Source organism: Brucepastera parasyntrophica, assembly GCF_022376835.1.
Taxonomy (GTDB): Bacteria; Spirochaetota; Spirochaetia; order Treponematales; family Treponemataceae; genus Brucepastera; species Brucepastera parasyntrophica.
The window spans coordinates 2,923,186-3,037,358 of sequence record NZ_CP084606.1 but is presented as its reverse complement, the minus strand read 5'-3'; the positions used below and the strand labels follow the sequence as shown (position 1 = coordinate 3,037,358).

118 protein-coding genes and 9 pseudogenes (2 of these 127 only partly in view) are annotated in these 114,173 nt (G+C 46.0%); 47 read left to right on the top strand and 80 right to left on the bottom strand.

Annotated features, from left to right (window positions below; genetic code table 11):
* On the bottom strand, window positions 1–1,179 hold the 5' portion of the coding sequence (locus K7I13_RS14645) for an NAD(P)-dependent malic enzyme (RefSeq protein WP_255946833.1). It extends 327 nt beyond the left edge of the window; the window shows 1,179 of its 1,506 coding nt (coding positions 1–1,179); it begins with the start codon at window positions 1,177–1,179; its stop codon lies beyond the left edge, outside the window.
* 383 nt (window positions 1,180–1,562) lie between these two features.
* Here K7I13_RS14645 and aroF point away from each other — a divergent pair.
* A pseudogene (aroF, locus tag K7I13_RS14640) lies at window positions 1,563–2,587 on the top strand (3-deoxy-7-phosphoheptulonate synthase).
* Window positions 2,588–2,598: 11 nt separating this feature from the next.
* Window positions 2,599–3,477 (top strand): prephenate dehydrogenase, encoded by an 879-nt coding sequence (locus K7I13_RS14635; RefSeq protein ID WP_255946832.1) that lies wholly within the window; start codon window positions 2,599–2,601, stop codon window positions 3,475–3,477.
* Window positions 3,478–3,586: 109 nt separating this feature from the next.
* Here the strand turns inward: K7I13_RS14635 and K7I13_RS14630 are convergent, their stop codons facing one another.
* From K7I13_RS14630 to K7I13_RS14615, 4 genes are all read right to left on the bottom strand, one after another.
* On the bottom strand, window positions 3,587–4,312 hold the full coding sequence (locus K7I13_RS14630; protein ID WP_255946830.1) for a polysaccharide deacetylase family protein: 726 nt from the start codon (window positions 4,310–4,312) through the stop codon (window positions 3,587–3,589).
* Window positions 4,313–4,324: 12 nt separating this feature from the next.
* Window positions 4,325–4,801, bottom strand: a complete 477-nt coding sequence (locus K7I13_RS14625; protein ID WP_255946828.1) for a hypothetical protein — start codon at window positions 4,799–4,801, stop codon at window positions 4,325–4,327.
* Window positions 4,802–5,002: 201 nt separating this feature from the next.
* On the bottom strand, window positions 5,003–5,503 hold the full coding sequence (locus tag K7I13_RS14620; RefSeq protein ID WP_255946827.1) for a hypothetical protein: 501 nt from the start codon (window positions 5,501–5,503) through the stop codon (window positions 5,003–5,005).
* 113 nt (window positions 5,504–5,616) lie between these two features.
* Complete coding sequence (locus K7I13_RS14615) at window positions 5,617–6,987, bottom strand: methyl-accepting chemotaxis protein (protein WP_255946826.1); 1,371 nt, start codon at window positions 6,985–6,987, stop codon at window positions 5,617–5,619.
* Window positions 6,988–7,034: 47 nt separating this feature from the next.
* Between K7I13_RS14615 and K7I13_RS14610 the strand changes: the two genes are divergently transcribed.
* The 4 genes and pseudogenes from K7I13_RS14610 to K7I13_RS14595 all read left to right on the top strand — a co-directional run bounded on the left by K7I13_RS14610 (window position 7,035) and on the right by K7I13_RS14595 (window position 12,866).
* Entirely contained in the window at window positions 7,035–8,243 is a 1,209-nt protein-coding gene (locus K7I13_RS14610) for an exonuclease SbcCD subunit D (RefSeq protein ID WP_255946825.1), read from the top strand.
* Window positions 8,233–10,155, top strand: coding sequence for an AAA family ATPase (locus K7I13_RS14605; RefSeq protein ID WP_255946824.1), 1,923 nt, complete (start codon window positions 8,233–8,235; stop codon window positions 10,153–10,155). Before K7I13_RS14610 ends, K7I13_RS14605 begins: the two co-directional genes overlap by 11 nt.
* 566 nt (window positions 10,156–10,721) lie before the next feature.
* Window positions 10,722–11,327: pseudogene (locus K7I13_RS14600) on the top strand (SbcC/MukB-like Walker B domain-containing protein); the annotation flags it as partial.
* A 114-nt stretch (window positions 11,328–11,441) separates the two neighbouring features.
* Window positions 11,442–12,866: a nicotinate phosphoribosyltransferase gene (locus K7I13_RS14595; protein ID WP_255949361.1), complete on the top strand. Its 1,425-nt coding sequence runs from the start codon at window positions 11,442–11,444 to the stop codon at window positions 12,864–12,866.
* A gap of 20 nt (window positions 12,867–12,886) precedes the next feature.
* On the opposite strand, the gene K7I13_RS14590 is transcribed toward K7I13_RS14595, so the two are convergent.
* From K7I13_RS14590 to K7I13_RS14575, 4 genes are all read right to left on the bottom strand, one after another.
* Window positions 12,887–13,597 carry a tRNA 2-thiocytidine biosynthesis TtcA family protein gene (locus K7I13_RS14590; protein WP_255946823.1) on the bottom strand — a complete coding sequence of 237 codons (711 nt, stop codon included), beginning with the start codon at window positions 13,595–13,597 and terminating at the stop codon, window positions 12,887–12,889.
* A 46-nt stretch (window positions 13,598–13,643) separates the two neighbouring features.
* The gene (locus K7I13_RS14585) at window positions 13,644–14,753 is read right to left on the bottom strand and encodes a glycoside hydrolase family 53 protein (protein WP_255946822.1); all 1,110 of its coding nucleotides are present in this window, start codon (window positions 14,751–14,753) and stop codon (window positions 13,644–13,646) included.
* Between the two features lie 210 nt (window positions 14,754–14,963).
* A complete protein-coding gene (gpmA, locus tag K7I13_RS14580; protein WP_255946821.1) occupies window positions 14,964–15,707 on the bottom strand; it encodes a 2,3-diphosphoglycerate-dependent phosphoglycerate mutase in 744 nt (247 codons plus the stop codon).
* Window positions 15,708–15,967: 260 nt separating this feature from the next.
* Window positions 15,968–16,477, bottom strand: a complete 510-nt coding sequence (locus tag K7I13_RS14575; RefSeq protein WP_255946819.1) for an HdeD family acid-resistance protein — start codon at window positions 16,475–16,477, stop codon at window positions 15,968–15,970.
* A 260-nt stretch (window positions 16,478–16,737) separates the two neighbouring features.
* Between K7I13_RS14575 and K7I13_RS14570 the strand changes: the two genes are divergently transcribed.
* Complete coding sequence (locus K7I13_RS14570) at window positions 16,738–17,787, top strand: amino acid--tRNA ligase-related protein (protein ID WP_255946817.1); 1,050 nt, start codon at window positions 16,738–16,740, stop codon at window positions 17,785–17,787.
* A 128-nt stretch (window positions 17,788–17,915) separates the two neighbouring features.
* A pseudogene (gene efp, locus K7I13_RS14565) lies at window positions 17,916–18,478 on the top strand (elongation factor P).
* Window positions 18,479–18,872: 394 nt separating this feature from the next.
* Here the strand turns inward: efp and K7I13_RS14560 are convergent.
* The 5 genes from K7I13_RS14560 to K7I13_RS14540 all read right to left on the bottom strand — a co-directional run bounded on the left by K7I13_RS14560 (window position 18,873) and on the right by K7I13_RS14540 (window position 25,939).
* Window positions 18,873–20,534: a leucine-rich repeat protein gene (locus K7I13_RS14560; RefSeq protein WP_255946815.1), complete on the bottom strand. Its 1,662-nt coding sequence runs from the start codon at window positions 20,532–20,534 to the stop codon at window positions 18,873–18,875.
* A 212-nt stretch (window positions 20,535–20,746) separates the two neighbouring features.
* Window positions 20,747–21,829, bottom strand: coding sequence for an OmpA family protein (locus K7I13_RS14555; RefSeq protein ID WP_255946813.1), 1,083 nt, complete (start codon window positions 21,827–21,829; stop codon window positions 20,747–20,749).
* A 56-nt stretch (window positions 21,830–21,885) separates the two neighbouring features.
* Entirely contained in the window at window positions 21,886–24,579 is a 2,694-nt protein-coding gene (locus K7I13_RS14550; protein WP_255946811.1) for a bacterial Ig-like domain-containing protein, read from the bottom strand.
* A gap of 47 nt (window positions 24,580–24,626) precedes the next feature.
* Window positions 24,627–25,346, bottom strand: a complete 720-nt coding sequence (locus K7I13_RS14545) for a hypothetical protein (protein ID WP_255946809.1) — start codon at window positions 25,344–25,346, stop codon at window positions 24,627–24,629.
* A 161-nt stretch (window positions 25,347–25,507) separates the two neighbouring features.
* The gene (locus K7I13_RS14540) at window positions 25,508–25,939 is read right to left on the bottom strand and encodes a bacteriohemerythrin (protein ID WP_255946807.1); all 432 of its coding nucleotides are present in this window, start codon (window positions 25,937–25,939) and stop codon (window positions 25,508–25,510) included.
* A 450-nt stretch (window positions 25,940–26,389) separates the two neighbouring features.
* Here K7I13_RS14540 and K7I13_RS14530 point away from each other — a divergent pair.
* Window positions 26,390–28,155, top strand: a pseudogene (locus tag K7I13_RS14530) (oleate hydratase).
* A gap of 147 nt (window positions 28,156–28,302) precedes the next feature.
* Here K7I13_RS14530 and K7I13_RS14525 read toward each other — a convergent pair.
* The 7 genes from K7I13_RS14525 to K7I13_RS14495 all read right to left on the bottom strand — a co-directional run bounded on the left by K7I13_RS14525 (window position 28,303) and on the right by K7I13_RS14495 (window position 35,551).
* Window positions 28,303–28,644 (bottom strand): hypothetical protein, encoded by a 342-nt coding sequence (locus K7I13_RS14525; RefSeq protein WP_255946803.1) that lies wholly within the window; start codon window positions 28,642–28,644, stop codon window positions 28,303–28,305.
* 65 nt (window positions 28,645–28,709) lie between these two features.
* Entirely contained in the window at window positions 28,710–29,195 is a 486-nt protein-coding gene (locus K7I13_RS14520) for a hypothetical protein (protein ID WP_255946802.1), read from the bottom strand.
* A gap of 114 nt (window positions 29,196–29,309) precedes the next feature.
* Window positions 29,310–30,095: a hypothetical protein gene (locus K7I13_RS14515; RefSeq protein WP_255946801.1), complete on the bottom strand. Its 786-nt coding sequence runs from the start codon at window positions 30,093–30,095 to the stop codon at window positions 29,310–29,312.
* Window positions 30,096–30,514: 419 nt separating this feature from the next.
* Window positions 30,515–32,779, bottom strand: coding sequence for an ATP-binding protein (locus K7I13_RS14510; RefSeq protein ID WP_255946800.1), 2,265 nt, complete (start codon window positions 32,777–32,779; stop codon window positions 30,515–30,517).
* 118 nt (window positions 32,780–32,897) lie between these two features.
* Window positions 32,898–33,233, bottom strand: a complete 336-nt coding sequence (locus tag K7I13_RS14505; protein WP_255946799.1) for a DUF4491 family protein — start codon at window positions 33,231–33,233, stop codon at window positions 32,898–32,900.
* Window positions 33,234–33,427: 194 nt separating this feature from the next.
* On the bottom strand, window positions 33,428–34,708 hold the full coding sequence (locus K7I13_RS14500; protein ID WP_255946797.1) for an O-acetylhomoserine aminocarboxypropyltransferase/cysteine synthase family protein: 1,281 nt from the start codon (window positions 34,706–34,708) through the stop codon (window positions 33,428–33,430).
* A gap of 174 nt (window positions 34,709–34,882) precedes the next feature.
* On the bottom strand, window positions 34,883–35,551 hold the full coding sequence (locus K7I13_RS14495) for a hypothetical protein (RefSeq protein WP_255946795.1): 669 nt from the start codon (window positions 35,549–35,551) through the stop codon (window positions 34,883–34,885).
* Between the two features lie 146 nt (window positions 35,552–35,697).
* On the opposite strand from K7I13_RS14495, the gene K7I13_RS14490 reads away from it, so the two are divergent.
* On the top strand, window positions 35,698–36,963 hold the full coding sequence (locus K7I13_RS14490; protein ID WP_255946793.1) for a lysophospholipid acyltransferase family protein: 1,266 nt from the start codon (window positions 35,698–35,700) through the stop codon (window positions 36,961–36,963).
* 68 nt (window positions 36,964–37,031) lie between these two features.
* On the opposite strand, the gene K7I13_RS14485 is transcribed toward K7I13_RS14490, so the two are convergent.
* From K7I13_RS14485 to argC, 3 genes and pseudogenes are all read right to left on the bottom strand, one after another.
* Window positions 37,032–37,184: a hypothetical protein gene (locus K7I13_RS14485; RefSeq protein ID WP_255946791.1), complete on the bottom strand. Its 153-nt coding sequence runs from the start codon at window positions 37,182–37,184 to the stop codon at window positions 37,032–37,034.
* A gap of 6 nt (window positions 37,185–37,190) precedes the next feature.
* Window positions 37,191–37,250: pseudogene (locus K7I13_RS15960) on the bottom strand (hypothetical protein); the annotation flags it as partial.
* Window positions 37,229–38,083, bottom strand: coding sequence for an N-acetyl-gamma-glutamyl-phosphate reductase (argC, locus tag K7I13_RS14480; RefSeq protein ID WP_255946787.1), 855 nt, complete (start codon window positions 38,081–38,083; stop codon window positions 37,229–37,231). The pseudogene K7I13_RS15960 and the gene argC, both read right to left, overlap by 22 nt.
* A 171-nt stretch (window positions 38,084–38,254) precedes the next feature.
* Here argC and K7I13_RS14475 point away from each other — a divergent pair, with 171 nt between their 5' ends.
* The 3 genes from K7I13_RS14475 (at window position 38,255) to K7I13_RS14465 (ending at window position 39,515) form a co-directional block, all read left to right on the top strand.
* Window positions 38,255–38,668: a hypothetical protein gene (locus K7I13_RS14475; protein WP_255946785.1), complete on the top strand. Its 414-nt coding sequence runs from the start codon at window positions 38,255–38,257 to the stop codon at window positions 38,666–38,668.
* 35 nt (window positions 38,669–38,703) lie between these two features.
* The gene (locus K7I13_RS14470) at window positions 38,704–39,192 is read left to right on the top strand and encodes a hypothetical protein (protein WP_255946783.1); all 489 of its coding nucleotides are present in this window, start codon (window positions 38,704–38,706) and stop codon (window positions 39,190–39,192) included.
* Between the two features lie 74 nt (window positions 39,193–39,266).
* Complete coding sequence (locus tag K7I13_RS14465) at window positions 39,267–39,515, top strand: hypothetical protein (protein WP_255946781.1); 249 nt, start codon at window positions 39,267–39,269, stop codon at window positions 39,513–39,515.
* 69 nt (window positions 39,516–39,584) lie between these two features.
* On the opposite strand, the gene K7I13_RS14460 is transcribed toward K7I13_RS14465, so the two are convergent.
* Complete coding sequence (locus tag K7I13_RS14460; protein ID WP_255946779.1) at window positions 39,585–41,018, bottom strand: methyl-accepting chemotaxis protein; 1,434 nt, start codon at window positions 41,016–41,018, stop codon at window positions 39,585–39,587.
* Window positions 41,019–41,297: 279 nt separating this feature from the next.
* On the opposite strand from K7I13_RS14460, the gene trpS reads away from it, so the two are divergent.
* A complete protein-coding gene (gene trpS, locus K7I13_RS14455) occupies window positions 41,298–42,383 on the top strand; it encodes a tryptophan--tRNA ligase (RefSeq protein WP_255946777.1) in 1,086 nt (361 codons plus the stop codon).
* A gap of 34 nt (window positions 42,384–42,417) precedes the next feature.
* Here trpS and ffh read toward each other — a convergent pair whose 3' ends face one another.
* From ffh to K7I13_RS14350, 21 genes are all read right to left on the bottom strand, one after another.
* A complete protein-coding gene (gene ffh / locus K7I13_RS14450) occupies window positions 42,418–43,758 on the bottom strand; it encodes a signal recognition particle protein (RefSeq protein WP_255946775.1) in 1,341 nt (446 codons plus the stop codon).
* 2 nt (window positions 43,759–43,760) lie between these two features.
* On the bottom strand, window positions 43,761–44,816 hold the full coding sequence (locus K7I13_RS14445; protein ID WP_255946773.1) for an NAD(P)H-dependent glycerol-3-phosphate dehydrogenase: 1,056 nt from the start codon (window positions 44,814–44,816) through the stop codon (window positions 43,761–43,763).
* A 41-nt stretch (window positions 44,817–44,857) separates the two neighbouring features.
* A complete protein-coding gene (gene ndk / locus K7I13_RS14440; protein WP_255946771.1) occupies window positions 44,858–45,307 on the bottom strand; it encodes a nucleoside-diphosphate kinase in 450 nt (149 codons plus the stop codon).
* Window positions 45,308–45,776: 469 nt separating this feature from the next.
* The gene (locus K7I13_RS14435) at window positions 45,777–45,899 is read right to left on the bottom strand and encodes a hypothetical protein (protein WP_255946769.1); all 123 of its coding nucleotides are present in this window, start codon (window positions 45,897–45,899) and stop codon (window positions 45,777–45,779) included.
* A gap of 77 nt (window positions 45,900–45,976) precedes the next feature.
* Complete coding sequence (locus K7I13_RS14430; RefSeq protein WP_255946767.1) at window positions 45,977–46,276, bottom strand: hypothetical protein; 300 nt, start codon at window positions 46,274–46,276, stop codon at window positions 45,977–45,979.
* Window positions 46,257–46,418, bottom strand: coding sequence for a hypothetical protein (locus K7I13_RS14425; RefSeq protein WP_255946765.1), 162 nt, complete (start codon window positions 46,416–46,418; stop codon window positions 46,257–46,259). Before K7I13_RS14425 ends, K7I13_RS14430 begins: the two co-directional genes overlap by 20 nt.
* The gene (locus K7I13_RS14420) at window positions 46,418–46,789 is read right to left on the bottom strand and encodes a YraN family protein (protein WP_255946763.1); all 372 of its coding nucleotides are present in this window, start codon (window positions 46,787–46,789) and stop codon (window positions 46,418–46,420) included. The genes K7I13_RS14425 and K7I13_RS14420 overlap by 1 nt, the downstream gene beginning before the upstream one ends.
* Window positions 46,790–46,800: 11 nt before the next feature.
* Window positions 46,801–47,466, bottom strand: a complete 666-nt coding sequence (locus tag K7I13_RS14415; RefSeq protein ID WP_439647451.1) for an HD-GYP domain-containing protein — start codon at window positions 47,464–47,466, stop codon at window positions 46,801–46,803.
* A gap of 110 nt (window positions 47,467–47,576) precedes the next feature.
* Window positions 47,577–47,999 (bottom strand): hypothetical protein, encoded by a 423-nt coding sequence (locus tag K7I13_RS14410; RefSeq protein ID WP_255946761.1) that lies wholly within the window; start codon window positions 47,997–47,999, stop codon window positions 47,577–47,579.
* Between the two features lie 149 nt (window positions 48,000–48,148).
* Entirely contained in the window at window positions 48,149–48,412 is a 264-nt protein-coding gene (locus K7I13_RS14405; RefSeq protein ID WP_255946759.1) for an EscU/YscU/HrcU family type III secretion system export apparatus switch protein, read from the bottom strand.
* Window positions 48,409–48,651, bottom strand: coding sequence for a hypothetical protein (locus K7I13_RS14400; protein ID WP_255946757.1), 243 nt, complete (start codon window positions 48,649–48,651; stop codon window positions 48,409–48,411). The genes K7I13_RS14405 and K7I13_RS14400 overlap by 4 nt, the downstream gene beginning before the upstream one ends.
* Window positions 48,652–48,665: 14 nt before the next feature.
* Window positions 48,666–49,346: a TP0910 N-terminal domain-containing protein gene (locus tag K7I13_RS14395; RefSeq protein ID WP_255946755.1), complete on the bottom strand. Its 681-nt coding sequence runs from the start codon at window positions 49,344–49,346 to the stop codon at window positions 48,666–48,668.
* A gap of 43 nt (window positions 49,347–49,389) precedes the next feature.
* Complete coding sequence (gene rplS / locus K7I13_RS14390) at window positions 49,390–49,758, bottom strand: 50S ribosomal protein L19 (RefSeq protein ID WP_255946750.1); 369 nt, start codon at window positions 49,756–49,758, stop codon at window positions 49,390–49,392.
* Window positions 49,730–50,518 (bottom strand): tRNA (guanosine(37)-N1)-methyltransferase TrmD, encoded by a 789-nt coding sequence (gene trmD, locus K7I13_RS14385; protein ID WP_255946749.1) that lies wholly within the window; start codon window positions 50,516–50,518, stop codon window positions 49,730–49,732. Before trmD ends, rplS begins: the two co-directional genes overlap by 29 nt.
* Window positions 50,519–50,526: 8 nt before the next feature.
* A complete protein-coding gene (locus tag K7I13_RS14380; RefSeq protein ID WP_255946747.1) occupies window positions 50,527–50,745 on the bottom strand; it encodes a ribosome maturation factor RimM in 219 nt (72 codons plus the stop codon).
* Window positions 50,746–50,789: 44 nt separating this feature from the next.
* Window positions 50,790–51,086 carry a ribosome maturation factor RimM gene (locus K7I13_RS14375; RefSeq protein ID WP_255946745.1) on the bottom strand — a complete coding sequence of 99 codons (297 nt, stop codon included), beginning with the start codon at window positions 51,084–51,086 and terminating at the stop codon, window positions 50,790–50,792.
* Window positions 51,086–51,319, bottom strand: coding sequence for a KH domain-containing protein (locus K7I13_RS14370; RefSeq protein ID WP_255946743.1), 234 nt, complete (start codon window positions 51,317–51,319; stop codon window positions 51,086–51,088). Before K7I13_RS14370 ends, K7I13_RS14375 begins: the two co-directional genes overlap by 1 nt.
* Window positions 51,320–51,340: 21 nt before the next feature.
* Window positions 51,341–51,586, bottom strand: coding sequence for a 30S ribosomal protein S16 (rpsP, locus tag K7I13_RS14365; protein ID WP_255946742.1), 246 nt, complete (start codon window positions 51,584–51,586; stop codon window positions 51,341–51,343).
* 875 nt (window positions 51,587–52,461) lie between these two features.
* On the bottom strand, window positions 52,462–53,208 hold the full coding sequence (locus K7I13_RS14360; RefSeq protein ID WP_305118710.1) for an amino acid ABC transporter ATP-binding protein: 747 nt from the start codon (window positions 53,206–53,208) through the stop codon (window positions 52,462–52,464).
* 27 nt (window positions 53,209–53,235) lie between these two features.
* Complete coding sequence (locus K7I13_RS14355; RefSeq protein WP_439647450.1) at window positions 53,236–53,901, bottom strand: amino acid ABC transporter permease; 666 nt, start codon at window positions 53,899–53,901, stop codon at window positions 53,236–53,238.
* A gap of 305 nt (window positions 53,902–54,206) precedes the next feature.
* Window positions 54,207–54,863 (bottom strand): amino acid ABC transporter substrate-binding protein, encoded by a 657-nt coding sequence (locus K7I13_RS14350; RefSeq protein WP_369413683.1) that lies wholly within the window; start codon window positions 54,861–54,863, stop codon window positions 54,207–54,209.
* Window positions 54,864–55,213: 350 nt separating this feature from the next.
* Between K7I13_RS14350 and spxB the strand changes: the two genes are divergently transcribed.
* Window positions 55,214–56,947, top strand: a complete 1,734-nt coding sequence (spxB, locus tag K7I13_RS14345) for a pyruvate oxidase (RefSeq protein WP_255946741.1) — start codon at window positions 55,214–55,216, stop codon at window positions 56,945–56,947.
* Between the two features lie 197 nt (window positions 56,948–57,144).
* Here the strand turns inward: spxB and K7I13_RS14340 are convergent, their stop codons facing one another.
* From K7I13_RS14340 to K7I13_RS14330, 3 genes are all read right to left on the bottom strand, one after another.
* Window positions 57,145–57,609 carry a DUF6062 family protein gene (locus K7I13_RS14340; RefSeq protein WP_255946740.1) on the bottom strand — a complete coding sequence of 155 codons (465 nt, stop codon included), beginning with the start codon at window positions 57,607–57,609 and terminating at the stop codon, window positions 57,145–57,147.
* Window positions 57,610–57,666: 57 nt separating this feature from the next.
* A complete protein-coding gene (locus K7I13_RS14335; RefSeq protein WP_255946739.1) occupies window positions 57,667–57,969 on the bottom strand; it encodes a Dabb family protein in 303 nt (100 codons plus the stop codon).
* Between the two features lie 170 nt (window positions 57,970–58,139).
* A complete protein-coding gene (locus K7I13_RS14330) occupies window positions 58,140–58,523 on the bottom strand; it encodes an NUDIX domain-containing protein (protein ID WP_255946738.1) in 384 nt (127 codons plus the stop codon).
* Between the two features lie 271 nt (window positions 58,524–58,794).
* Here K7I13_RS14330 and K7I13_RS14325 point away from each other — a divergent pair, with 271 nt between their 5' ends.
* Window positions 58,795–59,532, top strand: a complete 738-nt coding sequence (locus K7I13_RS14325; RefSeq protein ID WP_255946737.1) for a CAP domain-containing protein — start codon at window positions 58,795–58,797, stop codon at window positions 59,530–59,532.
* A gap of 68 nt (window positions 59,533–59,600) precedes the next feature.
* Entirely contained in the window at window positions 59,601–60,371 is a 771-nt protein-coding gene (locus tag K7I13_RS14320) for a metallophosphoesterase (RefSeq protein ID WP_255946736.1), read from the top strand.
* On the opposite strand, the gene K7I13_RS14315 is transcribed toward K7I13_RS14320, so the two are convergent.
* A complete protein-coding gene (locus K7I13_RS14315) occupies window positions 60,310–60,930 on the bottom strand; it encodes a YigZ family protein (protein WP_255946735.1) in 621 nt (206 codons plus the stop codon). The genes K7I13_RS14320 and K7I13_RS14315 overlap by 62 nt on opposite strands.
* On the opposite strand from K7I13_RS14315, the pseudogene K7I13_RS15800 reads away from it, so the two are divergent.
* The 4 genes and pseudogenes from K7I13_RS15800 to K7I13_RS14295 form a co-directional block, all read left to right on the top strand.
* Window positions 60,920–61,521, top strand: a pseudogene (locus K7I13_RS15800) (ATP-binding cassette domain-containing protein); the annotation flags it as partial. The gene K7I13_RS14315 and the pseudogene K7I13_RS15800 sit on opposite strands and share 11 nt — an antisense overlap.
* Window positions 61,516–62,028 carry an AAA family ATPase gene (locus tag K7I13_RS14305; RefSeq protein ID WP_369413765.1) on the top strand — a complete coding sequence of 171 codons (513 nt, stop codon included), beginning with the start codon at window positions 61,516–61,518 and terminating at the stop codon, window positions 62,026–62,028. The pseudogene K7I13_RS15800 and the gene K7I13_RS14305, both read left to right, overlap by 6 nt.
* On the top strand, window positions 62,025–62,837 hold the full coding sequence (locus tag K7I13_RS14300; RefSeq protein WP_255946732.1) for an ABC transporter permease: 813 nt from the start codon (window positions 62,025–62,027) through the stop codon (window positions 62,835–62,837). The genes K7I13_RS14305 and K7I13_RS14300 overlap by 4 nt, the downstream gene beginning before the upstream one ends.
* 4 nt (window positions 62,838–62,841) lie before the next feature.
* Window positions 62,842–63,654 carry an ABC transporter permease gene (locus K7I13_RS14295; protein ID WP_255946731.1) on the top strand — a complete coding sequence of 271 codons (813 nt, stop codon included), beginning with the start codon at window positions 62,842–62,844 and terminating at the stop codon, window positions 63,652–63,654.
* A 39-nt stretch (window positions 63,655–63,693) separates the two neighbouring features.
* Here K7I13_RS14295 and K7I13_RS14290 read toward each other — a convergent pair whose 3' ends face one another.
* From K7I13_RS14290 to K7I13_RS14280, 3 genes are read right to left on the bottom strand one after another with little or no spacing between them, the layout of a single operon-like run.
* Window positions 63,694–64,248, bottom strand: a complete 555-nt coding sequence (locus K7I13_RS14290) for an adenylate/guanylate cyclase domain-containing protein (protein ID WP_439647449.1) — start codon at window positions 64,246–64,248, stop codon at window positions 63,694–63,696.
* Window positions 64,249–64,250: 2 nt separating this feature from the next.
* Window positions 64,251–64,553: an adenylate/guanylate cyclase domain-containing protein gene (locus K7I13_RS14285; protein ID WP_255946730.1), complete on the bottom strand. Its 303-nt coding sequence runs from the start codon at window positions 64,551–64,553 to the stop codon at window positions 64,251–64,253.
* Window positions 64,499–66,493, bottom strand: coding sequence for a CHASE2 domain-containing protein (locus tag K7I13_RS14280; RefSeq protein ID WP_255946729.1), 1,995 nt, complete (start codon window positions 66,491–66,493; stop codon window positions 64,499–64,501). Before K7I13_RS14280 ends, K7I13_RS14285 begins: the two co-directional genes overlap by 55 nt.
* Before the next feature lie 294 nt (window positions 66,494–66,787).
* Between K7I13_RS14280 and K7I13_RS14275 the strand changes: the two genes are divergently transcribed.
* From K7I13_RS14275 to K7I13_RS14245, 7 genes are all read left to right on the top strand, one after another.
* Entirely contained in the window at window positions 66,788–68,005 is a 1,218-nt protein-coding gene (locus K7I13_RS14275) for an Ig-like domain-containing protein (RefSeq protein WP_255946728.1), read from the top strand.
* Window positions 68,006–68,124: 119 nt separating this feature from the next.
* Window positions 68,125–68,886: a M30 family metallopeptidase gene (locus tag K7I13_RS14270; protein WP_255946727.1), complete on the top strand. Its 762-nt coding sequence runs from the start codon at window positions 68,125–68,127 to the stop codon at window positions 68,884–68,886.
* A gap of 7 nt (window positions 68,887–68,893) precedes the next feature.
* Window positions 68,894–69,238 (top strand): hypothetical protein, encoded by a 345-nt coding sequence (locus K7I13_RS14265; protein ID WP_255946726.1) that lies wholly within the window; start codon window positions 68,894–68,896, stop codon window positions 69,236–69,238.
* A gap of 168 nt (window positions 69,239–69,406) precedes the next feature.
* Window positions 69,407–70,507 carry a hypothetical protein gene (locus K7I13_RS14260; RefSeq protein WP_255946725.1) on the top strand — a complete coding sequence of 367 codons (1,101 nt, stop codon included), beginning with the start codon at window positions 69,407–69,409 and terminating at the stop codon, window positions 70,505–70,507.
* A complete protein-coding gene (locus K7I13_RS14255; protein ID WP_255946724.1) occupies window positions 70,504–71,022 on the top strand; it encodes a hypothetical protein in 519 nt (172 codons plus the stop codon). The genes K7I13_RS14260 and K7I13_RS14255 overlap by 4 nt, the downstream gene beginning before the upstream one ends.
* Window positions 71,023–72,210 carry a hypothetical protein gene (locus K7I13_RS14250; protein WP_255946723.1) on the top strand — a complete coding sequence of 396 codons (1,188 nt, stop codon included), beginning with the start codon at window positions 71,023–71,025 and terminating at the stop codon, window positions 72,208–72,210.
* Window positions 72,211–72,229: 19 nt separating this feature from the next.
* A complete protein-coding gene (locus tag K7I13_RS14245; RefSeq protein WP_255946722.1) occupies window positions 72,230–72,940 on the top strand; it encodes a FecR family protein in 711 nt (236 codons plus the stop codon).
* 145 nt (window positions 72,941–73,085) lie between these two features.
* Here K7I13_RS14245 and K7I13_RS14240 read toward each other — a convergent pair whose 3' ends face one another.
* From K7I13_RS14240 to K7I13_RS14210, 7 genes and pseudogenes are all read right to left on the bottom strand, one after another.
* Window positions 73,086–75,110 (bottom strand): DNA topoisomerase IV subunit A, encoded by a 2,025-nt coding sequence (locus K7I13_RS14240; RefSeq protein WP_255946720.1) that lies wholly within the window; start codon window positions 75,108–75,110, stop codon window positions 73,086–73,088.
* A gap of 1 nt (window position 75,111) precedes the next feature.
* On the bottom strand, window positions 75,112–76,929 hold the full coding sequence (locus tag K7I13_RS14235) for a DNA topoisomerase IV subunit B (protein WP_255946718.1): 1,818 nt from the start codon (window positions 76,927–76,929) through the stop codon (window positions 75,112–75,114).
* Between the two features lie 276 nt (window positions 76,930–77,205).
* Window positions 77,206–78,459 carry an argininosuccinate synthase gene (locus tag K7I13_RS14230; RefSeq protein ID WP_255946716.1) on the bottom strand — a complete coding sequence of 418 codons (1,254 nt, stop codon included), beginning with the start codon at window positions 78,457–78,459 and terminating at the stop codon, window positions 77,206–77,208.
* Window positions 78,460–78,468: 9 nt separating this feature from the next.
* Window positions 78,469–79,662, bottom strand: coding sequence for an aspartate aminotransferase family protein (locus tag K7I13_RS14225; RefSeq protein WP_255946714.1), 1,194 nt, complete (start codon window positions 79,660–79,662; stop codon window positions 78,469–78,471).
* A gap of 68 nt (window positions 79,663–79,730) precedes the next feature.
* Window positions 79,731–80,602, bottom strand: a pseudogene (gene argB, locus K7I13_RS14220) (acetylglutamate kinase).
* Complete coding sequence (argJ, locus tag K7I13_RS14215) at window positions 80,599–81,819, bottom strand: bifunctional glutamate N-acetyltransferase/amino-acid acetyltransferase ArgJ (RefSeq protein ID WP_255946713.1); 1,221 nt, start codon at window positions 81,817–81,819, stop codon at window positions 80,599–80,601. The pseudogene argB and the gene argJ overlap by 4 nt, the downstream one beginning before the upstream one ends.
* Before the next feature lie 225 nt (window positions 81,820–82,044).
* Complete coding sequence (locus tag K7I13_RS14210) at window positions 82,045–82,761, bottom strand: SIMPL domain-containing protein (protein ID WP_255946711.1); 717 nt, start codon at window positions 82,759–82,761, stop codon at window positions 82,045–82,047.
* Window positions 82,762–83,196: 435 nt separating this feature from the next.
* Between K7I13_RS14210 and rbp the strand changes: the two genes are divergently transcribed.
* Window positions 83,197–83,505 carry an RNA-binding regulator gene (rbp, locus tag K7I13_RS14205; protein ID WP_255946710.1) on the top strand — a complete coding sequence of 103 codons (309 nt, stop codon included), beginning with the start codon at window positions 83,197–83,199 and terminating at the stop codon, window positions 83,503–83,505.
* A gap of 176 nt (window positions 83,506–83,681) precedes the next feature.
* Window positions 83,682–84,431, top strand: a complete 750-nt coding sequence (locus tag K7I13_RS14200; RefSeq protein ID WP_255946709.1) for a M28 family peptidase — start codon at window positions 83,682–83,684, stop codon at window positions 84,429–84,431.
* 203 nt (window positions 84,432–84,634) lie between these two features.
* Here the strand turns inward: K7I13_RS14200 and K7I13_RS14195 are convergent, their stop codons facing one another.
* Genes K7I13_RS14195 through K7I13_RS14185 form a run of 3 tightly spaced genes read right to left on the bottom strand, consistent with a single transcriptional unit; the run spans window position 84,635 to window position 86,851 of the window.
* Window positions 84,635–86,206, bottom strand: a complete 1,572-nt coding sequence (locus K7I13_RS14195) for a glucose-6-phosphate isomerase (RefSeq protein WP_255946708.1) — start codon at window positions 86,204–86,206, stop codon at window positions 84,635–84,637.
* Window positions 86,203–86,385 (bottom strand): hypothetical protein, encoded by a 183-nt coding sequence (locus K7I13_RS14190; RefSeq protein ID WP_255946707.1) that lies wholly within the window; start codon window positions 86,383–86,385, stop codon window positions 86,203–86,205. Before K7I13_RS14190 ends, K7I13_RS14195 begins: the two co-directional genes overlap by 4 nt.
* Entirely contained in the window at window positions 86,378–86,851 is a 474-nt protein-coding gene (locus tag K7I13_RS14185) for an arginine repressor (protein ID WP_255946706.1), read from the bottom strand. The genes K7I13_RS14190 and K7I13_RS14185 overlap by 8 nt, the downstream gene beginning before the upstream one ends.
* Window positions 86,852–87,107: 256 nt before the next feature.
* Here K7I13_RS14185 and K7I13_RS15795 point away from each other — a divergent pair.
* Both K7I13_RS15795 and K7I13_RS14170 read left to right on the top strand, forming a co-directional pair.
* Window positions 87,108–88,432: pseudogene (locus tag K7I13_RS15795) on the top strand (flagellar assembly protein A).
* On the top strand, window positions 88,432–88,629 hold the full coding sequence (locus K7I13_RS14170) for a hypothetical protein (protein WP_255946703.1): 198 nt from the start codon (window positions 88,432–88,434) through the stop codon (window positions 88,627–88,629). Before K7I13_RS15795 ends, K7I13_RS14170 begins: the two are co-directional and overlap by 1 nt.
* An 11-nt stretch (window positions 88,630–88,640) precedes the next feature.
* On the opposite strand, the gene K7I13_RS14165 is transcribed toward K7I13_RS14170, so the two are convergent.
* The 4 genes from K7I13_RS14165 to K7I13_RS14150 form a co-directional block, all read right to left on the bottom strand.
* The gene (locus K7I13_RS14165; RefSeq protein WP_255946701.1) at window positions 88,641–91,067 is read right to left on the bottom strand and encodes an endonuclease MutS2; all 2,427 of its coding nucleotides are present in this window, start codon (window positions 91,065–91,067) and stop codon (window positions 88,641–88,643) included.
* A gap of 357 nt (window positions 91,068–91,424) precedes the next feature.
* The gene (rsgA, locus tag K7I13_RS14160; protein ID WP_439647448.1) at window positions 91,425–92,399 is read right to left on the bottom strand and encodes a ribosome small subunit-dependent GTPase A; all 975 of its coding nucleotides are present in this window, start codon (window positions 92,397–92,399) and stop codon (window positions 91,425–91,427) included.
* Window positions 92,357–93,160, bottom strand: a complete 804-nt coding sequence (gene murI, locus K7I13_RS14155) for a glutamate racemase (protein WP_255946697.1) — start codon at window positions 93,158–93,160, stop codon at window positions 92,357–92,359. Before murI ends, rsgA begins: the two co-directional genes overlap by 43 nt.
* A 20-nt stretch (window positions 93,161–93,180) precedes the next feature.
* Window positions 93,181–93,483, bottom strand: a complete 303-nt coding sequence (locus tag K7I13_RS14150; RefSeq protein ID WP_255946695.1) for a hypothetical protein — start codon at window positions 93,481–93,483, stop codon at window positions 93,181–93,183.
* Between the two features lie 195 nt (window positions 93,484–93,678).
* On the opposite strand from K7I13_RS14150, the gene K7I13_RS14145 reads away from it, so the two are divergent.
* Both K7I13_RS14145 and K7I13_RS14140 read left to right on the top strand, forming a co-directional pair.
* Window positions 93,679–94,206 (top strand): pentapeptide repeat-containing protein, encoded by a 528-nt coding sequence (locus K7I13_RS14145; protein ID WP_255946693.1) that lies wholly within the window; start codon window positions 93,679–93,681, stop codon window positions 94,204–94,206.
* Complete coding sequence (locus K7I13_RS14140) at window positions 94,203–94,829, top strand: MBL fold metallo-hydrolase (RefSeq protein ID WP_255946691.1); 627 nt, start codon at window positions 94,203–94,205, stop codon at window positions 94,827–94,829. The genes K7I13_RS14145 and K7I13_RS14140 overlap by 4 nt, the downstream gene beginning before the upstream one ends.
* 7 nt (window positions 94,830–94,836) lie before the next feature.
* On the opposite strand, the gene K7I13_RS14135 is transcribed toward K7I13_RS14140, so the two are convergent.
* The 3 genes from K7I13_RS14135 to K7I13_RS14125 form a co-directional block, all read right to left on the bottom strand.
* Window positions 94,837–95,376 carry a hypothetical protein gene (locus tag K7I13_RS14135; protein ID WP_255946689.1) on the bottom strand — a complete coding sequence of 180 codons (540 nt, stop codon included), beginning with the start codon at window positions 95,374–95,376 and terminating at the stop codon, window positions 94,837–94,839.
* 86 nt (window positions 95,377–95,462) lie between these two features.
* Complete coding sequence (locus K7I13_RS14130) at window positions 95,463–96,590, bottom strand: hypothetical protein (RefSeq protein ID WP_255946687.1); 1,128 nt, start codon at window positions 96,588–96,590, stop codon at window positions 95,463–95,465.
* Window positions 96,577–97,365: a DUF4037 domain-containing protein gene (locus K7I13_RS14125; protein WP_255946685.1), complete on the bottom strand. Its 789-nt coding sequence runs from the start codon at window positions 97,363–97,365 to the stop codon at window positions 96,577–96,579. Before K7I13_RS14125 ends, K7I13_RS14130 begins: the two co-directional genes overlap by 14 nt.
* A 43-nt stretch (window positions 97,366–97,408) precedes the next feature.
* Here K7I13_RS14125 and K7I13_RS14120 point away from each other — a divergent pair, with 43 nt between their 5' ends.
* The gene (locus K7I13_RS14120; protein ID WP_255946683.1) at window positions 97,409–97,918 is read left to right on the top strand and encodes a hypothetical protein; all 510 of its coding nucleotides are present in this window, start codon (window positions 97,409–97,411) and stop codon (window positions 97,916–97,918) included.
* Window positions 97,919–98,053: 135 nt separating this feature from the next.
* Window positions 98,054–98,485 (top strand): hypothetical protein, encoded by a 432-nt coding sequence (locus K7I13_RS14115; RefSeq protein WP_255946682.1) that lies wholly within the window; start codon window positions 98,054–98,056, stop codon window positions 98,483–98,485.
* 17 nt (window positions 98,486–98,502) lie between these two features.
* Here the strand turns inward: K7I13_RS14115 and K7I13_RS14110 are convergent, their stop codons facing one another.
* The gene (locus K7I13_RS14110) at window positions 98,503–99,168 is read right to left on the bottom strand and encodes an XRE family transcriptional regulator (protein ID WP_255946681.1); all 666 of its coding nucleotides are present in this window, start codon (window positions 99,166–99,168) and stop codon (window positions 98,503–98,505) included.
* Between the two features lie 321 nt (window positions 99,169–99,489).
* On the opposite strand from K7I13_RS14110, the gene K7I13_RS14105 reads away from it, so the two are divergent.
* The 11 genes from K7I13_RS14105 (at window position 99,490) to K7I13_RS15790 (ending at window position 106,531) form a co-directional block, all read left to right on the top strand.
* The gene (locus tag K7I13_RS14105) at window positions 99,490–99,639 is read left to right on the top strand and encodes a hypothetical protein (RefSeq protein WP_255946680.1); all 150 of its coding nucleotides are present in this window, start codon (window positions 99,490–99,492) and stop codon (window positions 99,637–99,639) included.
* Window positions 99,636–100,886: a Y-family DNA polymerase gene (locus K7I13_RS14100; RefSeq protein WP_255946679.1), complete on the top strand. Its 1,251-nt coding sequence runs from the start codon at window positions 99,636–99,638 to the stop codon at window positions 100,884–100,886. Before K7I13_RS14105 ends, K7I13_RS14100 begins: the two co-directional genes overlap by 4 nt.
* A gap of 149 nt (window positions 100,887–101,035) precedes the next feature.
* Entirely contained in the window at window positions 101,036–101,488 is a 453-nt protein-coding gene (locus K7I13_RS14095) for a GNAT family N-acetyltransferase (protein WP_255946678.1), read from the top strand.
* 31 nt (window positions 101,489–101,519) lie between these two features.
* Complete coding sequence (locus tag K7I13_RS14090; protein WP_255946677.1) at window positions 101,520–102,329, top strand: class I SAM-dependent methyltransferase; 810 nt, start codon at window positions 101,520–101,522, stop codon at window positions 102,327–102,329.
* A gap of 32 nt (window positions 102,330–102,361) precedes the next feature.
* The gene (locus tag K7I13_RS14085; protein ID WP_255946676.1) at window positions 102,362–102,790 is read left to right on the top strand and encodes a hypothetical protein; all 429 of its coding nucleotides are present in this window, start codon (window positions 102,362–102,364) and stop codon (window positions 102,788–102,790) included.
* 60 nt (window positions 102,791–102,850) lie between these two features.
* Window positions 102,851–103,408 carry a hypothetical protein gene (locus K7I13_RS14080; protein WP_255946675.1) on the top strand — a complete coding sequence of 186 codons (558 nt, stop codon included), beginning with the start codon at window positions 102,851–102,853 and terminating at the stop codon, window positions 103,406–103,408.
* A gap of 164 nt (window positions 103,409–103,572) precedes the next feature.
* The gene (locus K7I13_RS14075; protein WP_255946674.1) at window positions 103,573–103,962 is read left to right on the top strand and encodes a hypothetical protein; all 390 of its coding nucleotides are present in this window, start codon (window positions 103,573–103,575) and stop codon (window positions 103,960–103,962) included.
* A gap of 155 nt (window positions 103,963–104,117) precedes the next feature.
* The gene (locus K7I13_RS14070; RefSeq protein ID WP_255946673.1) at window positions 104,118–104,768 is read left to right on the top strand and encodes a pentapeptide repeat-containing protein; all 651 of its coding nucleotides are present in this window, start codon (window positions 104,118–104,120) and stop codon (window positions 104,766–104,768) included.
* A gap of 95 nt (window positions 104,769–104,863) precedes the next feature.
* Window positions 104,864–105,967, top strand: a complete 1,104-nt coding sequence (locus K7I13_RS14065) for a hypothetical protein (RefSeq protein WP_255946672.1) — start codon at window positions 104,864–104,866, stop codon at window positions 105,965–105,967.
* 100 nt (window positions 105,968–106,067) lie between these two features.
* Complete coding sequence (locus tag K7I13_RS14060; protein WP_255946670.1) at window positions 106,068–106,298, top strand: hypothetical protein; 231 nt, start codon at window positions 106,068–106,070, stop codon at window positions 106,296–106,298.
* A complete protein-coding gene (locus K7I13_RS15790) occupies window positions 106,286–106,531 on the top strand; it encodes a GNAT family N-acetyltransferase (RefSeq protein WP_369413764.1) in 246 nt (81 codons plus the stop codon). The genes K7I13_RS14060 and K7I13_RS15790 overlap by 13 nt, the downstream gene beginning before the upstream one ends.
* Window positions 106,532–106,731: 200 nt before the next feature.
* Here K7I13_RS15790 and K7I13_RS14055 read toward each other — a convergent pair whose 3' ends face one another.
* The 9 genes and pseudogenes from K7I13_RS14055 to K7I13_RS14015 form a co-directional block, all read right to left on the bottom strand.
* A complete protein-coding gene (locus K7I13_RS14055) occupies window positions 106,732–107,964 on the bottom strand; it encodes a hypothetical protein (RefSeq protein ID WP_255946669.1) in 1,233 nt (410 codons plus the stop codon).
* 469 nt (window positions 107,965–108,433) lie between these two features.
* Window positions 108,434–108,853, bottom strand: a complete 420-nt coding sequence (locus tag K7I13_RS14050) for a flavodoxin (protein ID WP_255946668.1) — start codon at window positions 108,851–108,853, stop codon at window positions 108,434–108,436.
* A 66-nt stretch (window positions 108,854–108,919) separates the two neighbouring features.
* The gene (locus K7I13_RS14045) at window positions 108,920–109,468 is read right to left on the bottom strand and encodes a DUF3793 family protein (protein ID WP_255946667.1); all 549 of its coding nucleotides are present in this window, start codon (window positions 109,466–109,468) and stop codon (window positions 108,920–108,922) included.
* A gap of 188 nt (window positions 109,469–109,656) precedes the next feature.
* The gene (locus K7I13_RS14040; RefSeq protein ID WP_255949394.1) at window positions 109,657–110,298 is read right to left on the bottom strand and encodes an acyltransferase family protein; all 642 of its coding nucleotides are present in this window, start codon (window positions 110,296–110,298) and stop codon (window positions 109,657–109,659) included.
* 113 nt (window positions 110,299–110,411) lie between these two features.
* Window positions 110,412–110,672, bottom strand: a pseudogene (locus K7I13_RS14035) (acyltransferase family protein); the annotation flags it as partial.
* A 302-nt stretch (window positions 110,673–110,974) separates the two neighbouring features.
* A complete protein-coding gene (locus tag K7I13_RS14030) occupies window positions 110,975–111,643 on the bottom strand; it encodes a TetR/AcrR family transcriptional regulator (RefSeq protein WP_255946666.1) in 669 nt (222 codons plus the stop codon).
* A gap of 301 nt (window positions 111,644–111,944) precedes the next feature.
* A complete protein-coding gene (locus K7I13_RS14025; protein WP_255946665.1) occupies window positions 111,945–112,943 on the bottom strand; it encodes a GGGtGRT protein in 999 nt (332 codons plus the stop codon).
* A gap of 11 nt (window positions 112,944–112,954) precedes the next feature.
* Window positions 112,955–113,656 carry an iron-sulfur cluster assembly scaffold protein gene (locus tag K7I13_RS14020; RefSeq protein WP_255946664.1) on the bottom strand — a complete coding sequence of 234 codons (702 nt, stop codon included), beginning with the start codon at window positions 113,654–113,656 and terminating at the stop codon, window positions 112,955–112,957.
* 207 nt (window positions 113,657–113,863) lie between these two features.
* Window positions 113,864–114,173, bottom strand: the 3' end of a protein-coding gene (locus K7I13_RS14015) for an SUMF1/EgtB/PvdO family nonheme iron enzyme (protein ID WP_255946662.1). Its footprint extends 1,529 nt past the window's final position; 310 of the gene's 1,839 nt are visible here — the last part of the coding sequence; its start codon lies off the right edge, out of view; it ends in the stop codon at window positions 113,864–113,866.

Genomic DNA, 114,173 nt, shown 5'->3' with positions numbered 1-114,173 from the left:
AATGGCCATGCCGTCAGTAATTTTCCGGCTCCTGACAAGAAGGGCGCCCTTGAGAATTCCCGGAAAACAGATGGAATTATTGACCTGATTGGGGAAGTCTCCCCTTCCCGTCGCAACAATAAAGGCTCCGGCTTCTTTTGCCTCGTGGGGCCAGATTTCCGGGACCGGGTTGGCACATACAAAAACTATGGACTTTTCCGACATTGAAGAAATCCATTCCTTTTTTACTGTGCCGGGGCCGGGAGTTGAAAGGGCGATTAACACATCAGCCCCATCCATAGCTTCTTCTATTGTGGATATTTTCCCTGGATTTGTCTGAAGGCAGAGTTCCCACTTCCGGTAGTAGCGCGCATCCTTTTCAATATCCTCGCGGCCGGAATGCAGGGGACCCCGGGAGTCGCAGATAATCATTTTTTCCGGATCTCCGCCGTCCGCAAGGATAAGCCTTGCGATAGTAGTGTTTGATGCGCCTGCCCCGAGAAGAACAATTTTCACATCAGAAATCTTTTTCCCGGCAAGTTTAAGCGCATTTAAAAGACCGGCGAGCGTAACGCATGCCGTTCCCTGGGCATCATCGTGCCAGACGGGAATATTGCAAACATCACGGAGAGTATCAAGAACAAGAAAACAGTCGGGCTGGCTTATATCTTCAAGGTTCACGGCCCCGACGCTCGGTTCAAGCATTCTGACAAATTCTATTATTTTCTGCGGATCATGTTTTCCCGCCTTGATTCCTGTTTTTTCCGCTTCATCTTCACGGACACGGGAATCAATACAGAGGGGAATCGAATCAACGCCGCCAAGATATTTCATCAGCATTGCTTTGCCTTCCATAACACCAAGGCCGCCGGGCGGAGTACAGTCCCCGTCACCGAGAACCCGGGTCGAGTTGCTGACAACAGCAACCAGATTTCCCCGGTTGGAAAGCGTAAAAGAAGTGTCATTGTCGTCACGGATAGAAGTTGATACCGCGGATACCCCAGGGGTATACCATACATTAAACCAGTTAAATCCGTAGATGCCGCACTTCGGCAGGGTCTGCATTTTTCCGCCGAACCATTTGTGCGCAACCATGGATAGTTTTTTTAAAAAAAGTGTTTTGCCTCGGGCCTTTTCATCTTCTGAAAAATCTGCGGGAAACAAATCCATAAAATTATTCAAACTTATATCGGGTTTCATATTAAACACAATAACATAAAGCCGGAAAACAGTAAATCGCGCATAAAGCGGGCCGGTAAAGTATTTCAGGAAAAATCTGGTTCCGTATTGACAATTCATTATCTTTTTTTGTAGAGTTATAAGCGGAAAAGGTTTTACATGAAAAGTTCCGTATTGAAGCGAACAGATATAATTTTCTCAAAGGCTGCCCTGCCTGTTTTTTCTTACTATTTTTATTATCTGTCCCCATCCAATACGGAGTCTGTGCCGGTCAGGAATCTGATTTGAAAAGGCGCAGTTTGTAACACCTTATAATTAAGGTTGATACAGGGAGACTCCGTAAAGGAGTCTCCCTTTTTTTATGCCCGGATGTATACCGGGATATAACAGACAGGAGGATTGCTATGATTATTGCCTTAAAAAACGGGGCGGGAAAAGAGGATGTAAGCGCTCTCATATCTTCGCTGGAAGGTCAGGGAGTGCAGGTGCTTCATTCATCAGGAGTCGGCCAGACGGTGCTGAATATTATTGGCGATACGCAAAAAATAAATGAGGCGACTTTAAAGGCTCACCGGTTTGTCGATAAGATTTTGCGTGTTCAGGAACCGTACAAACTGGCAAACCGTATTTTTCATCCCGAAGATACCCGCATAGATATTTCCGGATCTGACGGGAATCTCCGCAGCATAGGCGGCGGACATCTGGGAATTATCGCGGGTCCCTGTTCGGTTGAAAGCCGAGAACAGATTATATCGGTTGCAAAAAGCGTAAAAAAAGCCGGAGCCGGATTCCTTCGCGGAGGAGCCTTCAAGCCGAGAACTTCGCCATATGCTTTTCAGGGGCTTGGATGCAAGGGAGTCAATCTGCTCGTTGAAGCAAAAAAAGCAACAGGGCTTCCCATTGTTTCCGAATTGATGTCAATTCACCAGCTCGAAATATTTGACGAGGTGGATATTATTCAGATCGGTGCAAGAAATATGCAGAACTTCACGCTGCTCAGCGAGCTTGGACGCTGCAGCAAACCCATTTTGTTAAAACGGGGACTCGCCTCAACAATTACCGAATTGCTTATGTCTGCGGAATATATTATGGCCGGAGGAAATGACCGGATTATTCTGTGCGAACGAGGCATCCGTACCTTTGACACATCCACCCGCAATACACTCGACCTGAGCTCTGTTCCCCTGCTCAAAAGAAAAGTCATTTGCCTGTTATTGTCGATCCGAGTCATGCTACAGGCCTAAGCTGGATGGTGGAATCAATGTCAAAGGCGGCAATCGCGGCAGGGGCGGACGGTATACTGGTTGAAGTGCATAACAATCCCGAAAAAGCTCTGTGTGACGGAGAGCAGTCCATTACGCCTGAACAGTTCGGTGCATTAATGGGCCAGCTCAGAAAATATGCGGAAATAGAAAACCGTATACTGTAGGAGGATTTATCATGAAAGACCTGGGAGATTGCATCTTCGGTTTTGTGGGGCTTGGTTTGATGGGAGGCGCGCTTGCCCGGTCGCTACGGTCAGGGAAAATAATCGGAAAGAAGGGAAAAATTTTTGCCTTTGATATAAACAGTGAAACGCTGCGAACGGCCTGCGACAGCGGAACAATCGATGAGGGCTTTGCAGACCCCGGCATTATGTTAAAGCAATGCGATGTTGTATACGTCTGCCTCAACCCTTTATCGGGCTTCCGGTTTATGGAAACATATATGAACGCATTCCAGTCCGGATCACTGATTACCGATATAGCGGGAGTAAAGAAAAACATTGTTACCAGAATTGAAAATATTCTGAGGAGCGATATAGACTTTATTCCCGGGCATCCGATGGCCGGCAGCGAAAAGGAAGGATTTGCCCATGCCCATGAATGTTCCTTTTCCGGAAAAAATTATATTCTCGTGCCGCTGAAAAAAAACAGGCCGGAAAATCTCTCGTTTATGAAAAAGATTATCAGGCAAATGGGCTTTGCAAAAATTATTGAAACGGATGCGGAAACTCACGATATGAAAATTGCCTTTACATCACAGCTTTGCCACATACTAGCGGCATCGCTTATTGACTGTGAATCCGATATTTCCATAACCGATTTCGGCGGAGGCTCATTTGAAGACCTGACAAGGATTGCAATGATTAACGCGCCCATGTGGACCGAACTGTTTCTTGAAAATGCGGAGCCGCTTATATCCCGGATGGAAAAATTTGAAAAAAGTTTTGCTGGTTTTAAACAAATGATACAAGCTTCGCAGAAAGAAAAACTTTGTGATACACTGACCGGAGTGAGAAAAAAACGGATTGCAATGTCGGATTATCAGCGGGCATAGAATTTCTTTTCTGCTGTCATCGGCTCCAGCACCTGCAATATGAGCTTCACTGATATCATGGGTATTTCAGCGGATCACAGACACAAAATTATAAAGGTGGAATTATAGGCTACAAATCCTTGTACGTATAAAATCTCAGATTCAATTCCTTACAGCTGCGCAATAAATATTCCAGCCGTTCCGGAGTAATCCCCCAATCGCTGTCATCGATACGGTGAGACGTAATAGGAACAATATTATTTTCTTTCATTTTTGCAAGTTTTAGCATTCGTGAAATATTTCTTTCATATTCCCTATTATTTTTATATACAATATTGTCAATCGATATGGACGCGATATAGGTATTCTTCATCCTGTCTTTTTCATAGATGTAAAAATCTTTTTCAAAACCTCTGACAATATCATAATATTGCAGCAGTTCTTCATGCATCCACGGCTCCCACTCTCCGTATGGATATGCAAACGCCCCCAACCCAATTCCCTGATCTCTGAAATTGTTAACCGATAAAACGGTCTCTTCATAGAATGTTGTTCTTGATAATTCCGGTAAATGACAATGATGTATCGTGTGATATCCTATTTCGTGCCCCCGGCTCTCCGCATCAAAACAAAAACTGGTAGGGGAAGAAAGAGCGACAAAAAAAGTTACTTTCGCGTTATATTTTTCAAACAAATACTGGTACGCAACCCAGTTTGCCGGGGAATAATCGTCAAAGCTCAATAAAATTCCGGAACCGTTGTCTTCAGAAGGAACATCCTTCAAAAGAGTATTTGAACAGGAAATGCAAAACATACAAATAAAAATACTGATTGTTATTATCTGTTTTATTTTCATTAAAACCATCACCTATTTTTCCAGAATATTGAATCCCACGGCAAATCTGGCTTCAGGGCCATGAGTAGAATATTTTGCATTAACCGCAGTAAATCTATCCTCAACGTTATTCTCATACGCATTATTAATTTTTAAATTATATAAAAAAATAAATGATACATAAATCCTTTTCTTTATTGAATAATTAATCCCGGCTCCTATATTGATCCGGAATGAATTTAAATCCTTTTTGTTTATTTCCGGGGATGAAGTCATATATATATGATATTTTGCTCCAATTAATGGATATATGATTATTGATCGTAATTTAAATGGATATTTAAAAGACCCGCCAATACCGCATAATATTGCGTCATTATATACATAGTCAGCACTATTAAGAAACAGCAGATCAAAATCAAGATTAAAATAATAAGCATCAAAAAAAACAAAAATACCGCCGCTATAAATAGTATCGAACTGTTCTTTTATCTTTCCGCCATATTCCATATATAATGAAGGAAATGACGCCGCGAATTGTCCGCCTATACCGACATTCAATTCAAATGCATAAAAGCAGGATGAAAGCAAAAATAATCCTGTCAGCACCAGGTGATACTTTCTCAAAATATTCTCCATTTATAAACAAAACTCTGCTCCGGATAATAACAGAACACGGCACTGGCATACCAGTAAATACAGCTTTTTTTATCATTTGTTTATAATTATTACCGTAAATGTCTTGCATCCATCCTGTTCAAATACTCTTACCAATCTGTCGGGTATCCGTATTTCTTTTGAAAGAATTCTGAAAGTTGTATAAAGGCCCCTGTTTTCTCTCCCCGCAAAATCAATATACTGATTTATTTCAAAACCGTTTTCAATTTGTATTATGTAAAATCCGTTCACTGCATATGCTATACGCGCATTATCCTTTATTGCCAGTGTTACCGGACCGATTATGTTTTCATCTTTATTTTTCCGTATTGCGTCCTGTACAATATTTGTATTAAAAAAATATTTTGATTTTATTCGCAAATCACTGCCATCTCCGAAAAGATAATGCTGCAATATTTTTGCGGCTTCGGGATATACTATGCCGCCGAAAAATATAAACTCCGAATAAATCTTTTTCATGTAGAGTATATCAGCTTTTGAGGCTTCACCCTTATCGAATCTTTCCGTAATGTCATCAATTTTTTTCTGTTCCATATTCAATACCGTACATGAAAAGAATAATGGGACGAGTAACAAAAGTATCAATATAAACGTATTTTTTTTCATAGTTTAAACCGGCGGAAAAATATAAAATATATCAGGCAGCTTTATTTCTTTTGAGTCAACGATGATAATCTGTCGGACATCTCTATACCTGATGTCCGCATCGCAGCAGCCTGCTGCTTGAATTCCTGCATTACTTCTTTCAAACCATCAATCATAAGGGACATTGCCGTAATTCCGTCAAACACGCGGCTTGTAATCATATCCAGCTCACTCATGGATTTTGCAATTGTTTCGGCGCTGACAGCCATATTGCCCGAATCGTTTGCTACGGACGCCGAAGTTTCCTGGAGTGTATTCATTGTTTCATATACCTGTTTCCCGTCTTCATTTGAAGCAACAAGACCGGTAACAAAGTCGGAAATAATCCGGTGGACATTCTCGGTTTCGCCTGATATTTTTTCAAATGCGCCATCCAGCTCGCTGCCGAAGCTCGCCATTGACTCGATATTATCAACTATTTCTTCTATCGCCAGCGTAATTTCACGGGAACTCTCCGAGCTGGCGTCCGCGAGTTTTGCGATCTCTTCCGCGACCACGGCAAAGCCCTTCCCCGCATCGCCCGCATGGGCAGCTTCAATAGCGGCATTAAGCGCCAGCATATTTGTCTGCTCGGCAATTCCCTCAATAATGCCTGTTACCCCGTTGATATGTGAAATGTGATTACTTATTTTGGTTATTCTTTCATAGGTGGAGGTAAAAACACTCCGTCCGGTTTCCGATGACTTTATCAGTTCTTCAATACTTTTCTGGTTCCGGACCGCTGACTCCGTCATATCATTTACGGAACTGATTATGCCGTTAACCGAAGACATGGAACCTTCGACAACGCTTTTCTGACGGACAATTTCAGTATCAAGAAAGCCGAGGCCGCCGGTAATACGCTCCAGTTCCGTCTTGACAATATTTACCTGATTTTCGAGCGTAACAACCTCATTGCGGATATTGTCAAGAAATCCGTCAACCACTTCAAAGGTCGAGGATGTGTTCTCAAGCGAAACAGCCAGAACGGAACTTGAATCAACCGTTTTCGCAACCTCGTCATGCACAGTATCAATGACGTCCCTTATTTTTGCCGTCAGGGACGCGGCGCCCGCAATAACACTTTCTTTTCCCGGCTCCGGTATGGTTTCAGGAGGCTTTTCCGTATCTTCTCCGGGCTCGAAATTTTCCTGCGACAGGGACTCAAAAAGCGCGGTTAACTGTATGGATTTCTGTACATAGGGCCGGAAAAAACGGCAGCACAGGTGGACGGTAAAAAACCAGGCGGAAAGTACAACCAGGACCGAAACAATAAAGGCTGGGTGGTTCTGTTCAAGAAATACGGGATAAATAATAAACCGGAAAAATACCGCTAATCCGGAAAAAATTACCAGCAAAAATGAGGCAAACAGTACTACTTTCCAACGCTTCATTTAAAAAACCCTTTACAGAAAATCTAATACTCCATACAGTATATACTATGAAGCTGATTCATACCAGTGATTTGCATCTGGGCAAGACTATTTATGAAACTTCCCTTCTTGCAGACCAGCAGGCCATGCTGAACCAGCTGTGCGCTGAACTCGAAAAGGATGATTACGCGGCCCTGATTATTTCAGGCGATATATATGACAGAACCATTCCTCCGGCTGAAGCCGTTGAGTTATTCAGCGGATTTCTCGGAACAATCCGGCGAAAACTCCCTGAACTGGCAATCTGTATTATTCCGGGCAATCACGATTCCGCACAGCGCCTGTCTTTTGCAGATGAAATTCTCGGAGAACAGCACATACATATTGTAAGCAAACCGGAAAATTCATTTACACCTATTATTATAACAAAAAAAACGGAGAGTGCGGCACTTTTTCTTCTGCCATTTTTATCGGCAGGTTCACTGAAACCCCGCGAAAAGGAAACGGACGAAAATAACAAGGTACCTGATTTATTTACGGATTCAGCGGAAACGCTTTTTACCCAGACCGAGCTGGCTGCGGAGGCGTCCCGGCGGTTTTCGGAAATTCTGGTACAGCCCGAATTATCAGGAATTCCGACTGTACTTGCGGCCCATCTGTTTACTTCAGGCGGACAGGAATCGGATTCTGAACGGGTATTTGTCGGAGCGGCCGAACGGGTGAACCCCGCCCTTTTTTCACAGTTCAGCTACGTTGCGCTGGGACATCTTCACCGCTTCCAGAAAATAACGGACGCCATGTATTACGCGGGGTCGCCTCTGGCCTATTCCTTCGGTGAAGCAGGAGGCGAAAAATATTTCCTCAGGGTGGAAATTGATACAGGGCAGCAGAATTTTCCCGTACAGATTACACCGATTCCTGTGCAGCCGCTCAGGACAATGACAAAACTTGAAGGTACATTTGAAGAATTTTACAGCGGAAAAGACTATGACCGCTTCGCAGGCGATTATCTTGAAATAACCCTGACCGATCCCGTCCTGATTGCCAATCCCGTCAACCTGCTTCGCCCGAAATTTCCGTATCTGCTGAGTCTCAAACAGGGGGCTGAGGCCGCCGCTGAACAGAAAATTCCCGGCGAAAAAAATACCGGCACGGAAAAAAAACGGGATCCGGCTGCCGATTTTACTGACTTCGAGGAAATGCTCTACGGCGCCGCGGATTCTGCAAAGACCGAACTGTTCTCTTCCCTGCTGGAGGAATGTACCGATGCGTCCTGAAAAACTGACAATCAAAAACATAGGTCCATTCAGGGGAACACATACTGTTCAGTTCAGTGAACTTGGGGATTTTTTTCTGATATACGGAAAAACCGGAGCGGGAAAAACAACACTCTTTGATTCCATCATGTATGCCTTGTACGGCAATGTACCCGGCAGCCGCAAGGATATGGTCCGGCAAATGAGAAGCCAGTTCGCATCCGACAGCGAAGAAAGCTCCGTCGATCTTGAGTTTTCCCTGGGAGGAACACACTACCGGATCAAAAGAACCCTGCCCGGCGAAAGAGTCAGCACCCGGACGCAAAGATCCACAAAGGTCGCCGAAGAAGTATTGTTTGAAGAACGCGTGGACAGCGCATGGGAAAACAGAACATCAACAAACAAAAGCGAAACTGACCGGTCAATACTCAGTCTTATAAAACTTTCCGCCGAGGAATTTTCACGCATTGTACTTTTACCCCAGGGCGAGTTTGCGCAGTTTCTCAAACAGAATTCCACCGAGCGGAAGGCGGTTCTTGCCAAACTCTTTCCGCTTGAAACATACAGCCGGATTATTGAACTGTCAAGAAACCGGGCGAGAGAAGCAAAAACACTTATGGATAATGCCATCGCATCAGTGGAACATCTCAAAACGCAATTTAACTGTCTTTCATATGAAGCTGACCGCCTTTCGTTTGAAAAAGAAATAGAATCATTGCGCGCCAGGCAAAGCGCACTGCGGCAGCGGCTGACGGAACAGTCCGCCCTGCTTGAACAGGCAAGGAACGCCGCGGAAAAAATAAAAGAAAAACAGGCCCTGATTTCATTAACGGAACTTCAGGAAACACAGCTCACCGGAATAAAAGAAAAACAAAGACTCCTTGATCTCGCCCGCAAAGCGGAACCGCTGCTTGTGCATTATAAACAGCTCGCGGACTTAAAGCAGCAGATCAGGGACAATGAAAAAGAACTTGCGGATATTCAAAAGGAAACGGAATCAGCAAGCAGAGAGCTGGATATGCTTGAATTAAAAAAAACAGCAATCGATGCAATTACCGATAAAAAAAACAGCCTCATGATAAGGAAGGAGCAGCTCAGAATAGCCGTCGATATTGCAAAAGGCATTGAAACCGATATGGCAAATTATGACTCAACTGAAAAACACAGGTCAGCATTAAAAAAGCAGATCGCAGTATTTAACAGCGAAATACAGGAAACATCAAAACAGCTTGAAACCCTGGAACCGGAAATCGCAGAGCTTGACGCCAGGGAAGAAGAATCAAAACGTGTTCATGCTGAACTGGAACAGGCGAAACTGCTTAAAACCCTGGCGGAGGAAACAGGCAGGGAGAAATATGCCGCGGCCGCCCACCGGGGAGCAATTGATAATATAAAAAAAATGGTAGAAGAAAATTCAGCGGATAAAGAAATCACAAAGAGCAGACTTACAGAACTGGAAAAGGAAGCCGCTGAAATACATAATTCCGAAACTGCCGCTGTTCTGGCAGCACGGCTTGAAGACGGCGTCCCCTGCCCTGTTTGCGGCGCCCTGGATCACCCGGAGCCGGCAAAATACAGCACAAAACATAATTACAGCGTGGAAGAAAAAATAGGGACGGAAAAGAGGCACCTTGAGCTTCTTGAAAAAAAAGAACAGGACCTCGAAAAAGAACTTGCGTCCCGCAGGGCCGATCTGCGAAATGCCGAAGAAAGGCTGAAGCTTTCCTTTGAAAAAACAGCAGGCATGCCGACGGTCCGGGATGAAATACCCGATCCCCAGCAGGCGGCGGAGCTTGTCGGACGTCTTTCAGCCGAAATGCAGAAAGCTTCCGATTTATATAATGCATCAAAACGCGCATTCCGCAGCGCCGAAGAAATCCGCAGAAAAAAAGCGCGGCAGAAAAAGAAGCCGGCGGCCTGGCGGAAGAACTGAATAAAACCGAGCAGGTTCTGGCGGAAGAGAGGGCGGTAATAAACCAGAAAAAGGCCCGTTACCGGGAAGCCTTTCCCCAGAGTGATGATGAAAAAACGGTTCCGGATCCAGGGGACGCGGCAGACGCGCTTGAAGAATGTAACGCCCGGATACTCACGCTTGACGGTGAACTTGGACATTATGAAACTTCGCTCAGGGAAACCCGCACAGCGCTCGCATCCCTGAACGGAAAAAAAACGGAGATTCTCCGCTCCCTTGAAAAACAAAGAATACAAACAGCCGGCAATGAAAATGAATTTTCAGAAGCATACCTCGCTGCGGGTTTCTCAAATGAAGAAATGCTTTTACAGTCCGTACTTGAAAAAACAGACCGCATGCGGCTGGAAAATGAAATTGATGAATTCACGGAAACAAAAACAAAAACGCGAAGCAGGCTCGCGCTTCTCGAAAAAGAACTTTCCGAATGGAAGGGACCTGATCCTGAAAACGCTGAACGGGAAATGACTGAAATAGACGGGGCCCTTTCAGAAAACAGCCGCCTTCTTGAAGAACATAACGCTTCCCTCGCCTCTCTTGACTCGCTGAAAACCCAGTGGGACAAACTCGAAGAGGAACGCGTACGTTACAGCCAGGAGGCGGGCCGTCTTGCTTCACTTGCGAATGATTTAACGGGGCAGAACCCTTTGAAAATAAGTTTTGACGCGTGGATACTTGGCATGTATCTGGAAGAAATCACCGCGTACGCCAATACCAGGCTCGAACGCATGAGCGAGGGCCGTTACCGGATACAGGTCAATGATACATACCGGAAAGGAAACAGCCTGTCCGGTCTTGAACTTGAAATACTTGACGCCTATACCGGAAAAACAAGACCATCAGGAACGCTTTCCGGGGGAGAAACATTTATGGCCTCGATAAGTCTTGCCCTCGGCCTTGCCGACTCAATCCAGTCCCGGTCAGGCGGAATCCAGCTTGACGCTGTTTTTATAGATGAAGGATTCGGATCACTCGACGAGGCGAGTCTTGAACGGGCGATCACCATCCTTGATGAAATCCGGGGACACCGAATGGTTGGTATTATTTCCCATGTGGCTGAACTGCGTTCCCGCATTCCCTGCCGTATCGAAATAAAAAAGACTGCGGCAGGATCTGCAATCCAGGAAAGCCTTTAAAACTATTTTCAGATAAAAAATCAGAAAATAGAAAACAGGCGGAGAGGTTGCGCTTTTCTCAAAACTCGGTTAGTTTTGAGAAAGAATTTATTAGAGTCCGGGAGGTTATCCGAGATAATGGACAGTGCACTGTTTAGCGACTTTTACGAACTGACTATGGCCCAGGGTTTCTGGAAACAACAGAAAAATTCTCCTTCGGTTTTCGACATGTTCTTCCGCCGACAGCCTTTTAACGGGGGCTTTTCCGTTTTCGCCGGACTGGAACCATTGATAGATATAATAGAACAGTTCAGTTTTTCAGAGGATGATCTTGCATATCTTGATTCAACAGGCATGTTTGAAAAAGGTTTTCTGGACTACCTGAAAAACTTCCGTTTTTCAGGCGAACTGTATGCAATGAATGAGGGGACCGTCATTTTTCCGAACGAACCGCTCATTCGCGTTCATGCACCGGTTATCGAATGCGCGATAATTGAGGGCCTTGTACTGAACACGGTTAACTTCCAGAGTCTGATAGCTACAAAAACAGCTCGTATATGGCTGGCTTCAAATAAGGGATCAATCATGGAATTCGGCCTGCGCCGCGCGCAGGGCTATAACGGAGCCATGAGTGCAAGCAGGGCGGCCTTTATCGGGGGAGTTGCGGGGACCAGTAATACACTGGCCGGAAAAAAATATAACATTCCTGTCATGGGGACAATGGCCCATTCCTGGGTAATGTCCTTTCCGACCGAGGAAGAAGCCTTTGACGCCTATGCTTCCATGTATCCCGGAAAATCCGTCTTTCTTATAGATACATATAATACCCTTGAATCCGGAATCCATGCCGCGATTGCCTCCGGCCGCAAGCTTGCCGAAAAGGGATATAACTTCGGCATCCGGCTGGACTCGGGTGATATCCAGTATCTGAGTACAAAGGTAAGGGAAAAGCTCGACAAGGCTGGGCTTCCTGACGCAGCCATTACGGTCTCGAATGAGCTCACGGAAGAGATTATCCAGTCGCTGATTTTCAATAAGGCTCCCATAGATTCCTGGGGCGTCGGAACACACCTAGTCACCGGAGGCAGTGAATCATCCTTCACCGGAGTGTATAAACTGTCGGCCCACACCGGAACTGACGGGAAGCTTGCGCCCGCGATGAAACTTTCAGACAATCCTGAAAAAACAACAAACCCCGGCGTTAAACAGGTATGGAGGCTCTTCAACGATGACGGCACGATAAAGGCGGATGTTCTTGCGCTTGATGAAGAAACAATTACCGCAGGAGAAACAAACCGTTATTATCATCCGTCAAATGATTATCAGACCTTCTCTTTTTCAGCGGCAAAAGCGGAACCGCTTTTGTCAAAAAAAATGTCCGGAGGCAAACGTTTTGCCAGGGAACAGAGTCTCGACGAAATCCGCACTGCCCTGCGCAGCGGACTTGACCAGCTGGACTATTCCTACAAGAGGTTTCTGAACCCGCACCTTTATAAGGTATCTCTTACAGCCAGGCTTCGGGACATGAAATTCGGGTTCCTCAAGCAGTACGGACAGTAAGGGCGTCCGGGTTCTGTCAGTTACGGCAGATACCCGGGCTTGATATTTTTCAGGGATTCAAAAAGTTTCCGTTTCATATCATAACACCCGCCGGTAAGCGCTTCGAGCCGCGATCTGGCGTCCTTCCGCCCTGAATTATCCTGATATGTGCAGGTGCAGGTTGAGGTAATATATCCCCGGGCTTCAGCATGTCTGACAATCATGGGAATGTCCGCATAACACAGCGGGCGGATTATGGTAACCGGATATTTTTCATAACTCAGACGCGGAGGCATGGTTGAAAGCTCACCCTTAAAAAGAGCGTTCATCAAAAGTGTTTCGAGAATGTCATCCATGTGATGACCAAGAGCTATTTTATTGAACCCCTCACGCATGGCAAACTCATTCAGTTCCGTACGCCGCTGGGTCGAACACCACCAGCAGTTCATGGATTTACCGGCCTTGAGTCTGCCGGTAACAGAAATGGAAACCGTGTGAAGGGGTATATTCCAGCGTCTGAAATATCCCGCAATTTCAGGGTTAAGCGGAGAACCTATTCCGCTCTCCACGTGAAGGGCCTCAATCCTGACCGCGCTTTTCTCCCTGCGGCCGAGCCTGTATGAGAAGTATTCGGCGAGCGCGGTGGAATCCTTCCCGCCGGAGGCCCCGATCAGAATTGAATCATTTTCCTCAATAAGATTATATTCGCGGACTGCGTAATCAATCACGCGGAACAGCTTCGGGTTTGACATACCGGCATTCTATCAAAAACAGAAGATCGCGTATATTTACCGGAAGCTAGTTTCCGAGAAAAACATCGGCGCAGCCGTTATATTCCAGATTAAAATCAAACCAGGTGAGGTTTTCCTGGCTTGAGGGAAATCCGGGGACAGCAACAAAATCCGGTTCCCACCAGAAAATTCCGGCCCCGTGTTTGCCCGGCAATGAATCCATAATTTCCATGAGGGCGGCAAGATACTTTTTCTGCCCTTCAGGAGTTGCCGGATATCCTGAAACAAGCTGAGCTGGAGAACCGACTGTGTTCCTCTCATTGTCGTTCCAGTCCAGGGTCCAGGGGTAGGAGGTCTCGACTATGCAGATATCCTTATTGTATCTGACCGCAAGATCAGTGAGATTCGCTTCCAGCACAGCAAGGTCCCTGCCATGCCAGAACGGATAATAGGACAGACCTATCGTATCAAAATACAAGTCATAGGAAACAGCGGCGTCAAACCAGGACCGGCTTACCGCATTATTTCCGCCGGAATCAAGATGGAGCATAATCAAAATACCGGGAACAGTTTCACGGGCGGCCTGAATTCCCGAACTCACAAGGGGCATGAGTTTTTCAAAGGGATTCGGACCGGCATAATCTACGGCACCGTCCGGCCAGAGCATGCCGTTGGTAATCTCATTCCCTATCTGGACCATATCAGGAACGCAGCCGGCGTCAACAAAGGCGCGGAGAACATCTGAGGTATAATCATACACAGCCAGGATAAGTTCTTCATAAGACAGATCTATCCAGTCAGCCGGTTTTGTCTGGTGTCCGGGATCAGCCCACCAGTCGGAATAATGAATATCCAGTAAAAAATAAAAGCCGGCTTCTTTGACCCGGCGGGCCATCTCCAGCGTTCTTTCAAGACTGCACCAGCTGTCATGGCCGGAAGGATCCTTCCAGAGCCTGAGTCGGATCCAGTTTACATTTCTGTCCCACAAGATATCAAGAAGATCCCGCTCAGTACCGTTATCAAGAAAAACAGTACCCATCGACTCAAGCTGGTCATAAAATGAAATGTCGGCTCCCCGCATCTCAGGAAGAGGTATACCTGTTTCTGAACGCGGAGAAGTTGTACAGGATACGACGGGAATAATGAATACAGCAAGAAAAAGCCAATGTCGGTTCATCAGATCAATCCTTACAATTTTACTTTATACCGGTTAACGGCCGTTAATATAAAAATGAACAGTTGTTAACCAGTATATGAACAAGTGTTAACCTGCATGTTAACACCTGTTCATGTAAACCTGATAGAGAAATTTATTCAAGGCGAGGGTTTAGTACCCCAGACCGAAGGTCTGCAGCTCTTCGAGCTGACTGCTCTGCGGCGGGGTATTTTATTTTGCCTTGCCCTGGTCTGCGACGGCGTTCATCTTCGCGTCGATTGCCGACTGGTCTCCGAGGTAATGTTTGTCAAGGACCTTTAAATCGGCGTCGAGTTCATATATAAGGGGGACGCCGGTCGGTATATTGACTTTCATGATTTCATCGGGCGTAAGGTGGTCAAGATACATAACCAGGGCACGGAGGGAATTTCCATGGGCGGCAATAACAACCCTTTTTTCAGCCTTCAGGTCCCTGTATATAGTGTCCTTAAAATAGGGAATAACCCGGTCAACAGTAGTTTTGAGACTTTCCGTGAGCGGGAGTTCTTTTTTGCCGACATTCCGGAACATGGCTTCTTTAGCCGGGTTCCGCGGGTCGCTCTCCTCAAGCGCGGGGGGAAGAATATCATAGGAACGCCGCCAGACCAGAACCTGTTCTTCTCCGTATTTTTCAGCGGTTTCACTTTTGTTTAACCCCTGCAGGGCGCCGTAATGACGTTCGTTCAGCCGCCAGTCTTTTACTACAGGCAGCCATTCCCTGTCCATTTTGTCGAGTACAATATTCAGGGTATGAATGGCCCTTTTCAGATAGGATGTATAGCACATATCAAAATCAAAACCTTCCGCCTTGAGCAAATCGCCCGCGTCAGCCGCTTCTTTTCTGCCCTTTTCCGAAAGGTCAACATCCGTCCACCCGGTGAACAGATTGAGTTTATTCCATTCGCTTTCGCCGTGCCTGATTAATACCAGTTTCATTTTTTCCTCCTTAAAATATAATGCATCCTTAATAAAGGATATGTGTAAACGGAACAGCCGGACAGTCTGCCCCGAAAATGTTCAGAATGATTTTTATAAACTGCTTCAGCATATACAACATGATCGCTGTTGTACAGCCATTTGTAAAAAAAACGGACCCGTGACACCTGCGTACAGGCCTGCCCGCAGGCATCCGCTTCAGTACAGGGTAATGAAAACGGAAGCACGGACAGGAGGCAGCTTTTTCAGCGGCGGAGCGGTCAGCCTGTAAAGGCGTAAACAATCGCCTCGATACCTGTTGCAAGAAAATAAAATCCTGCCAGGAACGCAATAGTCAGAGCGGAGGAAATGGGATTAAAGAGCAGCATGATTCCCACTATAATACACAGGATATTTATAATAAGACTCAACCAGAAATAACCCTTTCCCATCATTCTGACATACTTCAGATTAAACAGGTTCGCTATCGCGTAGGCAATGAACCAGACGGCAAACACATAGGGCAGAACCGAAGCCGTTAGCCCGAGATTAAAAAGAAAGATAATACCGAAAATTATATTAATGACGCCGAGGACAATCCGGTATATGGTACCGTTCCTGTTGATTATCAATACAATTCCGCTCACAATAGCCATAATTCCGAAAATCATTGTTATTGCCAGCATATCGGCAAGCGGATTCCGGAAAGCTATGAGAGCAACAATAATGTAGAGGATTCCTACAATGAAACTCCCCCAGCCGAATTTCCGTTTAGATTCTGAATCACCCATAAAGCAGCTCCTTTTGACATAATATTTTTAATATCAATTACAGATATTAATTACAGCAGTTCGTACACTTTTTTCATTGCGGTAAAGCCGCCTGCAATAATAAGTACATCCTATTCCATGAATAAATATACTGAAATACGACGGAAAAACAAAATCTTCCATATATTTTTTTCGGGAAATTCGCGGATAAATCAGGAACCGGGAATCATACGGATTTCCATACCGTTTATTAAAAACAGTCTTTGTGCTATAGTTCAGGTATGGATATAGAAATGCTTCACTTCCGCGCCGGCGTTACGGAGGCGGTCAGGTCTTTTTTCAGGAAAAAAAACTATCTCGAAGTTGACACACCTGCCCTGAGTCCGGTCCTTATCCCGGAAGCCTGCCTGGAGGTTTTTGAGACTGACTATATCCGGCCTTCTCTGAAAACAGAGCAGGACACGGTTCCGCTGTTTCTTGTCCCCTCGCCTGAAATATATATCAAACAGCTGGTTGCCGATCATAAAACCTCAATGTTTCAGATTTCAAAGTGCTACCGGAATGTTGAATCAGCGGGACGCATTCACAGTCCCGAGTTTACCATGCTTGAATACTACACAATGGATGCGGACTACCTTGATTCCATCCGCATAACCGAAGACCTTATTTCCCATATTCTTGAACGGGTATTTTCCCCGGATACGGTTCCCGGACATCTTAAACCGCCCTATGAAAGCCTGAGTGTAAATGAAGCCTTTGAAAAATATGCGGGCTTTTCACTCGCGGAATGTGCGGAGTACCCGGAAGATGAAGCCGGGAGAAAACTGGCTGCCCACGCGGAACGGCTCGGCTGCGGGGACAGGGAAAAATTCGCTGCGTACGGAGTTGACGATCTGTATGAAGTCATCCTGGTACAGACAGTTGAACCGGGGCTTTCCGCCGGACCGCCTGTTTTCCTCACTGATTATCCTGTTTTTGTACCCTGTCTCGCGCAGGAAAGGGAAACGGCCTTTTCCCGGACTGCTCCGGCGGAAAAAAAATGGCGGACAAAGGAACGGTGGGAGCTGTATATAAGAGGAGTTGAAATCGCAAACTGCTATTCAGAAGAACGGAACGAAGCCCGGATTGAGGCTTTCTTTTCGGAAGAAAACAGGGAAAAGCTGAAAACCGCGAAGGTCCCGCACCCGGTCCCCGGAAATTTCGGTGAAATCTGCGCCCGCATGCCGCCCTGTTCAGGCGTAGCCGCCGGTCTTGACCGGCTCATTATGGTTATGGCGGAACGTTCGTCAATAGACAGCGTTCTGCCCTTTCCCCTGACCGGAAATCTGTAAAATCGACCGGTATGAGCCGGTTTCTCCCCTGATACAGGATGCTGTATCTTGGCAAAACGCCTGAAAACAGGTATACTCATAAAAATTTTTGAGTATACATTATTCATGCAATATTTCGGGAGAAAAAGATGATCAGAGGCGGAGATATAAGTAAGGGAACTGTGTTATTGAATAAGGGGACACCCTATCTAGTCGTTGAGCGGGAATTTCATAATCCGGGAAAGGGCGCGGCGCTCGCCAGGGTTAAAATGAAAAATCTCCGGGACGGTTCCGTGCTGACCCAGACAATAAAAACATCCGATACGGTTGAAGACGCCACAGTCAGCGAGCATAAGGGACAGTATCAGTATGATGACGGCGAAAATTTTGTTTTTATGGACGCCGAAACTTTCGAGCAGATCATGGTCCCCTCCGAAACCGTCGGCGACAAAAAAACTATCTCCGCGAGGGCGATGAATACGCAATAATCATATGGGAAGGCGACCCCATCGACGTCAAGATCCCCACGAAGATGATCTTTACTGTCGCGGAAAGCGAAAACTATGTGAGGGGCGACACCGTTTCAGGAGCGACCAAACCCATAGTGACCGACACCGGTCTAGTAGTGCGCGTACCCCTGTTTATCAAACAGGATGAAAGAATTCTCGTTAACACCGAAACAAACGAATATCAGGAACGCGTTAACAGCTGAGGATTTCCGAGGTATGTACAAATGGTATGACCAGGCATTGATCAGTCTTTTTTTCTGTATTTAAAACACTGTCTCCGGTTATCCCCAAAAACGGCACCTTATCCTGTCCTGCCGATAAACATATCAAATTATCTGACTGAAAAATCAATACTATAATAATATACTATGTTATTACAGTATCAATACCGGTTACAGTCATTATTCTCTGATTCTATAGTCCAAGTGATCGGCAGATATGAAATCCTGTACATATCATTCTAGGTGATCGGACCGGTCCAGTATCCGGAAGAATAAAGGTAGGTTCCTGCGCGCTGTGCCTCGGAAGTGTAATAAGCGGCAAACCAATCGCCATAATCACCCAGACTCTCGGCATAAGTCTTGCCGGACCCGATAGTTATTTCAGCAAGGGGACCTGGTAAAAGGCACGGGTCCCGATGCCGGTGACCCCGTCGGGAATTGCTATGGCCTTAAGCTGGGTGCAGCCCGAAAAAGAGTTACTGCCTATAGTTTTGAGCGAGACCGGCAGGGTTATTGCATTCAGGTTTATGCAGCCGGAAAAGGCGCTCTGACCGATGGTCTGTATATCAGGAAGGCTGACTGACGTCAGACTGGAGCAGTCGCTGAAAAACCCGTCTTCAAGCGCGGTCAGACCGGAAGGAAGAGACACATCTCCGAGACTGGTGCAGCCGGAAAAAACACTTCCAGCGAGCAGAGTAACGCTGTCCGGTATATGAATTTCGTCAAGCGCTGTACAGCCGGAAAAGGCGCTCCCGCCGATTTCGGTTAAGCCTGAAGGAATATCTATCCTGTCCAGACTGGTGCAGCCGGAAAAGGCGCTCTGTTTTATCTTATCGAGAGATGAAGGGAGCGTTACACCGGAAAGGCTGGTACAGCCGGAAAAAGCCTCTTCGGGAATAATACTTATATCGACCGGGAGGGTTATTTCTCCGAGAGCTGTGCAACCGGAAAAGATTCCTGTACCGATAGTTTTTGTTGTCGCCGGCAGAGACACCGCGCTGAGGCTGGTACAGCCGGAAAAGCTGTAACTCCCTATTGTCTGGAGCGCCGTTGAAAAGGATACCGAATACAGACTGGTACAGCCGTAAAACGCGCTGTTCCCGATCGCGGTTATTTTATTGGGGAGACTGACGGTCCGCAGTCCGGTACAGCCGTAAAAAGTACTGATTCCTATTTTTACAATATCGGGCGGAAGTTCCAGGCGTGAAAGGCTGGTGCATCCTGAAAAGGCGTAATCCCCTATCGAAGTAACTGCCGAGGATATCACTGCCTCCGTAAGACCGGTACAGCCTTCAAAGGCACCGTCGCCGATCTTTGTAATGCCGGAGGGAAAATTTATTGTTCTGATACTGGTACACTGGTAAAATACCTCATCGCCGATAAAGTCAAGCCCGGAAGGAAGCGTTATGTTCCTGAGGCTCGTACACTGGTAAAACGCACTGCTTCCGATTGCCGTCAGTCCGTCAGGAATGACAACATCACGGAGACTGATACAGCCGGAAAAAGCGGAATTCCCGATAGATATTACACCATCGGGGATTTCAACGCTGCGGATACCGGTGAGTCCTGCAAAGGCATTATTGCCGATACCTGACACGGTAATGTCGGCAAAAACACTTGGTATGATTACGGTGGTGCTGCCGCCGGTATATCCCAGTATGGTTCCTGTCTCCGTATTGAAAATAAAATCGGCGGTCCGGTTCATAACACGCACATTGCACTGCGCATTCTTTTTTCCGTTTTTTGAAGAAACGGTAATTACTGTATTACCGGGAGCGACAGCTGTCACGGTACCGTTTTCAACCCTGACTACCGATTGATCCGAGGATTGCCATACAAGACTTTTTTCGGTTGCGTAATAGGGCTTGATTTCCGCCGTAAGTGTATAGGATGATTCTTCCGGCAGGGTCAGCCCGGTAACATCAAGTATTATTTCTTCCACCGGAACGGGGGACAGTATGGGGCTTGTCCCCATGGAACAACCTGCATACAAAACAACAGGCAGCGCGAGCAGCAGCTTCAGTTTTTTAATGGACATATTACTTTATTCCTTTCAGATATATACTACATAAAAACCGGAGGCTTACATATTTTTTCAGAAAGCACAACCTGTATTCCGGCAGCAGGTCTTCCGGAATACAAGAACCGTCATGGTCCGGTTTCTGTTTCTTGCATTGTACTGCATTTCTCCGATTTAGCAAGTTTTTTTTGCGGTAAGCGCATACGGATATTTCATCCTGCTATATTTTCCTACTCGGCTTGCGTTGAGTCAGGAAGTTCAAATTGTATTTCCACATATCTCATTCTGCGATGCGATAGGGTACCTCCGCTGTCTGCCGTGGCGGTTCCGGCGAGGACTGTCAGACGCTCAGTATCAATCTTACAATCCTGCACCAGAAATTTTCTGCAGGTTTCGGCCCGCCACCAGGCCATCTTCTGCCGGTCTTCTGCAGTATCAAAAGGCGCCGAATAGCCTGTCAGAGTGAGACGCACCCCGGGATGTTCCGCAAGGATTTCCGCTATTTCCTCAAGGGTAGCTTTCCCTGTCTCTGTCAGTTCATCACTGCGGGCCTCAAAATATATTCTGTACCGGAGAGGCTGAAAACTGAGCCCCGTGTTTATGGAACCTTCAGTATGCTGGACAATTTCCGTATCATGTATGATATCACCGGTTTCATCGCTGGAAATTTCACCGGATTCATTAAACGGATGTTGCGGCGGGATTATCTTTTCATGGGATCGTAACGGAAAACTGTATGCTATAAGAGGAGAAATACTCAGCATCCGTCCCGTATGTACGATATTTGTGTTGTACTGATAAGTGTATTCCAAAAGACTAATAGTAAAACGAACTCCGCCGGTCAGCATTCCCGGGCCCAGACGGAGCCCGTATCCGGCCTCCGCAATTATACCGATATTTATTGCCGGTTTTAAAAATCTGGAGGTATCCGTGAGTATATCATCCCTGAAAACCTGGTTTACCGGAAAAAGGGAAAAATCAAAGCCGGCGCCCGCGGAGAGGATTCCCGGGCCCAGAGGATAACGGAATTTTGCGGTCACGGGAATCCGCAGCTGTAAAAAGGTTATTGAGACGGGACCGCTTGAATACAAACCACTGTCGGTTGTTTCAAATCCGATTGAAGCGTATGAAGCTGCAAGTCCGGCCTGAAGGGCGAAAAGTTTTGTAAAACCGATGGTCCCGGATATTCCAGTGCCGAAGCCGAAAGTCGTATCATGGGAAGCTATTTCTTTCCCTCCGAGAGCCGACAGTATATCAAATGAAATTCCGACACCAAGAGATTCAAATTCAAGCGGGAAAAAAATTGTATACATAAAAAAAACAGCGATCCGGCAGCAGCCGATTTTTTCATTATGTCTGTCCCGCCCTTTTATATAATATGAACAGTTATTGTAAATACCGCGGCCTTCCCACCAACAGTTACCGTCACATTTTTTACTCCGGCGGCGGCGCTGTCAAATCCGCTTATATTTGATTCCGTTATTGTTTCGGTTTTTGTTATATTAACAGCCCCGTTCTGATAAAATCCCTGCACCTGCAGTCCGGAAAGATCCAGTATCTCTCCTACATAATAATCGGTCTTGTCCGGCACTGCGGTTATCGTGATGGATTGCAAGGCACAAACAGTTACCACAAAGGAAGCTTCCTTGCCTCCGTATCCTACTCTGACCGTTTTTGTTCCCGGCAGTGTACTGGAGTATCCGCTTACTGAATAGCCGGTTATACTACCGGTTGTAGTATCCGTGTATACTCCGGTAACAAGCATTCCGCTCAAATCAAGATTCTCGTTGACCGCATATACTGTCTTCAGCGGCCATGTTGTTAATTCTATACGCACCAGCGCTTTTCCGCTGACGGTTACTGAAAACTGCGCGGTCTTTCCGTTTACACCTATTGTTATTGTCTGGGTTCCCATTGAAAGACGATCATATCCGCTAACTGTATACAAAGTTTCGGTTACTATACTTTCGTCAGAATACCGTCCTTTTATAATCATACCTGTCAGATCCAGACCCTGACCCAGGGCGTAATTTAATATAAAAGGAAGTTCTTCAATCTCTATTGATAAAAGGATTTTTTCCGTAATCCATACGGTAAGCTGCGTTGCCTTTTCCTCGTACACAATATCAACTGTTTTACTGCCGACCGAATCACTGCTGAAGCCGCTTATGTTTGCCTCGGTTATGGTAACAGGGACTGAAGTCCCGTCAGTATAAGTAGCTGTAATTTCAAGTCCTGTCAGATCAAAAGTCTCGCCCATTCCATATACTATTTTTCCGGGAGGACTTGTTATCTCTATTCTCATCAGGGCCGCAGCCCCCACCCTTATCTGGTAACCGCCGCTCTTCCCGTTCACCGTCACCGTCAGCTGTCTCGTCCCCTCCACACTACTGTCAAAGTTCCCTATATGCGTACTGTCCACCGTCAGCGGCCCGCTCGTCCCGTCAGTATACCAGCCCGTTACTGCCAGCCCACCCAGATCAAGCGCTTCCCCCTTCGCATATTCTGTCTTCGCTCCGGATGCGTTCACCGCTATACTCACAAGCGCCTTCTCCACTACCTGTATCCCGTAATAGGTTTCCTTCCCTCCGTACTTCACGCTCAGAATCCGGTCCCCTGTTTCACTGCTGCTGAAGCCCTCTATACTGTATCCGCTTTCCGCTTTCTCAGTCCCGTCACTATATATTCCGCGTATCTCCAGTCCATCAAGATTCAGCTGTTCTCCCTTCGCGTATACCGTCTTCACCGCCGGACTTGTTATCTCTATTCTCATCAGGGCCGCAGCCCCCACCCTTATCTGGTAACCGCCGCTCTTCCCGTTCACCGTCACCGTCAGCTGTCTCGTCCCCTCCACACTACTGTCAAAGTTCCCTATATGCGTACTGTCCACCGTCAGCGGCCCGCTCGTCCCGTCAGTATACCAGCCCGTTACTGCCAGCCCACCCAGATCAAGCGCTTCCCCCTTCGCATATTCTGTCTTCGCTCCGGATGCGTTCACCGCTATACTCACAAGCGCCTTCTCCACTACCTGTATCCCGTAATAGGTTTCCTTCCCTCCGTACTTCACGCTCAGAATCCGGTCCCCTGTTTCACTGCTGCTGAAGCCCTCTATACTGTATCCGCTTTCCGCTTTCTCAGTCCCGTCACTATATATTCCGCGTATCTCCAGTCCATCAAGATTCAGCTGTTCTCCCTTCGCGTATACCGTCTTCACCGCCGGACTCGCTATCTCTATTCTCATCAGGGCCGCAGCCCCCACCCTTATCTGGTAACCGCCGCTCTTCCCGTTCACCGTCACCGTCAGCTGTCTCGTCCCCTCCACACTACTGTCAAAGTTCCCTATATGCGTACTGTCCACCGTCAGCGGCCCGCTCGTCCCGTCAGTATACCAGCCCGTTACTGCCAGCCCACCCAGATCAAGCGCTTCCCCCTTCGCATATTCTGTCTTCGCTCCGGATGCGTTCACCGCTATACTCACAAGCGCCTTCTCCACTACCTGTATCCCGAAACCGGTGGTTTCGCCGCTGTAAATAATAGTCAGGTTATAAAGTCCAATTGCCGCATTGTCAAAACCCCTGATATGGGATTCTGTTATAGGTTCGGTCTGTGTCAGCCCGTTTGTATACCGGCCGGTCACAACAAGTCCGGTAATATCGAAAGTTTCACCTAGGGCATAAACAGTTTTCGAAGGAGGAGCCGTAACCTCGAGTTTAATCAGAAGGGATTTTATAACATTTATTTCAAAAAAAGCTGTTTTGCCGTTAAAGGTAACAGTCAGAGTCTGAGCGCCAAGGAGCGTATTGTTATAGCCGCTTACCGCGCTGGAGCCAAGGATTTCCTTTTTTGTTGTACCATTCGAATAGGTCCCGCGAACCTCAAGTCCTGTCAGATCAAGGCTCTCACCAATACAGTATTCCATTTTCGCGGGATTTTTAATTATTGATATTGAAACCAAAACAGGGGGTGTCTCAAGAACGCTGGTATTAAAAAAATCACAGCCGGTTATCAGGAGTATTATAAATACAAAAAAACAGAAACTATAATTTTTTCTTCTTTTACACATTATTACGTTCCCGGCGTTTTTTACGGAACCATAGGATGGTTCCGGCTTTAGTTATCCGTTCCGGGGTTTTCTTCCGGAAGCGTTTTCTGATCTGAGTGAGTACCTGAAAAAGAATCATTTTTCTCCGCGCGTGAAAACGGAAGGGAGATTGAATATCCTATAAGAGGAGAAAAAGTAAGTGTTCGCCCGATATGTACATCATAGTTATTAAACCGGTAGTTCCGTTCAAACAGATTAAGGGAAAACCTCAGGCCCGCAATCAGCTTTCCTATTCCCAGAGGATAGGTATAGTCGGCGCCAAGTATGATTTCACAATTAAAAAAGGGGTCCAGAAATCTGGAAGAATAACGTTCAAGTGATTCATCGGTATATATCTGCTTTGAAGGAAGCATGGAGAGTGCCAGACCGCCGGAGACTGAAATAACGCCAGGGCCGGCGGGGAAACGTATCCGCGCAAGAACAGGTATGCGAAGCGCGAAAAATGATACGGTGACCTTGCCATCGGAATACTGTCGTCCGGCAGTTGCAAATCTGAGTGAATGGAACGACGCGGCAAACTCCGCCTCGAGGGCAAAAAAATCCGTTATACCGATTATGGCAAAAAAACTGAAACTTCCGCCCAAACCGGCTTTGTGGGATTCAATTTCAGCTCCTCCCAAGCCTGCCGACAGATCAAAGGCCGCGCGGAGACCATAATCCTCCGGTTTCAGCGCGGAAGCAGTGCCTGCAAAAAAAACCAGGACAGAAAAAAACAGCCATTTTTTCATATAAGAACCTCTTAACTTTATTTCAGATGCGGCAAATTATTATTTATACGGTTCACGCAAACAGTTCGTCTGCATATTTTTGATACTTCTTTACAGATTAAGAATTCAGGAGAAGCTGCTTTTCAGAAAATTCTGTCACAAAAAACGGGAATTCCTCCCGCTTAAATTTTGCCTTCTTTTTTCAGCTTTAAAAGGTAGTCGGCATACTTTTTATCCGATACCGCAATATGAGTCAATACCCATTCCCGTAAAAACCGCACAAAGTTATTGGGAACAAATTTTTTCCCTTCTTGGAAATTCTTGACTTGCTGCAGAACTTCCAGAATAAAATCCTCATGCTCCTTTTTATGGATCGAATATTCCGGATAATTGACCGTCTTTAGTATCTTTTCTTCGGTGGCAAAATGTTTTTGCACATACTGTACAGCTTCGTGTATAGCCTTTTGAAAATAGGCGTGCGCGGCCTCCCCGCCCAGAAGACAGCCCTCATAGAGTTCATTTGTCATACTTACCAGATGTTTATGCTGATCATCCACCATTGGGATATATACCGTATAGCGGTCTTCCCACTCTATAATAGTTTTTTCTTCCATAAAGAATTACCCATCCTTGTAACTTTCAAATCACATATTCTGCGGTTTAACCGCACTTTTTATTGTCCCCGTAACTGTGTATTTTATTTTAATACGGAAGCCGCTTTAAATCCAGCATTTTCTTTCCGAAACGGAAAGCAAAAAGGAAGCTGAAAAAAATAGTCCTGAAAACCGCAGACGGTGTTTTCATTCCGGAAATATATACGGCAGACCCAGACGGCTGTTTTTTCTTTAATATTATTAAAATTCTGATACGATACTGAATCATATCTTATATCGTATCAAAAAAAAGGGAAAGGTTGATCCGTTTCGGCTGGTGAACGGATACACATAAAAACCGGTATTTATGCACCCTCATGTCTCCGCTTTTGTTGACTTCTGCAATTTTGCATACCTATATTTAAGATATACGCGATTATTCGAGTACAAAATATCAATAGGAGAAAAACTATGTACCACAGCAACGGAAACTATGAGGCTTTCGCGCATCCGGCGAAACCGGAAGGCGTAGATAAGAAATCAGCGTACCTTGTCGGAGGAGGTCTCGCCGGACTGGCGGCGGCCGCCTTTCTGCTCAGAGATGCCCAAATGAAGGGCGAACATATTCATGTTCTGGAACAACTGAAAATTCCCGGCGGAAGCCTTGACGGTATCTGTGAACCCCAGGGATGGGTAATCCGCGGGGAAGGGAAATGGAAAACCATTTTGAATGTCTCTGGGACCTTTTCCGGTCAGTACCCTCGCTTGAAACAAAAGGTATTTCAATTCTGGATGAATTTTACTGGCTGAACAAAAAGGACCCGAATTTCTCACACATGCGGGCCACCCAAAACCAGGGACAGGACGGCAAGACGGACGGAAAATTTACCATTGACGACCAGGCGACAAAGGAAATAATAGAGCTTTTCCTTTCAACCGAAGAATCCCTGAATGACAAGAAAATCAATGAGGTTTTCTCCGAGCACTTTTTCAAATCAAACTTCTGGCTTTACTGGCGGACCATGTTCGCGTTTGAGGAATGGCACAGCGCAATGGAAATGAGACGCTATATTATGCGTTTTATCCACCATCTTGGCGGACTTCCCGATTTGTCGGCGCTGAAGTTCACTAAATTTAACCAGTACGAATCACTGGTGCTTCCTCTGGTAGCCCATCTGAAAGCAAACGGCGTACAGTTTATGTATAATACCGTGGTCACTGATATTGAAACCGATATTTCAGCCGGCCGGAAAACCGCAAAAAAAATCCTGTACACCCAGGACGGCAAAGCGGGGACCATCAACCTTACTGAAAATGATTTTGTTTTCGTTACCAACGGAAGTATTACGGAGAGTTCGTCACTGGGTGATCATAAAACGCCGGCAAAAATAAATACCTCTCCGGGAGGAAGCTGGGGCCTCTGGAAAAAACTCGCGTCAAAGGACCCTGCTTTCGGCAAACCCGATAAATTCTGCGGTGATATTGATAAAACCAAATTCGTATCCGCAACCATTACCACTCTGGACGATAAGATCCCTCCCTACATTGAAAAGATCTGTAAACGGGACCCCTTTGCCGGAACAGTAGTAACCGGCGGTATTGTCTCGGTCAAGGATTCAAACTGGCTTTTGAGCTGGACTCTGAACCGGCAGCCCCATTTCCAAAAACAGGGAAAGAATGAACTGGTAGTATGGTTCTACGCGCTCTTTAATGATGTTCCCGGCAATTACGTTAAAAAACCGATTACCGAATGTACCGGAATAGAGATCGCGGAAGAATGGCTGTATCACATGGGTGTTCCGGAAAACCAGATCCATGATCTCGCAGTGAATTCAACCAATACTGTTCCCGTTATGATGCCCTATGTCATGTCCTATTTTATGCCCAGGGCGCTTGGAGACAGACCTCTTGTTGTGCCGGAAGGAAGCGTAAACCTTGCGTTTATCGGTAACTTCGCGGAAACCGAACGGGATACGGTGTTTACAACCGAGTATTCAGTGCGGACAGCTATGGAGGCAGTGTACACTCTCCTGAATGTCGACCGGGGTGTTCCTGAAACCTTCGCTTCCTGTTTTGATATACGGGTGCTTTTAACAGCCACACGCCAGCTCCTTGACGGAAAGAAAATTACCGAAATAAAACTTCCTTTTATTCTGCAATGGCTTGAACGGAAGGGACTGGATAAGGCGAAAGGGACCTTTGTTCACGAAATGCTTGAAAAGTCCGGTTTAATATAAAAGCTTTACCGGAAGATTCCGCATAATAAAAAGGCCGCCGGATAGCTTTACGGCGGCCTTTTTATATTTCAAAAATATCCATACATCTTAAACATTATTTTCAGGTGTATGCAAAAAAAGTACTGATGTTAATAGTCTGGGGGCAGATCAGATCATGGAAGAATAATATAACCCCAGTAATATAACCGACGCAATCGCAGAAGCCATCAGCAGATATTTGAATATCCAGTCAAAATTCACGAGCGATAAAATCACAATCCCCGCACTATAGATCAGATACATATACTTCGGGGTAAATCCTGAATAAAGAAAAAAGAACAGACCGGCGACAATAAATACAACAAAAAGCAATGTTGAATATACTGAGTATTTGCCTCCCGATATGATACTGAGCAGCCTGAAAAACATGGATATGCATATAAGCTTTTCATTAAAGAACAGGATATCGGTATCTGGAATCAGGTTGGTGAAAACATTGAAAAGCAGCAATCCGATAAGCCCGTAGTTTATAATATCAAAAATTCCTGAAACACTTAGCCAGTTTTTTTTCTGTTTTATCCTCGGATTTTTTTATACACGGATTCATTTTTTGAATCTTCAGGTTTATAGCCGCCGCTGTAATTTGCAAGATAATCAAAAAAAGTTATTTTCAACGGCGCTTCCTGAAAAAAGTTCCGAAAGGGAATCAGAAGCTGAGAGGAGTTTCCTATGATATACACTATGGAACCGTTCCTCGCGGTGTTCACAAATACAGATGAGGTACATAACTGTTTTACAGATGCGAAGCCCTTTCCTCTGATTACAGACTCTGTGTTGCCTGATATCGTTTTAAAATAATCTTCTTTTGAATTCCAGTATATTCCGTTGTTTGTAAGCACAACAACAGTCTGTAATTTTCTGAAGGAGGAGGAATCATCAATAATCAGCTGAATATTTTCATCGCCGGAAATACCGAACATTTCTTTTATAGACTGCTCTGTCTTTTCATCAGGATTAACGATAAAACGGCTGGAATGACTGCTTCCAAAGGTTTTACTCATTTTATTCCTTTATGTTATAAGCGCATAGCGATAATTATACAATTTTCTACTTTGAAATAAAAAAGAAAAGCTGCCGGACAGACCTGCCTGGCAGCTTTCATTTTTTCTGACTGGTTATTTAGTGCCTTTTTTTGCGGGCGCCGGTTTCGCGGTTTTATCTGCAGGTGGTTTTGCCGCCGCTGTTTTTCCGGCAGCGGGCTTGGCCGCGGGTTTTGCTGCCGCTGTTTTTCCGGCGGCAGGCTTGGCCGCGGGTTTTGCTGCCGCTGTTTTTGCAGCAGGTTTGGCTGCTGATGTTTTGGCGGCCGGGGCCTTTGCCGCAGGTTTGGCTGCTTTTTCGGCAGGGGCTTTCTTGGCTGCAGGTTTTGCCGCTGGTGCTTTTCCCGCCGGGGTCTTTGCCGCAGGTTTGGCTGCTTTTTCGGCAGAGGCTTTCTTGGCTGCAGGTTTTGCCGCTGGTGCTTTTCCCGCCGGGGCCTTTGCCGCAGGTTTGGCTGCCGCTGTTTTTGCAGCGGGCTTGCCGGTGTTCGCAGACAGAAGAGTATTGATTTCTGCGGCTGACGCGTTCATATGAATCTTTTTACCGTCTATTTCCATCCAGGTCCTGATGGCGGTAACAAAATCAGTATTAAGGCCTTTTTTTGCCCGCTCTTCATCGGCAGGAGTCTTATATTCCTGCTCGCAGAAAAATACTGCATGGCCTTTAAGCAAGGCGGCTTTGTCAGCTTTCATGCCCTTAAAATCCTTTTCGGTTAAAGGTGTTTTTTTCACCTTGTTTTTATATCCTGATGCCTCAATCTTCTCATAGTATGCTTTGTTCTTTGCCTTTTCCTCGTTAGTCAGTCTCTCAAGTTTTTTGGATTCTGCGCTATCGGGAATCTCTTTGCCACAATGGGGACACTTCATATTACCACTCCTTTAATGTGTTGAGAAAATATATAGTCCTTTATATAAAGTGTAATAGCAAAACAAAAAAAAGAAAGGAAAATTTTATTATCCGGTAAAAATCATATGTCTTTCCGCGAAAAATACATATTCGGATATTCAAGCGTCCGGCGCATAAGCCGGTCAGCAAGCATTCTGCAGAAGGGCAATCCCTGAGGTAAAACTGAAGACAGTGACAGTTTTTTTCTGTCAGATTTTTCTGAACTGTCTCCGGCGTTACAGCTGTGTTTATCTGCCCGGCGTTGGTGCCCTTTCATTCATGCCGCTTGTCAGTTCAAGTGTAATCGTTTCAAGACTGTTACTTTCGAACATTTCTTCCGGTCCGTATTTCAGCGGCAGACGCCTCACACCAATCCCCTGCTGAAAAAGCATCTTGCTTTTTACGGTTCCATCTGAAAGTCCCCATAAAATACATTCTGCAGCATGCGGAACATTTCAGCTGTATCTATCGGTTTCGCAAGATGTCCGTCCATCCCGGAATCAAGGGCTTTCTGGACGTCCTCTCTCATTACATTCGCGGTCATTGCGATAATTTTTACTGACAGCGCGTCAGCCCTTCCTGATGACCGTATTTCTCTTGTCGCTGTGCAGCCATCCATAATAGGCATCTGCATATCCATAAAAATAACATCATAGTAATGTTCCCGGGAACCGGTAAACAGGTCCAGAGCTTCCCTGCCGTTCTCGGCAGTATTCATTTCAATCCCCGAATCCTTTAAAAGCTCGAAGATTATTTCCCTGTTAATTTCTATGTCATCAACAATCATAATCCGCTTTCCGGAAAAATCAGGGACCTCGATTTTTTCCGCGATATTTTTTTTCTCCGTACTCTCGGCTTTTTTTTGTGACGGCACCCGGATTGTAAACGTAAAGACACTGCCCTTTCCCGGCACACTGCTGACATATATATCGCCGTTCATCATGGCTACAATATTTTTTGAAATTGCGAGGCCGAGTCCGGTCCCGCCGTAATGAGTACTTATGCTGCTCCCGCCCTGTTCAAAAGGATTGAATATGCTTGCGGCATATTCGGGATCAATACCGATACCATTGTCCTGTACGGAAAAACGGAACGTACTCCGGCCATTTTCATAAAATTCCTCGCTGACAATGAGATCAATTTTGCCGCCCTTGTTGGTAAATTTTACCGCGTTTGACAAAAGGTTGATAAGAACCTGGTTCAGTCTGAGCGAATCCGTTGTAATTCCGTCATGTTCGAGTTCAGTTATTGTCAGCTTCAGGCTGATATCTTTATCAGCGGCGCGGTTTTTAAACATTGAAACAACAAAATCAATACTTTCAGTGAGGGAAAACATTTTATTATCAAGGGAAATTTTCCCGGCTTCAATTTTTGAGAAATCCAGAATGTCATTTATAATGCCGAGGAGATGACCTGAACTGTCCTCTATTTTCTGCAGGCAGTCATTGATTTTAGCAAAGTCATTGGCGTTCTTTGCAATCTGCGTCATGCCTATTATGGCATTCAGCGGGGTACGGATTTCATGACTCATATTGGCCAGAAACTTACTCTTTGCAATTGAAGCCGATTCGGCAAGGTCCTTGAGTTCGACCAGCCGCGCATTCTTGCTGTTTATTTCACTGATCATTGCCCGGTAAACGCTTACATCCGACAGCGTAATAACAGATCCGGAAAACCGGCTTTTGGTTACTACCAGCCGCTGGGAAACCGCCAGGGTTTTAAGCTCTTTGCCTGATGTTTTCAGGGTAAATTCTCCGCCCTCTTCCTGGGTTAAATAATTCAAACCGAAGAGATCAGGAGGCACACTGCTCACGGAGTTTCTGCGGAAGTAAGAGATCAGTTCCTGAATGGTTGCCTTTCCGCCCTTCAGATCAAAGTCCGGGAAGGTCTCGGAAAAAGACTCATTCACGTCCACGATTATATCGTCGCCGTCCACAATAATAATTATGTCTTTCAGGAAAGAAAAAATACTGGTCAGAGCGGTTGTCTTGAAACTGAACAGCCGCGATTTATAGGAAAATACGGCGAACAGCATAAACATGAAAAAGAATCCGATGGGTGTAAGATCGTGTTTGATCCCGAAAAACCCGAAGGTAAATCCCATATTGAAAAGAAAGGGAAGCATAATACCGAGGCCGGTAATCAGGATTGAAGGTTTTTTGCGCACCGTTTTTACGAGATACCGGAAAAAAATTATAAAAGCCACAAGGATAGTTACATATGCAAAAACAGTGTGGACCCAGAAAACCGGACCGGGCAAAGATTTCGGATATTCATAGCTTTTAAAAAACTGCCAGTGCAGCGGATTTGTGATAAGCGCTATCGTGTCAATAACCGGAATAGTCCAGTTGATAATAAATACCGTACGGGAATGAGCCAGCTTCGATTCAGTAAAATTCAGGAAAAACCAGAAAAAACTGTAGGGAAGGAAACAGACCATTATCATCCTGAGTGTGTAGGCAAAGGAAAAATACTCAGGACGGATAACCATTGTAACCGCATTAAGAATGGTCCAGAAATATACAACAATTCCCAGGAACAGAAAACTTTTGAGCTGGGGACTCCGGGTATCTCCGAACCACAGGCGCGCAATTATATAGATGAAAATACCCGAAATGACAAGTGAAAGAGAAAACAGCACAATATCACTATTTATCAGGAACATCTTTTTTCCTTAAGCGAAGGCGCCCCTGGCGTCAATGCTCGAAATCATTATAACACAGGGACTGAAACTCTTCAAGGAAAGAAAGTCCGGCTGCCCGGAGGTCCCGGACTATTACATATTATGAAACGTCTTCTTCGCCGGATTCGGGTTCAAGGATATCCATTCCGGAAGTTTCTTCTGCCGGTTTTGCCGGATACCAGCCTTTTTTAACCCGCTCTTCCTGTTCAATGAGTTCATGAATGCTCCAGAACATGGTAAACCCGGTTACGGCAGTCAGACAGGAAACAATATTCTGCTTTACAACTACCGAGACTGCGCAGCATATAATGCCGCCCGCTAGAAAAAGCGGCCACGCTTTTTTCCCGAAATGATATTCCGTTTTTATCACAATCGGATGAAAAATACCGATGATCAAAAACGTCCCGAACCCGGTGATAATTCCGTCCCAGTTCATAGTCAGAGGCTCCTGTTTGTTTATTTTGGATTTTTAAATATACACCATTAACTTACGTTTCTGATGTAAAGAATCAGTTTTTTCTTTACACCAGAAACACTTACAATCGGGAATAGTCAAGTAATCCGAATTATTTGACTATATATTGCATCGTGATATATCACGAAATGATGCATTACATTGCGATATAGTATTTACACGGCGTCGAGCGCATTTGATATATCCGAAATTATATCACGGGAATCTTCAATCCCGACAGAAAACCGTATAAGATCAGGAGAAACGCCAGCGGTTTCCAGTTCTTCATCGGAAAGCTGCCGGTGAGTGTGGCTGGCCGGATGGAGTACACTGGTACGTGCGTCCGCAACATGGGTAACAATTGCCGCAAGTTTCAGTGAATCCATAAAAGTCACAGCCGCCTTCCTGCCGCCCTTAACACCGAAGGAAAGCACTCCGCAGCCGCCCTCCGGCAGGTATTTTTCCGCAAGGCCGTGCTGTGAATCGCCGGGGAGTCCGGGATACCGCACCCAGGATATTTTGGGATGGGTACTCAGGTATTCGGCGACAGTCTGGGCGTTCTCGGCGTGCCGCTTCATGCGGAGGTGCAGGGTTTCCAGACCGATATTAAGCAGGAAGGAATTAAACGGCGATGGAATTGCGCCGTAATCGCGCATAATCTGGGCAGTGCCTTTCATAATAAAGGCCGCTTTTCCGAACTGTTTTGTATAGATCACACCGTGGTAGGACGGATCGGGCTGGGTCAGTCCGGGAAATTTTCCGGCATTGGCTTCCCAGTCAAAATTACCGCTGTCGACAATGCAGCCGCCCACGCTTGTCGCGTGTCCGTCCATATATTTTGTTGTTGAATGGATTACAATGTCGGCACCCCATTCAATGGGACGGCAGTGGATCGGAGTGGCAAAGGTATTGTCTACCATAAGCGGCACACCGTTACGGTGGGCCACGCGGGCAAATTTTTCAATATCCAGCACAGTCATCGCGGGGTTCGCAATGGTTTCCCCGAAAAAGGCCTTTGTGTTCGGGCGGACAGCCGCCTGCAGGGTATCTTCATCCGCATCGGGAGGCACAAAGGTAACTTCTATGCCCAGCTTTTTCAGGGAAACCCCGAACAGATTAAAGGTCCCTCCGTATATTGTGGAAGAACAGACAAAGTGGTCTCCGGCTCCGCAAAGATTTACGACCGCAAAAAAACAGGCGGCCTGACCGGAGGATGTCAGCATCGCGGCGGCGCCTCCTTCAAGATCGGCAATTTTTGCCGCAACGGCATCATTGGTCGGATTCGCCAGTCTTGTATAAAAATAACCGGATTCCTCCAGATCAAACAGACGGCCCATGTGTTCGGTTGAAGAATATTTAAAAGTAGTGCTCTGCACAATGGGAAGGATACGCGGCTCGCCGTTTTCCGGAACGTATCCCGACTGAATACACTTTGTACCGATATGATATGATGCCATACAGACTCCTGTTGCAATTTCCGCAAACTGGTTTTTTAGTAGTCCGATGGTACCATAAAGACGGAAAAACGTAAATGGTCTTTTCCGCCTTAAAGCAGAAAATTTCAGATACCGGTATCTCCTTTGATCAGGTCTTTGCCCTTCGGACTTTTGCCGGAACATATGTCTGCCGGCTTATTCCTCAAGGGCTATATACCATTTGTTTTTTGCTTTTACGGAATCTGTTGTCAGCGCTATATACATATTGTTTTCGGCGTCAGCCGCGGAAAAAGTCAGCCGGGTGTTCAAACGGTTCCAGCCGGGAAGATAATGGATGGACGCGTTTTTAATAAGATGTACCGGATTGCCTGATTCATATTCCGTTTCTCGGTACATTCCCGTTATTTCCGCTTCTGTACTGGCATATACGTATGACACAATATTGGTGAGGGTTTGATACTGTGTATTATACTCACAGTTTTTTATGATAACTCTGTTTCCATCCATAATGGAACTCAGTTCCAGAGTCCCTGTCATCAGATCGTCAGGCAGGAGCGTGAACTGCATGGCCATGTCATTATCATTTTGAAGTTCCGGATATTCGCCTGAAGACGCCGGAATATCTATTGATAATTTTCCGTCCTCAATTGCGCCGTTCGCAATGATAATTCCGTTTATGGAAGCCACAACAGGCAGAGTCAGGTGTTCCATAAAGGTCCCGTCGAGATGATATATCTTTTCATTTGAAATTGAAAATCCGTTTCCCAGCGGTGCGGACTTAATAGCTGACCCGGTAGTTTTGCAGCCGCATACAAGTAAAATAAAAACAGCCGGAATAATTCTTCTGAAAAATTGCTCACGCATATAAACTCCTGAATTTGCGAGGAAATAACTTCGGATAGTATAACACGAAATTCAGTGCAAGACACCCCGGAAAACCGTCTTTTGTAAAACCTCAATAAACCTGCTTGCGGTTTTCGGGTTCTGCCCTTACACTGAAAGTTATGTATATGCCTCAAACACAACCGCTTCCGGCGCTGGATGTGCCGGAAGCAAAAATCAGTTATCCGATAATCCGGATAGCCCGTCCGATACTTCCTTTAGCCGCCAGGGCCCTTCATTTCAGGGAACCGGTTATACTGCACCCCGAACGGCTGGTTTCCGCGTACCGTGATTTCCAGCAAAAGAAAATACGGCTGATTGTCGGGTTCCGCCATCCGTATGGCGATGATCCCCATCTCATGGCCTATCTTTTTCTTCATTCACTTCCAAAGGCCGCTCGTAAACTGAAAATAAAGCTGAAAAATCCGACGCATGTACATTTTGTGTACGGAGTTGAGGTAATGTTCTGGTCCGGTAATTTTGTACGCTGGCTCCTTCCCCGGGTCGGGGCGCTTCCGGTAAACCATATACACATGGATTCAAAGGGGATGAATCTTATCAGAAAAACAATAGCAAACGGTCCCTTCCCGCTCGCACTCGCGCCTGAAGGCCATGTTACCTACAGAAGCGAACAGCCAGGGGAAATCGAAACAGGCACGGCCCGTTTTTGTTTTTGGTGCGAAGAAGATTTACTCCGTGAAAACAGAGACGAAGAGGTCATTTTTCTGCCTCTTTCGCAGCATTACCGGTACGGAAAAAACGCGGAAAAAAAGCTGGATGAATTTCTCCGGAATCTAGAACTTGAATGCGGGGTAGTGTCCGGCGGTACGGATTTTTCAGGCAGGCTCAGAACAATCGGAAAAGCGATACTGGAAACCCTCCAGGAATTTTACACGGAACTTTCAGGAAAGCCCTGCGGGAATAATCAGAGTGCTATACTTATTGCCGCCCTGGAGGCCTGCGAACGGATTCTCAGCGTTACTCCGGTCCAAACTGATCCGTCAATCGCGCGGATATACCGGGTCCGGGCCGCGGGCTGGGACCGCATTTTCAGAAAGGATTTAGATGACATGACACCCCTGCGCATGGCAATGACGGACAGGGAAACCGGCGAAGCCTGGTACGCGATGCGGCATATGGAAATGTCGGAACTTCTGTCCTACATAAGCCTGACCGAAATTCCCAATAATGCCCATATAGAACAGTATATAGAAATCGCAAACAATTTCTATGACCTTGCAGAAAGAATAAAGGGCGGAACTCTCCGGAACCGTGCGAACTTTTTTATGAAAAACCCTGTTATAGTTCCCGGAGATCCTATGCATATTTCCGAGTACTCAAAACTGTATAAAGAAAACAAAAAGAGGCCCTCTCCAAAGTTTCGGAAGATATGAAAAAAGTTATTATAAATGTATTGAGGAATACAGGGAAAAATATCCGTAATGCCGGTCTGCGCGGACACTTAAAAAGCCGGGGGGATCAATTCAAGTCCGGCAGTCTCCGGAAAACCGCACATCAGATTCATATTCTGCACAGCCTGCCCGGAGGCGCCTTTCAGCATATTATCAAGAGCGGACACAACTTCGAGCATTGTGCCGTTATTTACTATATGCACTGATATATCGCAGTAATTTGAACCCCGCACATTCCGGGTAGTCGCTATACTGTCCCGGGGAAGAATGCGGACAAAGGGTTCGTCAGAATAGAATCCGGCAAAGAGATCGCGGAGCGAATCAGGATCAGAAACAGCCCCGACAGTTCGGCGTAAACCGTTGCGATAATTCCCCGGTTCATTGGTACAAGATGGGGAGTAAAAACTACTGAAACCGGCCCGCCTGAGGCGATGGTCATGTTCCGGGCAATTTCACTTTGATGCCGGTGTTTTCCTATTCCATAGGGGGAAAAGGATTCGCCGGATTCACAAAAGTGGTTTGTCTGGGTCGGTTTCCGCCCGGTTCCGGTTACTCCGCTTTTTGCGTCAACTATAACCGGATTTGTTTTTATCAGGCCGTTTTTCAGTACAGGAAGCAGTGCCAGGGTTGCCGCGGTAACATAGCAGCCGGGATTCCCTACTACCCGCGCATTTTTTATTTCACTCCGGTACATTTCCGGCAATCCGTATACGGATTCCGCATGGACCTCAGGAAACTGCCAGTCAGCGCCGTACCATTCTTTAAATACCGGCTCATCCGTTCCGTAGCGAAAATCAGCGGAGAGGTCTATCAGTTTTTTGCCCTTTGCGATACAGTCAGCCGCATATTTTTCCGCAAGGCCGTGAGGAAGGGCTGTAAAAATAACATCCGATTTACTTAAAACGGAATCCGCGTCGGTCAGAGTACCGTCTGTTTTGCCCCGGAATTGTCCGCGCAGATTGGGATATATGTCGGCAATGTTCTGCCCTTCAAATGATACAGAGCTAAGCATGAGTAAGGAAATTCCAGGGTGCGCAATCAGTAATCGGACAAGCTCAACACCGACATAGCCGGTCGCACCTATAATTCCAGCAGTAACCATATATACACCTTATATACACCTTTAATTTAAATTATTTGACTATACTTCTCCCCGCAGGCATTTTACTGTACCCGCCCGGAAGTATACTACCGGGTATTTCCTGAAAAGGTCAATTACCGGAATATATGCCGATGCTTGACCTCCGGTTTTTAAGCGTGGCATACTGCCGGAATGAAAAAGCTGCAAACCGTTTTTCTTTCCCTGTTATATATTGTATGTATCATTTCCTGTAAAACTGCGGGGCCGGTCCGGGATTTCCGGGAAACATCCCTGCTGCCTCTCCGGGACGGCTGGTATCTGTATGACTTTGAATGCCTCATTAAAGGAACCGAGGCTGAATATATGTTCGCGATGCAAAGCGGCGGAATGCAAATGATTCAGGAATTAACCCAAAAACAGAGCGGCACTGTTGTCCGCAGCGAAAATGGCACATTCGCCGATCCGCTGCTGCTCGTACGCCTCACGGCCGATAATTCGGGAATATTACCTGCCAGGAAAATTCCGGCATTTCAGGATTTATCAATCCGGACGGATCATTTTTCTGGAGCGGGACCATTGAGCAGAACGGACTTGCCTGTAATGTAAGCGTAAAAGGAACCTTTACCTATATTACCGATGATATGAAAGCTGACGGCAGTTATGACGGTGTGTATTATCTGACGGACAGCGGCCGGAACAGGGAACAGCTTGTAACGGTAAAAGACGGATTTTATACCTGGCGGTATCTTACCTCAGAAGACGGCGATGAAAAATTCGAACCCTGGCCGACGCTTGTCAAACCAGACGGCAGTCTGTTTTTTGAAATGGAAATGACTACGGTGATGGAAATGACGGGAATAAGCAGAATGGATTATTCAACTTATCATATTGAAACAGGAAACATTACACCGGGAACCGGTATTTATTTGCAGGAGCTGACTGCCACTTCCGGAATGGGGAATATGGCAGGATCGAACGAACCCCGGATTTTATCGGGAACGGCTGTCCGTGAGGGAGAATTCCCGAATGAACAAATCCCGCCGGACGCAGCGGCGGTTGTCGCGGAAAGGGAACGGAACATACGTACGCTGCCAGGCCCCGGGCACAGACCGCTCCCGGCTGGTTTCTGAACCCGCCGCGCAGGCACGATACTCTTGTTACGGTAGGTGAAAAACGTTTTTCGGATGAAGAGGTCGCGCTCGCAATGGCGGAAGCAATTGCGGCGGCGGATATGGCTGCGCAAATCAGGATCAGGGTTGAAACGGAAATGACGTTCAAGACAACGGATACCGAACAGCAGTATGAGCAGATGACTCAAACCATGTCGCTCCTGAGCATCCCATATACAATAAGGGAAAAACAGTATAATCCGGAAACCCGGACAGCATATATTCTTCTTGAGCTTCCCCGCTCTGAAGTAAAACGTATAATTGAGGATATTGAAAACAGGTAAGGATATGCAAAAAGGCGGACTTTAAAAGTCCGCTTTTTTTACGGAGAAGGGATCCGGCTGCCGGTCAGATCAGGCATTTTTTTCACTTACCTTAAACACTGACACCTGTTTTTCCACAGCCTGGACATTCAGAAGGTTCTGCCTGAGAATTCCGGCCGACTCATCCACAAGTATTTCGACATCCGAAGCCTTTGCCGCAACGTTGATCGATGAGTTCTTTATATTTTCCGTGTCATTTTTCAGCTTGGACATTTCACCCCTGATAACATCACTGTCACCCAGAATTTTTCCGGATTCGGAATGAATATCTTCGGTAATCTGCCGGATCTGCATAAGCGCTTCAAGGATTTGAGTGCTGTTACTGGATTGTTCGTCTATAGCGTTCTGTATTTCACGTTCATTATTGGTAACAATGTCAACCGATTTGTAAATACCGTCAAAATATGAACCGGTTTCATCCGTGGTTTTAACCGCAAGTTCTATTGAGTTTTTAAGATTAACCAGATTTTCCTTTATTACTTTTGACTGCTGGTTTGAATTCTCGGCCAGCTTCCGTATTTCACTCGCAACCACAGCAAAACCCTTGCCTGTTTCTCCGGCATGGGCGGCCTCTATCGCGGCATTCATCGCCAGAAGATTTGTCTGGCTCGCTATGCTTTCAATAATGCTGTTTGCGGCCAGGACACTGTCCGACTGGCTGTACAGGACAGAAACAGTTTCCCTCAGGTTATTGACCGCGACACGCCCGGTCTGCACTCCGCTATGCAGAGAATCAAATTCACCCGCGCTCCGCTGCAGCGTTTGGGCTATTGAACGGATATTTCCCATTGTTTCTTCAATGGCTGAGGAACTTTGAGCCACACTGACAGACTGGGTATTAATCTTTTCATCCTGATGTACAAGACTCTGGGCAACATTTTCTATTGAGGAAGACATAGCATCGACACTTTCGGATTGACTGATAACAGCATGCTTGACCATTTCAATACTCCGGCTGATTTCCGAAACGGATTCCTTTACCCGGTTCATCGCGTCTTCGAGTTCGCCGGTATTGCTTTCCGTTTCATGAATCCCCTTCCTGACTTCAGTGATTATCTTATCAAGCTGACCAATAAACAGGTTGAGCCGCGTCCCCAGTTCTCCCAATTCGTCCCGGTCGTTTTCTTTTAAGCGTATAGTAAGGTCGCCTTCTCCCCGGACAAGATCATCCGCAACTCTCGACGCGTCCTTTATAGGGGCGCTGACTTTTTTATTAACTATCCGGAAAAACAGCAGGGCCAGGATAACATCCGTCGGCGCGGCCCAAAGATACCAGTATATATTGCCGTACAGGCTGATCAAAAAGGCGAAAAATATAATAAGGACTGTGTATATTACAAATGGAATAATTATCGAGCCTAAAAAAGACTTTTTAAAAAATATCCTTGATAAAACATAAAAGGCAGGAACCGCTATAACAACAGCAATAATATAAACAAATAGAATCATCTCCGCATTACCCATACATTTACCCCTTTTTCCGGCCGCTGGAACAGACTGCATTATTTCGTATAGACTTGTGAGAAAAAACTTCCACTAATTTTCCAAAATACACGCGCCTATACATATACTGCAGGATTTTTAAAAAAGAAACTGTTGAAGTAATCTTTATAATATGTACAATAAATTTACACCATTTGAATAAATAATGCTACAAAAAATTCAAAAAAATCAATGCTTTAATATTGTATTATTCCCTCCCGCTGTGGCATACTTCATAAAACATTACTACCGGAGTTTAGTGTGAATTCATCTGATAAAATCGATTATACGTCTTATGAAGCTGCCGTTGAACGCAGTAAAAAAATTGAAGCCGATCTTCCCCTTCATCCCGGAAATTACCGGCTTTTGACCGGCGATCGTCCTACCGGGAGACTCCATATCGGACACTATTTCGGGTCTCTCCAGAATCGGGTGGAACTGTTCAAAATGGGGGTACCCACCTATATATTAATTGCGGATTATCAGGTTTTGACTGATCATGATGCCTATGACCAGATTTCTGAAAATACAAAACAGCTGGTTATTGATTATATTGCGGCCGGACTTGATCCGGAAAGTGAAACGCTGTGCATTTTCCCTCACAGCTATATACCTGAACTGAATCAGCTTTTGCTTCCCTTCCTGACTCTGGTTTCAAATTCCGAGCTTGACAGAAATCCTACGGTAAAGGAAGAAATCCTCGCTTCCGGGAAAAAATCAATAAACGCGGGAATGTACATTTATCCGGTGCACCAGGCAGCGGATATTCTTGCGGTTAAGGGAAATGTTGTCCCGGTCGGAAAGGACCAGCTTCCGCATCTTGAACTGACCAGAACAATAGCCCGCCGCTTTAATGAAAAGTATATTTCAGACGAACCTGTTTTCCCCGAAGCCCAGGCACTTTTAAGCAAGACCCCCAGTATTCTGGGGCTTGACGGCGCGCAGAAAATGAGCAAAAGCAGGAACAACTATATTTCCCTTTCCGCAACTGAAGATGAAACGGAAACGCTTATAAAAAAAGCAAAAACTGACGCGGAACGGCGTATTACCTATGATCCGGAAAACCGCCCGGAAGTTGCGAATCTTCTTTTACTGCTGTCTCTTACAAGCGGAGAAAAGCCGGAAGTCCTTGCGGAAAAAATAGGCGACGGAGGAGGCGGAGCCCTTAAAAAGATGCTCGCCGATTCAATGAATGAATTTTTCAGGCCCATGCGTACGCGCCGGGCCGAACTGGAAAAAGACCCTGATTATATAGATTCGGTACTTTTCCGCGGCATTGACAGGGCGCGGGCGGAGGCAGGAAATACACTTGACCAGGTCCGAAGGGCCATGAATATGGAAATCTGAAAAGGGTCAGAAACCGTACAACGCTTCCCGAAAATCAGAACCCTGGCATTCCTCCGAAACCCTGCATCATTTTTGCAGCCATTCCCTTGTTTTTGCTGACCTTCCGCATGGTTTGCCGGGTTTTTTCAAACTGTTTGATAAGTTTGTTTACCTCGGCAACCGATGTTCCGGAGCCTTTTGCAATGCGTTTGCGCCGGGAAGGACCTATAATAAGATAGTTATGCCGTTCCTTTTGGGTCATTGACTGAATAATAGCCTTCTGGCTTTTTATTCCTGAAGTATCAATATCAGCTTCATTAATCTGCCCGGCAAATCCCGGTATCATTTCAAGCATTGACTGGATTGAACCCATTTTATTCACCCGTTCCAGCTGATCCAGCATATCCTGAAGGGTAAAATTTTCGGTCGCCATTTTTTTCTGAAGTTTTTCAGCTTCTTCAATGTCAATGGTTTCCTGGGCCTTTTCAACAAGACTGACAATATCGCCCATACCGAGGATGCGGCTTGCGATGCGTTCAGGGTAGAAGGGTTCAAAATCCTCTATTTTTTCACCGACACCGATAAACAGGATGGGCTTGCCGGTAATGCTTTTCAGTGAAAGAGCCGCACCGCCGCGGGCGTCGGAATCGAATTTGGTCAGAATTACACCCGAGAGTCCGACCTTTTCATCAAATGTTTTTGCAATATCAACGGCGTTCTGTCCGGTCATGGCGTCTGCGACCAGCAGTGTTTCTACAGGGTCGACAGCTTTCTTTATGTCGGCAATTTCCTTCATCATGCCTTCGTCAATCTGCAGGCGTCCGGCGGTATCCACAATTACGGTATCATACCCGCCTTTTTTTGCGGATTGCACGGCGTTTTTAGCTACCCGCACGGCGTCCTTCGTATCTTCTTTGTATACCGGAACACCGATCTTCTCTCCCAGAACGGAAAGCTGTTCAACAGCCGCGGGCCGGACAAGATCGCAGGCAACAAGCATAGGTTTCCGCCCCTGCTTCAAAAGCCGGGCCGCCAGTTTTGCCGCGCTGGTGGTTTTTCCCGACCCCTGCAGACCCAAAAACAGAATAACCGACTGTGTATCGGGTCCTTTAAGGTGCAAATCCTGCCTGGTATCACCCAGCAGCGCAACCATACGGTCATTGACAATCTTGATAAACTGCTGCCCCGGATTTACAGACCGGAGGACTTTTTCACCTTTTGCCTCTTCAATTGTCGCATTGACAAAACGCCGGACAACCCGAAGGTTAACATCGGCATCGAGGAGAGCCATTTTTATTTCTTCAACAGCCTCTTCAATGTTTTTTTCCGTTATGGTACTTTTCCCGCTGATTTTGCGGACAATATCACTGAATGTATTGGTGACTTTTTCAAGCATAATTAAATCTGTACTCCATCAAGCAGTTTTTCAATGTATTCGACCGGGGCCAGTTCCTTGTTCAGTATCCGGTACAGTCCGTTGCAGATCGGCAGTTTCAGGTTCTGGGCCGCGGAAATCTGCTGGACATACTTGCAGGCAACCGCGCCTTCAGGCAAATATCCGACTTCTCCGATACGGGAAATCAGGTCATCAAGATTTTTGTAATTGTCAAGAATTCTTTCTTCAATTATTTCATGGCCAAAACGCCGGTTTCGGCCAAACTTGCTCCGGCAGGTAACCTCAAGGTCCCCGACGCCGGCTATTGAAGTAAAGGTTTCCTGGTGGGTCGCGCCCATAGCCCTGCCGATTATCTGAATTTCATTTAATCCTGCAGCAAGAAGAAGGGATTCCGTGTTATCGCCGAACGCCGCCGATTTTTTTGCAATAGCGTCCAGAATACCGAACGCCACCGCGACAACATTCTTTGCGGCCGCACATATCTGAACGCCGATCACGTCGAGGCTTGAGTAAACGAGCAAACCTTTCGACTTGAGCACTTCACGGAACCGGATAGCATTCATGGGATTTTCACTTGCCGCAATAAGGCCGGTTACCTTTCCCATCGCAACTTCTTCCGCATGGCTCGGGCCGGAAATATACACCAGGGCTTTTTTATATACGGGCGGCAATTCCTTTTCAAGGGTCTCTACTATCAGGCGGGGGCCGTTATCCGAAGGGATAAAACCTTTTGTAAGAATACCAATGCAGGAAGTTCCGTTTTGAATATCAGGTATGTCAACAAGACTCCGCACTGTTTTGGCAAGATATAATGAAGGGCTGGCCAGTATAATAAAGGCCTTGCCCGATGCTACTTTTCTGATATCGCTTGAAGCGGTAAGGTTTCCCGGCAGAGTAAAGCCGGGTAAATAACGCTCATTTTCATGGCGGCTGTTTATTGATTCCGTGACATCCTGCTCGAGAGCCCACAGCTCAACCGTATGACCGCGGCGCGCCAGAGACATGGCGATGGCCGTTCCCCAGGCACCGGCACCTATAACACCTATTGCTTGACTCATAACCATTCCTCCTTAAAATCTATCCGGAAAACGTAAATCCGTTAGAAAAAAGCACTATTACCGTCATCCCATGAAACAATTTCATTGGGCTGAAAAAACAATTTTATTTCGCGGGAGGCGCTTTCGGGTGAATCCGAAGAATGAACTATATTGCGGTTTGTATGCAGACAATAGTCGCCCCGGATGGTACCCGGAAGGGATTCGCATACAGCGGTATGACCGCACATCCGCCTCACAAGCTGGATAACATCCTCACCTTCAAGAACCATGGCGGCTACAGGTGCTGATATAATATAGGAAATAAGCTCATCATAAAACGATTTTCCCTTATGTTCCGCGTAATGGGTTGCCGCCAGAACAGGCGGAATTATCATAATCTTCATGGCAATTATTTTCAAACCCTTTCTCTCAAATCTGCTTACTATTTCACCGACTATTCTTCGCTGCAGGACTCCCGGTTTTAACATGATAAAGGTTCTTTGGATTGCCATATTCCCTCCGTTTAACATTATCTCATAATATTATTATATGTATCTATCCTATTATATTTTTCTGTTTTTGGGAAGGAATCTGTGTATATTGAGGGATATTTATTCGTGGCGAGGGTTTAATCAGCCCGCGGCTGGTTCTGTAAGGTAACGATTTAACGGCCGCTTACGCGACCTGCAAATACCCCAGACCGAAGGTCTGCCTGCTCTGCGGCGTTTTTTGTAATAATCTATAAAAACGTTAGTTTTTATAGGGTCCATGGTATTAAACCCGAGACCAATTCCACGGGAGAGAAAAATACTCCAGACCGAAGGTCTGCCCTGCTCTGCGGCGGAGTATTTTATTCCCGTCTTTATCAGGAATGACGGGAATTGCGGCTGCCGGTGTTTGTCAGGCGGAGAAAATCATTCCGGAACAGGTTACCGGCGGGACAAAAAGAGCAGGATAATGTTTGAGATTGCTTAAAAGAGGTTATTGAATATTGCCGTAAGAACCTGAAATTTCTTTCCGCCAGGGGATTTCCTTATCGCGCGATTCCCATTCGATTATCCGGATAATTCTGAATTTTTTTGTGTCAGCAGGATTTTCAAACACAACAACAGCAAATTTCCCCTGCCCAATGTATACGATTTTTTCATCTTCACCGATATTTTCCGCCGCTGTTAAAAAACCTACGACGCAGTCAAAATGAACCGGTCCCCGGAGTCCTTATCGGCCATTGCGGAAGTAATATCCTGAATAGGCATCCCGCAGCGTATGCAATTCTGGACCGGCAAAGTATTCAGTAAAGAGGGTATCTTCTCTTCCTTCTCTTCCTTCTCTTCCTTCCGTTCATGCTGCCTGCCTGTTTCATTTTTCAGCGGGAAATCCCGTCCGTTATTTTCCTTCTGGTTATTATTTTTATCTCTGCGCCTGTGGTGGCGTCTGCGCCGGTCATTCCGCCGCGGCCCCTCAGTATGTTCGGTACTCATATCCTGTTTCCTTGATTTCAATTAGTTTATTGCTTAACACGAGGGCAATCCGCTGAATTGCTCCCTGTATATATCTTTCATCGTGTATCTTTTCTTTCAGTTCGAGGATTTTCTGATTATCAACTACAGCAACTCTTGGCATTATACACACTCCGAAAAAGCGTTCCTGAAATGTTCATACTGAAGTTTTTTCCCTTCGCCTGGATCGGAAAGGACCAGTATTACATCAAACCGGACATACATGTCATTATATTGTCGATGCATGTCAAGAAAACATTTAGCCGTTTCAATCATTCTTTTTTGTTTCCGGCAGTTTATTACCAGATCCAGATCGATATCTTTACTGTGCGGCCAGGTTTTTACCTCAATGAAAACAATTGTATCGCCTTCGGCCGCTATCAGATCTATTTCACCCTGCCTTGTCCGCCAGTTCCGGTGAATAACGAGCCAGCCGTTTCGCGTCAGTTCGGATGCGATCTGAGCTTCGCCGGCCTTTCCTGTTATTACAGTCACCCGCTCCCGCCCTACTCTTTATATTCGGCAGGATTTATTGCTCTGGCAATAAAAAGTGTACGGTTTTTCGTTAAATCGATAATCTCGCCTGAGTTCCGGGTATAGGCGCGGGCGAATTCATCAATCAGCACCCGGACCTTCGGACGGAGCGGGGCCTGGGGATTGCTTTCGATAACCCGGGCGATTATCGCATTATTCATGAGTACAATAGACCCTATGGGATATATTCCCATACTGGCAATAAAGGCCTTGATAATATCAGGATCAAAACGCCTGGCGTTATCCGCCAGCAGATTTTTCATAGCGGCATACCCGACCATGGAAGCGCGGTATGACTTGGCGGAAACCATTGCTTCAAAGGCATCAGCGACGGAAATAATACGCGCGCCGAGATCAATATTTGTCCCTGAAAGTTTCCCCGGATATCCGTTCCCGTCCCAGCGTTCATGATGCTGCATCGCCGATTTTCCGATTTCGTCGGTATAAAATAAATCATTGACCAGCATTTTATATCCGTATACGGTATGGGACCGCATAAGCTGGGTTTCGCTTTCATCGAGCTTGCCTTCTTTTTCAAGAATTTCCGCCGGAATTTTAAGCATTCCTATATCATGAAGCAAGGCACTTATTGTAATCTGTTGGAGGCGCTGCTTTGGCAAAAGCAGATACTCGCCCATAATTATTGAAAGGATTGCCGTATTAACCGAACTTTTTGCCAGATTCGGTTCATCAATATTACCGCCAAGGATAAATCCGAGAATGCCTGAAGGATCGGACTGGGTAAGGGTCAGTAAATCCTGAGCAAGCTTGGTAATGGTCTGGCTTTCGACTGTTTTCCCGCTCTGCAGATCGGAAAAAAGACATCGAGCCTGCTGATTATGTCCCTGTAAGCCTGGTATAAAATATTGTTTTCCAGGACTTCGGGAAGTTTCAGTATCTGTTCTGAAGTATACTGGGTTTCATCCTCAATGGGAAAAACGGATACAACTTCATTTCCGTCATCATTATCGCCGTAGTTCGAATCTTTTTCCCTGTCCTGCATTTCCGCTTCCGGACATTCATTCAAAACATCGCCGTCAGTCAATACAAAAGGAATATCCCAGTTTTTGAGGGCATTAATTTTATGTTTTTTCAAAACAGAATTTTCCGCAAGAAACATGTTTTCCCCGTCTTCAAAAAGAGCGGCTGTGAAAAAATCATGCCTTCCCAAAGATCTTCCCGTACAATTTTCCTCACAATTACACCTCGATAATCCTTTCCGGAAACAGTGTTCCGTTTTTTGTTTTTTTAAATAATCGGTATATTTACATAATTAACTGACATATTAGTTAATCCTGAACCGCATTTTGTCCACGCGTGTTAAAACCAGTCTTCCTTAATTCCCTTTTCAAGAAACGCAAAAATAGCGGCAACAGCGGCATATGTCTCAGACGGAATACATGAACCAATGGTGACGTCAGAAAGTATGTCCGCAAGAATATCATCATGTATTATTTCAATATCATGCTGCCGGGCTATTTCAAGCAGCCGGTCCGCGGCCCCGTTTTTACCGCTTGCAATAACAATGGGAGCTTCATCGCCCTTTGTGTATGATAACGCTGCTGCCTTATTCCGTTTTTTCATATCTTTACGTCAACGCTATCCATTGCAGGCAGCATATCCGCACCGGGAGAAAAATGCGTTACAGTCCTGATCCCTGATCCGGAAAGAAAATCATACAAATATGTATTCAGTATATCATAAAATTCGGCAGAAAAAGGCGGCGCGGCATAAAATTTACAGGATTGCGTCTCATTTTCCAATGTAAAATTCCAGTTATGAATCCCGTCAAGAAAAGTAACGCGCGTCTCAATGTGCCGCATGGCCGCAGTATCTATCAGAAAGCGGACGGATCCGGTACACAGGCGGCCCCAGTTTCCCTGCGAAAGGGAAAAATAAACCAGCTTCGCGACATTTCCTTTTTTCTGTTCAGTTTTCCGAGCATGTCCCGGAATTTCCGGCCGGAATTTTCGTCCGGACCGGTTTCATCCGTATCATGCGGATCAGTACGGCCCTCGATGCAGCGGATTACTGTTTCCACGTTTTCTTCCGTCAGTTCAATATCCCCGGCGGCAAGAAGCGCGGCGGCCTCGGCGGCCTTCATCGTTTTTCCCGGAAAACGGGAAAGTAATTTCAGTATGGAGCGGAGGATTCCCTCATCAAGTCTGGCATTAAGGGAATAAAAAAAAGAAACCAGAAAGGCAGCCTCCGGGGTTTCCGGCATGCCCAGTCTGGAAAGAATGGTTCCGGCCGTTTCGCTCTGTGAGACCGGAACAGGATGAAGATATATGGTTGAACCGGAAATCCGCACCCGCGCGGCAAAGGAATCGCCGGGCAGGAACCCGGTTATCCCGGAAGCTTCAAGGACTGCGCCCGGAATTTTTATGCGTACGGTATTGCCCGGTCTTGTTTCAATTATCCTGACCGTAAGAATATCCCCGTCAGACAGAGAGACTGCGCCGCCCGCAGTACTTTGAACTGAGAAAAAATTCTGTCCGGCTGGTTCAAAAGTAATCATATTTCAGGAAAAACAAAAAACCGGACAACCGTCCGGTTTTTTTCTATTTTTCAGTGTTTTTCTTGACGATGAGGGTCTTGATTTTTGCAGCCTTACCGATTTTCTCCCGGATATAGTACAGTTTTGCTCTGCGGACCTTTCCGGGCCGTACAAGTTCAACATTGGCAATACGGGGTGAATGCAGGGGGAATACACGTTCAACGCCTACTCCATAGGAGTTTTTACGGACCGTGAAGGTTCTTCCGATTCCGGAATTTTTAAAGCAGAGAACAAGGCCTTCATACACCTGAATACGTTCATTCTTGCCTTCAATAATTTTGAAATGGACTTTTACCGTATCGCCTACTTTAAAGGCGGGAACTTCCGCTTTTTTCTGGGTTTCTTCAATAGTCCTTATCAGATCCGTTGCCATTTTGTATCTCCTCTATAATCTTCTCTGCTTCTTCCGAATAAACACCGGTCCGCCGGTTTTTTCCGATAAGATCAGGGCGCACGCGGAGCGTTTTTTCAATGCGCTTTCTCAAGCGCCAGCGCCGTATGTTTTCATGGTGCCCCGAAAGAAGCACCTCGGGAACTGCCTGTCCCCTGTATATTTCAGGCCTTGTATACTGGGGATACTCCAGAAGTCCGTCGGAAAAACTTTCCTCATCCAGGGACTCACAGGAAATAACCCCGTCAATCAGCCGGTATACCGTATCGATTATAACCGTTGCGGCAAGCTCGCCCGATGACATTACATAATCGCCAATTGAAATCTCATCATCTATATAACTGTCTATTATCCGCTGATCAATACCTTCGTACCGTCCACAGACAAAAACAAGTTCCGGTTCCCCGGCCAGTTTCTGCGCCAGTTCCTGGGTCAGAGGTTTTCCCGATGGAGTTACATATATAACCCGTTTTCCCGGATTTTTCAATTCAGGAAAAACAGCGTCGGAAGGCCGCACCCCCGCCGATTCAAGGGCAAGCGCAAGGGGTTCCGGCAGCATGAGCATTCCCGCTCCGCCGCCGTACGTTGCGTCGTCACAGGTCTTGTGTTTGTTATACGCAAAATCCCGTATATTTACGAGATTATACGAAACGAGTCCCTTCTCCACAGCCTTTGCCATAATGGAACTTTCAAAAAAAGCCTGCGGAATCTCCGGAAACAGCGTCAGCACCTGAAATTTCATCCGGAAGGTTACTCCAGAATCCAGAGGTGGATCAGTTCGATGGTTTTATCCGCCATACTGATCTTTCCGATAAACTCATTCCTCAGCGGAATGAGACGGGTATTGGAGCCGCTTTTTTTCTCTGCCGGTTCAGACAGGTCACAGCCGTCAAGCAGAATTTCCAGCAGATCGCCGGCGCCGCCTTCTATGACTCCCATTACCCGGCCCAGGGGTTTCCCTTCAAACACAAGGTTACACTGACAAAGATCGCTGACATAAAACTCGCCCTTTTTCAGGGGCAGGCCTTGTCACGGGGGACCATAATCTCCGATCCGGCAAGTTTTTTTGCCTGTTCGGGAGTATCAATACCCCTGAATTTTACCAGAAGATTCATACTTGAACCTTCCTGTTTTTCAATTTCATATTTCAGACAGATACCGGATATACCGCCTGTCCGTAAAATCACTTCGGAAAGCCCGGCAAAATGCCCGGTTTCACCGGAAGTACTTTCAACTTTTACAAATCCGTTCAATCCGTGGGAAGAACGGACAACTCCCGTAATCAGGAGATCGTTCTTTTCAGGCCCCATCAGTCAAGAATTTCCAGGGTAAACCTTTTTCCGCTTTTCCCGGATGAAGCACTGAGCACTGTCCGTATAGCTTTTGCGATCCGGCCGTATTTTCCTATAACCTTTCCTATATCATCAGGGGCGACCCTGAGCTCAAGGATGATGGATTTTTCGCCTTCAACCTCATTTACGGAAACAGCGCCGGGATCATCGACCAGGGATTTAGCAATGTATTCAACCAAATCTTTTTCCACGTTTATCGCCTCTCCGCCGGCTTACAGGGTAAAATTGTTCCGGTTCAGGATACCGCGAACCGTGTCTGTAGGCTGGGCACCGCTGTCAAGCCATTTACGGACTTTTTCAGCGTCGAAAGAAACCTGTTTTTCTTCCGCTTCAATTGGATGATAAATACCGAGTTCCTCAATAGTACGTCCGTCACGGGGTTCTCTCGCATCCTGAACAACAATCCGGTAATAGGGACGCTTTTTGCTGCCGAATTTTTTCAATCTTATTTTAACCACTCTATCCTCCTGGGTACAATCGCCCATAATTACAAATAAATATACGGATACTATTTATACCCGAAAGGGGAAAAGAGGTCAAGTGTGTTTTTTTCAGGGAGACTCCCTGGGGACCCTTTTTTTGGGATGTCTTGGCCAGACGGGCGAAAGATGTTTTTTCAGGGAAGTTCCCTGCACTCCACTCCCGAGGGAGGGTGTCTTGCCAGACGGCTAAAAGGTTTTTTTGCCATAAATATGCTTGACAGGCCTATTCCAAGGGGAAGAGACTCCCTACTTGCGAAGCGCGTTTCTCTTCCCCTTGGAGAACCCCTTCTCTTTCGGCACGCTTGATTTCAGGCTAGTTTCTACCTGAAAACCCATTTGGAAAATTTGCCGCTGAATAGATTAGTATTGCAGTTTTCAGGCGGGCTTTTAGGGTAGATGTACTGGTGCCTTTGTTGGTGATTGATGGGAGCTGGTTCGGAAATGTATGTTTTACACATTGGTGTGTGGAAACGGATGTTTTGTAAGCTCTGTCAGTAATCCGTCACTTCCGCATGGACTCCGTCATTCCCGCGCAGGCGGGGATAACGTGGGGACATGAGGGAATTACGGAGCGGTTTTCTGTGAGAGCTGTCCCCGATTATGCCTGCGGGAACAGGTTTTCAGCCGCTCTGTGTCCCTGCCCCGTTTTCCATGTAAAAAAAACCTGACAGCCAGCGTGCCAAAAGAAAGGGGGTTTCCAAAGGAGGAAGCGAGTTGCTTGCAACTCAAAGCGCTTTCGCAAGCAGGGAGTCCTTCCCCTTTGGGATGCCTGCCAGGCATTTATTGCAAAAAACCTTTTAGCCCGTCCGGCAAGGACATCCCCACGGAAGTGGACTCCCAAGTGGAGAACCTCACTCGCTGAAACGCTTTAAAAAGGCCCGGGTCCGTTCATTCTTCGGATTATTGATAACCTCGGAAGCCCAGCCTTCTTCTATTATTACGCCGTCATTCATAAAAATGACCCGGTCGGCTACATCCCGGGCAAAGGCCATTTCATGTGTTACAATTACCATGGTCATTTTTTCGGCCGCAAGCTCCCTGATGACCTTTAAAATCTCGCCTGTCAGCTCAGGATCAAGGGCGCTGGTCGGTTCATCAAAAAAAAGCACTTCCGGATCAAGGGCAAGGGCGCGCGCAATGGAAACCCGCTGCTGCTGACCACCTGAAAGTTCATACGGATATGCTGCAGCCTTATCGTCAAGGCCCATTTTCTTGAGCAGTTCCCGGCCCTTTTCTTCCGCTTCGGCCTTCGGTTTTCCCAGAACATGAATTTGCGCCTCGGTAATATTGCGGAGGACTGAAAAATGGGGAAAGAGATTAAAATTCTGGAAGACGAGGCCTATTTTCAGAACTATAGACCGGAGGCTTTTTTTGTCCGCATATATTCCGTCCTTTACCATGTCCATTCCGTCTACAATGATATTTCCGCCATTGACCTCTTCCAGGTGGGTAATGGAGCGGAGAAGCGTCGATTTTCCCGATCCCGAGGGGCCAATTATCGCAAGAACTTCTCCCTGATGAACGGAGAAAGATATATCCCGGATTACTTCGAGTGTCCCGAATGATTTTGACAGATGCTCAACGCGTATTATTTCCATAATTGATGTATTTTCCTTTTTTTATAACTACCGGTAATAGGAAAGCTTTTTTTCGGCGCGGGTAAATACGGTAGAAACGATCCAGTTCATTACAAAGTAGAAAACACCCGCGATAAATATGGGGACAGTGGAAAACTGACGGGCCGAGGCATTCTGCGCGACCCGGAAAAGCTCCGCGACCCCGATTGTCTGGGCCAGGGCCGTGTCCTTCACCAGGGTTATGACCTCGTTGGCTGTAGACGGAATAATCCTTTTTATAACCTGGGGAAGAATAATACGGAAAAAAGTCTGAGATTTTGTAAAACCGAGGACCTTGGCGGCTTCATACTGACCGACCGGGATTGATTCAATTCCGCCCCGGTAAATTTCCGCGAAATAGGCCGCATAATTGATGACATAGGCTATAATAACCGCGACAAACCGGTCATAAGATACACGGAAAATATAATAGGGAGCGAAGTATACAAATATCAGTTGCAGAATGAGCGGCGTTCCCCGCATAATAAGCAGGTAAATGTTGACTGGTACCTGAATAATCCGTTTTTTTGACATACGGCCAAAAGCGACAGGAAGGGCGAGAGGCAGGGCGAACAGCAGAGTCAGAAAAAAAATCTGCATTGAGACCAGTGATCCCTTCGCCAGCTGAGGCAGCAGTTTCTGCAGGTTCTCCAGAAATTCCGAATTCTCAAACATTCTTGCATTATCCCCGAAACGTTCACCGCAGCGCCCGGCAGTTTCCGGTAAATAAAGCATCCCGCAGAAAAAATCCGGGCAATAGTATGTCTACTTCATTAAGGAAACAATTTATACGGTTTGAATTATATGCGCCGCCTGAACAAAATGAACGGCGGTTTCGATCTTTCAAGTGAAAGAAGTATTCCGGTAAGACGGCTGCTTATGAAACGCTTCTTTTTTCTGTCCCGTTTCGGTGAAACGGGACAGAATTCAATAAGGAACGGTCCGGACCGGCATAAAAGCCGGACCGGATTCAAAACCGGCTATTTTCCGATAATGGAGATATCGGCGCCGAACCACTTTACAGCGATCGGTGCGATGGTACCATCGGCAGCCATAGCATCGAGGGTTTCCTGGACCTTGTTCATAAGGGCCGCATCATTTTTGCGGAAACCGATACCATAATTTTCGGGAGCAAGGGATTCATCAAGAATAACATAGTTCTTTCCGGAGCGGTTAATATTATCATTCGCAACCATAAGATCCATTACAACGGCGTCAACGCCCTTGATTTCCAGATCCATCAGAGCTGTCAGATTGTCCTTGAATTCCACAACTCTTTTCAGGCTGGCTTTGAATTCGACCGCACCGTCAAGGGCGTCTGAAGCGGAAGAACCGGCCTGGAGACCGACAGTTTTACCTGCGAGGTCGGCAAGCGTAGCATAGCCTGAGTCTCCGCGGACAACCACAACCTGGGCATTTTTCAGATAGGGTTCAGTAAACAGAATAACCTTTTCCCGTTCGGGGGTCATGGTAAAACCGTTCCATATACAGTCAATTTTTCCTGTATTAAGTTCCTGTTCCTTTGCGTTCCAGTCAATAGGCTGAAGCTTGAGCTCAACGCCCATGCGGCTTGCAACTTCTTTAGCCAGATCCACATCATACCCGACAATCTCATTGTTTTCATCCCGGAAGCCCATTGGGGGAAGGAATCATCCAGTCCCATTACAAACACTTTTTTTTCCATTACAGTTTGCAGGGATTTGTCTCCGCTGTCTTCCTTTTTTGCGCAGGAAACAACAATCAGCGAGGCCAGAAGAATACAGCCTGTGATACCAATAATTTTTTTCATGATTAACTCCTCTTGGGCTATGATAGCTTCTTTTTCCTGTTTTGTAAACGCACTATATAATGCAATACCCTCGCCGCGAATAAGGTAAAAATCCGCGAATACCTGACGGAGAAAAGCTTTTTCCTTTTTTTTCAGTATATTTTATCATATATAAAATAGTTTATTTCTAAACTGCTGTTTCAGCGAAAGGAGATCAGTATGTCAGGGATGATTAAATCGGGACTGGCTATGATGAAGGTTTTGGAAAGCTGGGGGATCGATCACATTTACGGGATCCCCGGAGGTTCAATTAATTCGACTATGGATGCCCTGTATGAGGAACGGCAGACTATACGGTATATACAGGTCCGCCATGAAGAAGTCGGAGCTATTGCGGCTTCCGCAGACGCAAAATTGACCGGAAAAATCGGGGTTTGTTTCGGGTCAGCCGGACCGGGAGCAACGCATTTGTTTAACGGTTTGTATGATGCCCAAATGGACCATGTACCGGTCCTTGCCCTGATCGGCCAGGTTGCGACAACGGCAATGAATTATGATTCATTTCAGGAATTGAATGAAAATCCCATGTTTACTGATGTCAGTGTGTATAACCGTACGGTGATGACTGCGGCAAGCCTGCCCCATGTAGTGGATGAGGCAATACGGCGGGCATATGAATATAACGGAGTCGCTGTCGTAACTATTCCTGTTGACTTCGGATTTGTCGATATTCCGGACAAAGAGGTATCGGCGGCGGGAAGCCACCGAAGGGGGCTTTTTATGCCGGACGCAAAAGATATTGCGGAAGCGGTAAGGCTGATCGGAGAAGCGGAGCGGCCCGTTTTATACGCCGGACAGGGCGCAAGAAGAGCCCGGGACGAGATTGTGGCCTTTTCGGAATATTTTTCCATGCCCATTGTTCTGTCGGTTCTGGCAAAAGGTATTATTCCCGATGATACGGAAAATTTTATGGGGATGGCCGCGCGGCTTTCATCAAAACCCGCGAACGAGGCGCTGAGGGCCGCCGATTTGATTGTTTTTGCCGGCAGCGATTTCCCCTTTGCGCGCTTTTTCTTTCCGGAAAACGCCCGGTTTATCCAGATTGATATTGATTCTTCAAAGCTGGGAAAACGGCATAAAACCGATGTTGCCATTCTCGGAGACGCGAAGGAATCCTTAAAACAAATGATCGCGACAGGCAAAAAAAGGCCCTCCACAAAATTTTTTGAAGCCTGCCGGCAGAACAGGAAAAACTGGAAGACCTGGCTGCACGGATTTGATGACCGGGATGATATTCCGCTCCGGGCGGAACCAGTATTCAAGGAAATAAACCGCGTAGCGGAAAAAGACGCCATATTTGTTACAGATGTAGGAAATACTACAATTCATGCGGTGCGCCTGCTTGATATGAACGCGGACGGACAGCAGTTTACAACTTCGGGACTGTTCGCGACTATGGGATATGGTGTTCCCGGCGGAATTGCCGCAAAGCTGAGCTATCCCGGCAGACAGGTTTTTACATTAAGCGGCGACGGGGCTTTTGCAATGGTGATGCAGGATATTATCACTCAGGTGAGATATAAACTTCCGGTAATCAATATTGTATTTTCCAATGATTCACTGGGCTTCATAGACGCCGAACAGGAAGACACTAAGCAGCCGAAATACGGAGTTGATCTTACGGGCGCCGATTACGCGAAAGCGGCGGAGGCTATGGGCGCGAAAGGATATACGGTTACCAGACGAGACCAGTTACCGCAGGTTTTTGATGAAGCCCGGAAAGCCGGCTCCCCTGTAGTGATTGATATAAAAATCGCAAACAGCCGGCCCTTCCCTGCTGAAGCAATGATCCTTGATCCCGATACATACAGCAAAGAAGAAATTGACGCTTTTAAAAAACGATATGAAGTCACCGGAATGCCGACATTGAAAGAATTGCTGAAAGGGGCTTAATGACCGGCCATTCCCGTTATTGGGAATGGCTGTTTTTTAATCAATGGTTCCGCGCAGAGTACGAGCGATTTCCTTCCACACAACTTTATCTTCTTCAGAAAGTTTTGCGTAATCATCCTGCCTGCCCCAGGCGGAAAACTCTATCATTTGCCGGGTCCGTTCCAGAAGGCTTTCAAATTTCTTTTCCTGGAATTCTTTCAGCCATGCGGGGACTTTTTTTGTAATTGAAAAGAGCTTTTCGTAATGAGGAACACAGAGTCCGTCAGAAGCAGTAAAAAAGAAATAAAGTGGGCGTCGGCGTCTTCCGCAATAAAGCTCAAAAATTCCCGTTCAATACGCGCGGTCTCCTCACAGGCGGGGCAGGTTCCCTTGTACTTCGGAACCTGCTTTTTTTCCAGCAAGGGCAGCGCATGGGAAAGTATATCATAACTCAGAATTGCGACAGCGAGTCCGTCCCGGAAGGAGTCCAGGCTTTTGGAATGCGCGGCACAGAACCCGCCTGCGTTGCGGTATTTTGCCCTGAATCCCCGGTCGGAAACATGTTCAAAAAGCATGTTATCGATATACCGTACGGACCGCTCGGAAACTATTGTACACAGGGGGCAGCCTTTTTTCTGGCAGCTTTTTTCCAGGGCAAAGTAATTTACATGTTTTTCAGCCATAACGCCGGTCCCCTTTGACAGAGATTTGAAGAATGCAACAGCCGCCCGGAGGCGTCATTAATATATATAGTCGACCGCGGTCCGCATTAAGCGGACCTTTGAAACATAATCGTTCACCCTGAGATGTTCAGGATGTTTTACATATGCGTCGAGTCCTTCTTTTGAATCAAATTCGGAAATCAATACCAGATCAGCCGAGCTGTCTGAAGGATAGGCGTTAATGCCTACTTCCAGTTTGCGGATGGAAGGTACAACAGGGGTCAAAGCCTCCAGCAAATCCTTTACTATCCGGCAATTTTCTTCCCGGGTTTTTCCCTCGGCTTCTTCCTTGAATTGCCACATTACAATATGCCGTAACATGATTTTTCTCCGTATGGTAAATTATTTGCCACATAGCAAAAATACAGTGGCTTATAGTATATACTATGTTTCAATATATGAACACAGGAATTGTCCGGAAACCGTGTTTCAGCTTTCCCTGTGCACAATGTGGAGTACGGAATCGCTTTCCGCCTCAAGTATATCGTTTATTATCCGGGGACGGACATCTCTTCTCCGTATTTCATGCGGCGCAAAGGTGTAAAAGTTTTCCGGGAGAGTAATGACTTCCCCATATTCACATTTATAAAAAAACATAATTCATGAAACGGAACGCGTGAGTCCGATATAAAAAAATTTTCCACAACCGCATTCAATTTACACTGAGGCATTGTAAGCCCGAGTTCTTCAAAGACCTCTCTCCGGGCAGCATCCTCAGTCGGTTCACCGGTTTTTACCCTTCCACCGACAGGAAAAAAATACCCGCTGGTACACTGTTCAAAAATATATCCCTTTTGGGTATGTATTAACACCGCGACCCGTATGTTAAGAAGTACGGAGTCAATTTTAATGCTTAAATCTGTCTTTCCATTCATTTGAAGCTGTCCCTGGTACCATAATATATTGTTTCACAAAAAATTGAAAGAACCATATACCAGAGGGAATGACCGTATTTTTCAAATACTTTTATGGAAAAAGAATGTTTTTTACATAAATTTTTGCGTAACTATCCCCAAATCCGTATATTATTATGGTATACTCGGAGAAGGATTTTCAGGCGAGAGGCTCCGCCCGGAAGCCATACCGGCCGGCGGTATAATTGCATTTCTGCCGGTAAATACCGGAGCTGTTAAGGAGATATTCCGAATGAAAGGTAAAATCATACGAACCGCCATATTGCTGTTTTTCTCGGCTTTCCTACTGTATGCCCAGGAAGATACCGAGTCTTCTCCGGCATGGAATATTGCTGAACTGGACACGGCCAGGAATGTAACATATCTCAGTTCAGTGGAAAAAGATGTGATCCTGTATACGAATATGGCGCGCAGTAATCCGTCGCAATTTGCCGAGGACTTCATTAAACCCAGACTTTCCTGTTATGACGGAAAACTTCTGAAATTCCCCGGCGGAAAAATTTTTATGACATCCGAAGGAGTAAAGGCCGCGCAGGAATGTTATGAGGTTTTGATGAAAGCATCACCTCTTGGAATATTAATTCCTGACCCCGGTTTGAGTCTTGCCGCAATGGACCATGTGATTGATCAGGGATCGGCAGGCACAATCGGACATGACGGAACCGATAAAAGCACTCCGACTTCCAGAATAAGAAGGTATGGTTCAAGCTTTAAGAAAATTGCGGAAAACATCATGTACGGCATGGATACCGGAGAAGAAATTGTCATACAGCTGTTGATAGATGATAATGTTCCGGACCGCGGGCACAGGAAAAATATTCTGCAGGCAGATTTGACTCAGGCAGGAGTAGCCATCGGGCCTCATAAAAATTATGTGATTATGTGTGTAATTGAATATGCGGACGGATTTGTTTTAAAACCTGATTTGGAAGAACAAATAAAGGCGCTGTCCGGCAGAAAAAATAACTGATTGTCCATACGTATGTTTTCAGCTTTCGTAAAAAAATTGTACCCTTAATCCTGCTTTTGCCGGGTATTGTGTCCTGTGCAGGGGTTCCTCCCGCCGGAGTTGACAGGATCCGGGAAATCGCAATAAACAATGAAGCAGTTCCGGCGGAACTGGACGGGTACCGGATAGTCTTTGTTTCCGATATTCATTTTAAAAATAATTTTTCGCGGGAACGGCTTGAAATACTGATTGATGCGATTAACGCTTCAAAGCCCGACTGTATTATTCTTGGAGGCGACCATACTCTGGGGACAAGGGAAATTAACGAGTTTGCGGAAGCCGCCTCGAGGTTATCCGCGCCGGACGGAGTATATGCGGTTATCGGAAATCATGATTTTTATAACGGCAGGAAGCAAAGCATTCAAACCCTGAGAAACGCCGGGATCGTTGTGCTGGAAGAATCCCTTATAATTACGCCGAGGAATATTGTTATAGCCGGGTTTGGCGACTTTAATGATGTGTTCCCTGTTTTAAAATATTTCCATGAAATAATTGACAAAGACAGATTTACGGTCCTTGCGACCCACAATCCGTATTATGCGGAATATGCCGATATTTCCCTGTTTGATGTAATGCTTGCGGGCCATACCCACGGAGGACAGATAACCTTTTTCAGCTATGCTCCCATGCTTGGGCGTGGAACCGGACAAAAGTACCGGACAGGAACGGTTTACAAAGATGGGGTCCCGGTAGTTATTTCAAATGGCGCCGGGTACGGAGGAAGCGGAATACTGAGGTTCAGGTTAGGCGCTCCTTCCGATTTTCTTCTGATAACATTACAGTCGAACGGCCCGATGTAATATCATGAACAAATGTACAAAAGTCATCCGCGCGGGACACAGCAATTTTTCCGCATAGATGAATTTCAGTACCGAAATCTTCTCCTGTTATTTCTATTCCGCGTGATGCGATTTCGAGCTGAACACGGTCAAAAACCGCATAAGGAAGAGTTACTTCAAAATCGCACATTGGAACCAGTTCCGTAATATCGGCGGCAAGCAGAACAGTCCTGGCAGCAAGACCATAGGCTTTTACCAGACCGCCGGTGCCAAGAAGTATCCCTCCAAACCAGCGGGTCACCATTAATAATATATCCGTAATTCCTGAACCTTTCAGAACATCAAGCACGGGCCGGCCGGCGGTGCCGGATGGTTCGCCGTCATCCGAACAGCCAAGGATTTCTCCGGCTTTTCCTATTACAAAAGCGTGTACTACATGAGCGGCGTCCCTGTATTTTTCTTTCCGGGATTTTAAAAGCAGCCGGGCTTCCTCCTGGTTTTTAACAGGAAAAATTTCCGCAAGGAACCGGGACCTTTTTACTTCTATTTCTGCCTCGGCAGGATTCCGAATGATAAACAAGAAGGAATATCCTTTGAACCGGGTTCGAAAGCTGGAAGACTCAGAAAACCGGCTGCATCAAAAAAGTGATTGTATAAAAAATATACAATTATTATACTCCATAAATATGATCGAGGTAACAGACCTGGTTAAAGATTTTAAGAAAACCATAAAAAAAACGGGCTTGCTGGGCAGCATACAGTCTCTTTTTAATACCAAAACGGAAGTATTCCGCGCGGTCGATTCGATTTCCTTTTCGGTTGACGAGGGAGAAGTTCTCGGTTTTATCGGACCGAACGGGGCGGGAAAATCAACTGTCATTAAAATGCTTACCGGTATTCTCACACCGACTTCCGGGGTGTGCAGAATTAACGGATATATCCCCAAAAAGAACGCAAGCAGTATGTCCGGGAAATCGGTGTTGTGTTTGGGCAGCGGACACAATTATGGTGGGACATACCTCTTACCGAAACATACAGCATTCTCAAGGAAATTTATAATATACCTGCGGACGACTTTAAAAAACGGATGGCGTTTCTCACCGGGGTTCTCGAGCTGGATTCATTTATGTCCAGTCCTGTACGGACGCTTTCACTTGGACAGCGGATGAGGGCTGATATTGCCGCCTCAATGCTTCATAATCCGAAAGTACTGTTTCTCGATGAACCGACAATCGGTCTTGATATTGTTGTAAAGGACAATATCCGCAAGGCAATACAGGAAATCAACCGTACCGAAAATACTACAATCATTTTAACAACCCATGACCTTAATGACATTGAACTTCTGTGCAAACGTATTGTTTTAATTGACAAAGGACAAATTGTTTTTGATGGAGATATGTCGCACATTAAAGAAATTTTCGGACAGGTACGCGAGATTTCTTTTGTACTGACAGACCCCTCTGATATAGATAAACTGCATTTAAAACCAAGCAGGGATCAGGAAGTTTTGCAGGAAGGGAACCAGTTTACGGTCCGCTTTAACACAGGCATTATATCGGTGCCTAAGATGTTATCAAATATTCTGGCCGCTGTTTCAGTAAGTGACATTGTGATTAAGGATATAGATATAGAAGAAATATTGCGCAGGGTATACAGGAAGCAGGTGGAAATATGAACATCCGGGCCTATGTTCCGTTCGCAAACGCGGGTATGCAGTCAATGCTTGCCTATAAATGGAATTTTCTGGGATTTTCTATCGGTGAAATATTTTTTACTTTTGTTATGTATTTCCTTTGGAAAGCCGTTTTTTTAGCTACGCCTGACGGAGTAATAAACGGCTTCAGCATGCTGGATATGACAGCATATATATTCGTGGCAAACATTACCGGATATCTTGCAGGCACTGACGCGCTCTATTCTGTCGGTGAAGAAATCATAGATGGTTCAATTGCCATGCGGCTGACAAAGCCGATCAGCTATAACCTGAGTTTTATGGCGGGTGAAATCGGCTCAAAGATTATTATTTTTTGTATAATTCTGGTCCCGGTCTTTTTCGGTGTGGAGGTTTTCCGGTGGACCCGGACAGGTCTGATTCTTTTTTCACCGGCATATTTTTTTCTATACCTGCTGAGTGCTGGATTAAGCTTTGTTATCCAATTTTACTTTGACCTGTGTTTCGGATATATCTGTTTTATTCTCAAAAACATCTGGGGTTTGAATCTACTGAAGGAAGGAATTGTCAATCTGCTTTCAGGCAGTCTTATTCCCATTGTTTTTTTCCCGGGATGGATCCGGACCGTTCTCGAAGTAATGCCTTTTGCATCAATGCGTTTTACGCCGGTAATGATTTATATTGCAAAATATTCCGGGCCGCAAATAGCGGCAGCGATACTGGTACAGATTGCATGGGCATGTCTTCTCTGGCTGCTTTCAAAATGCATCTGGCGCATTTCCATAAACCATTTAACAATACAGGGCGGATAAATTCATGAAAAAACTGTATGCCGGCATTTGCCGGTTCCTGTGCCTGTACAAAGCCTTTACCGCCCAGTTTATCAAGCGGCTGGCCGAATACCGCGGAGATTTTCTTATTGGCACGGTTGCTTTTTTGCTCAGACAGATTCTCAATCTTGTTTTTATTTTTCTTATTTTCTCGAATATCACTGAATTGCAGGGCTGGAATTTGCAGCAAATAATATTCATCTACGGCTTTTCCCAGATACCAAGGGGAATAGACCATCTGTATGCCGATAACCTTTGGAAGGTTTCCTACTTTCTTGTCCGGAACGGAAATTTCGATAAATATCTGCTGCGTCCTATCAATCCCCTCTTCCATGTATTCCTTGAAGGATTTGAACCCGATGCACTTGCGGAACTCCTGTCGGGAATTATCCTTATTATTGTCAGTTCCGCAAATCTTTCGCTGCGTTTAAACGGTGTACAGATAGTACTCGGGATAGCTGCGATTGCGGGCGGCACAATGATATATACAGGTATCAAAATTGCATTTGCAGCAATTGCGCTGAAAACAAAACGGTCAGGAAGCCTTTTACACATGGTTTATATGACCAGCGATTTTTCAAAATACCCGGTAACGATTTATAATGAAGTTATCAAAACAATTATTACCTATATTATTCCTTTTGCTTTTACTGCGTATTACCCGGCCTCGTATCTGCTTACCGGTGAGAATTCCCTGTTCTGTATCGGCGGCACCATCGCGGCGGGAGCGCTGTGGATAATAATCGGGCTGCTTGCCTGGAAGAAGGGGCTTTCAGTGTATGAAAGCGCAGGGAATTAAACGAACCTGGAGCTTTTTTTTCCTGAAACAGAGGAATGTTTATTTGCTGGTCAGGTTTATTACGCCGGTCCAGTTTTCCGGAATACCTTCCTTAATCAGAGTATTTATCCGGTTAATGAAAATCCGCGACGGTTTGTCTTCCGGATCCAATTTCAGACACTTATCAAATAACAGGTAGGCTTCCTTGAATTGCCGTTTCTGGTATGCATCCACTGCCTGATTAAAATACTCGCATAATTTCAATACATTGGGCGGGGCGTCCGAATACACATCAAGAATATTATATAATTGTACAGGTTTATTTATTCCCACGACCCTGACCAAATCGAGTTTACGGCCGGCAAAAATATTATCTGTATCATTCCATGTTTCTTCTGAAACAAGTATCCATGTGCCGTACTGTTTATTTACGCCTTCAAGGCGTGCGGCAAGGTTTACATCATTACCCATAATAGTATAGTTCATTTTATTATCGGTACCCATATTCCCTACAACCATTGACCCCGTGTTAATACCGATGCGGGTATGTATTTCCATGGGGATGTCACCGGAGGCCATCATCGCGCTGTTTAATTCAGCTTCGGCTTTTTTCATTTTCAGGGCAGCTTTGCAGGCGTGGACCGCATGGTCGGGAAGATCAAGCGGCGCGCCAAAAAAGAAACAATCGCATCTCCAATATATTTGTCAATAGTCCCGCGCTGTTCAAGAACAATATCGCTCATGACCGTCAAATACCTGTTAAGAATATATACAAGATGTTCCGGAGAAACTTTTTCAGACAGCGTTGAAAAACTTTCTATATCCGTAAAAAAAGCGGTAATCCGTTTTTCCTGACCGCCAAGTTTCAGACTGCCCGGGTCATTAACAATTTCATTGACAACATCTGAAGACAGATACATTGTGAAAGCTTTCCGCAAAAAGCTTTTTCTTTTTCCGAGAACACAAACCGGAGAATAGAAATAGCGAGAAAGGCAATAAAGACTGAAAGAAGCGGAACGAACATCTGGATATAAATTCTGAAAAACATAAACAGAATGGCAATTCCGAAGAAGACAAACAATGAAGACAATATCCCGAAAGATATGCGTACCTTAAGAGATTTCACTTTCCGGTACACAACGGCACTGATCAGGCAAAAAGACAGCGCCAGAATCCAGGACAGCCAGAGCGGCTGAGTATAAATAAATTCACCGGTCATTATGGTGTTGTAAATATTCGCGTGCGTTCCGACATTCGGATAGAGTTTTTCAAAGGGATTAATCCCGAGATCGGATGTACCGAGTCCGGTGTAGCCGATTATGCAGAATGAGCCGCCGCACTCTTCCGCAAGATACGCGTCCTGGGTTTGGTAGGCATTATACACCTGCCGGTAAAATTCAAAATTGTTTTGTATATTTTCGGACAGAATAGTATACCTGGCATTTCCGGTAATACCGGCGAAATAGTCAAAGGTTTCATATATTTCGGAATCAAATCCTCCGTCAAGAAATTCGCCGTAAGACAGGAAAAAATCCTGCCGCGAAGAAAGGTAACGGAAATAATCAGAGCGGCTGTTTTCCAGAAGCTGCTGTTTCCATATCTGCAGATCGTGATATTCAGCCAGCAGCCATTGGACTGCGTTGTGATAGGAAAGATACCCTTCCGCATTTTTGATTTCATACGCAAGTATATCATTAAGAATTTCTATAAGCTGATCTTCAAGCTCATCCGCATACGTAAATTCATATACCGACAAATGCCGGAAACTCTGATTTTCCGGATCGTCCGCGTCAATGAATCTTTTTTTGAGCCAGTTGATTACAAACCGCCCATCCTCATCAAGCGGGATTGAAATGTCTTTCCGTCTGCCTGATTCGATATCGGCCGGATCAAGCGCATTAACCAGCAGCAGCCTGTTCCCTTCCCTGATTATCCGGTCAGGCTGGAGCGCGCCGAGAACCGGAGCAAATACAAGCTGGGCAACATAGGCCCCCTCGTATTCCGTCAAAAGAGAAATGCGCCGGCGGACACCGTCATCATCAATAACAACATTCGGGAAACCGGCGCCGACAGCATTTTTCAGAATGGGGAGGATGGCTGGTGTAATACCCCGCTCATAATCGCTGTCTTTCAGGGTCAGATCATTTTCCCTGACAATCAGATTTTTTTTATCGGTAACATTGGTAAAAAGAAAGTGTTCCCGGGCATAATCCGCCGCAAGCTGAGCTTCATTTCCGCTGTTTACTTTTTCAGCATTAATAGTAAGCCAGGTATTGCCGAAGAAACGGATCGCATTGCCGAAATACAGATCATTATCCTGAAAAATATTGCCGGAAATTGATTCCGAGAGAATAGCCATACTGTCCGCGATAATAGAAGATAATTCCGAGCCGACTTCAGGAACATAGTCAAGCGATATGCTGCGCGAAGAAACAGCGGAAACAAATTCATCAACATAACCGGTTATTTCATTTTGAACAGCGCCGTATTCTTCCGGAAAATTATTTTTGACATAATTACGGTTTACACCTGTCTGGGACGGAGACAGATATTCAATATCGAAGACAATAGTTTTTCCGCCCGCCTCTTTCAGCCGGATCAGAACGTCCGCTATAATATCACGGGTCCACGGCCACGCTCCGATTTCCTCAATTGCCAGATCATCAATATCAAGCATCAGGATATCCTTCCGCTCGGACACGGCAGGCTTCAGACCAAGCATGGTATCATATAAACCGTATTCCATTTTTCTTCCCGTGGTTGTCAGGGACAGGAAAAAAAACAAAAGAAATGAAATAAGCGCGACAAAGTATTCCAGCTTTTTTTTGAGAAATTCTTTCACTGTATGCAGGGTCTTCAATATATTACTCCGTGTACAGTGTATCATGAAAAAATGCAGGAAGCAGTAAAAAAAGTTTGAAATACGTTCTTTTATTAGTATATTCTTAAGTGACGGATATATTTCTCCACAAAAAACAGATATGCATTGGTCTGTGTTTTCTGACATGGGGCCAATCCGCCGGATATACTTTTATCCTCACCAAACAAGTTCATTATACCAAGTTTCCTTAATTAAAGTAGATATTCAGGCTTTGCAGACGATAGGGATACTGATATTCCTGTAACAAAAGATTCCGCTTTAAGGAGACTTGAAATGAAAAAAACAGGCTGTATATTACTGCCGGTTGTTTTAATACTAATAATGGCAGGCTGTCAGAATATGAATGACAGCAGCATAGCGGTAACTTCGGTTACACTTGACCGGACAACGCTGGATATGGCTCTTGATGCAACGGAACAACTTACCGCAACAGCACTTCCGGCAAATGCGACAAACACCGGAATCAAATGGTCCGTAAGCAGCGGGGCCGCGGTAACTGTTGACAAGCAGGGAACAGTTACCGCGGTAAATACCGGGACTGCAGTGGTTAAGGCCGCATCAGCTGATGACAGTTCAAAATATGCAACATGCACAGTGACTGTAACAAATATTCCCGTAACCTCAGTCGCTCTGAATAAAACAGCACTTACACTAAAACTTGATGTTTCGGAAACGCTGGGCATCACAGTATTGCCTCCGGACGCAAGCAATCCTTCAGTTACCTGGGCAAGCAGCAATACTCAGGCTGCAACGGTGAATCAGCAGGGAATGGTAACCGCGGTCAGCGGAGGCAGCACAGTAATTTCAGCAACTTCTGTTGCCGACAGTACACTGACAGCCTCCTGTACCGTGACTGTAGATGATACGGCCGTATATACATATTCGGACACCTCTCCCCTTATCAGGGTGGACAGATATTCATCAGTTGAAGTCCAGGGTGCCGCCGGCAAGCGAATGTTTCTGGTAAAGAGCAACCCGCTCTCGCTTTCGGTCGCAGCATCTTCCACAGGATCAATGGCCGGTTCTGCCATGACCCGGAACGCAGCGTCTTATTCATTCCATGCGCCTTCCGGGGAAAGAATAATACGGTACAATCATGCGGGAGCGGAAGCTTTCAGCAGCCAGCCTCTGCCCAAGCGGCAGGAAAAAACTCAAAGAGCGGTAACCCCGTCCCGTTCCTATTCCAGCGGCGCCAGCAAAAGCTTTTGGGTGGAAAACAGCAATACTGGCGTAGAAACACAGATAACGGCAATAGTACGGGCAGTCGGAGACAACTGTTACATTTGGGTTCCCGATGAGTATTACAACGGACCCGACGGAGTAACTGACGATGATAAAATAAACGCGACGCAGGCCCAGCTTCTGGCTGATAAATTCGATTTCATTTATCCTCTGGTAACAAATGTATTCGGATACGAATACGGCGGAGGTCCTAATGGAAATGGGGGATTGATTCAGATAAACGTATTTCTATTCTGGTATATGATATAGACGGAGACTACACTCCAACCCAGACAAGTGGGATAGTCGGATATTTTTACGGCAAGGATGAATTTACCCAGGCCGAGCTTACCTCAGCCGGATATTCATTAAAATCAAATGAAGCTGAAATGTTCTATATTGATTCATACTTTTATGACCGCTACTCCGACATGGTTTATTCAACGCTCGCGCACGAATTCCAGCATATGATTAACATGGCGGTAAAAGAATTTACATATAATCAGGTTCCATCAACCTGGTATAATGAAATGCTTTCCATGCTTTCCGAAGACATGATGCAGGACAAACTGAATATTTCCGACTCGATGTCGCCAAAAGAAAGATTCCAGGAATTTAATTACGGATATCCCATTTCGGGAGTTACCGACTGGCTGTCCGGTAATTACGTATTATATTCCTATGCGGGCGCCTATGCCTTCGGTGCCTATCTGGTCCGCAATTACGGCGGCATTACCCTCCTCAAAAACATAGCCTCGAACAGTTATGTGGACGCGGCCTCAATAACGGCGGCCCTCCAGTCACTCTATCCCGGCGAAACATATACAACCGCATTCCGGAAATTCGGACAGGTGCTGGTATACACTAATCCGCCGGCGGGATCGTCAGTTAAAACCCTGTATAATACCGTGAGCGGAACAGTCAACAGTGTAACTTACACATTCAGTGCTATCGATATATGGGGAATCACGCAGATTATTTCGGGAACATCCGGACCGCTGACATTTGATATAACGGGCCAGATGGCTTTGCGTCCGTGGGGACTCGGACTATTCGATTCAGACAGCTGGAACAGTTTGCCGGACAGCATAACTGTTACCATTAATAAACCGACGTCTTCGTCAGTTGAAATGTATCTGATGATACGGTGAAATGATTATGAAACATGCGAAAACAGGATATATCAGTATATTACTTTTTTCCATTTGTCTGGCGCTGATTGATCCGGCGGGCTGTACATCTTTGCCCGAAAAAAACACCGTTTTCCAGGGCCAGGTTGGTATATATGGGACCGAACCTTTTACATGGCCCGGTATACATACCGACTCGGGCGAAATTTACCGCGTTCCGCCCGAATACCGGGAAAAAATATGGGACTTACAGGGCCAGAGGCTGGAATTCTCCGGATATTTTCAGAAAGATAACGGGAAGCAGAATCAGGAAAAAGAAACCATGGGCGCTAAAAGAGTGTTTGTGCCTGTTTCATGGAAGGTCCCCGAATAGCGCCCGGTTCCGGTATCCCGGCGGATTTTTTTTCAGGGACAGGATTTATTTGTTTAGATATATACAATATGATGTGCTATACTGTATAATAAAACAGGTTTTTCAACGCTCTTCTCTATTTGAAAAACTGACGGAAACATGAAGCACAAGCAGTATAGGGTGTTATACATGAATTATAAAAGAATCATAACGTTGTATACTCTTCTGTTCTGTTTTTCGTGTATTGCAGGCGCGGAACCGCTGCGGTGGAGGAATTTTTTCGGCAAGCAGTATACATCAACTTCAACTGTAAAAGAATTTGTGCTTGAACAGGATATAGTAGTTACAAAGCCGGTCCAAAGCCTTTCCGGGCCGGAAGACCAGTCCATAGCCGCCGCGCGTAAAAGCGTAAGGCCGAATCTGCGGAATATTCCGGATTTCCCAAAAAAATCCCTCGAACCGGGAAACAGATGGGAAACGTACGGCACGGTCATATATGACCTGTCCGCCTTCGGCTTCCCCCGCCCCGTTGAAGTAAAAACAAAAGTTACCTATACCTATCTGAAAAACATAACCGTGGCAGGCAGAACGTACCAGCATATAACCGCCGAATGGAGCCCGGTATATATTCCGGAAAAAAAACTGATAAGGCGGTCGGGGGTAATGCGTGTCGCGGGGTATTCGGTAATGGATCTGCTGTGGGACAATTTTTCCGGGGCCCCGAAGCAGATGCGTACAACAGAAGAAATACAGTACAGTTTTTCTGACGGAACATATCTGGTCACACGGACTGAAACCGCCGACGATTTCCGGACGGTAACCGATATAATACGCGAAGAAACCATGTACACGCTTGCAAGTGAAATAACAAACACTAACCTGCAGAATTTAGAAATAAGACAGCGGGATTATGGAATTGTTTTATCCCTTGCAAATATTCCGTTTGAGCTCGATTCCGAGACAAATGAATACGAACTCACAGAAGCCGGGGAAAAAACCCTCACTTCTCTTGCCCCATTATTTGCAAAAATCTACAACCGTCCGCTTCTTTTTATAACAAATGTTGCAAATTACACGGAATCAACAGACCCGATTGTAGTAAGGGACGCCCTGAAAAAAACCTGGGAAATAGGCAGATATCTTGCTTTCTGGGAAATCATTGACCCTCTGCTGGTTACCATAGCTGATGGGGACACAGTAATCCGGGCCAATCTCAGCAAATTACCTGAAGAAAAATGGAAAAACCATTTGGTCGAAATTATCATTGACGATGAGGAGGTTAATGAATGAGAAAAACAATATTATTACTAATTCTTATATTTTTTATGTGCGCCGTTCCCGGCATGGCTCAAACAGCAGAGCTGATCACTGAAATCCTGGAAAAAGAAATTGCAACTTACATGGATTTTTCTTATCTCATTGCAAGTGAAGCAGGACTGGAAATAACGCCATTTGAGGCCTATTCATGGTGTACTCAATTCAATTCCTTTCCATCGGACGATCCTGCCAATACACCGATCACTGTCAAACGGTTTTCGCACTTTGTTATGCAGAATTACGGATTAAAGGGCGGCATTATGTGGACCGCTTTTAAAAGCCCGCGTTACGCCTGGAAAGAACTGAAAAGCGCGGGATTCTGGGATCATAAAATTGATCCGGATAAAAAACTGACAGGAAAAGAAATGACCCAGGCTATCGGACGTTTTTTTCTTTTTTATCCGGAAGCCCGATTGAGAACTGTGGCCATGCAGGACACAGCCCCTGCAAACCGGGAAGCGCTTCTTTTTATCGGGGAGGAAAAATAATTGAAAACAGATAAAAAGTTACCTATTTTATTTTTTCTTATTCTTCTGATGGGTATCCCGGTCTTTGCCATTGATTACGGATTTGAATTGTCAAACAAAGGCGGCATCAGAATACGGGACGACGCAGATTTTTTCTCGGAACACAGAGCTACCGCATGGATGACCATACCCTTCGATATCAATAACAGAAATTCGCTTGCCCTGGAAGGCAGTGTTTATACCACAAAAAAGGAAGAAGGCGGCTATACTTTTTACCTTGATCTCGATTTTCTCAGATTCTCTTTTAACCCGGTAAATACGGACAGACTCACCTTCCATATCGATGCGGGGCGGCTGCCCGTCAGGGACGCAACCGGGATTCTTCTCAACCAGAGCGTGGATGGAGCTGATTTCCGCATGTCCATGCCTTTCGGAAATATGGCCCTGTTTGCGGGATATACCGGTCTTCTCAATGCGCGGAAAACAGGAGCCTTAATGACCGCAGATGATTATGCGGATTATGTATCGGATAAAATATATGCGCTTGGCGCGCAGCGCATAATCGGTAAATTTACCCTGCATATTCCGGAACTGGCCGGTTCAACGGACCTGATAATCGAAATTCTGGGACAATATGACATGCGGGATATTATTCAATCGGATTATTCCGAACTTGTTAATACTATTTACGGAACAATTTCCTTAACCGGAGCAATAACAAACAGTTTATACTATACCCTGACAGGTGGAGTACAGGGAGGCATCCTTGACACCAAAACAGAGCAATATTCCGAGATAGCTGCGCTGGGTCTTGCCAACCTGATGTTTTTTCCTGTAATAAATAATCAGTTTTTTCTTGAATTTCTGTACACGACAGCGCCGAATAAGGTACTGACAACGCTTTTGCCTATTACATTCCAGAATGCGGGAACCATTTACAGCATGGGGTATGAAAATCTGATGAAAGCCACCCTTGGCTGGATTTTTACACCCTTTTCTTTCCTGAATTTTGACGTTGACGCCAAGCTGTTCATGTATCCGGGCAAACAGGACAATGTGGAAAGCCTGTATATCGGCACGGAAGTTAACGCAGGCGTGACATGGGAGGTCTTCAGCGACCTCAGAGTCCGCTTTGAAGCCGGCATTTTCCTGCCGAATGAAGAAAAAATCCAAACTTTATTATCGCTAAAAGCGATTTTTGCATTATAATAGTAAAGGGGTAAAGAGCATGAAAAAAATCCTGTTCTGTTTATTTATCATCGTTTCATTTACAGTTTTTGTACTTCCTCTGGCTGCAGTTGACGGCCGTGTAATAACGACAATGGGAAAAGTTGAAATCCAGGGGCCAAATAATACTTGGTCACCTCTCAAAGAAGGGGACCTGGTTAATCCCGGGTCGATTATTTCAACCGGATTTAAATCCGAGGCGACCATACAATTGGGAGCGTCTATTCTTACTATCAAACCTCTTACCAGAATGACGCTGACTCAGCTTGCTGAAAGCGAAAATGCGGTTGACACAGAATTATATCTGGAAATAGGCAATGTCAAGGCGGAAGTGAATTCTTTTAATGACAAAAGGAATAATTTCAGGGTAAGAAGCCCGATTGCGACCGCATCTGTCCGCGGAACAGTATTCGAAATGGGGGATTCTCTGGTAATACAGGACGGATCCGTACTGTATGTCAGTTCTGTGGGGCAGTCACGTGTGGGAAAGTCAGGTCAGCAGCTTGAACTTTTTGGAGAAACAATCAGCAGTCCGGTAACCACCATCCAGACAGACATGGGCGTTATTTCGCTTACGACCCTCCCTTCAAGCGAAATCACCTCCCCTATTACCGCGGCAACGCCTTCTGCGGTAATTCCTTCCTCCTCTTCAGGGACCTCCGTTGTCCCCCAGGAAAAACTGAAAACAAAGATTGAATTGACAATAGAATAAGCCCCCGGAATAATAAAAAAAGGCCAGGGTAATTCTGGCCTTTTTTTATTATTCCTCTTCTCTGGCAGGTTTTTTTATGACTTCTTCTTGCCCGGACTGTCCTTTGAAGCGGGCTTTTTCGGCTTTGCGCCTGACGCGGCTGGTTTTACTCCGGTTTTCTTTTTCGGCGGTTCGGATTTTTTTGTATCCTGTTCAACAACTCTGCCGGCCGCTTTGCGCAGGCCTCCCCGGCTTCTGTCTTGTCCGGAGCCGGAGGTTTCTTTTCGGCAATAGCCGCGGAAACTGCGATCCGGTTGTTCAGTCTCACCCCGAGCGCTTTCAGGCCCTTTTCGGCATAATCCTGAGCCTTGAAGGTCTGTTCAGTTGTTTTGACCCGGGGTTTCGGTTCATAGGTTACGGTGAACTGGAATTTCGGCTGGGTGTTTATCAGAAGGACCGTCGCATCATCCGGAACAATCAGATAATCCCGGTTCAGAATATAGCCCTCAATGCGGCAGCGCTTGATACAGGGATAACCGGTTTTTCCGTCTTTATAAATGATAGTAAAAAGCTGTTTTGAAAGAAATTCCTTTTCGCTGAAGCCGACATACCACATGCCCTTGTCCACAAAGAGTTTTTCAGGAACATCCATAACGGAATAGACCCCGCTCTTTCTCATAACAAGGATCCGGTCATAGGGAGTTACTTTAAGCATCTCTTTGCCGTTTGAAACACTGGTCCCCAGATACCCCGTTTCTTCGTCATAACGGAGCGGAGTATCGCGGGTTACCACTTCTTTCGCATCGGTTTTGGTAAATCTGCCGATCGTGGTACGTCTTGCGGTTGCTTCCGCGGGTAATTTTGAAAGAATGGCATCAAGCGTCGTGATAGCATAATCCACAAGATTTTTCAAAAGTTTGTTAATTTCTTTTATGCGTTCCTTTATGGCGGCGACTTCTTCCCTGTTTTTGTTGATGTCATACAGAGATATACGCCGGATGGGGATTTTGAGCAGCCGGTCCACATCCTCTTCGGTCACATCCCGGATAAGTTCCGCCCGGAACGGCTCAAAACCTTTTAAAACAGCAGATATCACGCCTTCCGCTGTTTTCATTTGTTCAATTCTCTTGTAAATGCGTTCTTCGATGAAAATACGCTCGAGCGTCCTCATATGGAGCCGGTCAAGCAGATTTATTTTTTCGAGTTCCAGCTCTTCTTTCAGGATTTTCACAAGCCGCTTCGCGTGGTCCCTGATGACATCGGAAACAGTCATCAGTACAGGAAAATTGTCCCTGATGACAAGCAGGTTGCAGGATATGGACTGCTCGCATTCTGTAAAGGCGTATAAAGAGTCTGTCACATCTTCCGCGTACACACCCCGGGGAAGTTTTAATTCAATTTCCACCTTGTCGGTTGTGTAGTCATTTATTTCGGATATTTTTATTTTTCCTGAACGGGCCGCGTTTTCTATGGAAAGAATAAGACTGTCGGTGGTACTCCCGAAGGGTATTTCACGGATTACAATGCGTTTTTCATCGGAAGTATCCAGTTTTGCCCGGACAAGCACCTTTCCCAGTCCGTCTTCATAATCGGAAACATCAACAAGGCCTCTTGTCGGAAAATCCGGATACAGCTGGAATTTTTTTCCGGCAAGGCAGGCTTTTTCGGCTTCAATAACTTCACGGATATTATGTGGCAGGATACGCGTGGACATACCGACGGCAATACCCTCCGCGCCTATGCACAGGATAACAGGAAGTTTCGCCCGGAAAGCGACAGGTTCCTTATTCCGTCCGTCATAGGAAGGAATATATCTGGTTATCTCGGGATTATAGAAAACATCTTTTGCAATAGGTGTTGAGCGGCATTCAATGTATCTGGCTGCGGAGGCTTCATCGCCGGTCAGGATATTCCCGAAATTTCCCTGTTTGTCTATGAAGAGGTCCTTGTTTGCAAGAACTACCAGAGCGCCACCTATCGAGGCGTCGCCATGAGGATGGTATTTCATGCAGTGGCCGACCACATTGGCAACCTTGTGAAATTTTCCGTCATCCATTTCAAACAGCGAGTGGAGAATTCTGCGCTGGACCGGCTTCAGTCCGTCTTCGAGATCGGGAATGGCGCGGTCACGTATAACATAGCTTGCGTATTCCAGAAAATTCTTATTAAAAAGGCTTTTTATATAATCCATATTACGCATCCACCTCCGCAAGAAGGTTTTTCATGATGAATTCGCGTCTGGTGGGTGTATTTTTCCCCATATAAAACTCCAGAACGCCGGGAACTACTTTCAGGCTTTGAACCGTAACAGGGAGCAGTTTGATATCGGCCCCGATAAACTGGCCGAATTCTCCGGGACTGATTTCACCCAATCCTTTAAACCGGGTAACCTCGGCCGAAGAACCAAGTCTTTTTACTTCTATGTCCCGTTCTTTTTCATTGTAACAGTAAACCGTTTCTTTTTTATTCCGGACCCGGAACAGGGGTGTTTCAAGAATATAAACCCGCCCGCTGGTTACCAGTTCCTCAAAATAACTGAGGAAAAAAGTTAAAAGCAGGTTCCGGATATGAAAGCCGTCATTATCAGCATCGGTCGCAATGATGATTTTCTCATAGCGGAGACCTTCAATGTCATTTTCAATGCCAAGAGCCATCATCATATTATACAGTTCCGCGTTTTTATAAATATCCGCCCGTTTTTTTCCGTACATATTTTCAGGCTTGCCGCGCAGACTGAATATAGCCTGGGTATATACATCCCGGCTGGAAACCATCGAACCGGAGGCTGAATCACCCTCGGTAACAAAAATCACAGCGTTTTCACCTTTTTTACCGTCTTCAAGATGATATTTACAGTCCTTGAGCTTGGGGATTTTAAGGGCTATTTTCCTGGCAGCCTCTTTTGCTTCTTTTTTAACGGTATTCAGTTCCGTACGCAGCTTTTCATTTGCAAGAATTTTCTGTTCAAGCTGTTTTGCCGCTTCGGGGTTTTTATGAAGCCAGTCGTTTACCGCGGCCTTGGTTTCATTTACAATCCATGACCTGACTTCGGTATTTCCAAGCTTGTTTTTTGTCTGGCTTTCAAATACCGGAGCCTGGATTTTTACGGCAATGGCAGCGGCTGTTCCCTCGCGGATATCTTCGCTCTTGTAATTTTTGCGGAAATATTCATTTATCCCTTTAAGGAAGCCTTCTTTAAAGGCCGAAAGATGGGTACCGCCGTCGCTTGTATACTGGCCGTTCACAAATGAAAAATATGTTTCGCCATAGTTATGCGTATGAGTAAAGGCGAATTCGAGCTGCTTTCCCTTATAATATCCGACAGGATAAATATAGGAAGTTCCCAGTTCCGCATCAAGAAGATCAAACAGACCTTTTTGTGAGATATATTTCTCACCGTTAAAAGCAAGAACAAGCCCGGCATTCAGATAGGCGTAATTCCATATCCGTTTTTGCAGAAATTCTATATTAAATTCATAATCGGTAAACAGATTTTCATCGGGAATAAATTCAACAAGCGTTCCGTTTTTTACACCGGCCTTTACAGTCCCCTGGCGCTGGCTTTTAAGAACTCCCCGCTCAAAAACAGCTTCCGCACACTTTCCGTCCCGGATCGACATAACCCTGAAATGGCTCGACAGAGCATTAACAGCCTTGGTCCCAACCCCGTTTAGTCCGACGGAAAACTGGAAAACCTCATCATTGTATTTTGCGCCCGTGTTGATTATGGATACGCATTCAACGATTTTGCCCAGCGGAATACCCCGTCCGTAATCCCTGACCGTAACCTGATTGTTTTTCAGCAGAATATCAATCTGTGAACCGTTTCCCATAATATATTCGTCAATGGAATTATCTATAACTTCCTTGACCAGAATATAAATCCCGTCATCAGGGTTTGATCCGTCGCCGATCCGGCCGATATACATACCGGTCCGCAGCCTGATGTGTTCGAGAGAGCTCAATGTCTTGATTTTTGATTCGTCATAATCTGCAGTTCGTTTCGCCATACATCTATAGTATATCAAAAAATTAAATTCAAGTCACTTGAGCTTTTTGCAAAAGGTCCCTGAAAAACCCGGAAATTGCCTCATTTTTCATCCGAATCTGAAGGATTCTGTGCAAATTTTTACGGATACGCCTGTCAAATTCATGAAACGCTGCTGTTTCCGGTAATTTTGGGATTGGGGGCAGTTTTCCCCCGGATAGAAGTCTGTCAACGCGAAAAATGTAAGAGATTCTTCAAAAAAAAACGGCACAGTTATGCACAGCACCGGTTTTTGAGGTCATTCCGTCGGACGGGCTTTGAGCTTGTTTATATCAACAGCCCGGCCTTTTCCGTTTGCCTGTTCCATCATTGCCCGGACCTTGAGCGGGAGGCCGAAAAGCTGGATAAAGCCTTCCGCATCATGATGGTCATAGAGGTCTCCGGTAGTAAAACTGGCTATATTTTCATTATACAGACTGAAAGGTGATTTTGAACCGGCCCCTCTGATCGATCCCTTATACAGTTTCAGGCGTATCCAGCCGGTAACATTTTCTTCGGCCGTATCGACAAAGGCCATAAGGGAATCCATGAGGGTGGTAAACCAGCGGCCGTTATAGATAAGTTCGGCCATTTTGAGCGCTACCTGTTGCTTGAACGAATAGGTGTCCCGGTCAAGACAAAGATGATCAAGCTGCTCATGAGCGTAATACAGAATAGCCCCGCCGGGGGTTTCATACACGCCGCGGCTTTTCATACCGACAACCCGGTTTTCAACAATATCTACCAGTCCGACGCCGTTTCTTCCGCCTATTTTATTCACTTCTTTCATAAGTTCAAGGGCGCCCATTTTTTTCCCGTTTACAGAAACCGGAATTCCTTTTTCAAATTCCAGTTCAATATATTCGCCTTCTTCCGGGGCCTCTTCGGGAACAGTGGTAAGCTGAAGCATGTGCTTCCAGTTCGGCTCATTTCCGGTTTCCTCAAGTTCAAGACCCTCATGGCTCAGATGCCAGATATTTTCATCTCTGCTGTATGACTGGTCCTTTTTCATGGGTACGGGAATATTCCGCGCTTCAAGATAGGCTATTTCCTCTTCCCTGCTTTTGATATCCCAGATACGCCAGGGCGCTATTATTTCCAGATCGGGACTGAAAGCCTTAATGGTCAGTTCAAAGCGGATCTGATCGTTACCCTTGCCGGTGGCCCCATGGCAAATAGCCACGGCCCCTTCCTGGCGGGCATATTCAACAAGAATTTTCGCGATAAGAGGCCTTGCCGTTGAGGTTCCCAAAAGATAACGGTCTTCATAGACGGCGTTGGCCTTAAGGGCCGGCCAGATATACTCGGTGATATATTCTTCACGCGCATCGACCACATAACAGGCGGACGCGCCGGTATCAAGCGCACGCTGTTTTATTACAGTCCAGTCGTCTCCCTGTCCGACGTCGATGCATACCGCGATAACATCATAATCATAATTTTCTTTCAGCCAGGGAATAATTACCGTAGTATCCAGTCCGCCGGAATAAGCAAGAATTACCTTCTTTTTCATTTTTTTCTCCTATTGATTCAGCACAGTATACAGAATTTCAAGACCAGTATCAATTTCCTTTTCGGTAATTACCAGCGGAGGCAGAAAGCGCAGGGTGTTTGCTCCCGCAGTGGAAATACAGAGCCCCGGCTTTCCGTCGCCTGCCATATCAAGGCATATTTTCTGGATATCCCTGGATGGGCGGTCTATATCGAACCCCATCATAAGCCCCCTGCCCCGGATATTTTTTATGCATGGAAGATTCCACGAAGCAATTTTTGACCGGATGTAGTCGCCCTTTTCAGTCACCGCAGACAGAAAACCGGGCTTTGCCAGTTCATCAAGAACAACCAGGCCGGCGGCGCAGGCCAGCGGATTGCCGCCAAAGGTAGTCTGCAAATCGCCGGCGACAATGCTTTCCGCGGCAACGCCCCGGAAAAGGGTTGCGCCCATCGGGACTCCTCCCGCGATACCTTTTGCCAGGCTTATTATTTCAGGATTAATACCGAGAGCTTCGCTCGCCAGAAATGTCCCTGTCCTTCCTATTCCGGTCTGGACTTCGTCAGCAATGACCACGGCCCCGGCTTTTCTTGCCGCCGCGCAGGCCGCGAGGGCCCAGTCACGGTCTATCATATTTACACCGCCCTCTCCCTGAACACATTCCAAAAGCAGGGCGCAGACAGTCCCGTCAAAAGCATCTTTCAGCGCATCATAATCATTTGCCGGTATATACCGGAACCCGGGCGTATAGGGCGCAAAAACAGGATTGTGAAAAATATCCTGGCCCGTTGCGGAAAGAGTTGTAACTGTCCTGCCGTGAAAGGATTTTACCAGCGCCACAATAGTATGCCGAGTCCCCTCAGCTTTCCCGTCCTTTTTATCCGAAAGGGAACCGCATTTCCGGGCAATTTTTATAGCGTTTTCATTCGCTTCCGCGCCGGAGTTGCAAAAATAAACCCGGTCCATTCCGGTGCGCTCAAGCAGTTTTTCCGAGAAAGCAAGCCCCTTATCCGAATTATAGTAATTCGAAACATGAATAATTTTTTTTGCCTGTTCAGCTATAGCTTTGGTAAGTGCGGGATGGTTATGCCCCAGACAGTTAACCCCTATACCGCTGACAAAATCAATATACGTTTTTCCGTTTATATCGGTAAGAACACTTCCGTTTCCCGATTCAAAGACAACAGGAAGGCTCCCCAGATTGTTTGCTATTTTTCCGGACATTTATATCTCCTTTATATATGCGGGCCGGCTGAAATAATAAAAAACCGGCCCGCTGTAAAACGTCAATTTCAGATCAGCATGGTTCCCACGCCGCGGTCTGAAAACATTTCAATAAGCAGGGCATGGGGCACGCGTCCGTCAATTATATGGGTACGGGGACACCCCCTTTAAGCGCTTCAAGACAGCATTCTATTTTCGGAATCATGCCTGAGGAAATAACCCCGGTGGCAATCATTGAGGGGATAGCCTCCCGCGCAATGCGTTTTATCAGGGTTGAAGGATCATCAATATTGCGGAGAACCCCGGGAACATTGGTAAGCTGGATAAATTTCTCCGCCCTGAGGGCCACAGCAATTTTTGCGGCGGCAGTATCCGCATTAATATTGTAGAGGTTAGTGTCTCCTTCCTCGCCCAGCGCAACAGAAGAAACCACAGGTATAAACCCCTGTGAAAGAAGGGATTCAAGAATTCCGGGATATACTTCGGTTACCTCGCCGACAAGTCCCAGGTCCTTACCGTCCTTCTCTATCTTTTTTGCCCGCAGAAGACCTGAATCAACTCCGCTCAAACCGACGGCCTTCCCGCCTTCCTGCAAAAGGATTCCAACAATATCCGTATTGAGCTTGCCGGTCAAAACCATCTGGACCACTTCCATGGTTTCTTCATCGGTATACCGGAGGCCGTCCACGAACCTGGACTCCTTTCCGACCTTTTCGAGCATGGTATTGATTTCCGGACCCCCGCCGTGTATCAGCACAACCTGGATTCCTATGGTATTCAGAAGGACAATATCCTTCATAACCGCATTTTTCAATTCGTCATTAAGCATGGCGTTTCCGCCGTATTTTACGACAACTGTTTTTCCGACCCACCGCTTAAAATACGGAAGGGCTTCAACAAGAATATTTGCCCAGGCTTCATTGTTTATAGTTTCGGTCATGTCCGGTAATCTCCGTTAATTTCCACATATTTATATGTCAGATCACAGCCCCAGGCGGTTCCCGATCCGGAGCCGTCTTCGAGCCGTATTATAATGGTAACAGCATCCTCGGAGAGAATATCTTTTGCCATGTTTTCATTAAAACAGACCGGTATGCCTTCATGGAAAACCTCTATTTCCCCGGCCGCGCTGCTGAAAAAAACACTTGTTTTTTCCTGGGTAAAAGACTCTCCGGAATAACCCATAGCGCACAGGATTCTTCCCCAATTGGCGTCACGCCCGAAAAAGGCGGCCTTTACCAGGCTTGAAGAAATAACCGTTTTCGCCAGATTTCTGGCGGCGGAATCATCACTTGCTCCGAGGACCGAACATTCGATCAGATGTTCGGCGCCTTCACCATCCGCCGCAATCCGTTTTGCCATTACTGTATTAAGCTCGTTAAGGGCGGCCATAAACCGGTGATAATCCTCATTTTTTTCAGATATGGGATTATTCCCGGCAAGGCCGTTGGCCATAATTATGAGCGTATCATTGGTACTGGTATCTCCGTCAATACTGATACAGTTATAGGTTTTTTCGGCGCTTTCCCTGAGCGCGGAATCGAGCATGGACGCGGAAATGGCGCAGTCGGTCGTAATAAAGGCCAGCATGGTCCCCATATTTATATGGATCATCCCGGATCCCTTTGCCATGGTGCCTATTATGACGGTTTTTCCGCCTATTTCGGTTTTAACCGCGGCTTCCTTATGCCTCGTATCGGTAGTCATTATGGCCTCACGCGCGGCCCGGTGACCTTCCTTTGAAACGCTGGCGCACAGACCGGGCATGCCCCGCTCAATAGCCTCGATATTAATCTGCTGTCCGATAACGCCGGTGGAACAGACAAGGACATCTTCAGGGTCCAGATTGAGCTGACGGGCGGCGGCGGCGGCGGTACGTTCGGCGTTTTCGTACCCCTGCGCGCCAGTACAGGCGTTCGCGTTCCCCGCGTTGGCAATCACTGCCCGGGCAATGCCGTCCGCTATATGCTTTTTGGTAAGTTTTACCGGTTCGGCCTTTACGGTATTGCGCGTAAATAACGCGGCAGCTTCACAGGACTTTTCCGACAGTATAACCGCAATATCGTTTGTTTCCCTGCCCTTTTTGATACCGCAGCATATACCGTTTGCCGTAAATCCTTCGGGAGCGCAGACCCCGCCGTCAATAAATTCTGTCATCGGTCAACCTCTTTCTGATTTTCCATTCCTGAAAAATTCATGATGACAGCATACTATATAGGAACGGTTTGAGAAAAGTAGCCGGCAGAATAATTTTTCGCGGGATGCTTCCGCGTATCCAGAACGGAAGGTATTTTTTGCCGGTGAAGCCGGGGCTGCAGGGACATTTCCGGGCATAAAAAAAGGGCGGTACTCCGCCCCTTTGTGTATTCTTACAGTCTTATCTTATTTTATATCAAATTTTACCTGATAGCGGGCCTTGACGCTTATTTTTCCGGAAGAAAGAAGACCTCCGGATTCACCGGCCGAATTCACGGCGCCATCCATCTTGGCATTTGTATACACGGCCACAGGAGCATAACCGGTCCCGTAATCAATTTCCTGAATATATACGGGTTTCCCGGGTTTGACGCCAAGTGTTTTTGCGGCAACCGATGCCTTGTCATAGGCGGCGTTCAGGGCCGCGACTCTGGCTTCATCCCTGTCCTGCTGTATATCCCGCTTGGTGAATACCGAATTATATATGCGGTTGACTCCGGCGGACAATAATTCATTCATTACCTGTTCATAAACGGTAACATCGGCCAGAATAATATTCAGGCGCTGCGTCATTTCATATCCGACGAATTCATTGCCGTTGTTTCGGTATTCATATTTCGGCGTAACATTCATATAATCAAATAAAATATCCGAGTTTTTTATGGAATACCGCTCCGCAACCTGCTTTATTTTTGAGATAACCTCGTCATTTTTCTTCTTTGCTGCGGAGGGGTCCGTATCCATGGTCACGATTCCGCATTGTATGGTAACTTCATCAGGTAATACATAAATGGTTGCTTCCCCGAACACTTCAATGACATTTTCATTCACAGAGGGGCGGCAGGAAGATAAAAGGACTACTCCAAGCACCAGAAGGCCGCATTTTACAAGATTTTTCTTCATTGATCATTCTCCCCGGATTCATTAATAGTATATGTAGGACAGGAAAAACCCGGTCCGCGGACATATAAGGTAAATACAAAAACGCCGGTCCGGTTACGGTATATTTGAATAAAAGAGTCAGAATTCGGGCAAACGGCCCTGTAACCTTCCTGTATATCCATTTGTTATATAAAAGGAATATTATGATTTATTTTACTTTCACTATTGACGTCTATCGAAAGGCGTGCTACATTTAAAGAATCAAACGTGATCTTTGTTTTTTATTTATAAACATCCCGACTGATTGTTGTCTGCTTATGTATCTGCCCTTCTGCGTCTGATCCGGCATTCTGCACCTTCTGCGGTTTTTTCTATATCAAAAAACAAAAAAACGTACGATATACCGCTTTTTTGGCGGTAGGACTAATAAAGTTACCAGAATGGTAAAGGATTTCTATGTCTCAGAAAATTTATGTTGGAAACATGAGCTACGCGACCACCGAGGCCGCCCTGACAAATCTCTTCGGCCAGTACGGCGAAGTTGTTTCAGCCACAATTATCAAAGACCGTTACACACAGCAGTCAAAAGGTTTCGGCTTTGTTGAAATGAATGATGCCGCAGAGGCAGAAAAGGCTATCGAAGGTCTCAATAACCAGGATTTTGAAGGCCGCCGGCTCCGCGTTAATGTCGCGGAAAACAAGCCGCGCGAATCCCGTCCCCGCTATAATGATCACGGCGGCGGATACAGTAACGATCGCTATTAATTCCAATTAAACCATAAAACACCCCGCCGCAGAGCAGCGGGGTGTTTTGTTCTCCCGTGGAATTGTTTTTATCCTCTTTTCTATAATTTCCCCTGAACTATCTGTTTTTTGAAGACTTCAACAAAAGAAGTGTAAGCTGTCTGGCGGCGGAATAGTAAGTATGGTATGATATACCCATGTCCGGACAAACAGATTCTTCCCTTTTTACCTCATTTCTTGACCGGGAAACAGACCGGTGCGGTTTTATTTCGGCCTGGCTCAGGGCAAGGGATGTTCCACATTCCATAGTTACACTGGGAGATAAAAAACATATAGTCGTGAAATATGAAAACAGCGCCTATGATCCCCGGTTCAGGATGAAAACCCTTATAGCCCATTACGACCGCGCCCCGGATACTCCCGGGGCAAATGACAACAGCGCGGCCTGTTTTCAGCTGATGGCTCTGGCTGAACGGCTGCTTTCGTTCCGGCAGGGGGCGGTTTCCCATAATATCAGGATTATTTTTACTGACGGGGAAGAAGCCGCCGGGACCGGAGGGATTTCCGGACAGGGGTCATTTGTTCTGGGGACCGGACTGAAAAAACTGAAAAGGACGGATGACGACATATATGTTTTCGACGCCTGCGGCTGCGGAGACACATTGATACTGTCAACCGCGGGAATTCCCGCATCAGCAAAAAAACCGGTTTCAGGGACTCTTTTTTCGCGCATAGAAAGGCTGCATGAACGCGCGGCGGCACTGGCCGTTGAAACTTCACCCGAAAACTGGGTCAGGCTGCCTACCCCTTACAGCGACAACGCGGGGTTTATAGCGGCGGGACTGCCGGCACAGGTTATTACCCTCCTTCCCGGGAAGAAGCCAGCACCCTTCTTCTCGCGCTCAAATCAGGGGGAGACCGAAATTCAGGAGAAAAGGAAATACTAGCCGCAATAACACTGAATAAAAAGCTTCCTCCGGGCTCACCGCTGGCCCCTCTTATTCCGGAAACCTGGCGGCGGATGCACACGCTCGGAGATACTGCGGAAACACTGACGCCGGAGGCTTTCGCGCTTATGGAAAAACTTCTTGATAATATCGCCGCTTACAGGGAGCCTTCCCTGTAAGTGTCCGGCATGTCCGTTTCCGTTTTAAAGGCCGAAAAAGCCTGCATAGGCTTGGAGGACGGGGTCCATTTCATGGGAAAGAACCTTCTTCGTGAGAATCTTTCCGAGCTGAACGCCTTCCTGGTCAAAGCTGTTAATATTCCATACAAAGCCCTGGAACATTATTTTATTCTCATAATGGGAAAGAAGAACTCCAAGAGTCTCCGGCGTAAGCTGCTTTCCGTAAATCAGACTGGAAGGTCTTTCGCCGGGGAAGTTTTTGTTCGGATTTGAATCAGACTGCCCTCTCGCAAAAGCCACAATCTGGGCGGCCAGATTTGCGCAAAGCTTTTTCTGGCTTGTTGAACCGTCAACAACAATATCTTCTCCGCCCTGGTTTTCTTCAAATCCTATGAACTGGAGCGGAATAATATCCGTTCCCTGATGCAGGAGCTGGAAAAATGAATGCTGGCCATTTGTACCGGGTTCGCCGAAAATAACCGGTCCGGTTTCGTAATTGACCGGTTCGCCCCGGCGGTTTACCTGCTTGCCGTTTGACTCCATATCAGCCTGCTGCAAATGCGCAGGGAAACGGCTCAGGGCCTGGCTGTACGGGAGAATAGCCGTCGACGGATAGCCGAGCGCGTTCCTTTCATATACGCCGATAAGAGCGTCAAGAAGCGCGGGGTTTTTGCGGATATCCTTTTCGAGCGCGGCAGCGTCCGCTGCAGCGGCGCCGGAAAGAAACTCGGAAAAAACATCAGGCCCGAAGGCAAGCGACAAAACAGCCCCGCCGACTGCTGACGAAGAAGAAAAACGGCCTCCGATAAAATCATCCATATAAAACGAAGTCAGATACCCCGGATTATTCGCGAGCGGACTCGTTTCGCTGGTAACCGCGATCATATGTTTCGCAGGATCGAGTCCGCTTTTTTTCAGAAATTCCTTTACAAAGAGTTCATTCGCAAGCGTTTCCTGAGTGGTCCCGCTTTTCGAAACAAGAATGAACAGAGTCTTCGGGAGATCAAGGCCGGAAACAACAGCGGAAGCGTCGTCGGGGTCTACATTGGATATAAAACGGGCGTCCATGCGTTTTCTGCCGTTTTTCCGCGCCCACTGTTCGAGAGCCAGATACAGCGCCCGCGGCCCGAGATCGGAACCGCCGATACCGATCTGAACAACGGTGGTAAAGGTATCGCCCCTGGTTCCGGTTATTTTGCCGGAATGGACCTTTCCGGCAAATTCCGCGACCCTGCCCTGCTGTTCAACATAAAATTCCCGCATGTTTCTGCCACTGTATATCACGTCCGCGCCATGCTGTCCCCGGGCAAGCTGGTGCAGGACCTTGCGGCCTTCACCGGTATTAATTATTTCACCTTCAAGCAGGGCTTTGTATTTATCAGCCAGCTGCTGTTCCTCCGCGACTTCCTGGAGAATGGAAAGGATCTGTTCATTGACCTGCTTTGCGGCATAGTTATAGGTCAAGCCGCCGGCCATTGGCATGGCATATGAGGCAATCCGCCCGGTATCAAGAACATCGGACAGCTTAATGGCGTTTTTAAGCGAGAGCATTTTTTTATACGAATTAAGAGTATCAAAATTATTCCAGTTAATCATACAATTCTCCTGTTTTTCAGTTTTTCACGGCTTTTTGAAAACAGCCTTTTTATTCGAGGCGAGGGTTTAATCAGCCTTCGGCTGGTTCTGTAAGGAAATGATTTAATGGCCGCTTCCGCGACCTGCGAATACCCCAGACCGAAGGTCTGCCCTGCTCTGCGGCGGAGTATTTTATTCATCAATTTCAGGGATCCGGAGTTTCAGGGTATCGAGGAATTCATCGCCGCTTACACCCTCTCTGAGGCAGATAAACACACAATTATCCCGTCCTGAAATGGTCCCCAGAACCTGGTCAAAACCCATACTGTCAATTGCGCCGGCGACAACATCGGAATGTCCGGAACAGGTTTTTACAACGACCATATTTCCCGAAAATTCCACCGAAATATATCCCCGCAGGAAATCCTGAACAACCGACTGCTCCGATTCCTGGCGTTCTTCATCGCCCGGAAGCGTGTACACATAGCCGTTATGCCCGTCGGACATTTTTCCGACTTTCAGCAGTTTCAGATCGCGGGAAAGTGTGGCCTGGGTAACCGCGAAACCTTCTCTCGAAAGATAGCCGAGAAGGGCTTCCTGGGATTCAATCCGGTATGTTTTTATAAGTTTTTTTATACTTTTCAGACGTGTCAGTCGCTCTTTCACTGCTAACCTGCCATTACCGGTGATATATAGTCAAATATTTGACTATTTCTGATTGTACGCTTTTCTGATGTAAAGAATTGATTAATTCTTTACATCAGAAACTCACATTAAAGGAGTATGCCTGTTGAATAAATATACAGGACAATAATTTCCATAAACGGTATATGCAATTCCATCCGTTTTTCATGAATAATTATGCAACTATAATGTATAAAGAAAGCGGTAATGTCAAGGGAAGAATCCGCCGATATTGAAAATGGAGTTTTGTATGGGTGACATAAAGGAATCTGTGGACATTGACAATCCTGTTCTCATTTACAGTAATGACAAATCAAAAAGTCTGCTGGCGGAAATGTCGGTCACCCCGGACGGTCTGCAGGTAAAGGCGAGTTTTTATCCTCCTCCTTCGAATGTTCCGCCGCTGTCTCCGGAAAAGGTAAAATCAGGACTCGAAGCGCACGGTATCCAGTTCGGCATCCTCACGGAAACAATAAAGCAGGAACTGCAAAAGGTTGAAATTTCAAAGCATTCTGTCCTGAATGTTATTATTGCAAAAGGGCAGCCGCCGGTCGATGAAGAACCCGAACATTATGAGCTGCTGGAAAAATTCAAAAACTATAAGTACGGAGTTAATTTCGACACCGGCCGCATCGACTGGTCGCAGATTGATTCTTTTATTTTTGTCGAATATAAGGAACCTATCGCCCGCCGTGTCCCGGAAAATGCCGGAAAAAACGGCCGGAACGTGTATAACAAGCCTATACCCTTTGCCATAAAAGCGCCGAGAATGTATTCGGCGGGAAGCAGTGTGTTTCCCCATGAAAAAGGCCTGTTTGCAAGAAAAAGCGGAAGGATTGTTATAACTGACGCCGGTGTTATTGATATTGTCGAACTTCTGATCCTCGAAGACGGCGTTGATATCCGTACCGGCAATATCGATTTTCCGGGAGATATTCTGCTGCTCGGAAAGATTTCGGAAGGATTCAGAGTAAGCGCTGAGGGTTCCATAGTTTCCAGCGAAGTCATTGACGCATCGGAAATAATGTGCAAAAAAACCTGATCGTAAGAAGCGGGATCGTAGGTAGAAAGAAGAATTCAGTCCATGTCGGCGGGTCCCTGTATGCGAAGTTTATTCAGAACTGCCGGGTAGCTGTCCGCGGCGATGTTTTTGTAAGCGACAGAATTTTAGGTTCCAAAGTATATTCCATGGGAACAATCCGCATGAACGAAGGCGGTAAAATTACCGGAGGGGAATGCATTGTAATCGGCGGTATAAAGGTGTTTGATATCGGAAACCGTGAAGGCACCGGGACCTATATCCGCTGCGGTACCGATTTTACCGTCCAGCAGAATCTGGATTTGGCAAATGAAAAGATAAAAGACCTGACGCTCAGAATACAAAAAATAAGAGAAGAAATAGCGGAAGCCGCGAAGGCACCCCTGCCGGAAAACGACGAAGAAAGCGGAAAACTTGACGGCGAAAATACGGAAGAGCAGGAAGACCCTGCAAAAATCAGGGAAGAAACGCGAAAAAAGAAAGAAGCCCTGATTGAAGAATACAAACAAAAAAAGAAGTTCTGATGAATAAAATCACGGAATATCTTCCGCATATTGATATAAATGAAAATGCCTATGTAGAAGTATACGGGACCATATATCCGGGTATCCAGATTGAAATCTGCCATGTACCCTTTTCAGTTACCCAGATTTACAAGAAGACGCGGTTCCGCCTGGATAAACCTCACGGTGAAATTATCACCGATTTTCTGGACAGATAAATTCCGGCCGCTTACCTCAGACATACAATTGTTTTTCCGCTTCCCCCGTGTTCGGGCCGGGCAAAATAAAAATCCGCCACAGAGGGATTTTCCCCGAGGACTCTTTGTACCGCTTCCTGCAGGACCCCGTTTCCTTTTCCGTGGACCACCGAAAATTCCTTTAAGTTGTTCAGCGCCGCAAGATCAAGCTGGCGCTCAAGGGCCTTTACCGCTTCATCACTGCGCATTCCGAGCAGCCTGAGTTCAAGGACGGGATTTCCGGCAGTATCCATTTCCGTATGAATTTCAACGGTTAGCTTTTCCGCTGTTCCGGAAGGCAGGGCAGGCAGAATATCCTTTTCGGAAAAGGATATTTTCATGCTGTCAACCGCAACAATCCATGATCCCTTTTTATCGGGACGGACAAGCGTCCCGCGGCGGCGGGAGGGTCCGGCAAAAACTTCAAGTCCGGGCGCAAATTCCGGGAGAGATTCCTCCGCCGGATAATCGCCCGGCAGAATATCCTTCAGTTTGTTCCGGCGGGCGCGTCTTCCTCCGGATGAAGGGTTTTCCGGAGAGGTATAAGTCCGCTCCCGTCCGGCGAGTTCCCGGAGCCGCGCATCATTTTCGTTTCGGGCCGCTTCAAGACTTTCCGACTCCGATGCGACCAGTTTTTCAAAATCACTCATCCAGTTTTTCATTTCGACGGTTTTTTCCCGGGTCAGTTCATTTTCCCGGATTTCGCGGACAAGATTTTCAAGCTGTTTTCTGCTGTCATCGAAAAGATGGCTCAGGCGGCGGTAGCCCTGCTCACGGAGTTCAACTTCCTTTTGTCTGAGGCGAAGTTCCTGCAGATCTGCCCTCCGTTGTTTTTCACGCAAAACGGATTCTTCTTCCTTTTTCTTTTGGGTAAAGCGGTCGAGTTCTTCATGTTTTGATGTGAGCCCGCGGATCAGGGCGGAGATATCGGCGCGCTCTTCAACAAGATAGTTTTTTGCCTGCTCAACAATATGCAGGTCGAGTCCGTTCCGCGCCGCGATATCAAGAGCATGGCTTTCCCCGGGAATTCCCATAAGGATCCGGTATGTGGGACACAGAGTGCTCTGGTCAAAATCAACGGAAGCGTTTATGCATTCTTCATGGGTATATCCGTAATTTTTCAGAATCCCGTGGTGGGTAGTTACCAGCACAATGGACCTGCGTTTTAAAAGTTCATCGAGGACAGCCATTGCGATAGCGCTTCCTTCCTGGGGATCAGTACCGCTGCCCAGTTCATCAAGAAGGACCAGACTGTTTTCGGTAGCGTACTGAAGTATTTCGGCGATATTTTTCATGTGCCCGGAAAAGGTGGAAAGAGACTGATTAAGCGACTGCTCATCGCCTATATCGCAGCCGATAAAATCGAACACGGGAAGAAAGGTTTCCTCGGAAGCCGGAAGGGGCCAGCCGCTCTGGTTTAAAAGCGCGAACAGGGCGACCGTTTTCAGGGTAACTGTTTTTCCGCCTGTATTCGGCCCGGTAATTATAAGCGTCCGCCTTCCCTGTGTCAGGGCGAGGTCAATCGGCACAGCCTTTGCTTTGAGAAGCGGATGTCTTGCCCCTCTGAGTTTAAGGAGAAAAGGCGTCTGTCCGGCAGGCTCCGGAAAAATACACTTATACTCCCTGCCCCAGCGCGCAGCGGCCCCTATACCGTCAAGAAAAACCATTTTTTCGGCTGCGGAAACAAGATCCTCATAAAAGGGAGAAAGACGCGCGGTAAGATCACGGAGGATACGGGCAGTTTCGCGGGCGAGATGATGTTCCTCGGTAACAAGATCATTATTTCTGTCCACAACATCTTCCGGTTCGAGATACAGAGTCTGGCCCGACTGGGAGACTTCATGAACGAGACCCCTGATGCGGCCCCGGAAATTGGCGCGGAGGGCAATTACCTGCCTGCCGTCTTTGATGGTCGGCACGGTTGACTGGAGCATATGTTTGATATTCTCGTCCGCTGTGTATTTTCCGATGAGTTTATCGATGTCCTGTCTTGTTTTCCGGATTTTTTCCCGTATCTGCCGCAATTCGGGCAAGTCACGGAGTTTTCCCGATGTATCGATGATTTTGAATATTTCTGATGAAGGCTGAGAGAGTTCCGGAATCTCCCCCGCCTCTCCTGCGAGAAGTCCAAGCCGGTCCTCCAGCTCGGAAACCTGCCGTGAACCTGCCCAGGAATGCAGTTCCGTCACTGCCCTGCAGAACAGGCCGAGAGCGTACACGTCCTCAATTGAAAGAGAGGCTCCTTCAACCTTCAAAAGAGGCAGCAGATCCGAAACAGGGGGCCAGCCGGTAAACTTTACGGGAAGATTCCTGTTCAGGGATTCAGTCCATGCCCTGCCGAGCTGCTTCAGATATTCTATTTTTTCAGGGTCTGTCAGGGGAAGAGAATCAAGCAGCACTCCCTTACCTTCCTCGCTCATGCAAAAACCCGCTATTTCTTCCCGGATACGGGATATTCAAGTATATCAAGTGTTCTCTGATTCATAAAAACCTTTGTACATAGAGCTTCTTTCAAAACTCGGTTAGCTTTGAAAGAAGCTTTTCAAAGAAAAAACTATTTCTTTATATCTGATAGAAATAGTTTTTTTTGTTACATCTAAGGGTTGCCATTTCAAAACTTTCTCAGTTTTGAAATAGCTTCCATAATCACTGTTGCAAACAGACCATCCTGTTTATTATAGTCAAATAATCTATTTGACTATTTCCGATTGTACGTGTTTCTGATATAAAGTATCAGCTGATACTTTATATCAGAAACGTAAATTAAGGGAGTATATTTAATCCGCCCAGCTGCCTATTTCAATTTCTTCACGGATACGCTGCCAGCTTTCATAGCGTTCTTCATGAATCCGTTTTTCGGAAACAGCTTTAAGAATGCTGCAGCCGGATTCATGTTCATGAGTACATGAAAGCCCCCAGGTGCAGCTTCCCACCAGGTCTTCCATTTCCCTGAAGTATAAGGCCAAATCCTTTGCGGGAATATCATGCAGAATGAACCGTCTGATTCCCGGTGTATCGATAACCGAAGCGGCGGAAATGCTTTCTCCGATCCTGATCAGCCTGCCCTTTGTTGTGGTATGGGTTCCCCTCCCGTATTTTTCGGAAAGAACATTTGTCCGGAGATCAAGGTTTTTATCGAGCGCGTTGAGGAGGCTCGACTTTCCCACTCCGGACTGCCCCACAAAGGCCGACAGTTTTCCGGCAAGGACTGAAGCGAGTTCCGGTATATGGTCACCGGTTTTTGCCGAAGCCGTCATAATCCGGTAACCCAGCCGTCCCCAGTCAGAAAGCCGGTCTTCCATCCCGGCAGGAAAGCCCAGATCACTTTTATTTACCAGTATGAGGGGAACAATATGCTCCGCGTCAGCCTGGATAAGGACACGGTCTACAAACCGGGGCCGGAACGGAGGTTCATCAGGCGTAATGACAATTACGAGCAGGTCAAGATTCGCCGCCAAAAGCTGCGGAGCCTTTCCTTTCTGGTTCCAGCGGACAAAGCCGTTTTCCCTCGGAAGCAGGGACAGGATAAGACCTCGGACGCTGTCCTGTTCATCAGGTTCAATAAGCACCCTGTCGCCCGGCGCAAGAGGATTATAATATCCTTTTGATTCCTTTAGTATTTTCCCTTTTATGGGACACAGCCTGACCGTTCCGTCGGCGGTTTCAACTTCAAACTGGTTGTTTGTGCCGCACAGCACCAGTCCCTCTGTCAAATACTGCCTCCCCAGGCGAGACCGGCCCGTCCGGCGCATTCACGGTAATAGGCTTCAATCTGCCCGGAAATGGTACCGGTGTGGTAAAACATACTTTCTGTCTGTGTTCCGGGTTTCGGAGGCACAATCCGCAGGGCCTGCTGGATAACACCGTCCCTCGAATCAACCACTGATACTCCAGGCCCCGCGGCCTTTTCAATTTCCTCATGGACATGCAGGAAATGGGTGCAGGCAAGCACAATAGTATCGGTTCCCTCATCGAGGATTTTTTTTACGGCAGGCAAAACCGCCGCATATTTTTCTTCCGCGGAAGCTGTTATCAGTCCCGTTTCAATACGGAAAATAAGGTCGGTTTCGCCCATTTTTACTATTTCATATCCTGAGGCATGGTTCCGTATGAGTTCTTCAGTATAGGGATCATTTATGGTACGTTCGGTCGCCATAAGTCCTATTTTTCTGTTTTCCGATATTTCGGCAGCCCTTTTTATTGCCGGGACAGTCCCGATAAAGGGTATGGAAAACCGCTTTCTGAGAACATCAAGGGCCGCCACCGAAATTGTATTGCAGGCAATAATAACTGCCTCAGGCGAAAACTGCCCGATAATGATATCCGCGGCTTCGGAGGCATAACTGATAACCTCTTCCCTTGTTTTGTTTCCGTAAGGAAAATGCCTGCTGTCCGCAAGATACACACAGGAAACCTCCGGTGCACTGGCTTTAAGCTGGATATAATAAGGGAGACCGCCGAGCCCCGAATCAAAGAATGCGTACTGGTACTTCTTTTTTTCAGATAAATTCATATATTCGAAATAGTAACCTCTTATGAGTTAAACAGGCTGTCAAATGCAGACCGGGCGTCTGACGCTTTTTTTGAAGCGTCCGTTTCATTTTTCCCCCCGTGGTCCGTGCGGAATGAGGGTTCAAGCTGAAACTGGTCGCAAAAATTTGCCCTTTCCTTATCGCTGACAAGTTCGTCCGGACGTTCGGCGCAGTCATGATATGAACCGGGCGAATAAAACCGGCAGTTTTTGCAGCAGCGTATATCAGCCCCGCAGGAGGAACATGTCATGCTCCGTCCGATGGGATTTTCATACAGTATTGCTTTTTTGCATTTCCAGCACATAGCTACCTGCCCTGTTATTATCCATATCAGCAAAATTGTGCCGACTCCAATAAAACGGACGGACCGATGTTCTCGAATACCGGATTTTTGCCGGCCTCAATTCCGGAGACAGTTTTAATAATATTTCATATTGAAACTGTTATATATATCATAACCTATTTGACCAAAAACGCGCAATGGCCTACAGTATAGGATATGTTCAGTACAGACGAGAGAATTCCCAGGGAAAAACTGGTCGAAATGCTCAAAACAGAAAAAAAACTCTTCGGTATTGATTTTTCCGATATAGATATTCATTCCTTTGATCTTTCCGAAAAGATTTTTATAGGCTGCCGTTTTTCCCGTTCAATTTTTACGAATACCGTACTTGACCGCAGTAAAATCAGGATGTGTTTTTTTGATTTTGCCCATTTTTCAAACTGTTCGTTCGTACATCTCGATATGCAGTTTTCGTGTTTTTCCGGCGTGCATATAAATGATTCCACGTTTGAAAATTCGGATCTGCTGCATAATAATTTTAACGGCCTTTTATCGGGAAACACCATTTTTAATGATTCCGACTTATATAACTCCCGTTTTATTATGGCTACCTTAAAAGATACTTCATTTGAGAATTGCAATGTACAGAAGACCATGTTCATCCAGACAATCAGGGAACGAGTTTCTTTTAAGTATTCAAACACGCGGGAAGCCATTTTCGGCAAGGGAGAAAATCCGGAATGAAAATTTATTTCCATTATTCGGCTCCGGGCTTTTCAAACGGATATATTATAGGAAATGAGGAAACAGGGAAGGCCATTATTATTGATCCCGGTATTATGGACAGCACCCTGCTGAATCATATAGAACAAAACCGTTTTCTGCTTGACGCTGTTCTTATTACACACAGTCATGAAAACCATTTCCGCGGGCTGAAGACACTGCTCAAAATTTATGCGCCGAAAGTATATGCCGCCGATACGGAACTGAGCGGACAGAAAACGGTCCTGCTGCAGGGCGACGGCTCCTTCGAGGCCGCTGATTTTACTATTATGTACTATGCCGTTCCCGGGCACTCTCCCGATTCCGTTTTGTATCAGATCGGAAATGTTGTTTTTACCGGAGATTCCATTACAGCAGGGCTGCTCGGGGATACGAATAATATATATGGAAAGAAAAATCTGCTGAATAATCTGCAGAACAAGCTGTTCAAACAGTCAAAGGAGCTGTTTCTCTTTCCGGGACACGGACCGCCCACAACGCTGGAGGCGGAACGGCTTTTTAACTTTGAACTGATACAGTCCAGCCTTTCCGATATTGTAGAGGCAAACAGAACTTTTCAGCTTTTTGACACGGAACAGTATTAGACTGTTTTTACTGGCTGTAAAAAAGTCCGACCCGGCCTCCTGCGAGGCCCCAGTGGTTAAAGACATAATCATTTATTATTGTAGCGGCCGTAACCAGGTCAGATGCACGGGTATTGCCGATATATTGTCCGATCGAGGCATCCCCACCGCTCTGAAGAAAGCGGTTCAGCACGGAACCAGAAAAATACGGTCCTACTCTTTCAAGGGACTGCTGCATTAAATACCCCATGAATTCATTTTTCAGCAGATAGGTGTCATCCGTATCATATCCAAGGGTGGGAACAAGTTCAAAGTAGTTTTTTATAAATCTGACCGCACGTTCATCGGTTTCCGCATATACGGTGTCCACCGTTGAGCGAAAATTTTCATCAATAAAATAAATACCGTGAAACCCTTCATGGGCCATAAAGTTATATCTGAGATAGAGGGGAGATTCCCTGGATATGGAAAGAACGGCCCCGTTTCCCGGGACATATCCGCCGTTTTCGCTGCGGATAACGCCTTCCTGCAGGAGAATGGTTTTAAGTTCCGTTTCTTCTCTATTCAATTCAAGTCCGGCCAGGCGGGCGGTCTCAAAAAAATCCGCAAGACTTTCCGCCCGGTAATCATGGGCATTAAAACCGTGCAGACTTTTCAGCTCGTTATCGGTAAGCAGCCTGCCCCGGTAACCTTTTTTTCTATGAAAAAAGCAAGGCGTTTAAAATATCTGCTCTGGGTCGCATACGTATCCGTATCTACAATAAGAACTGAGGGAAACCTGTCCCAGGAAAAAACCTCCCTGTCGGAACGCCGCCATAAGTGCCCTGGCCATTCCACAATCATGTGCGGGTCGGCCGAAACCGGCGACAGAGGATCATCGGGCAAAGATGCCGGCAGTTTTTTCCGGGAAACATACATTCCCGCGAGGTTTTCATATCCGGAAAGTGCGGAAATCACGGCGGGCCCATTTCCCAGCACCGAAGCCGGAACCGTTGTGGTATAGGCCGCAGGACTTTTTCTGAATCCGAAAATCCGCTCTCCGTCCGTAAAGACAATGCGGCCCTGATCAAGCCGGCTTCCAAGGGTTTCTTCCGCCGGCGAAAAAGAAAGATGCAGCAGGCTGTCTTCGGCAAGAATAACGGAAGGAGGATTAAGGGAACCCATGCCCGGCAGCGCGGCAAAATCAGCCATACCGCCCTCGGTTCCGAAACCGAACCAGGCGGTCCCGTTTTCACTCTTCCAGCCGGTCTCATCCCGGCGAAAACCTGCTGAGAGAATCTCGAGCCGGGAATTTGCGCCGCCGCTCAGCTGAACGGCAAAACCGCAGATTTCCGCGCCGGTATGTTCGAGGCCAGGTATGTTCATGCGGAGCGAAACAGTCCCTTCCGCGTTTTGTACCGCTGAAAGGTCCCGTGGCGCCGGATCAGCGCTCAGCTTTCCGTTTCCGGAAATATCATCAGCAGTGACAAAAGCGAGCGTTACAGTGACCGGCCCGCCGGAGGAAATCCGTACGCTTACCTCAAGGGCCTGCGGCCGGTCAGAAACACCGGTCCCCATAAAAGGCGCGTCCGTTTCATTGAACAAAAACCAGGCCGATGAAAAGGCCCCGGTAAGGATGCCTTTTTCCGCTTCGCTGCTGAGGGTTTTCAGGGAAAGAATCTGTCCGTCAATACCTGAAAAAGGGACTGCTGAAAGGGAATTCCCGCAGCCCGGCAGGCATAACACAACCAACGGTAAAAAGAGAAAGAGGAAAATATGCGTTTTTTTCTCACAGGGCGACAATACTCCTGACTATCAGTTTGGCAATTTCATATTTCCGGGCGGGCGGGAGCTCGGAATCGGGACGCAGGAAACTCTCGAACCATCCCGCAAAACCGTCAGGGAGGGTCGTCAGAGAAGCAACCTGGTTCTGGTATCCCCTGTGCGACGGCTCAAACTGGCCGTTTTCCATAAACAGGACTGCGCAGGCATACTTAATAAAGTATGCCGCAGAAATCATATTGTTGAAAGGGTCATCCTGCATAATTGACGCGCCAAAATCCAGCAGATAATGTTCCATTGAAGACTGGTAAAACGAACGCATTCTCACCCAGAAAACATCCGGAAGCATTTCAAGCCGCGAAAGCTGCTCTTTCAGCCAGCCGGTCCGTTCAAAAAACGGCTGGCTGTTCACAAGCCTGTAAAAAACATAGGTCCCGTTGCCGCGTATTTTCCATAAATCCGAGCCCGAATGCAAAGCGATTGAAGTCAGTTCATCAATCCGCGCGGCCGGCTTGTATTCTATACGGACCGGTATTTCCCCGACAAGAAAACGGTCTTTCATTCCGGTCGGAGAGGTTTCAAACACATTGTGAGGCGGATAGGCAAGAATCCTTTCATCAGTATCGGGAACCGTTTCGTGATAATAAACATCCAGAATAATGGCAAAATAGGGATCAAGCATATCGGCGGCAGCTGTTTCATTCAGACAGATCGCTTCTATAGAATCCCATGCGGAAATAATAGATACAAATTTTTCAGTCAGTTCGCGAACCTTTGGTTTTATGTTATATTTCATAGTCTGATATTTTATCATATACTGGAATAAATTTGGGAAAAAAATGACGGAAAATTGCACTTATAACTTCAAATCCTTCTTTCTCCACGGAAATCAGACCTCCGGACTTGAAAATGAGCAGCGTTTTCTGCGGAGAATTTTTCACCGCAGAAAAAAAAATGCGGACCTGCCGTTTAATTTTCTGCCCCCTTTCTGCCTGTTTGAAAACTGCCGTATTTCAGGCGAAATACCGGTTATAGGAGTCCCGGAAGAAAAAGACGGATGGATTGTCCGGCCTATTTCAGGTGTCGAAGGACAAGCCGGAAAACTGCCTGCTTTTCCGGGTTATCCGCCGCTTCCCGGACCGCCCTGCTTTATTCTGGGTTATGCGGGAGACGCGGCAGGTCAGGTAATCGGCGAATTCCGGGGTCATTGTGAAGACGGACAGCCTTTTTCAATACGGATATGGTATACGGCGGACCTGTCGGTTTCCGTTACATGGGAACATGGCTCTGCTTATTCGGTATTGTACAGTATTGGCCCGGAAAAATGGCATAAGGCGGACCGGGATTAACCGGATACTATATACGGAAGAATTATCATTGCGGCCGGCACAACATGGCTGTATAATACATAATGTATCCGGCAGGGGTAAAACAATATTTAGCGGGATCGTTACGGTTTTTCAATCCCGCAGAGAGCAGGCAATATGTTCAAACCAAACGAAAGCAAAAGCGCGGAATCATGGAAGATAATCCGGGACGGATTTGCAAAAAAAATGGGGAACACGGATAAATATGTTATTGCCTACGGATATTTCATGAAACCGGGGATATTTTCCCAGAATATCTACCGTTATATAATCGGGTTTTCCGAAGCCGACAGGGAATTGGTAATTATACCGCTGGATGAGGATGATAATCCTGCTGATGCGCTGGTCCTTAAAAAGGATGACATTATTTCAGCAAAATTCGGCCTTCAGGGAAATGTAAAAATAAAAGCCTCCGGTTTGCAAAAGGAATTGTCATTTTTCGTTCCGGGATATTCCACGGAAACTCTGGAATCTTCATATATGCTTCCGATTCTGCAGGAAGATGAGGCTGCACAGTTTAAAAAATTCATTAAAGAAAATTTCAATTGATACTCAATTTTGTTTTTTCAGTATCTGTGCATCCAGCCTATCACCCTGCCCTCGATTCTGAGCTGGTTCATATCGGAGCCGGAAAGAGTCCTCGGCTCATACAGGGAATTTTCACTGATTATCTGCACGCTGGAGCCTGAAGGATCAAACTGAAGGCGCTTCACCAGAAGCTGGGTCCCTATTGAAATAACATAGATGCCGTCGCCGCGGCGTTCTCCGGGCACAAAAAAAACAACATCACGGTCATTGAGACCAATATCAACCATGGAATCTCCGTGAACCTCAAGCGCCCTGACCTTTTCCGGTTTATGGGGTCCAATAAAGGAACGCAGTACAGGCAGACGGAAAACATCCGGATTGTGTTCGATCTCAACTCCCCGGCCCGCGGAAGCCTCCTGGTCAATAAAATCAATATACGCGACAGGACCGTCTTCCCCGGGTAAATTCGCGGAAGTCCGGCCCGCAGGATCGCCGGTAAGGAGCCAGTTGATATCAACTCCGTACACAGAGGCCAGCCGCACAAGGACTTCCCGGGAAGGATCACGCTTGCCCAGCTCTATGTCGCCCGACACAACCGGGTGAATCCCCAGGGATTCCGCAAAGGCTTTTTTTGAAAGACCGGCGTTAAAGCGTACCGAAGCATAGCGTCCTGAAATGGAATTCATATCCAGCGAATTTTGCATGTATTCCCCTTGACATATAAGCATTTTGCTTATATTATAAGTATAACAGTTATACATTATTCTGTCTAGAGGAATTTCTGCTGTTTGAATAAATGGTATTTCTCAGGGATGAAAGGCAAGAATTATGACATTGGAAACAGGTTTTCCCTCACCGGCTCACGGCTACGAGGCAGCTCAAATTGATTTGAATGCGCTGCTTATACATAACACTTCCGCAACCTATTTTATGAGGATGACGGGTCATCATCTTGAGAGCGATGGCGTATTTGAAGATGATTTGCTGATTGTAGACCGGTCCCGCCCCCCGGGCCCGGCTGCCTTGTGGTATTCAGAAATGATGACATATTCACCTGTGCCAAACTGGTCAGAAACGGGAATGAGTATGCCCTCCTGAATGATCAGCAGGAACTTCCTGTTGATGATATGACTGAAATTTTCGGGACCGTTTCAGGGATTGTGAGGAAATTATGATTTTTCATGTTGACGCGAACAGTTTTTACGCTGCCTGCGAGCAGATATTCAGGCCCGACCTGACCGGGAAACCGGTTATTGTTCTTACAAATAATGACTGCATTATTATTTCCCTGAACAGGGAAGCAAAGGAATTGGGGCTCAGGCGGGGCGACGTTTACAGGGACATAGCGGAAAAGTGCAGCAGAAACGGCGTCAATGTATTCAGTTCCAATTATACCCTGTACGCCGATATAAGCACCCGCATTATAGGAATCTATAACAGGCTCTGTCCGGAAGTTGAAGTATATTCCATTGACGAGGCTTTTCTGTATTTTCCTGACTGGAACCATATGGATTTTACCGGAATCGCGCAGCGGATAAAAAATACAGTTCTCAGGGAAACAGGCGTATCGGTTTCCATAGGAATAGCTCCTTCCAGAACCCTGGCAAAATTCTGCAACGGGCTGGCGAAAAAGAACAGCGGGATACTTTCCTGTGATGAGATTGATATGGATGCGGAACTCGCCGGCTGTCCTGTAAGTCATGTCTGGGGAGTAGGACGGTCAAAAGCCGCTCTGTTAAAACGGCACCGTATTGTTACTGCTCTCGACCTGAAACAGTATCCGCTCCATCTCGCAAAGAAATATCTGACCATTACGGGGATGAAAACAGTACAGGAATTAAACGGCATCCCCGCCTTTGATCAGTCCCGGTATGAATCCCGGCAGAGTATCGGCACATCAAAATCATTCTCCGAACCGCTCGGTGATATTGAAAGCATAAAGGAAGCCCTTGCCTCATATACGCAGGAAGCGGTCGGACGGCTTCGCAGACAGGAAGGCGCGGCCCGGTTTGTTTCGGTTTTTCTTGTAACCAGTTCAGATAATACCGGCGTACCCCGGAGCTGCGGACAGTTTTCAGCCACGCTTGGAAAAGCGACGTCCTATCTGCCTGAAATACTGGGGACCGCGGTAAAACTTCTTGAAACCATATTCACCCCGGGCTGCAGATATCGAAAGGTAATGGTATGTCTCTTCGGAATCGAAAATGACACAATTATCCAGCCGGACTTATTTGAAGATAATGCAATGCAAAAGAGGAAACAGGCTGTTATGAAATGTTTTGATACCATAAATGGGCGGTACGGGCGGAACATGCTGCATCTGGGGTATACTGTCCCGGAACGGAGGCCCTGGAACATGAGCCGCAAATTTCTTTCGCCGGCCTATACAACAAACATACGGGACATTCCAAAAGTATATTAACTGCCCCGTCCGCCGTGAAATTCATCAGCATTATTGTAAACAATCGCAAAAAAGCAAAAACCGTGTAGTGTTGGCAGGTATATTGATATATACTGTACACTATGGATATACATATACGGCCGGCAGTAGAAGAAAATGATTTTGCAGCTATGCAGAAAATTTTCCGGGAGGTTATCCGGAATGGTGACTCCTATGTTTTTTATGCGGATACCCCAGAGGAGGATGCGCGGGAATACTGGTTTGGACAGGGGGTGCGTTCATTTGTTGCGGAAGACAGTTCGGGCATTCTCGGAATGTATAAACTGATTCAGAACCAGAGGGACCGCGGGTCTCACGTTGCAAACGCATCTTTTATGATCCACCAGAAACACCGGGCAAGGGGGCTGGGAACCCTCCTCGGAAAACACAGTCTTGCGGAAGCGAAAAAAAGCGGATTCCTTGCCATGCAGTTTAATTTTGTCATTTCAGCCAATATCCCCGCAGTCCGCCTGTGGGAAAAGCTGGGGTTTTTCATAGCAGGAACACTTCCGAAGGCCTTTCGCCATGAAAAGCTTGGCTTAACGGATGTGTACGTAATGTACCGCCTGCTGGATGATATATGATAATCCGGAAACTTCCGGGGAGGAACCTGTAATGGTAGACACCGAACGATTTAACGGCTTCAGCGGACTGTATGAGCAAATGAGGCCTCACCCGCCCGAAACAATCTGCAGAATCCTTTTAAATTATCTGAATGCCGGAGAAATCGATAAGATAGTTGATATCGGATGCGGCACCGGACTTTCCACAAAGATATGGCTGAACTATGCCCGGAATACTGTGGGAGTTGAACCGAACAGGGAGATGCTGGAAGAAGCAAAAAAAAATGTTCCGGGCGCCCTGTTCCTGAATGAGTCGTCCTATGATACCAGGCTGGACTCCGGTACAGCAGATATAGTGACCTGCTCGCAGTCCTTCCACTGGATGGAGCCTGTTCAGACACTGAAGGAAGTAAACAGAATTCTGAAACCTGAGGGGGTCTTCGCGGTGTATGACTGTTTATGGCCTCCTTCGGTAAGCGCTGCGGCGGAAACGGCGTATAGAGAATTATTCCGGGCTGTAGCCGGCCTTGAAGAAAAATATCGGTCAGTTCTCCCGGAAGTGAGACGGTGGCCGAAAAAAGACCATTTCGCGTCTATTCAGAACAGCGGTTATTTTTCTTACTGCACGGAAGTATTTACCGGCAATCCTGAAAAATGCGACAGCGCAAGATTTACCGGACTTGCTCTCTCACAGGGTTCGCTTCAGGCTCTTTTGAAAAAAAATATCCCCGGGATACAGGAACATATTGAAATGTTCAAAACCGCGGTACAGGAAGCCATAAAAGAAGAAAAAGATATGTACATAAGTTACCGGATTATTGCCGGAATAAAGACTTCTGAAAATTTTTCATTACGTGAATAATAAGGCAAAACGTAAGATATTCGGAGGATAGCATGAAAACAGGAAAATTGCTTGTCCTTTTTTTCATGATCCTGATCGGGTTTCAGTTGACTGCGGCAGAACCTGATGATGAAACACTGAAGCAGGAAGAAATCCGGACAACTGAAACTTCTCAGAAAAAACCAAAAACGCCGTCATTCAGGGGGCTTGTGGGCATAACCCTGATGCCCGCAGCCTTTTGGGGATCGGGACAGTTTGTAAGACCGACCGGCTATAGCGGGGGACTTAATTTTGACCTCGACCCGAATGCCTTTACGACATATGAAGGAGGGTTCTGGCATAAATCCGGTTTTCAGCTCGGAGTCAGCGCTGACGTTGACAATAATATTGTGGGCAAGCTGGACAAACTGATCGGCTTTTTGGGATTCAAAAATTTCATGCTCAGGGTGTCCGGCGGAAAAATTACCGGGACCGCCACCTAGAACGGTCCCGCAGTTGCCGGACAGCCGGCTTCGGCACGGGTTGACACGAAATACCGGAGCGTGGAACTTCTTTATTTATACAAACCGGAAATGTATCTCGGCATTTCTTACACCGGATATTCCCTTCCCCTGGAAATTCAGAGCCTGACACGAAACCGGTATGGAAACGTTATTATAGCGAATATGGTATATGACCCCGAAGCTGACTTCAAAAGCTACGGCTTTGCCTTCGGCTGGGACACCTTTAACATTGAAATGCTCAATGTAAACAAGGAAGGTTTCGGGTTCTGGATTTTCACCCAGGATACCTTTTCCGCCGGGACCCTGGAATACAGCAGCGAAGGGATCAGACGCCTGAAGGCAGCGAATCCGGGACTCTCGCTCAAAAGCCAGAAATATTATTTTACCCTTGCGATCCAGTATGATATTACGCTTGGTATTATGTGGCATAAAAATATCGGACCGGTGCGTATCGGGCTCGGCGCAGGTTATAATTTCTCGGGAAGAATGGTTGCCGAAATAACAGGGGCGGCGGAAACATCAAGCGATATGATTCCCTCGACTATACCCTATCTGTTTCATCACGGTCCCGTTATAAAGGCGTCATTTTCGTTGTAGATATTTTTTCCCGGCAAAAACCAGCGTGTATCCGCGGACGTCAGGCGACATGTTATCGAACCTTTATTCTATGATCGTACACGTGCCCGGACTTCCGGTCGGCGGACCATGTTGGTTAAGGGTGTTTTTAAATTGATATAAAACAAATGATACGGAGGTAAAACTTGAAAAACATACTGTATATAATATTTATTTTGATATTTTCTGCCCCAGTATTTTCATTGGGAGGAGAGGAAGGCTTTTCACTTGATTATATTAAACTTCATAAGGAAGTTACTTACAATAATGATGTCTATTATATTGGCGTAGAAGCAACAGGATTTCATGAAAAAGCATATTTTGTTAATATCTTTCTTAATGAATGCATTATTGATGAAAATAACTATATTATTTCAGGAAATCTAATTTATGATTTCTATATTGAAAACAAATTTAATGAATATGGACAGGAAATAAATAATTATACTGATATTTCCATTGATTTTGAAAAGCAAGAGTTGATTATCGAGTTTGATGATGGTTCTATACAAATAGAAAATATAGAAGTTTATTAAAATAATAATTTTAAAATCGGATTATAGTGGATATTTAGAGAAAAAATTTCTTCAGCTCTCACTTTGTTCGGACAACATCACAAAACCGCATCACTTTATATGCAATTGTGTCTGAATTGATTGCAAAATATTATAAAATATGTAAAGTGTAAATCATGGACAAGAAGCAGACGCTATCGGATTTTGAAACAAGTAACGGAAGCATGTTAAAGACTTATATTGAAAAGGCAATCGAAAATGATTATTGTATTAACAACATAGCATTTGAAAATGAAGAACTTTCTGAAGTTGATGCTTCAGGTATTGAATTTGAAAATGTACAATTCATTAAATGCGATCTCAAAAAATGTGACTTTTCCCGGTCACGATTTTATGATGTTGATTTTGAAAATTGTAATATTTCTTTATCAAATTTTTCTAAAACATTCTGGAAAAAAGTAAAAATAGCCGAAAGCAATGCAGCTGGAGCACAGTTTATTGATAGTTTAATAAAGGAAACAAAAATTACAAACAGCATTTTTGATTATAGCAACTTTGCGAATTCGGCTTTTACCAATTGTGTTTTTGACAATTGCAAATTCAATGAAAGTTATTTTTCAGAATCAAAGATTAAAAAGTTACAACTAAAGAAAGTAACGTTCATTGGAACAGACTTTTTTAAAACCTCATTGAGAGGGATTGACCTTTCTGATTGTATAATAGATGGTATAAAAATATCGGCTGATTTTTTTGAATTAAAAGGCTCAAAAATTAATTCTCAACAAGCGCTTGAGCTTGTTAAAGTTTTTGATATTGAAATTGTATAATAAAAGTTAGAAAATAATATAAATTAATGGATGTCCGGAAAAATCTATTTCTGCTTTCGTATTGTGATATAATAATAACCAAAAGGGGCGTAAAAATGAGCGCAGATCACGGCGAGATAGCAATGCAAAAACCAATCAGTGAATACGCCCGATACATTAAAAATCTGATACCCGCAAACATACCCGGGACGTATTCGCTGAAACCCATGTTTAAAACCATTGCAGGCGAAGAAAAAATACGAAACGGCGTTATTGCGTTCAGGGATTTCCTATATGTATTCTGCGACCGCTTAATCTCGGACGGACACTTGTACGCCAAACCGCAAAAAACAAAAAATCCGGCAAACTATCCTTTTTTACATGATGTTAATCACCTGTTAATTGACATAGGCTATTATGGCAAACCGGCTGAAAACGACGGTTCATTATTGATAACTGAAATACCATCATTTACTGACCCAAAGCCTAAAATCTCCGCGTCCAGGCAGACTGAATGTCTGCGCTTTTTAGCTCTCTGCGGTTTTGTTTTTACCGGCATTGATTTGGAAGCTAGGACGCGTACTATTTCGGAAGTACAGCCGGCAGAAATATCGTATCCGGACAATCCCATCCTGCTGACGGGGTTAATAGCCCTGTCGGTTTCAGCTAAAGAACTGTGGGTGAGATTTTATAATAACGCTGATAATCTTTTCCGGTGCGACTACAGGGTACTGAAAGCGGAAGATACGGACATACTTGATATGTTAAAAGATTTTCTATATCCCTTACCTGAAAAACTTCAAAAGTTCGCCCTGGAATTACACCGGCGCTATACAGATATGGGAATGACCTGCATAACCATCAATGATGACGCAGTGCATTTTGCGTATTCATATATAAAGAACAGCAGGCGGACCTTATCAACCCGGGATATATACCAGCAAAGGGTATGGGAGTTTTCTCTATCCATGAAATATGGTTATTGTTTGGTTGTAAGATCTAAAAAAACAGACAAATATATGGATATTATTAAAACATTCCCTTTGCCTTTACGGGATAAGATTATCCGGGGATATGGCTGTGACAGGAAGCTGCGCAATGAACCCTGCCAGGGCGGATGCCAGGGAATCCGAATACCTTTGGATGACTCAATACTACCTATCAGCCGGGATATTGAAATATGGCTTGATAATGAGATGCCGGATTCATTAAGAAAATAAGTATTATCTGCAAATGTGCAAACGGTATATACCAGCGTATATCCGAGGACGTTAAGCAAAATACAATTTTGAGTTGGTTGAAAAATAATTGAGGAAATACATGGAATTTCGATATGCAACTATAAATGATATTAATAAAATGAATGAATTATTTTATGAACTTGATACAGATGCAATAGAAACGCAGCCTGAACATTTTCAACGGAGTGGAAGAACTGATGAATATTTTTATGGTATTATAAATGATATTAAATCTGATTTTTTGCTTCTAATTGTTGAAGATAAAATTATAGGATTTTCACTATGTATTGAAAAGAAATTAAAGGATTAAGTCTGTTAATTCCATGTAAATATACCTATATTCAGGATTTCATAATAACAAGGAAATATAGAAATAAAGGATACGGCACTAAATTATTTGAAAAATCAAAACAATGGGCAAAAGAACATAATACAAAATATATAAGATTATCAGTAATTCCTGAAAATAATACAGGTAAAATATTTTATGAAAAAAACGGAATGGAAGAACAAATGATAACAATGGAGTGTCCAGTTGATTAGATTAATTGTATATAATTATTGAAATAAAATTGTACTTCGCCTGACAGGTCCGTATATGCTTCGCCGCCCGGTTAGCGGATTACAATGTCATATACAGCCGGGAGGATACACACAAAAAGGCAAAAATTGGTGTATAGTGCAGATTCGGGTACACATACACCATGAAAAAAACAGATATATGCCGGCGTCCGGTATAAATATCAAGCTTTGTTATCAGGACAGCCGTCCGAAGGAATATCACTGAAAAGTTCGTCCCGGGCAGGGCGGAGCGTCGGGTCCAGTTCAGCGGCCCGGTTTATTTCCCGGCGGGCAGCGTCTATTTCTCCCAGCAGGTACAAGCCGGACCCCAGAGTATAGCGGACAAAGGCTTCCTGTCCTGGAAAAACACCCAGGAGTTTTTCCAGGACAGGAAGCTGCTCCCGGATGTCATTCCGGACTTTTCCGGAAAGAGAGCCTTCAGATTCCCGGACACTGTAAAAAATAATACTGTATGCCCGGTATAGCCGGAGCCGGTTATGTTCCGGCGCCAGAATCAGTCCCTGGCTGATATAAAAATCCGCGTAATACGGAGCCGTGCTGTTAAGCCAGCGGCGGCTTTTATCGGCAAGAAATTCCGGATCATCCTTTCTGACGTCCCATTCCCGGTATTCGGAAAGGTATTCCCTGATAACGGTATCCGTGTTTTCCCGTATATTATATGTCAGGAGCTTTTCTCTGACTTCGGGACTGAAGGTATTGTAGGGAACCAGCTGAAGGAATATCACGGGAAGGGAACCGGTAAAGATTTCCTGTTCAGTATCCATAAGCCGGCGGTACTGGGCAAAAGCTTCATCCAGCTCTCCCCGGCTGAGAGGTGCCAGTATAGTTTTTATTTCCGCCGTGTAATTCTCAAGCGCGGCGTCAGCCTTCGCCCTGCTTTTCCGGACTTCTTCAAGCCAGGCGTAATAGGGGCCAAACCATTCCTGAAAGATGCCGCTGCCATCCCCTGTATCTTCCAGTATTGAGGCAAAGTCCTCAGGCCCGCCCATACGATAGGCCAGGCCTGATCCTGAAAAGGCCCCATAAGTGCTGTCCCGGAGAAGAAAGCTCTTAAGCGTTTCCAGCAAGGGCCGTTTCTTTTCTCCTATATCATACAGAACGTAGCTGACAATATAGAATAGTTCTGCCTGCATGTCGGCATTTTCCGCCGCGGCGGCAAGCTCGGCCAGACGGCAAAACATATCCGCAGGTTCCCGGTCAGCCGGAGCGTTTTCCGTGCCGCAGAAATAATTCCACACCCGGCCGCCCGCCCGGCAGGCCAGCTTGTTCAGAGGAGCGGATGTCTCTGTCTCAGAATCATATACCTTATCAATCCAAAAGGAATTGACCGGATTGGCCTCTGCGCAATCTTTTGACGGATCATCATGAATCCAGGCATTTTTTGATTCCGCCAATTGTCTGAAAAAATCAGGATAGGCTTTAAAGTCAGGATGCTCTTCGGATCAAAAAGATAGAGATAGTTATATTTCAGGAGAATGGGGAAAACCCTCATGAGGGTGAATGAAGTATCCCATGAATCATGAAACCGGTAAGTATTGTAAATAAGATCCAGTTTTTCCGTATCCTGAATATTACACTGGTCTATAAACCGGACGGCCATCTCGGCGAATCCTTCAACATCATACATGGACATGGAACGCCCCCCACTTTTCATGGTAACACGGCTTGTGTATTTGGAAAAGAGAGTTTGGGGAAACCTTAAATCACGATTGCAGAAAAACGCCCGGTATTACAGTGACAGAAGTCCTAGCCCGGAAAATACCGCGGGCACGGAAAGCGGACTCTTTCCATGCCTTACGGATTCATATTTTACATAATAACAGAAGTATATAGTCAGATAATTTGAATTAAAAGACTATATACTTAAAAATCCGCGAATCTGCGGCCAAAGTCTTTGCATTCCTCTCCGGATGGGGCATCATTCACGATAAGCCCCTCCTCAAAAGGAATTGCGCCGTCCTTCTTTACCCGGTCAGTCCAGTCGCGCATCCACTGCCCGTCGCCCCAGCCATAGGACCCGAAAAGGCCTACTTTTTTTCCCGCAAGAGAAGATTCAACTGAAGCGAAGTACGGCTCGAACTCACTCTCTTCAAGAACTTCATCGCCCATAGACGGACAGCCAAAAAGCAGTTTCCCGTATTCATTCAGATCAAGAGATCCTGCCGAGGATACCTCAAACAATAAGGCCTCGCCTCCTTTTTCTTTCAGGCTGGTTTCAATAAACCGCGCCATAGATTCGGTATTGCCTGTTCCGCTCCAGTATATAATCGCAGTCTTGTCCATATTTTCACCTCCGGACGTAAATATAATGATGTAAACCGTTTTCACATTTTCCGGGGAAAACGGTTCTTATTGAAAACTAATAAACTGATGCAGACTGCCCCCGTTTTCAATAAACTTGGACAGCGCATTGCCGCATTCACGGAATTCCCTGAACAGGCTTTCCGCTTTTCCGACATCACCGTAGACCTTCCACTGGCCCCTGCATTTATAATTATAGCCCCGGTACTTCATAAAACCTTCAACATCTTCCCTGGGATACCCGAGAAAAAAACCGATCTCATGGGGAAAGGATTCTTCATGGCATATTCTGTTCCGCAAAAAAGACAGCACTTCTTTCAGTTCCTCTTTTACAGGATATCCGAGTGTTTCAAGGGCTGCTGAAACGACAGGGTCCCGGAGCGAGGCCGAAAGCAGAGATGGATTGTAATAAAAAACCAGAATGCGTTCCGGATATCTGACAAATATTTCCGCGGCAATGTCCCGGCGTTCCTGTTCTGATACAAGAATAAATTCCTCCGCCGCTGCCGGAGGCAGTGAAAACAGGGAAGCAGGTTTTTTTTTCAGCAGTACCGGGCCGCAGTGCCGGGCAACAGTTTTTTCAGCATGACTGATCATTGCAGTTCCTTGTGTTAGCATTTGCTAACTTATATTGTAAAAAAAATTAGAATTTAAAGGGGCATGGTCTTGAACTCAATAAGTTAGCCGCTTCTAACTTATTGAGAATACTATAATAATTATATTTATGTCAACAGAAGAACTTGACTGAAATTAATCTAAAAAACAGCCGTCCGGAATAGTTATGCTTATTTCCTGGGATTCTTTTCCTCCGCTGACTGCGGCTTATCCTTTTTTTTGTTTTTCCTGATCCCGCAGATAAAGCGGAGGCCGGGGATTCTGCTCAGGACAAGTTCAAACAGGATAAGATAAGCTGTATATGAAAGAATAATCGCCGCGGCATAAAGGATATACTGATTCACCGGAAGCCGTATCAGATAATACATAATCAGGCTCAGAATAAGATAATGAAACATATACAGCCCGAAAGATCTTTTTGACGCATAGTTGAGAAAGGAATTCGAAAAATTGAGATATTTCGAGGCCAGGCCTGTAAAAAACATCACCAGCGAGTATTCCGCTGTTCCCCTGAAAAAAGCCAGAACGAGTTCATACACATATTCATCCGAACTGTATAATGACATAAAGATATCCATAGATTCGCCGGCATAGCTGAAAAAGATAAAAGCCGGGGCGGCAAGGCAGGCCGCTGTTAGAAAAAACGCACGGTTTCGCCATATTGCGTTCACAATGCTGCCGTTCTCCGCAATAATATAACCGAGAATAAAAAAGCTGAAATACACGGTGAGATTTGCCCAGTCGGCGTAAAGATTCTGAAATCCGGGAAAAAACGGACGGAACAGCATTTCAAAGATAATAAAAACTGCCACGGGATAATGATATTTCTGCCCCTTGCCAGGAAAGCGCCTATTGTGGAAAAAATCTGCATCTTATCTTTTAAAATGACACGAAGCAAAACAAGAACAAGTGAATATACAAAAAGGTATGCCAGAAACCAGAAATGCCCCCAGCCCAGATACTTTCCAAAACCTAGAAAAAACTCAGGATAGAAGGAAAACAGAGAGCCGCTGTATCCGTACGTATTGCGGGCAAGCAGGTAGGCTGACGGCGGACAAAGGAACAGAATTCCGAACAGGGCCGGAACCAGCAGTTTTTTGCACCGTTCAATAAGATATTCCCTGTTTGTACGCTTTCGCAGCGCATACCATGTGGATATTCCTGATACAAAAAAAAGTATACGCATAAACCAGAGATTGAAAAAAAGCGACTGAATGAAAAAAAACAATGACCGGTCCGCTTCAGGGTATATACATAGGCGTCGCCTATATGTGAAAAAGTAATGGCGCTGTGGTGGGGGACCAGAAGGGCGACAGCAATAACACGAAGCCAGTCAAGATAATATTCCCTTTGTTTGTTTTCCTGTATTTGCATTGATATGTACCTCCACTTTCAGTTTTCTGTATATAGTTTCTTTTTCGAATAAAACGAACGAATCATTCATTCGTTTTATTGTCGGGTTTCGATCATCCGGCTCATGAACATCAGCTACATTTTATAGGCCCGAATCAGGGATTCAAGGCAAAATGATTTCGCAAGTTCATCAGGAATATCATCCCGCGGTTCAAATGAAGTGTATTTTATATCAATACCCCACCAGGTCATTGCTTCCACAATAAATAAAACACAGAGATCAGGGGACGCTGTTTTCCTGATATGCCTGCGCTCAATATATATATCAATATATTGGCGCATGAGGCCAAAAAAAGTATGTCTGTAATCTTTATAGGTATTAAAAAGGTCCCGGAAAACTGACGGATTGTTTTCCAGAATCATCAGGCCGGCTCCGTACTGATGAATCATATCAAACGCGTCGGTAAGCATTTGCCTGAAAGGATAGTTTTTCGCCATTGACTTGAGCGGCCGGGCAAAGATACGGTTTTTCTCCCTGAAAAAATCTTTTATTTCTTTGTCGAGGCCGGTAAACAGGTCATCGGAAATCGGAAAGGAAAAATCGCTGTTTATATATTCCGGGTCCAATACGCATTTTAATACAAAGCCGAGAATGGCTTTTTTCCCTGAAAAAAGATCATAAAGGGAGCCGACAGAAATCCCGCATGCCCTGACAATATGACTCACCTGGGTCTGCGCATATCCCGGTTTTATAAAAAGGCGGCTTGAAGCGTTAAGTATTTTCCCCAGTCTTTCATCTGTCATTTTTCTTCCTTCAATAAAGCGAACGAATGATTCGTTCGATTTATATAATAAGTCCGCTCATCAAAATTGTCAATAGTTTTTTCAGATAAAATATGCGGGGTATTTATCAGAGAGAATCAGGTTTTTATAAACCGTTTCCGTACAAAAACCGGAGAAAAAAAATGTCCGGAGAAAGGCCGGACCAGTATCCGGCAAATCCCGCGGACAACTTCATGTTTTCGTATAAAAACACGCGGAAGATTTATCCGGAGGAAGAGCGCTGCGCCGGCACTCCTCTTTCCGGATATAGATAAGACAAAAACTATTTCATGGCTTCGGAAACCGCTACTGCAACGGAAACGGAGGCGCCTACCATTGGATTATTCCCCATACCGATGAGGCCCATCATTTCTACGTGGGCCGGAACGGAGGAAGATCCGGCAAACTGGGCGTCGGAATGCATGCGGCCCATAGTATCGGTCATTCCATAGGAAGCCGGGCCGGCCGCCATATTGTCCGGATGCAGGGTGCGTCCCGTACCGCCGCCTGAGGCAACTGAAAAATACTTTTTGTCCTGTTCGACGCATTCCTTTTTGTAGGTCCCGGCGACAGGATGCTGGAAGCGGGTCGGATTTGTCGAATTTCCGGTGATGGAAACATCAACGCCTTCCCTGTGCATGATGGAAACGCCTTCGCGGACGTCGTCGGCCCCGTAACAGCGGACCGCGGCGCGGTCGCCGTCGGAATACTTGTATTCCTTAACGACTTTAAGCTCACCCGTGAAATAGTCGAATTTTGTCTGCACATAGGTAAAACCGTTAATACGGCTTATGATCTGCGCCGCGTCTTTTCCGAGGCCGTTCAGAATTACCCTGAGCGGGGTACTGCGGGCACGGTTAGCGCTTTTCGCAATCCCGATCGCGCCTTCGGCGGCCGCAAAGGATTCGTGACCGGCAAGGAAGGCGAAACACTTGGTTTCATCGGAAAGAAGCATCGCTGCGAGATTTCCGTGACCGATACCTACTTTGCGGTCATCGGCGACAGAACCGGGAATGCAGAAAGATTGCAGGCCCTCGCCGAGCGTTTTTGCGATTTCAACAGGATTGCTGTCACCCTTCTTGATTGCAATTGCGGCGCCCACGACATAGGCCCACTTTGCGTTTTCAAAACAGATAGGCTGAATGTCTTCAACTATTTTATATACATCAACGCCTTTGTCAGTACAAACGGTCCTGGCTTCCTCAACAGAATTAATGCCATACTTTTTAAGGAGCGGAAGTATCTGGTCAATTCTGCGTTCATAGCTTTCAAATAATGCCATCGTAATACCTCCTATTCCTCGCGGGGGTCAAGCAGTTTGACTGCCCCCGCTTCTTCTGTTGTGCGGCCGTAACTCCCTCTTGCTTTTGCCATTGCGTCCTGGGGAGAATCGCCTTTTTTAATGAAATCCATCATTTTTCCGAAATTGATGAATTTATAGCCGATAATCGCGTCATCCTTATCGACCGCAATTTCCTCAACATAGCCTTCGGCCATTTCAAGGTAGCGGGGACCCGTTTTGAGCGTCGCGAACATGGTGCCGACCTGGCTTCTGAGTCCCTTGCCGAGATCTTCAAGCGACGCGCCGACAACAAGGCCGCCTTCGGAAAAAGCAGACTGGGTGCGTCCGTAGACGATCTGGAGAAAAAGCTCTCTCATTGCGGTATTGATTGCGTCACACACCAGATCGGTGTTCAGGGCTTCCAGCACTGTTTTGCCGATGAGTATCTCGGAGGCCATTGCAGCCGAGTGGGTCATGCCCGAACAGCCGATGGTTTCAACCAGCGCTTCCTGAATAATACCGTCCTTTACGTTAAGCGTAAGTTTGCACGCACCCTGCTGGGGAGCGCACCACCCCACGCCGTGCGTAAAACCGGAGATGTCCTTGACTTCCCTGGCCTGGACCCACTTCCCTTCTTCGGGGATCGGAGCGGGACCGTGATTCGCGGCCTTGGCAAGCGGACACATGTGTTCTACTTCTGCCGAATAAATCATTCTTTTTCTCCTTAAAAAAATATCAAAAAAACCGGCCTCAACGCGGACGGTTCTGTTTTTCCGGGTCAAAGTATATACAATCAGATGGTAAATTTCCAGTAGAAAAAGATATATGAGGTGTTTTTCACATCTTTTTATATCCGGGCACGGCCTGTCCGCCGGATTCGGGCTGTCCCGCATCCGGCAGTTATGGCTAAAGGTACTGGCTTACTGTTCCAGGCAAACGACACGGAAGCCGATACTGTCGTCTTTAGTTGTCGGATAATCGGTGTTCCGGTTATCCAAATTACAGCTGGGAGATGAAGCACTAAAATATGCTCCGCCCCGGTAAATATGTTCGCTGCCGGAGGCTTCTCCTTTTGGATCAACCAGAAGCCCCGAGCCATAGGCGCTGAGAGAACTCAGGTCCCAGCACCATTCTTCCACATTTCCGGTCATATCATACAATCCAAGTTCATTCGCGTACTTTTGGCTTACATCATGTATTGTGTTTTGCGCATTTCCGGAATACCAGGCG

Bases quoted from the DNA above. Each gene is read 5' to 3' on its own strand.
- K7I13_RS14475 (WP_255946785.1), top strand. From the start codon at position 38,255: ATGAAAAAGCTGCAAACCGTTTTTCTTTCCCTGTTATATATTGTATGT.
- K7I13_RS14445 (WP_255946773.1), bottom strand. From the start codon at position 44,816: ATGAGTCAAGCAATAGGTGTTATAGGTGCCGGTGCCTGGGGAACGGCC.
- K7I13_RS14570 (WP_255946817.1), top strand. From the start codon at position 16,738: ATGGATATAGAAATGCTTCACTTCCGCGCCGGCGTTACGGAGGCGGTC.
- K7I13_RS14065 (WP_255946672.1), top strand. From the start codon at position 104,864: ATGAGCGCAGATCACGGCGAGATAGCAATGCAAAAACCAATCAGTGAA.
- K7I13_RS14260 (WP_255946725.1), top strand. From the start codon at position 69,407: ATGAATTATAAAAGAATCATAACGTTGTATACTCTTCTGTTCTGTTTT.
- trmD (WP_255946749.1), bottom strand. From the start codon at position 50,518: ATGAAATTTCAGGTGCTGACGCTGTTTCCGGAGATTCCGCAGGCTTTT.
- K7I13_RS14395 (WP_255946755.1), bottom strand. From the start codon at position 49,346: ATGATTACTTTTGAACCAGCCGGACAGAATTTTTTCTCAGTTCAAAGT.
- K7I13_RS14625 (WP_255946828.1), bottom strand. From the start codon at position 4,801: ATGGAATATGGCGGAAAGATAAAAGAACAGTTCGATACTATTTATAGC.
- K7I13_RS14305 (WP_369413765.1), top strand. From the start codon at position 61,516: ATGAGGGCTGATATTGCCGCCTCAATGCTTCATAATCCGAAAGTACTG.
- K7I13_RS14550 (WP_255946811.1), bottom strand. From the start codon at position 24,579: ATGTGTAAAAGAAGAAAAAATTATAGTTTCTGTTTTTTTGTATTTATA.
- K7I13_RS14520 (WP_255946802.1), bottom strand. From the start codon at position 29,195: ATGAGTAAAACCTTTGGAAGCAGTCATTCCAGCCGTTTTATCGTTAAT.
- K7I13_RS14200 (WP_255946709.1), top strand. From the start codon at position 83,682: ATGTCCGGACAAACAGATTCTTCCCTTTTTACCTCATTTCTTGACCGG.
- argC (WP_255946787.1), bottom strand. From the start codon at position 38,083: ATGGTTACTGCTGGAATTATAGGTGCGACCGGCTATGTCGGTGTTGAG.
- K7I13_RS14610 (WP_255946825.1), top strand. From the start codon at position 7,035: ATGAAGCTGATTCATACCAGTGATTTGCATCTGGGCAAGACTATTTAT.
- spxB (WP_255946741.1), top strand. From the start codon at position 55,214: ATGTCAGGGATGATTAAATCGGGACTGGCTATGATGAAGGTTTTGGAA.
- K7I13_RS14020 (WP_255946664.1), bottom strand. From the start codon at position 113,656: ATGATTTATTCGGCAGAAGTAGAACACATGTGTCCGCTTGCCAAGGCC.
- K7I13_RS14195 (WP_255946708.1), bottom strand. From the start codon at position 86,206: ATGATTAACTGGAATAATTTTGATACTCTTAATTCGTATAAAAAAATG.
- K7I13_RS14490 (WP_255946793.1), top strand. From the start codon at position 35,698: ATGCCTCAAACACAACCGCTTCCGGCGCTGGATGTGCCGGAAGCAAAA.
- K7I13_RS14050 (WP_255946668.1), bottom strand. From the start codon at position 108,853: ATGGACAAGACTGCGATTATATACTGGAGCGGAACAGGCAATACCGAA.
- K7I13_RS14295 (WP_255946731.1), top strand. From the start codon at position 62,842: ATGAAAAAACTGTATGCCGGCATTTGCCGGTTCCTGTGCCTGTACAAA.
- K7I13_RS14630 (WP_255946830.1), bottom strand. From the start codon at position 4,312: ATGAAAATAAAACAGATAATAACAATCAGTATTTTTATTTGTATGTTT.
- K7I13_RS14300 (WP_255946732.1), top strand. From the start codon at position 62,025: ATGAACATCCGGGCCTATGTTCCGTTCGCAAACGCGGGTATGCAGTCA.
- K7I13_RS14030 (WP_255946666.1), bottom strand. From the start codon at position 111,643: ATGACAGATGAAAGACTGGGGAAAATACTTAACGCTTCAAGCCGCCTT.
- K7I13_RS14070 (WP_255946673.1), top strand. From the start codon at position 104,118: ATGGACAAGAAGCAGACGCTATCGGATTTTGAAACAAGTAACGGAAGC.
- K7I13_RS14115 (WP_255946682.1), top strand. From the start codon at position 98,054: ATGTTCAAACCAAACGAAAGCAAAAGCGCGGAATCATGGAAGATAATC.
- K7I13_RS14245 (WP_255946722.1), top strand. From the start codon at position 72,230: ATGAAAAAAATCCTGTTCTGTTTATTTATCATCGTTTCATTTACAGTT.
- K7I13_RS14375 (WP_255946745.1), bottom strand. From the start codon at position 51,086: ATGGGGCCTGAAAAGAACGATCTCCTGATTACGGGAGTTGTCCGTTCT.
- ndk (WP_255946771.1), bottom strand. From the start codon at position 45,307: ATGGCAATCCAAAGAACCTTTATCATGTTAAAACCGGGAGTCCTGCAG.
- K7I13_RS14415 (WP_439647451.1), bottom strand. From the start codon at position 47,466: ATGGGCGAGTATCTGCTTTTGCCAAAGCAGCGCCTCCAACAGATTACA.
- K7I13_RS14190 (WP_255946707.1), bottom strand. From the start codon at position 86,385: ATGAATAAAATACTCCGCCGCAGAGCAGGGCAGACCTTCGGTCTGGGG.
- K7I13_RS14165 (WP_255946701.1), bottom strand. From the start codon at position 91,067: ATGAGCGAGGAAGGTAAGGGAGTGCTGCTTGATTCTCTTCCCCTGACA.
- K7I13_RS14145 (WP_255946693.1), top strand. From the start codon at position 93,679: ATGTTCAGTACAGACGAGAGAATTCCCAGGGAAAAACTGGTCGAAATG.
- K7I13_RS14460 (WP_255946779.1), bottom strand. From the start codon at position 41,018: ATGGGTAATGCGGAGATGATTCTATTTGTTTATATTATTGCTGTTGTT.
- K7I13_RS14605 (WP_255946824.1), top strand. From the start codon at position 8,233: ATGCGTCCTGAAAAACTGACAATCAAAAACATAGGTCCATTCAGGGGA.
- K7I13_RS14505 (WP_255946799.1), bottom strand. From the start codon at position 33,233: ATGAACTGGGACGGAATTATCACCGGGTTCGGGACGTTTTTGATCATC.
- K7I13_RS14585 (WP_255946822.1), bottom strand. From the start codon at position 14,753: ATGAACCGACATTGGCTTTTTCTTGCTGTATTCATTATTCCCGTCGTA.
- K7I13_RS14360 (WP_305118710.1), bottom strand. From the start codon at position 53,208: ATGGAAATAATACGCGTTGAGCATCTGTCAAAATCATTCGGGACACTC.
- rsgA (WP_439647448.1), bottom strand. From the start codon at position 92,399: ATGCGCCGGACGGGCCGGTCTCGCCTGGGGAGGCAGTATTTGACAGAG.
- argJ (WP_255946713.1), bottom strand. From the start codon at position 81,819: ATGACAGAATTTATTGACGGCGGGGTCTGCGCTCCCGAAGGATTTACG.
- gpmA (WP_255946821.1), bottom strand. From the start codon at position 15,707: ATGAAACTGGTATTAATCAGGCACGGCGAAAGCGAATGGAATAAACTC.
- K7I13_RS14110 (WP_255946681.1), bottom strand. From the start codon at position 99,168: ATGCAAAATTCGCTGGATATGAATTCCATTTCAGGACGCTATGCTTCG.
- K7I13_RS14265 (WP_255946726.1), top strand. From the start codon at position 68,894: ATGAAACATGCGAAAACAGGATATATCAGTATATTACTTTTTTCCATT.
- K7I13_RS14210 (WP_255946711.1), bottom strand. From the start codon at position 82,761: ATGAAGAAAAATCTTGTAAAATGCGGCCTTCTGGTGCTTGGAGTAGTC.
- K7I13_RS14495 (WP_255946795.1), bottom strand. From the start codon at position 35,551: ATGCGTGAGCAATTTTTCAGAAGAATTATTCCGGCTGTTTTTATTTTA.
- K7I13_RS14340 (WP_255946740.1), bottom strand. From the start codon at position 57,609: ATGGCTGAAAAACATGTAAATTACTTTGCCCTGGAAAAAAGCTGCCAG.
- K7I13_RS14430 (WP_255946767.1), bottom strand. From the start codon at position 46,276: ATGAGTACCGAACATACTGAGGGGCCGCGGCGGAATGACCGGCGCAGA.
- K7I13_RS14325 (WP_255946737.1), top strand. From the start codon at position 58,795: ATGAAAGGTAAAATCATACGAACCGCCATATTGCTGTTTTTCTCGGCT.
- ffh (WP_255946775.1), bottom strand. From the start codon at position 43,758: ATGCTTGAAAAAGTCACCAATACATTCAGTGATATTGTCCGCAAAATC.
- K7I13_RS14100 (WP_255946679.1), top strand. From the start codon at position 99,636: ATGATTTTTCATGTTGACGCGAACAGTTTTTACGCTGCCTGCGAGCAG.
- K7I13_RS14120 (WP_255946683.1), top strand. From the start codon at position 97,409: ATGACGGAAAATTGCACTTATAACTTCAAATCCTTCTTTCTCCACGGA.
- K7I13_RS14290 (WP_439647449.1), bottom strand. From the start codon at position 64,248: ATGAAAAAAGCCGAAGCTGAATTAAACAGCGCGATGATGGCCTCCGGT.
- K7I13_RS14620 (WP_255946827.1), bottom strand. From the start codon at position 5,503: ATGGAACAGAAAAAAATTGATGACATTACGGAAAGATTCGATAAGGGT.
- K7I13_RS14635 (WP_255946832.1), top strand. From the start codon at position 2,599: ATGAAAGACCTGGGAGATTGCATCTTCGGTTTTGTGGGGCTTGGTTTG.
- K7I13_RS14425 (WP_255946765.1), bottom strand. From the start codon at position 46,418: ATGCCAAGAGTTGCTGTAGTTGATAATCAGAAAATCCTCGAACTGAAA.
- K7I13_RS14350 (WP_369413683.1), bottom strand. From the start codon at position 54,863: ATGGGCTTCCGGGATGAAAACAATGAGATTGTCGGGTATGATGTGGAT.
- K7I13_RS14095 (WP_255946678.1), top strand. From the start codon at position 101,036: ATGCAGAAAATTTTCCGGGAGGTTATCCGGAATGGTGACTCCTATGTT.
- K7I13_RS14230 (WP_255946716.1), bottom strand. From the start codon at position 78,459: ATGAAAAAGAAGGTAATTCTTGCTTATTCCGGCGGACTGGATACTACG.
- K7I13_RS14085 (WP_255946676.1), top strand. From the start codon at position 102,362: ATGAAAACAGGAAAATTGCTTGTCCTTTTTTTCATGATCCTGATCGGG.
- K7I13_RS14090 (WP_255946677.1), top strand. From the start codon at position 101,520: ATGGTAGACACCGAACGATTTAACGGCTTCAGCGGACTGTATGAGCAA.
- K7I13_RS14515 (WP_255946801.1), bottom strand. From the start codon at position 30,095: ATGAAGTGTCCCCATTGTGGCAAAGAGATTCCCGATAGCGCAGAATCC.
- K7I13_RS14545 (WP_255946809.1), bottom strand. From the start codon at position 25,346: ATGAAAAAATGGCTGTTTTTTTCTGTCCTGGTTTTTTTTGCAGGCACT.
- K7I13_RS14275 (WP_255946728.1), top strand. From the start codon at position 66,788: ATGAAAAAAACAGGCTGTATATTACTGCCGGTTGTTTTAATACTAATA.
- K7I13_RS14060 (WP_255946670.1), top strand. From the start codon at position 106,068: ATGGAATTTCGATATGCAACTATAAATGATATTAATAAAATGAATGAA.
- K7I13_RS14045 (WP_255946667.1), bottom strand. From the start codon at position 109,468: ATGATCAGTCATGCTGAAAAAACTGTTGCCCGGCACTGCGGCCCGGTA.
- K7I13_RS14355 (WP_439647450.1), bottom strand. From the start codon at position 53,901: ATGTTTGAGAATTCGGAATTTCTGGAGAACCTGCAGAAACTGCTGCCT.
- K7I13_RS14560 (WP_255946815.1), bottom strand. From the start codon at position 20,534: ATGTCCATTAAAAAACTGAAGCTGCTGCTCGCGCTGCCTGTTGTTTTG.
- K7I13_RS14235 (WP_255946718.1), bottom strand. From the start codon at position 76,929: ATGGCGAAACGAACTGCAGATTATGACGAATCAAAAATCAAGACATTG.
- K7I13_RS14500 (WP_255946797.1), bottom strand. From the start codon at position 34,708: ATGGCATCATATCATATCGGTACAAAGTGTATTCAGTCGGGATACGTT.
- K7I13_RS14540 (WP_255946807.1), bottom strand. From the start codon at position 25,939: ATGGAAGAAAAAACTATTATAGAGTGGGAAGACCGCTATACGGTATAT.
- K7I13_RS14335 (WP_255946739.1), bottom strand. From the start codon at position 57,969: ATGTTACGGCATATTGTAATGTGGCAATTCAAGGAAGAAGCCGAGGGA.
- K7I13_RS14270 (WP_255946727.1), top strand. From the start codon at position 68,125: ATGTTCTATATTGATTCATACTTTTATGACCGCTACTCCGACATGGTT.
- K7I13_RS14225 (WP_255946714.1), bottom strand. From the start codon at position 79,662: ATGTCCGGAAAAATAGCAAACAATCTGGGGAGCCTTCCTGTTGTCTTT.
- K7I13_RS14255 (WP_255946724.1), top strand. From the start codon at position 70,504: ATGAGAAAAACAATATTATTACTAATTCTTATATTTTTTATGTGCGCC.
- K7I13_RS14240 (WP_255946720.1), bottom strand. From the start codon at position 75,110: ATGGATTATATAAAAAGCCTTTTTAATAAGAATTTTCTGGAATACGCA.
- K7I13_RS14400 (WP_255946757.1), bottom strand. From the start codon at position 48,651: ATGCGGCACATTGAGACGCGCGTTACTTTTCTTGACGGGATTCATAAC.
- K7I13_RS14510 (WP_255946800.1), bottom strand. From the start codon at position 32,779: ATGTTCCTGATAAATAGTGATATTGTGCTGTTTTCTCTTTCACTTGTC.
- K7I13_RS14575 (WP_255946819.1), bottom strand. From the start codon at position 16,477: ATGGGTGATTCAGAATCTAAACGGAAATTCGGCTGGGGGAGTTTCATT.
- rplS (WP_255946750.1), bottom strand. From the start codon at position 49,758: ATGGCAACGGATCTGATAAGGACTATTGAAGAAACCCAGAAAAAAGCG.
- K7I13_RS14470 (WP_255946783.1), top strand. From the start codon at position 38,704: ATGAAAGCTGACGGCAGTTATGACGGTGTGTATTATCTGACGGACAGC.
- K7I13_RS14140 (WP_255946691.1), top strand. From the start codon at position 94,203: ATGAAAATTTATTTCCATTATTCGGCTCCGGGCTTTTCAAACGGATAT.
- K7I13_RS14330 (WP_255946738.1), bottom strand. From the start codon at position 58,523: ATGAATGGAAAGACAGATTTAAGCATTAAAATTGACTCCGTACTTCTT.
- K7I13_RS14405 (WP_255946759.1), bottom strand. From the start codon at position 48,412: ATGAAAAAACGGAATAAGGCAGCAGCGTTATCATACACAAAGGGCGAT.
- K7I13_RS14025 (WP_255946665.1), bottom strand. From the start codon at position 112,943: ATGGCATTATTTGAAAGCTATGAACGCAGAATTGACCAGATACTTCCG.
- K7I13_RS14555 (WP_255946813.1), bottom strand. From the start codon at position 21,829: ATGTATACAATTTTTTTCCCGCTTGAATTTGAATCTCTTGGTGTCGGA.
- K7I13_RS14170 (WP_255946703.1), top strand. From the start codon at position 88,432: ATGAATAAAATCACGGAATATCTTCCGCATATTGATATAAATGAAAAT.
- K7I13_RS14285 (WP_255946730.1), bottom strand. From the start codon at position 64,553: ATGTATCTGTCTTCAGATGTTGTCAATGAAATTGTTAATGACCCGGGC.
- K7I13_RS14150 (WP_255946695.1), bottom strand. From the start codon at position 93,483: ATGTGCTGGAAATGCAAAAAAGCAATACTGTATGAAAATCCCATCGGA.
- K7I13_RS14465 (WP_255946781.1), top strand. From the start codon at position 39,267: ATGGCGGAAGCAATTGCGGCGGCGGATATGGCTGCGCAAATCAGGATC.
- K7I13_RS14590 (WP_255946823.1), bottom strand. From the start codon at position 13,597: ATGTCAAACCCGAAGCTGTTCCGCGTGATTGATTACGCAGTCCGCGAA.
- K7I13_RS14615 (WP_255946826.1), bottom strand. From the start codon at position 6,987: ATGAAGCGTTGGAAAGTAGTACTGTTTGCCTCATTTTTGCTGGTAATT.
- K7I13_RS14125 (WP_255946685.1), bottom strand. From the start codon at position 97,365: ATGAAATATAACATAAAACCAAAGGTTCGCGAACTGACTGAAAAATTT.
- rbp (WP_255946710.1), top strand. From the start codon at position 83,197: ATGTCTCAGAAAATTTATGTTGGAAACATGAGCTACGCGACCACCGAG.
- murI (WP_255946697.1), bottom strand. From the start codon at position 93,160: ATGAATTTATCTGAAAAAAAGAAGTACCAGTACGCATTCTTTGATTCG.